Here is a 115343-nt window from a genome sequence, read left to right on the forward strand (position 1 = left end):
CTCCCTGGTGAAATTAGCGCTGTGGAACCACCCGATCCCATCCCGAACTCGGAAGTGAAACGCAGCTGCGCCGATGGTAGTGTGGCTCAAGCCATGCGAGAGTAGGTCATCGCCAGGGTTTACACCCAAAACCCCGCTGCTTACGCAGCGGGGTTTTTCTTTGTGCGCAGGAAATGCGGGTAGTGCCGGCCGCTGGCCGGCAACCCCAATGCCCCACACCACAATGGCGGATCCACGCGATGCGTGGATACATGGCATGGGCCTGCGCAATGGAGGTGCCGAGGTTGCCGGCCAGCACCCGGCACTACCGGTGATGGGGCCATGCAATGCATCAGGCGGTGGTATCGGTAGATCCACGCCACGCGTGGATGCGTGGTGTGCGCCTGCGCATTGCGCGCGGCGTGGGTGCCGGCCAGCGGCCGGCACTACCGAAGGATCGATACCACCGGATCCTGTGCTTCCCGTGATCCATCACGCAGAACACGCAAAAAAAGACGGCGCCCTGCGGGCGCCGTCTTCACATGGATTGTATTGAAAGCCGAGATCAGGCAACCAGCACCACGTCCCGTGACTCCTGCTGTCGGAACACCGACACTGCATCGTCCAGCGTTCCCGCCTGCGACTGCAGCTCGCGTGCTGCGGCAGTTGCTTCCTCCACCAGCGCAGCATTCTGCTGCGTGGCCTGGTCCATCTGCACCACGGTCTGGTTGATCTGCTCGATGCCGATCGACTGTTCCTGCGACGCGGCGGATATCTCGCGCATCAGATGGCTGACGTTCTCCACCCCGCCGACGATCCCCTGCATGCGTTGGCCGGCATCCGCCACCAGCTGGGCGCCTTCGCCCACCTGGCGGCCGGCTTCGTCGATCAGCTTCTTGATCTCCTGGGCCGCCGCCGCTGAACGCTGTGCCAGCACCCGCACTTCACTGGCCACCACGGCGAAGCCGCGGCCCTGCTCACCGGCGCGCGCCGCTTCCACTGCTGCGTTGAGCGCAAGGATGTTGGTCTGGAAGGCGATGCCGTCGATGACGCCCGTGATGTCGCCGATCCGCTTCGACGCGCCTTCGATGGCCTGCATGGTGTCGACGACCCGCTGCATGGCCGTGTTGCCATCACTGGCGGCATTCTGCGTGGAGGCCGCCAGCTCGCTGGCCTCACGCGCATGGGCGGCGTTCTGGCGCACGGTGGCGGTCAGCTCCTCCATTGATGCCGCGGTTTCCTGGAGGTGCGCGGCCTGGCGCTCGCTGCGTTCGGACAGGGCGCCGTTGCCAGCAGCAATTTCGTTGGCTGCCGTGCTGATCGAAGATGCGCACTGCTGGATGCGGCCTACCATGCGCGCCAGCTGGCCCGCCGTGGCGTTCGCATCGCGCTGGATGGCCGCGAAGGCGCCGTGATACTCGCCGCGCATGCGCCGGTCCAGATCGCCGTTGGCCAGCGCCGAGAGCATCTGCCGCACTTCATCGACAGTGCTGCCCAGCGTATCGAGCAGCTGGTTGATGCCTCCCGTGAGGCCGTCGAGGAAGCTGGCGCCTTCGGTCGCCTGCAGGCGCTGCTCGAGATCACCGGCGGCGGCGGCAGCGACGATGCCGGCCACGGCGTTCTCCAGCGTGAGTTCGTGGGTCCGGTCATGCCACTCCACGGCAAAGCCCAGGCGCGCGCCCTGGTCGTCGAACACCGGTGTGACCACCTGCGCGAAGTGCACCGGGCCGATCTGCACCTTGCCGTTATGCGTGACCTGCAGGCCATTGAGGATGGCGCGGATGCGGTCCGGGTTGGCGTGGAAACGATGGATGCTGCTGCCCACCAGGTGCTCGGCGTCGAAATCGGGGAAGGCCTGTCGCAACGTCGCCTGCTGGTTGCGCAGCAGTGCTACCACCGAGCGGTTCACATAGCGGATCACGTGGTCGTTGTCAGCGATCATCATCGCGGTGCGCGAGGCATCCAGTGCTTGGCGGATCTGCGCGTTCTCGGCATGCGCCGCCGCCTCGCGCCCACGCTGGGCCTGCACGTGGCGTGCAGTGTCGGCCAGGGCGTGGGCCAGTGAACCCGGCGCATAGGCGCTGGTGTCGGCATGTGCACCAAGATCGGCGCCGGTGGCGATATCGCGTGCCAGCGCGGCAAGGCGACGCGGGCCATGGCCAAGTGTCTCGGTCTGCTGGCGAAGCCGCAGCGCGACCTGGCCAAGGAACAGGGTCAGGCCCGCGAACATGCCGGCCTGCAGCAGCGTCGGCCACACTGTGGCACCGCTCAGCAACGGGGCCAGCAGTGCGAGCGTGCCGACCCCACCGGCCAGCCACACCGGCAGCCGATCGCGATGTCCCAGCAGCACGCCCAGCAACAGGGCAACCGGCAGTGCCGGTGACAGGCCGACGATCGCGCACACCAGGGCCAGTTGCAGTGACAGCAGCGAGGCCAGGCCATTGCGGGCGATGCCACGGCCAGCCTGGGATCCGCCCAGCCACGCCGCAGGCAGCACTGCAGCGGCAGCCAGCACGGCGGCCTGCACCTGTGGACCACGCAGGGCCAGCACCAGGCCAGCCAGGCCCAGTGCTGCGCTGCCGATCAGCAGGCGGCGATCAGCGCGGCGGGCGAGCTGCTGCAGGTGCGGCAGGCGAGCGGTATCGGGGGGACGGGAGAATGCAGCGGACATCGGCGACTCCTGGATCAGCAGACGACAACGGCCACGCGGTGACGCACGCAGGAATGCGTGGCCAGGGCATGGACCGGGAATTCGAGGAATGCGACGCAATCAACGTCGCGCAGACGGGGCGCCGTGACCACATCCTGTGGGTGACGGTGCAATGGAGCGGGCATGCGGACTTCCTTGCAGAACCAGACACACGCCGCAGGCCCGACCGGACCTGCGTGCTGCAGGCGCAGCGGCCCGCAACTGATGTATCGGCCGCAACTGCGCAGAGTGAAGTGCGCGGACGCCGCGACTCAGCCGGCGTTGTCGTTGCTGAAGAAGCGTAGGATCACCTCGGCGACCTGCGCCGGATCTTCCATGTGCAGGTGATGGTTGCCGGGAAACACCGCCAACCGCCCATCGCGCAGGTGCTGCAGGCGATCGCTGCGCATCGGCTCGGGATAGTAGGACTGCGCCGGCGTGGCATAGATCACCTGCGTCGGGCAGGCGATGGCCTGCAGCAGGTTGTCGATCTGGCCTTCGCTGAGGCGGATCGCGGTCGGCAGCATCAGGCGCGGGTCGCTGCACCAGCGATAGCCGCCTTCGACCGGCTCCACGCCGCGCTCGACCAGCAGGCGTGCACAGCGCTCGCTCAGCTGGTTGGTCATCATCCGCGCGCGGATCGGCGCGGCCAGGTCGGGGAACACGCGCAGTTGCTTGCGCGCCAGCCCACGCGTGGCATTCACGTGCTCGCGCAGGCGGTTGGCGGTGTCTTCTTCCGGACCGCGCAGGCCGCCGAGCGCTTCGATCGCCACCAACCGCTCCACGCGATCACTGACCGAGGCGGTGAGGCTGGCGATGCCGGCGCCCATCGAATGGCCGAGCAGGCTGAAACGGTCCCAGCCCAGCGCGTCGGCGACGTCGAGTACATGGCAGATTGCGGCGGCCGTGGTGTAGCTGGCACCAGCCGGCAGATGCGCGCTGTGGCCGTGACCGGGCAGGTCGATGGCCACCAGCTGCAGCGAGGACAGGTGCGGGGCCAGTGGCACGAAGCTGGCGGCGTTGTCGAGCCAGCCATGCAGGGCCAGCACGCGTGGGCCGTCGCCGTGGTTGCGCAGGCCGGCGACGCGGGCGCCACCGACCTCGAGCTCAAGCGGCTGCAGGCTCATGCCAGCGAGGCCACAGCCAGCCGTGCCAGTGCGCGCGCATGTTCCGGCTCGGCATTGAGGCACGGGATGTAGCGCATTTTCGCGCCGCGCTCGGCCAGCGTTTCGGTGAAGCCCATCGCGACCTCTTCCAGCGTCTCCAGGCAGTCGGTGGCGAAGCCCGGGCACACCACGTCGATCTGCTTCACCCCGGATTCGGCCAATGCCCACAGGCTTGGCTCGGCGTATGGCTGCAGCCAGCGCTCGCGGCCAAACCGAGACTGGTAGCCCATCTGCCACTCGTCCCTGCCCAGGCCCAGCGCGTTGGCGATGGCCTGGGCGCTGGCTTCGCAGCGCTGTGGATACGGATCGCCACCATCGGCCAGGCGCTGCGGAATGCCATGGAAGGAGAACATCAGTTTCTGGCCACGACCGTGCTGCTCCCAGCAGCGCCGGATCGAGCCGGCCACGGCCTCGACCCAGCCCGGATCGACCGAGTAGTCGCGCACCAGGCTGACGGTTACGCCCGGGTTGCGGCGCTGCCACGCATCGACCCGGTCTTCGACCGAGGCGGTGGTGGTGGTGGAATACTGCGGATACAGCGGCAGTACCACGATGCGGCGCGCGCCGTCGGCGGCCAGCCGGTCCAGCTCGCTGGCCAGCGCCGGTTCGCCGTAACGCATCGCGTGGCGCACCGTCAGGGTTGGCAGCAGGGCCTGCATGGCCTGCGCCAGCTGGCGCGTATGCACCATCAGCGGTGAGCCGTCGGGCAGCCAGACCTGGGCGTACTTGGCCGCTGAACGGCCGCTGCGCAGCGGCAGGATCAACCCGCGCAGCAGCGGCTGCCACAGCAGCGCCGGGATCGAGACCACGCGGGGGTCGGACAGGAATTCAGCCAGATAACGACGTACGGCGGGAGCCGTCGGCGTCTCGGGCGTGCCTAGGTTGACCGCCAGCACGGCGGTATCGGGTGCGTCGAGCATGGGCGCTATTGTCGCCGATCCGGTGCTGCGCCGGGATGCAGGGTTCGGATTGCAGGCATAGCGCGCATCAATGTGAGCAGGGAACGCTCATTGGGGATTCATGACAACACTACTAATTTCAGTCACTTGCTATATCTTCCTATGGACTGACTTCTGGAGCCTGCCATGCGTCGCCCGATCCAAGCCCTGCTGATCGCCGCCAGTCTGCTGTCCAGCCAGGCCATGGCCGGGCCGCAGGAAGACCAGCGTGCGCGCAACGCTGTGCGTGTGCTGGCTGAAATCCAGGGGATCCCTGAACAGGGCATCCCTGACAAGTTGCTCGACGAAGGCCGCGCGGTCATCGTCATTCCCGACACGATCAAGGCCGGTCTGGTCATCGGCGGTCGCCGCGGCCACGGCCTGATGTCGGTGCGCATGGCCAATGGCGCCTGGTCCAATCCGGTGTTCGTCAAGCTCACCGGCGGCAGCATCGGCTTCCAGGCCGGTGTGCAGTCCTCGGACGTGGTGCTGGTGTTCCGCAACGATCGCAGCCTGGACAACCTGGTCAACGGCAAGTTCACCCTGGGCGCCGACGCTGGCGTCGCCGCCGGTCCGGTGGGCCGCAACGCCGCCGCGGCCACCGACGGCCAGCTGAAGGCCGAGATCTGGTCCTGGTCGCGCGCGCGCGGCCTGTTTGCCGGTGTCGCGCTGGACGGCGCGGTGCTGCAGATCGACGATGCCGCCAACCTCGACGCCTACGGCAGCAACACCACCCCGCGGATGATCTTCGAAGGCCGCGCCGCCGGTTCGCCGTCGATGGACGTGGTCGCCTTCCGCGATCGCCTGGAAGAGGCCACCTACGCCGCGCGCAACAACCGCAGCGGCAACGGCGGCAGCGCGCCACGCCCGGCAGCGGCCCCGGCAGTTGCTCCGGCGCCTGTTCAGGCAGCACCGGCCGCGCCGGCCGAGGCCACCACCGCACCGCTGCAGAACGTGCCGCAGAACCCGCCGCCGCAGCAGCAGGGCTTCCAGCCGGTGAACGACGGCGAGATCCGTACGGAAACGCTGGGCGGAAACTGACTTTCGTCACGCGCGCCGGCTAACAGCCGGTGCGCTATGCTCGACAGCCTGATCACTAACGTAACGAGCGTCTTTATGGGCAGTTTCAGCATCTGGCATTGGTTGGTCGTGCTGGCCATCGTCCTGCTGGTGTTCGGCACCAAGCGCCTGACCAGCGGCGCCAAGGACCTCGGTTCGGCGGTCAAGGAATTCAAGAAGGGCATGCGCGACGAAGACAAGCCGAACGCGCAGCTGGGCGATGAGTCGCGCAGCCAGGACGCCTCGCGCACCGCGCAGGACGAGCACGACCGCAACGCACGTTGATCCGGAGCGGTTGCGGTGTTCGATATCGGCTTCAGCGAACTGCTGGTGATTGCAGTGGTCGCCCTGGTGGTGCTCGGTCCCGAGCGCCTGCCCAAGGCGGCCCGCTTCGCCGGCCTGTGGGTGCGTCGTGCCCGCAATCAATGGGATTCGGTGAAACAGGAACTGGAACGCGAGCTGCAGGCCGAGGAGATCAAGCGGCAGATGCAGGACGTGCGTCAGGGCATGCAGGACACCGAGAACCAGCTGCGCGCCAGCGGCGAAGCGATCCGTCGCGAAGCCCAGCAGGCGCAGCAGCAGGGCGATGATCTGGTGCAGCAGGTCCGTGCACCGGCACCAGCGGACCTGCCGCCGCACATGAGCGCCGCGCCCGATGCCGTTGAACCGACGCAGGACGGTGGTGCCGCCGAGCCGGTTTCGGCCGCGCCCGCAGAAGCGGGTACGCCGCCGCCGGCGCAGAGCACGGAGCGCCAGCCATGAGTGAACAGGATTTCGGCGAGAGCTCGCTGGTCGAACACCTGGTGGAACTGCGCGGCCGCCTGGTGCGCGCATTGCTGGGCCTGGGCGTGGTGCTGCTGGCGCTGCTGCCGTTCACCCAGAAGCTGTACAACGCGCTGGCCGAACCGCTGGTGTCGCAGCTGCCCAACGGGCAGACGATGATCGCCACCAATCCGGCCGGTGCCTTCTTCGCACCGTTGAAGCTGACCTTCTTCGTGGCCCTGTTCGTGGCAGTGCCGTGGCTGCTGTACCAGCTGTGGGCGTTCGTTGCCCCGGGCCTGTATGCGCGTGAGAAGCGCCTGGCGGTGCCGCTGCTGGTGTCATCGGTGCTGCTGTTCTACACCGGTTGTGCCTTCGCCTACTTCCTGGTGCTTCCGGCGGTGTTCCACTTCCTCACCACCTTCAGCCCGGACGTGATCGCCATTACGCCGGATGCGAATGCCTATCTGGACTTCGTGCTGGCGATCTTCTTCGCCTTCGGTGGCAGTTTCGAACTGCCGGTGGCGATGGTGATCCTGGTGCTGCTGGGGTGGGTGACGCCGCAGCAGTTCAAGGAAGGCCGCGGCTACGCGATCGTCGGCATCTTCGTGGTGGCGGCGGTGCTGACCCCGCCGGACGTGGTGTCGCAGCTGATGCTGGCGATCCCGATGTGCCTGCTGTACGAGCTGGGCATCCACGCCGCACGCTGGCTGGTGCCATCGTCGGTAGTGAAGAAGCCCGCCGCGTGATGCGGTAGCGCCGGGCCATGCCCGGCGTGCGGGGTTCGATGTGATGCCACCGCCGGGCATGGCCCGGCGCTACCGGTGGGACCGGTCAGGCGTGGAACACGTCGCTGGAGGTCGGCGTGGTCGGAATCGGCGGCGCCGCGCGGCTGCCGCGGTGCACGAACATCTGCTTCCACGCGGCGTAGACCGCGCCGACATACAGCGGCATCAGCACCGTGGTCAGTACCAGCTGGGCGATGAAGGCGGCGGCCAGCGGGCCACCGATCAGCATCGCGATCTGGATCACGATCACGAACAGGATGTACATGCAGAACGCGGCGATCAGGCCGAGTGCGGCGAACACGATCATCGCGCCGATGTTCTCGATGCAGCCCTGCAGGCTCAGGCGCAGCGCGTGCATGCCGCTCTGCTTGTCGAACACCACCAGCGCCGGCTGGGTGAACATCGCCAGCGACAGTGCGACCGCACTCAGGAACACCAGCAGCATCCACAGCGCGATGCGCTTGGCCGGCAGGTTGGCAACCAGCGCGGCGGCATCGTCCGGCTTGATCTGCTGGCCACTGCGGCTGATCTCTTCCATCTTGGTCATGACCTCGCTGAAGGCGGTGAAGCCCTCGCGGCCGATCATTAGGAACAGCAGCGCGCCCAGCAGCAGCACCGCCAGCACCTGGATGGCCAGCGGCACCAGCAGGTGGCTGACGCGGTGGTCGCGGATCGGCTGCAGCAGGTGCGAAGCCAGGCCCGGGCGGCCTTCGTCGATCTCGCCCACGGCATACAGCATGCCGCCGAACATGATCGGCGAGATGGCCAGCGTCATCAGCTGCACCGCCATGCCGGCGGCGCCCGGAATCAGCGTCGACAACAGGGTGACCACCCAGCTCACCAGCAGCCAGGTCAGGCCGATCCGGGCCAGCTGCAGCGGCGCACGCCGGTACAGGGAGAACGTATCCAGCAACCACTGGGCGCCCGCCGAAGCCGGCAGCTTGCGAATCTCTTTCATGGACATCCGGGAAGGACAGGAGGGGGCCGGGCGGCTGCCCGTGCCGCCGATTATCCCTGTTTTGCCGCCGGCTGGGCTGAAGACAGCCGTGCCTGGCGGACGAAGCGCCGCAACAGCTGGCGGGCCAGCGGCGCGGCACTGACCGCGCGCTCGATGCTGCGGGCGCAGCCGCCATGGCGGCCGATGCAGTCGGCGCGGGCACGCACGTAGCCACGCATGTGGTGAGTGGCGAACTCCGGATGGAACTGCACGCCCCAGGCCTGGCGCCCCCAGCGGAAGGCATGGCAGCCGTCCAGCGGCGAACGGGCCAGCACCTCGGCCCCGTCGGGCGCGCGCAGCACGGTCTGCAGATGGGTGGCGTGGGCGGCGAAATGCTGAGGCAGGCCCTGGAACAGCGGATCCTGCGCGGCCTGCGGCTGCAGTTCCAGCTCGATCGTGCCGGACTCGCGGCCGGCCGGGTTGTAGGCCACCTCACCACCCAGCGCGTGCGCCAGCAGCTGATGGCCGTAGCAGATGCCGAACACCGGCAGGTCCTCGTGCGCGGTCTGGCGCAGCCACGCGGCACTGCGCTCGCTCCAGTCGGCATGGTCGGTGACGAAGGCGGCCGAGCCGGTCACCAGCACGCCCGCGAAGGCGTGCGGATCGGGCAGGGCGCCACCGTGCTCGACATCGACCACCACGGTCTCGTGTTCTTCCAGCCCGGCGGCGACGCGGATCCAGTGCGGGAAGCGCCCGTAGCGGCGCAGCGACGGCACCGGGCGGCCGGTTTCAAGGATCAGGAACGGAGCTGGGTTCATCCGGGGGCGGCAGGACTGACAGGACTTCCTCGATTGTAGTCAGCCCCTGCGCCACCTTTTCAAGCCCGGCCTGGCGCAGGGTTCGCAGCCCTTCAGTCCGCGCGGCACGGGTGAAACCGGCCAGGTCCATGTCGGCGCGGATCTGCCCGCGCAGCCGCGAACCCAATGGCAGCAACTCATACAGGCCGATGCGGCCGAGGAATCCGGTGCGCCGGCACTCCAGGCAACCGACCGGCCGACAGGGCGTGGCGGCATCTGGATATGCACCATGGCTATCAGCCAGCACCGCCCAATCGGCCGCGCCGAGGCTGTGCGGCTGCTTGCAGTGCGGGCACAGCGTGCGCACCAGGCGCTGGGCGAGGATGCCGTTGAGGGTGCTGGCCAGCAGGTAATGCGGCACGCCCAGGTCGAGCAGGCGGGTGACCGCCGACGGCGCATCGTTGGTATGCAGGGTGGACAGCACCAGGTGGCCGGTCAGCGAGGCCTGTACCGCCATCTGCGCGGTTTCCAGATCGCGGATCTCGCCGATCATGATGATGTCCGGGTCCTGTCGCAGCAGGGTGCGCACGCCGCTGGCGAAGTCCAGGTCGATGTTGGCCTGCACCTGCATCTGGTTGAATTCGGGCGCGATCATCTCGATCGGGTCCTCCACCGTGCACACGTTCACGTCCGGCGTGGCCAGCCGCTTCAGCGTGGAATACAGGGTGGTGGTCTTGCCCGAGCCGGTCGGGCCGGTGACCAGCACGATGCCGTGCGGGCGCTCGACCAGCGCATTCCAGCCGGCGGCTTCCTGCGGACTGAAACCGAGCTGGTCGATGCTCTTGAAGGCCGCATCCGGGTCGAAGATGCGCATCACGCACTTCTCGCCGAAGGCGGTGGGCATGGTCGACAGGCGCATTTCGACCTCGCGGCCACCCGGCGAGCGGGTCTTGATGCGGCCATCCTGCGGACGCCGGCGCTCGGCCAGGTCCATGCGGCCCAGCACTTTGATACGGCTGACCACCGCGGTCATCACCGCCGGCGGCACTTCGAACACCTTGTGCAGCACGCCGTCGATGCGGAAGCGCATGCGCCCCATCTCGCGGCGTGGCTCCAGGTGGATGTCCGAAGCGCGCTGTTCGTAGGCGTACTGCAGCAGCCAGTCAACGATGTGCACGATGTGCTGGTCGTCGGCATTGACGTCGCCGGTGCGGCCCAGCTCGACCAGCTGCTCGAAGCTGGGCAGGGTGGTGCTGGCCTCGCCGCGCACATCGCCACGGGCGCCGCGCACCGAGCGGGTCACCCCGTAGAACTCCATGGTGTAGCGGTGCAGGTCCAGCGGATTGACCACCGCCAGCTCGATGCGGCGGCGGGTCAGGTGCTGCAGGTCACGACGCCATTCCTGCACCAGCGGCTCGCTGGTGGCCACCAGCACGCGCTCGGCATCCACTGCCAATGGCAGGAAGCGGTGGCGGCGGGCGTAGGCATGCGACACCAGCGCGGTGACCGCGGCGACGTCCACACGGGTCGGGTCGATGCGCAGGTAGCGGCTGCCGGTGCGCTGCGCCAGCCACTCGGTCAGGCGTTCCAGGGTCAGTTCGCCGCCGCCGGTGGCGGCCAGCTTGAGGTTGGACAGCAGTACCAGCGGATGCACTTCACTGGCGTTGCGCGCGCCCTGTGCGGAAAACCGCATGCGCTCGCGGTCCTGCTCGGTCACCAGTCCATCGGCGGCCAGGGCCGCGGCAATCTGCTCGAAATGCAGCCGTCCCCAGGGCAGCGGGACGCCGCCCGCCTCGCCGGGCGTGCCTGCCGGCAGCCGATGTTCCATCTGCCTGCTCCTCCCGGGTACGGAATGCCCCGCAGGTCGGCCGTTATACTAGCGCACCCCCTTGCCGGCCAAGACTCGTACGCATGTCCGCGACCCCGACCGTTCCGATCACCTTCCAGGGCCTGATCCAGACCCTGAACCAGTTCTGGGCCCAGCAGGGCTGCGTGCTCATCCAGCCGCTCGACCTGGAGGTGGGCGCCGGTACCTTCCACCCGGCCACCTTCCTGCGTGCGATCGGTCCGGAGGGCTGGAACGCGGCCTACGTGCAGCCCTCGCGCCGCCCGACCGACGGCCGCTACGGCGAGAACCCGAACCGCCTGCAGCGCTACTACCAGTACCAGGTGGCGATGAAGCCGGCGCCGGACAACATCCAGCAGCTGTACCTGGATTCGCTGAAGGCGCTGGGCATCGACCCGCTGGTGCACGACCTGCGCTTCGTCGAGGACAACTGGGAATCGCCGACGTTGGGTGCCTGGGGCCTGGGCTGGGAAGTCTGGCTCAACGGCATGGAGGTGACCCAGTTCACCTACTTCCAGCAGGCCGGTGGCCTGGAGTGCCGCCCGGTGCTGGGCGAGATCACCTACGGTCTCGAGCGCCTGTGCATGTACCTGCAGAACTGCGACAACGTCTACGACCTGGTCTGGACCTACGGCCCGGACGGCCAGCCGGTGACCTACGGCGACGTCTACCACCAGAACGAGGTGGAGCAGAGCACCTACAACTTCGAATACGCCGACGTGGAAGAGCTGTTCCACCGCTTCGATGCCTGCGAGCGTGAAGCGCAGAAGCTGGTGGAAGTGAACCTGCCGCTGCCGGCCTACGAGCAGGTGATGAAGGCCAGCCATACCTTCAACCTGCTCGATGCACGCCGTGCGATCAGCGTGACCGAGCGCCAGCGCTACATCCTGCGCGTGCGCGCGCTGGCCCAGGCGGTGGCCAAGGCGTACTACGAGCAGCGCGAGAAGCTGGGCTTCCCGGGCGCGAAGAAGGCCTGACGGCCGCTCCCTCCTTCTCTCAACTTCCGGGGCGCCGGACGCGTCGCGCGCTGCGCCCCCACCACAGGATCGAACCGATGAGCCAACTGTCCCCCCTGCTGATTGAACTGGGCACCGAGGAGCTGCCGGTCAAGGCGCTGCCGGGCCTGGCCCAGGCGTTCTTCGACGGTGTCGTCGAAGGCCTGCGCAAGCGCGGCGTCGCGCTGGAACTGGGCGATGCACGCCCGCTGTCGACCCCGCGCCGACTGGCCGTGCTGCTGCCGGGCGTCGGCCTGGAACAGCCGGAACAGCACAGCGAAGTGCTGGGCCCGTACCTGAACATCGCGCTGGACGCCGAAGGCCAGCCGACCAAGGCCCTGCAGGGCTTCGCCGCCAAGGCCGGGATCGACTGGACCGCGCTGGAGAAGACCACCGACAACAAGGGTGAGCGCTTCGTGCACCGCGCGGTGACCCCGGGCGCGAGCACCGCCAGCCTGCTGCCGGAGATCCTGCGCGAGGCGATCGCGGCGATGCCGATTCCCAAGCCGATGCGCTGGGGCGACCACGCCTGGGGCTTCGCCCGCCCGGCGCACTGGCTGGTGCTGCTGCACGGCGCCAACGTGGTCGAAGCCGAACTGTTCGGCCTGCAGGCTGGTCGTGCAAGCCGTGGCCATCGCTTCCACCACGACCAGACCGTGTCGCTGGCGCAGCCGCAGGACTACGTTGAAGCATTGCGCGCTGCGTTCGTGCTGGTCGACCCGAGCGAGCGCCGCGCGCGCATCGTCGCCGAGGTCGAGGCTGCCGCGGCCAAGGCAGGTGGCAGCGCCCGCATCACCGACGACAACCTGGAGCAGGTGGTGAACCTGGTCGAGTGGCCGTCGGCGGTGCTGTGCAGCTTCGAGCGCGCGTTCCTGGCGGTGCCGCAGGAAGCGCTGATCGAGACGATGGAGATCAACCAGAAGTTCTTCCCGGTGCTGGATGCCGCAGGCACGCTGACCGAGAAGTTCATCGGCATCGCCAACATCGAATCGAAGGACGTGGCCGAAGTGGCCAAGGGCTACGAGCGTGTGATCCGCCCGCGCTTCGCCGATGCCAAGTTCTTCTTCGACGAGGACCTGAAGCAGGGCCTGGCGTCGATGGGCGACGGCCTGAAGACGGTGACCTACCAGGCCAAGCTGGGCAGCGTGGCCGACAAGGTGGCGCGCGTGGCCGCACTGGCCGAAGTGATCGCGCCGCAGGTCGGCGCCGATCCGGCGCAGGCCAGGCGGGCTGCCGAGCTGGCCAAGAACGACCTGCAGTCGCGCATGGTCAATGAATTCCCGGAACTGCAGGGCATCGCCGGCCGTCACTACGCCGTGGCCGGTGGTGAATCGGCCGAGGTGGCACTGGCCATCGACGAGGCCTACCAGCCGCGCTTCGGTGGTGATGACATCGCGCTGTCGCCGCTGGGCAAGGTGCTGGCCATTGCTGAACGCGTGGACACCCTGGCCGGTGGCTTCGCCGCGGGCCTGAAGCCGACCGGCAACAAGGATCCGTTCGCCCTGCGCCGCAACGCGCTGGGGCTGGCCCGCACGATCATCGAAAGCGGCTTCGAGCTGGACCTGCGCGCGCTGCTGGCCAGCGCCAACGCCGGCCTGGCTGCGCGCAACGTGCAGGCCGACGTCGGCGAGCTGTACGACTTCATCCTCGACCGCCTGAAGGGTTACTACGGCGACAAGAACGTGCCGGCCACGCACTTCAACGCGGTGGCCGAGCTGAAGCCTGCCTCGCTGTATGACTTCGACCGCCGCCTGGATGCGATCGGCACCTTCGCCGCGCTGCCGGAAGCCGAAGCGCTGGCTGCGGCCAACAAGCGCATCCGCAACATCCTGCGCAAGGCCGAGGGCGACATTCCGGCCCAGATCGACCCGGCGCTGCTGCAGGAAGACGCCGAGCGTGCGCTGGCCGAAGCGGTCACCGCAGCCATCGACGACACCGGCGCCAGCCTGCACCACAAGGACTACGTGGCCGTGCTGGCGCGCCTGGCGCGCCTGCGCCCGCAGGTCGACGCGTTCTTCGATGGCGTGATGGTCAATGCGGAAGATCCGGCACTGCGTGGCAACCGCCTGGCGCTGCTGACGATGCTGGGCGAACGCCTGGGCAAGGTGGCGGCGATCGAGCATCTGTCGAGCTGATCGGTGCCCCATCCACGCATGGCGTGGATCTACTGGCATTGACCCATCGGTAGCGCCGGGCTACGCCCGGCGTCACCGAACAATGTCCATCGGGGTCATTGCCGGCATCGCGCACGATGCCGGCATCCTCGGCTGCAATCACGACGATCGCCACAACGGCGCGTATTTTGACCGCCACTTAACAACCGATCCCCAATGACGTGATGCATTTCGCATCGTCACCTCCGGTCGGTATGCTGTGCCGCATGCAGCCAAAGAAATACGCCCTGCCGCTGATGGTCCTGTCGCTGGCCGCCACCTCCGTGGCCCACGCGCGCGGCACCATCGACAAGGTGGACATCAAGGGATTGGACAAGGGCGACGACGCCGCGATCATCGAGAACATCCAGGAATCGCTGTCGCTGTACGACACGATCGGCAAGGAGCAGGGCGAGTCGCGCCTGGAATACCTGCTGTCACAGGCCGAGCGGCAGACCCGCCAGGCGCTGGAACCCTTCGGGTACTACAACCCGGTGATCAAGGTCGAGGCGCCGCGCGTGGACGAGCACGTGCGTGTGCTGATCCATGTCGACAAGGGCACGCCGGTGACCGTCCGCCGCGAGCACATCGACATCACCGGCCCGGCGATGTACGACCAGTACCTGCAGGACGACCTGGCCGCGTTCAAGCCGCGCAAGGGCCAGCGGTTCGAGCATACGCAGTACGAAGCCAGCAAGATCACCGTCACCCGCCGCCTGGCCGAACGTGGCTATTTCGACGCCGACTACACCCAGCGCCAGGTGCAGATCACCCGTGCCGACAACGCCGCCGACATCGACCTGACCTGGGACAGCGGCCGGCGCTACAACATGGGCCCGGTGCGTTTCGAGCAGGACTACTTCGTCGACAAGCTGTTCGACCCGCTGGTGTACTGGGAACAGGGCAGCTATTTCCACGAGGGCAAGCTGGATCGGCTGCGCGAGTCGCTGACCAAGCTGGACTACTTCAGCGTGATCGACATCCAGCCGCGGCCGGACGAGGCCGATGCCAACGGCGAGGTGCCGGTGGATGTGAAGCTGACCCGCGCCAAGCGCACCATCTACACCGCCGGCCTGAGCTACGGCAGCGAGAGCGGCCCGGGTGTGCGCGGTGGCATCGAGCGGCGGTTCCTGAACAACCGCGGCCACAAGATGAACACGCAGCTGGACTATGCGCAGAAGCGCAAGAGCCTGGTGACCAGCTACCGCATTCCGGCCTTCAACTGGCTCGATGGCTGGTACACCTTCGCTGCCAGCGCCTACGACGAGCAGACCGACTACATCGACCTGCGCAACTTCAAGCTGATCGCCAGCCGCAGCGGTGAGATCAACGAGCACTGGACCGCGATCGCCTCGATCAACGCACTGCGCGAGCGTTGGCGCTATGCCTCCGGCACTGAATTCACCGACGCGGTCTACAACACCTCGACGCTGGTCTACCCGCAGCTGGTCGCTGACTACGTCAACGTCGATGACGAACTGTTCCCGCGCAAGGGCATCAGCGGTACCGCGACCATGCGTGCCGGCGTTGAAGGTGCCGGCTCGGACACCAGCTTCGTACAGGCCAACGCCGTGCTGCGCTGGTACATCCCGGTGGGCGAAAGCAACCGCCTGATCCTGCGCGGCGAGGGTGGCACCACCTGGACCAGCGATCTGGTGGCGATGCCGCCGAGCCTGCGCTACTTCGCCGGTGGTGACCGCAGCATCCGCGGCTATGCCTACCGCGAGGTGGGCCCGCGGACCCCTGCACCGGACAAATACGCGCTGGGTGCCAAGAACCTGGTGATCGGCTCGGCCGAGTACGAGCACTACTTCAATGGTGGCCCCTGGGGTGCGGCGGTGTTCGTCGATACCGGCAGCGCCTTCGACAACACCATCGACCTGCATACCGGCGTCGGCTTCGGCGTGCGCTGGAAATCGCCGGTGGGCCCGGTGCGCGTGGATATCGCGCATGGCCTGAACAACCCCGATTCGCAGTTCCAGCTGTACCTGAACATCGGAGCGGACCTGTGAGCACGCCCGCACCCACCCCGAACACGCCGCCGCCGCGCGTGCGCTTCTATCGCCGCCGCCGCTTCTGGGCCTGGTCGGGTGTTGGCGTATTGGGCCTGGTGCTGCTGGCCCTGCTGGCGGTCTACTGGCTGCTGCAGACCGTGGCCGGTCGTGATGTGCTGCTGGCCCAAGTGGTGGCGCGGCTGCCGGTGGGCGCCAGCTTCACCTGGGACAAGGTGGACGGCCCGGTGGCCGGTCCGCTGACCCTGTACAACGTCGACTTCCGCTACGACGACATCCATTTCCACGCCGAGCGCGCGCACCTGGAGCCGGACCTGCGCCCGCTGCTGGGCCGCAAGCTGCTGCTGGACAAGCTGGAGCTGACCAACGCGACGCTGAACCTGGCCAAGAGTGACGAGCCGTTCAAGCTGCCGTCGTGGCCGGATTCGCTGCCGCAGATCGAGATGCCGCTGGCGATCCAGGCCGATGCCATCGCCATCGATGGCTTCCGCATCAGCCAGGCCAACGAGCCGGTGATCGACATCAGCCGCGTGCGTGGCGGCATCGAGATCGCCAACGGCGAGTTCCAGGCGCACAAACTGGTGGTGGACAGCGACATGGGCAATTTCACTGCCCAGGGCCGCTATATCCCGGCCAAGGACTACGACACCGACGTGACCGTCACTGCCGTGCTGCCGGCGCCGCGTGGCCGCACGGCCGCCACCGTCGGCCTGGTCGCTCGTGGCGACCTGTCGCACATGGAGGTGGCCGTAGCCGGGCGCGCGCCGAAGCCGCTGCACGCGATGCTGGTGTTCGATGGCCGCACCGATCCGAGCTGGAGCGCCAGCATCCGCAGCGACGAGCTGGATCTGGCGCTGCTGTCGCCGGCACTGGCCAGTTCGGCGATCGCACCACTGGCACTGGACTTCACCGCCGCCGGCAAGGGCGGCAACGCCAACCTGCGTGGCAAGGTGAAGCAGGGCGATCAGGAACTGGAGCTGGCACCGTCGGTGGTGTCGCTGCAGGACCAGGTGCTGAAGGTTTCACCACTGCTGGTGAAGGGGCTTGGCGGCGAAGCGCGGCTGGAAGGCACGGCCGATTTCAGCCAGGAAGATCAGCAGAAGCTCAACTTCTCGGTGGTCGCACGCGATCTGACCTACGTGCCGGCGCCCGATCCGAACACGGCCGGCAGCGCACCGGTGCCGGTGACGCTGAAGGAAGCACGCTTCGGGCTGGCGGGTACCCTCAAGGCCTGGGCGGCGATCGGCCGTGCCGAAGTCGAACGTGAAAAGCAGAAGGCACAGCTGCGCTTCGACGTGCGCGGCAACGACCAGGCCGCGTCGATCCACCAGCTGCAGGCGCAGACCCCGGGCGGCCAGCTGCAGGTGGAAGGCCAGGTGGCGTGGGCACCGCAGCTGGACTGGGATGCCAAGGCCACGCTGAAGGACTTCGACCCCGGCTATTTCGTGCCGGGCTGGAATGGCCGCCTGTCCGGCAACCTGGCCTCCAAGGGCCGCCAGCTGCCGCCGCCGGCAAACGCACCGCCGGGTACCGCCGGCACGCTCGAAGCCACGGTCGATCTGCCGTCGCTGAAGGGCATGCTGCGCCAGCGCAACCTCGACGCGCAGGGCAAGTTCGCCCTGCAGGGCGAGCAGGGCCAGGGTGACCTGAAGCTGTCGCTGGGCAGCAGCCGGGTGACGGCGTCGGGCAAGGTCGGCGACCGCCTCGACATCGATGCGCGTTTCGAACCGCTGCAGCTGAGCGATCTGCTGCCGGGCGCCGATGGTGGCCTGCGCGGCCAGGTGCAGGTGAAGGGCCCGCGCGATGCGCCGGACATCACCGCCGACCTGGTCGGCAACAACCTCAACTGGGATGGCTACGGCGCCGAGAGCGTGAGCATCAAGGGCCACCTGCCGTGGCGCGGCGACAGCGGCACGCTGGCGGTGCAGGGCCAGCAGGTCAACGCCGGCATGCTGCTGGAACGCTTGAATGTGGACGCGCAGGGCAGTGTCTCCAATCTGCGCCTGGCGGCGCAGACCCGCAACGAGCTGGGCGCGGTCGAACTGCAGGGCAGCGTGCGCCAGCAGGGCACGCAGTGGCGCGGCGAACTGGCATCGCTGCGCATCGCGCCGGTGAAGGGCGATGCCTGGTCGCTTCGCGCTCCGGCGGCGTTCGCGATCAATGGCGGAACCTACACGCTGTCCGAAGCCTGCCTGGCCGCCGCCAGCAGCGGCGCACTGTGCGCACAGGCCAACTGGCCGCGCGAGGGCCTGGTGGTGCGCAGTGATGCGTTGCCGTTGGCGCTGGTGCAGCCGTGGTTGCCGCCGCAGTCCGGTCGCCGCATCTACCTGCGCGGCGATGTCAGCCTGGATGCGCAGATCCGCCCGCGCGGCAACGCTTGGGAAGGCCACGTGGAAGTACGCTCGAAGGAAGGCGGCGTGCGCCTGGGCGAGAGCCGCAACACGGTGGGTGATGCCACCCGTGGCGAGCTGGTGCGCTATGACCAGTTCTCGCTGAAGCTCGACATGACCCCGGCCAGCATCAAGGGCTACCTGGGCATGGGCTTCCAGGGCAACGGCTTCGTCGACGCGAAGATGCAGACCGGCTGGGAAGCCAGTGCGCCGCTGAACGGCGAGCTCTACCTCAACATGTCGCGGCTGTACTGGCTGGAGCTGTTCTCGCCGGACATCGTGCGACCGACCGGCCTGATCGAGGGCCACGTCAGCCTGCGTGGTACGCGTGGCCAGCCGTCGCTGGGTGGCGACGCGCAGCTGAGCAACTTCAAGGGTGAATTCCCGGCACTGGGCCTGACCTTCGACCAGGGCAAGGGCAGCTTCGTGGCGCAGCCCGATGGCTCTGCGAAGATCACTGCGCAGGCCAACTCCGGCCAGGGCACGCTGTACGTGGATGGCGGCCTGTCCTGGTTTGGCGATGCACAGCCGCTGCAGCTGAAGATCCATGGCGAGAACGTGCTGCTGTCCAACACCAGCGAACTGCGCATCGTCGCCAATCCCAACCTCGACTTCACCCTGGCCAAGGCCGCGATGGAGCTGCGCGGTACCGTGCACGTGCCCGAGGCCGACATCGACCTCGAGCGCCTGGACCGCGGCACCTCGGTGTCCGAAGACGTGGTGGTGCTCGACCCGGCCGATCCGGAAGAGTCGCGCACCTCGCCGCTGGACATGGACCTGACGGTCAGCCTCGGCGACAAGGTGAAGATGACCGGCTTCGGCCTGAAGGGTGCGCTGACCGGCAAGATGCAGGTCTGGGCCAAGCCTGGCCGCGAAATGACCGCCAACGGCGGGCTGGAAGTCAGTGGCCGCTACAAGGCGTATGGGCAGGACCTGACCATCACCCGTGGCAACCTCACCTGGAACTACAACGCGGTGTCCGACCCGCGCATCAACATCCGTGCCGAGCGCCGGATCGGTGATGTCACCGCCGGCATCGACGTGACCGGGCGTGCACAGCAGCCGCGTGCGGACGTGTGGTCCGAGCCGGCGATGTCGCAGTCCGAAGCACTGGCCTACCTGGTGCTGGGGCGCAGCCTGACCGGTGCCAGCAGCGACCAGACCCAGCAGGTCAACGCGGCCTCGGCGGCACTCTCGGCCGGCAGCGGCCTGCTCGCCTCGCAGCTGGGTGCCAAGCTGGGCCTGGATGATGCCGGCGTGAGCCAGTCGCGCGCGCTGGGCGGCTCGGTGATCGGCGTCGGCAAGTACATCTCGCCCAAGCTGTACGTCGGCTACGGCGTGTCGCTGGTCGGTGCCGGCTCGGTGATCACGCTGAAGTACCTGCTGCGACGCGGGTTCGACGTGGAAGTGGAGTCGAGCACGGTGGAAAACCGTGGTTCGATCAACTGGCGGCGGGAGAAGTAACCCGTCGCCACTCAATCGCCGTCTGTGCCGGGGTCCATCTGGCGGACAACGGCGAAGGAACGGGCTGGCCTGCGCGGACGAGGCCCATGCGTGAGCATGCCGAGTCCATCAAGCGGCGACGGTCGCTCGACGGGCGCTGGCGCGGACGCCGTCCGTGATGGAGTCCCTCCAACGAAGGGTGTCAGCATGAGGACGCCAGACACGATGACCACCGAGGCGTGGATTGCCACGTGTTTCATGCTGGACGTGCTGATCGCAACGGGTCGAGCGGCATCACCCAGCAAGGCCAGCGCCGCCAGAACGGCCAGCACGACGAGAGCGCCCAGCAGGCAGCGGACTATTGCCACCTGCATCTTCATGAGATTGAAGCGCCCGGGTTGGGATATCGCCATCCAGAAGGCGACCTGATCCCCGTCCAGTGGCGCCAGCGTGTCACGAACGCCATGCACCCCGAGACGCTGCATCGTTTGCCGCATGGTGGCAGCACGCCCGGGCACGCTGGCCGACAGCAGCGATTGCAGCCAGTGCCATGGTCGGGTCAAGCGTTCCACGCGGGCATGGGCCTCGGTTGCGGACACCCGCTCCTGCGGTCGGTCCAGGGCTGCAGTGAGGGCCGTGTGGTTGCGCGGCTGCAGCTGCCACTGGCGATGCAGCAGGTTGCGTCGTGCGCGGACCCGGTAGGGATCGATATCAGCCCGGATCTCATCCCAGCAGAAGTATCGACCGAGCAGATCGAAGTTGGACTCGCACAGCGGCCGGCCCTCGTGCAGCAGCTGCTGCAATACCACGTCACCGATACGCGGCCTGTCAGCCAATGACCACAGCTCCGGACGATGGGCCAGCCAGTGCTCGAAGCTGGCCGGGTCGGCATCGGTCGCGGTGTTGATCAGCAGACGCGCAAACCGGGGTAGGTTCAATGACGGCTCCACCACATCGTCCGGCAGGTCGGTGTCGAACGTGCACGGACGATGCAGCACCGGCATGTGGTCCATCGGCGAATGGCTGTCGTACAGCGCCGGTGGGCCGGGTGGGCGGTTGTCTGCAGGTAGCCTCGACAGCGCTTCTGCACCGTCTTCCTCCTGCCATTGCGCGCGGTTGCGGACCCACTGCAGGGCCTCCTGGTAAGCCTCGTGCAGCGCCTGGAATGCTATCGGGTCTTCGTCCGGGCGCGCCGTGCGCAGTTTCTGCGCGTAGGCGCGCTTGATCGCCCGTTCGTCGGCGCCGGTGTCGAGCCCGAGCGCGTCCAGTGCCCGGTTCACACGGTGTTTCCAGAGGCCGGCGGGAGCCCGTCAATCGACGCGTGACGGCGCGTGCGATGTATTAACTCGGCTCCCCATTGCAGCAGGATCAGAACGATGCCTGCTTCGGCGATAAGCATGGCAAGCACCATGAACACGGCATGGCGGATTCCGAACCGTACCCGGGAACCGACGCGTCGCCACAGGCGCGCAGTCGCCAAGGGCAGTGCCATGAAGATCAACAGGGTACCTTCGATGCGGTGGCCAAGGCCATGGACAAGAACCAGGCTGCTCATCGCCATCAAGGGCGCTGGCAGCGCCAGCAGCCATCTCCAGCGCGAAGGGGGCAGATCCAGCGTCAGCTGGCGCAGCGCCCAGCGCACAGGCACCCACAGTGCGCCGATCGCAGCCAGCAGCAGGCCAAAAGGCACCCCCAGCTGGGCGAAAATCGCGGCTTCGCCCGGCTTTCCCTGGACCAGCGAGATGCCTGCGATTCCAGCAAAGAACAACAGGCTGCAAACGCCCAGCAGCACGCCACGCAGTGCGTTCACCTGCCAGCGCCACCGGTTGGGCCGGGAGATGTCTGCAAGACTTCGCCAGAACAGGATCTGCTGCGGATCCCATGCCTCGGGCACCTGTTCCCTTCCGCCCGCCTCGATGGCATCCAGCAGTGCGTTGACTTCATTGATGTGCTCGGGCAGCTGCGCCTGCCAGAGGGATCGTCGCGAGTGCCATGGCTGCGACACGTAACGCAGGCAACGGCTGACCGTGATCTTCCCCAGCCGCAGGCTGCCCTCTTGTTCAAGCAGTGCCGACAGCTCCGCCGCATTCCCGGTCTCGGCGGCCCAGCGTCGATGACCGCGCGACTGGATCGATGCCAGCCTGTCCGGATCCACGCCATCGTGTACATCATCCCAGCCAAAGCAGCGTGCCAGCAGACCCATGTTGGCTGCGCTGATGCCGTTGTGACTGCGTGCCAGTTCATCCAGCAGCGCGTCGCCCACCAATGGCTTGTAGCGCAACGACCACAGCACCGGCGTGGCCTCCAGCCACGGCCCGAAGTCTTCAGGGGAAGACAGATGGGCCTGGCGCAGGATCAACTGCGCGTGGCTTGCTACGTCGACCACCCCGTCCAGCTCCACCACCGGTGCCGTGCGCAGCAGCACAGGCGTGCCGCGGGGTGGCAATGGAGGCGAGTAAGAACGCGTTTCGGGCGGCGCCCATGCCACGTCGGCGTCGTGCGGCCAGGGGCCGATATCGGCTGCATGCTCCGCCGGTTCGTCCTCGTCCTCGTCCTCGTCCGCGGCATCGGCATCGGCATCGGCCAGCGCTTCCTGGCGGGCCCAGTCCAATGCCGCCTGATAGGCCTCATGCAGGTGCTGGAAGGCGACGGGATCCTGGTCGGGGCGAGTCACCCGAAGGCGCTTTGCGTAGGCGCGCTTGATCGCGCGCTCGTCAGCGGTTTCGTCCAGCTCCAGGACGTGAAGTGCCCAGCTCATGCATCGCGCTCGAGGGTGTCGAGTGCCTCGTCCAGCTGATGGCGATGACGCTCGACGGCAACGGCATCCTGGCTCTCGAGCACATGGCGGAAGCTGCTCAGCCACGACTGCAACTGTTCGCGGTGATGGATGCGTTCCTCGTACAGGCGCTCGGTGCGGGCGATCACCGCGAGGTTGGGCTGGGCGTCACGCGGGTGGATCTTCAGCGCTTCCAATGCGCGCAGGCGCTGCTGGATCTCTTCGGGTGACAGCAGCCCGGGATTCTGTTCCAGGATGAGCTCGTGGCGCTTGCCGGTGGCGTCCTCGGTGACTTCGACCTGCAGCAGCCCGTTCACGTCGTAGGTAAAGCGGGCGGTGACGCTGCGTTCTTGCATCGGGACAGAATGGGTCAGCGGCACGGTCAGCTCACCGAGCTTGATGTTGCGATCCACCGTCGGGCTCTCGCCCTGGAACACGTCGATGCGAATGGCACTTTGCCGCTCGTGCACCGGGTAGAAGCGATCCTCGCGGCTGACCGGCACCACGCTGTTGCGCTGGATGATCGGGTGGAAATAGCCGCTGCGCTCGCCACCGGCAGCATCCTGGCGGGACACCTGCGTGCCCAGCGTGTAGGGGCAGACATCGGTCAGCACGACCTCGCGCAAGGATTCGTCGCGCGCCTTCAATCCCGCTGCAACCGCGGCACCCAAGGCAATCGCCTGGTCCGGATGGACATGGCGCAGCGGCAGCCGGCCGAACATGCGGGTCGCCAGCTTGCTGACCATCGGCATGCGTACCGCACCGCCGACCAGGATGATGTCGTCCAGCGCCTCGGGCTTGAGCCGGGCGTCGCGGATCGCGCGTTCGATGGGCGCACGCATGCGCAGCAGCAGCGGCTCGCAGAGCTGCGTGTAGCGTGCCTCGTCCATCTGCCACTGGCGTTCGCTGCCGGCCAGGGGCAACTGCAGGCTGGCGGCGCCGCTCAGGCTGAGTTCGCGCTTGACCAGTTCCAGCCGACGCAGCAGCTGCGCCTGTTCGGCAGCGGACAGGTCGCCGGCGGACGTGCCCTGGTCGGCATGGAAGGCCTGCACGAGTACCTGCAGGAAATCCTCGCCGCCCAGGAAATTGTCGCCGGCGCTGGCATGTACTTCGACCACCCCGTCGAATAGTTCCAGGATGGAGACATCGAAGGTGCCACCGCCCAGGTCCAGTACCAGCACGCGGCCTTCGCCGTCACGCTCCTGCAGGCCATAGGCCAGCGCGGCGGCCGTGGGTTCATTGATCAGGCGCTCGACGCGGATGCCGGCCAGCTCGCCGGCCGCCCGGGTGGCCTTGCGCTGGGCGTCGGAGAAATAGGCCGGTACGCTGATCACAGCCTCCTCCACCTTGTGGCCCAGGGCCGCTTCGGCGTCAGCCAGCAGCGAGCGCAGCACCATGGCCGAGAGCTCCTCGGGGCGGAAACTGCGCTCACCCAGCCGGGTCTCGCGATCGCTGCCCATCCAGCGCTTGAAGTGGGCCACGGTCTGCTGTGGATGGCTGACCAGGCGGTCGCGGGCCGGCTGGCCAACCAGCACGGCGCCATCGACCAGGCTCACCACCGACGGCGTCAACAGCTCGCCATGGGCATTGGGGAACAGCTGCGGCCCGGTTGCCGTGTGCATGCCGATGAGGGAATGGGTGGTGCCAAGATCGATACCGACGATCATCTGCTGACGTCCGATGTGCAGAAAACGGCAATTCTAGGAGTGCGGCCCAGGCCTGACTATCGGGCGTTGCCCGACAGCGCCCCAGCGGCTATGGTCCCGGGCTGTTCTGTCGTACCGGATTGCCTCATGTCACCACGCAAAGCCCTTCCCACCGCCCTGGCCCTGGGCCTGACCCTTGCCGCCGGCGCGCATGCCGATGAAGGCATGTGGATGCCGACCCAGCTGCCGGAACTGGCCAAGCCGCTGCAGGCTGCCGGTTTCAAGGGCAATCCGGCCGACCTGGCCAACGTCACCGCGCCGCCGCTGAGCGCGGTGGTGCGTGCCGGTGGTGGCACCGGTTCGTTCGTGTCCGCCGACGGCCTGCTGCTGACCAACCATCACGTGGCGATGGGCGTGATCCAGTACAACAGCTCGCCCGAGCACGACCTGATCAATGGTGGCTTCATCGCCAGGGACCGCGCCGACGAGCGCCCGGCCAACCCGGACTTCCGCGTGCTGGTCACCGTCGGCTTCGACAAGGTGACCGACCAGGTGCTCGCGCAGGCCCGTGGCAAGACCGGCCGCGCCTATTTCGATGCGGTGGACGCGGCCAGCAAGCAGATCGTGGCCGAGTGCGAAAAGGATGGCAGCGTGCGCTGCTCGGTGGCCAACATGTACTACGGCACCGACTTCTACCGCATCGCCCAGCTGGAACTGAGCGACGTGCGCCTGGTGTATGCACCGCCGCGCGCGATCGGCAACTACGGCGACGAGATCGACAACTTCATGTGGCCGCGCCACACCGGCGACTTCACCCTGCTGCGCGCCTATGTCGGCAAGGACGGCAAGCCGGCGGCCTACAGCAAGGACAACGTGCCCTACCAGGCGCCGGCACACCTGCAGATGTCGGTGGAAGGCCCGAAGGAAGGCGACTACGCGATGCTGGCCGGTTACCCGGGCATCACCTACCGTCACCGCACCGCGGCCGAATTCGCCGGCCAGATCGATGCCGTGCTGCCGCGCCGCGTGTCGGTGTTCCAGCAGATGATCGACACCATCGAGGCCGCCAGTGCCAAGGATGCGCAGGCGCGTACCCGCTACGCCTCGCAGCTGCAGTCGCTGAAGAACAACCGCAAGCGCGCTGCCGGTGAACTGGAAGGCCTGCTGCGCAGCGATGCCAAGGCCCAGCGTGCCGCCGACGAGACGGCGATGCTGGCTGCCACCGACCGCAAGTACCAGGGCGATATCAAGGCGCTGCTGGCCAATCTGTCGCAGGGCGCGGCGGTGGGCGAGCGAGACCTGCTGCTGGACCAGATGGCCGCGCAGAGCCAGCTGCTGCGCTCTGCGCTGCTGCTGGAGCGCCTGCGCATTGAATCGGCCAAGCCGGACGCGCAGCGCGAGAGCGGCTACCAGCAGCGCGACCAGGCGATGATCGAAGGCGTGCTCAAGCAGGTCCAGCGCCGCTACGCACCGGAGGTCGAGAAGGCCCTGCTGACCACCCTGCTGACCCGCTACCAGCAGCTGCCGGATGCGCAGCGCGTGGCCGAGTTCGACGCGGCCTTCGGCCGTGCCCCGGAGCAGCTGGCCAAGGCGCTGGACACCCTTTACGCCGGCACCCAGCTGGGTGATGAGGCGCAGCGCCTGTCGCGCTTTGCCGCTGCCCGCGAAGGCAAGGCGCTGGCCGCAGACCCGCTGATCACCGTGGCCGGCCCGCTGGTGGCCGCGCAGCTGCGCATCGAGAACGAGAGCAAGACCCGCGAAGGCGAGCAGTTGCGCCTGCGCCCGGCGTACATGCAGGCGCTGTTCGCCTGGCGTGCCAAGCAGGGCCGTGCGGTGTACCCGGATGCCAACCGCACCCTGCGGATCAGCTACGGCAAGGTCGAGGCGCTGCACCCGCGCGACGGCGTGACCTACTCGCCGGTGACCACCGTGGCCGGCATCGTCGAGAAGAACACCAACGCCTATCCGTTCGACGCACCCAAGCCGCTGCTGGCGGCGATCGCCAAGGGTGACTTCGGCAGCACCGCCGACCCGGCGCTGAAGACCCAGACGGTCAACTTCCTGACCAACCTGGACACCACCGGCGGCAACTCCGGCTCGCCGGTGCTCAACGCCAAGGGCGAACTGATCGGCCTGAACTTCGACAGCAACTGGGAATCGGTCAGCGCCAGCTGGTGGTTCGACCCGCGCTACAAGCGCGCCGTGCACGTGGACATGCGCTACCTGCGCTGGCTGCTGGCCAAGGTCTACCCGGCGCCCGAGCTGCTGAAGGAAATGGGCGTGCCGGCCGAGTAAGGCCGGTTCGAGCACGGATTGCAGGCGCTCACCTCGATGGGGGCCTGGTGATTGTGGGCCCCCACCTTGGTGGGGGTGGTTGCCCCGAACGAGCCCGTACACCCGGCCACGCCTGGCCTACACTGCGGGTTCCTCCGACGGAAACACACGCGTGGTCTCCAGTTGGATCCTGCTGCTGGTCTCGGTTGCCTATGCCGCGCTGCTGTTCGGCGTAGCGTGGTGGGGTGACCGTCGGCCGATGTATCCCGACCGGCCGTGGTTGCGGCCGGTCGTCTACAGCCTGGCGCTGGCCGTTTACTGCTCGTCGTGGACCTTCTACGGCGCCGTGGGTACCGCTGTGCGCAATGGCATCGGCTACCTGCCGATCTACATCGGCCCGTTGCTGCTGCTGTTGTTCGGCTGGCGCATCATCGAGCGCCTGGCGCTGATCGCGCGCAGCCAGAACGTGGTGTCCATCGCCGATTTCATCTCCTCGCGCTTCGGCCGCTCGCGGCGGCTGGCGGCGCTGGTGGCGATCATCGCGCTGATCGGCATCATTCCGTACCTCGCCCTGCAGTACAAAGCGGTGGCGATGAGCCTGCAGGTGCTGACCGGCAACACCGGCCCCACCGGCTTCTTCACCGACCCGGCGCTGTACGTGGCGCTGCTGATGGCGTTGTTCGCCACGCTGTTCGGCACCCGCCAGGTCGATGCCACCGAGCACCACCACGGCATGATGCTGGCGATCGCCTTTGAATCGGTGATCAAGCTGCTGGCGATGGTGGCGGTGGGCGTGTTCGCCTACCTGTGGCTGAGCAACCGCACCGACGCGGTGGTCGAGTCGGTGCATACGCTGTTCACCGGGCTGCCGCCGGTGGGCTTCATCTCGCAGACACTGCTCAGTTTCCTCGCCATCATCTGCCTGCCTCGCCAGTTCCACGTGGCGGTGGTCGAGTGTGGTGATGTGCGCGACGTGCGCCGCGCGCGCTGGATGTTCGGCGGCTATCTGGTGGTGATCTCGGGCATGGTCCTGCCGATCGCCACAGCTGGCGTCACCCTGTTCGGCACCGGCGGCAGCGTCGCTGACGATTCGATGGTGCTGGCGCTGCCGCTGGCCGAAGGCCGCAATGCGCTGGCGCTGATCGCCTACGTGGGCGGCTTCTCGGCCGCCACCGGGATGGTCATCGTCTCGTCCATCGCGCTGGCCACCATGGTCAGCAACGACCTGGTGATGCCGGTGCTGCTGCGCCGCAGTGGCGACCACCAGGAAGCGGCCGATGTTGCCTCGCGCGTGCTGTGGATCCGCCGCCTGGCGATCCTGCTGCTGGCGCTGATGGCCTACAGCTACTACCGCACCAGCAGCAACGACAGCACGCTGGCCTCCTACGGCCTGATGGCGTTCGCGGCGGTGGCGCAGTTCGCGCCGGGCCTGATCGGCGGCCTGTACTGGCGTGGCGCCAGCCGGCGTGGCGTCGAGATGGGCATGCTGCTCGGCTTCGCGACGTGGCTGTACACGCTGCTGCTGCCGGCGATGACCATGGCCGGCTGGGTCGATGCCGCCTGGGTGCAGCACGGACCTTTCGGCATCGAGTGGCTGCGCCCGCAGCAGTTGTTCGGCATGACCGGCTGGGATCCGCTGACCCACGGCACCTTCTGGTCGCTGCTGGTCAACGCGGCGACGATGATGCTGGTGTCTGCGCGCTGGCGCCCCGGTGTGGACGAGCGGCTGCGTGCGGCACCGTTCCTCGACCCCTATGCCGAGCGCCCGTCGGTGGCCGGTGGCTGGCCCGGCCACGTGCATGTGGGCGACCTGCTGGCGCTGGCTTCGCGCGTGGTCGGCGAGCGCCATGCGCGGCGTTCGTTCTTCGAGCAGGCACAATCGTTGGGTCGCGAGCTGCAGTCCTCCGCGCCCGCTGACCGGCCGTGGGTGCAGTTCACCGAGCGTCTGCTGGCCGCGTCGATTGGTGCGGCGTCTGCACGCCTGCTGTTGACCAGCCTGCTGCGTGGCTCGGGCATGGACCTGGGCGAAGTAGTGGCGGTGCTGGACGAAGCCGGGCAGGAGCTGCGCTTCAACCGCGAGATCCTGTCGACCACGCTGGAGAACATCAGCGCCGGCGTCAGCGTGGTTGATCCGGACATGCGCCTGACCGCATGGAACCGCCGTTACCAGGACATGTTCGGTTACCCCGACGGCATGCTCTACGTGGGCCGCCCGGTGGCCGATCTGATCCGCTACAACGCCGAGCGCGGCGAGTTGGGCGAAGGCGATATCGAGGTGCAGATCAACCGTCGCATCGGCTACATGCGCGCCGGTTCACCGCATGTGTTCGAACGCACCCGCAGCGATGGCAAGGTGATCGAGATGCGTGGCCAGGCGCTGCCCGGTGGCGGCTACGTGACCAGCTACAACGACATCACCGACTACAAGCACGCGGAAAAGGCGTTGCTGGAAGCCAATGAAACGCTGGAGCAGCGCGTGGCCGAGCGCTCGCACGAGGCCGAGGTCGCGCAGCAGTCGAAGACGCGGTTCCTGGCGGCGATCAGCCATGACGTGCTGCAGCCGTTGAACGCTGCGCGGTTGTTCGCCTCGGCATTGCGTGACAGTGACCATGTGAGCGACGAGCAGAAGCATCTGGCGGAGCGCGTGGATGCGTCGCTGCGTGCTGCCGAAGAACTGCTTGATGGCCTGCTGGACGTGTCGCGCCTGGATGCCGGTGGCCTGCACCCGGTGATCGGGGAGTTCGACGTGAGCGCGTTGATGCGCGAGCTGGCGGCGCAGTACACGCCGGTGGCCGCAGGTCGTGGCCTGCGCCTGGACCTGTTCGCGCGCCCGGCGTGGGTACGCAGCGATCGCCGCCTGCTGCGCCGCGTGCTGCAGAACTTCCTCGCCAACGCGCTGCGCTATACCCGGCAGGGCCGCATCGTGCTGGCGGTGCGCCATCGTGGCGACGAAGTGGAGCTGCAGGTATGGGATACCGGCCCCGGCATTCCCGAGCACCACATGCGGCAGATTTTCGATGAGTTCCACCGCTACCAGCAGCCGTTCGACTGGGGCGAGCAGGGTCTGGGGCTGGGGCTGTCGATCTGCCAGCGCATCTCGCGCCTGCTCGACCATCGCCTCAATGCCCGCAGCCGCGTCGGCAGCGGCTCGATGTTCTCGATCATCCTGCCGCGGGTGGCGCCGCTGCCGGGCTACACCGAACTGGCCACGCCGGTGCAGGCCGTGGCCACGCCGCTGCGCAGCGATTCGCTGGCCGGCCTGCGCGTGCTGTGCGTGGACAACGACGAAGAGATCCTGGACGGCATGCGCGCCCTGCTCGGCCGCTGGCAGGTGCAGGTGATCACCGCTGCCACCGTCGACCAGGCGCTGGAGAAGATCGCCGAGCGCCCGCAGGTGATGCTGGTGGACTACCACCTGCACGACCGCATGGATGGCCTGGACGCGCTGGTGGCGTTGCGCGAAGCCGCCGGTTACCCGCTGCCGGGTGCGCTGCTGACCGCCGATGGCCGCGACGAACTGAAGCGGATGGCACGCGAGCGTGGCTACCGCGTGCTGACCAAGCCGATCAAGCCGGCCTCGCTGCGCGCCTTCCTGGGCGCGCTGCGCGATGCGCAGTAGCGCCGGGCGCCCGGCAGTAGATCCACGCCATGCGTGGATGTGACGTCTGGTAGTGCCGGCCGCTGGCCGGCAACCACGCAATCGCTCGCTTCCGATGCATTACCCCACGCCGTGCAGGTGTTCGTACAGGATGGTCGCGCCGATGATCACCAGGATCACACCACCTATGATCTCCGCGCGCTTGCCGACCATGCTGCCCAGCACGCGGCCGAGCATGATGCCGACGGTGACCATGGTCAGCGTGCACAGGCCGATGACCGCGGCCATCACACCGATATGCACGTCCATGAAGGCCAGGCCGATACCCACCGCCATCGCATCGATGCTGGTGGCGAAACCGGTCAACGCCAGCTTCCAGAAGCCGTGGTGCTGCGAAGGATCTTCTTCTTCCTCGGCACTGTCCGGTCGCAGTCCGTTGTAGATCATGTGGATGCCCAGCGCGCCGAGCAGGCCGAAGGCGATCCAGTGGTCGAAGGCTTCGACATACTGCAGGGCGGCGCGGCCGAGCAGCCAGCCGATGATCGGCGTGATCGCCTCGATGACGCCGAAGATGATGCCGGCGCGCAATGCATCGCGGAACACCGGCTTGCGCATGGCCGCACCCTTGCCGATCGCCGCGGCGAAGGCATCGGTGGACATGGCAAAGCCGATCAGGAGGATCGAAATGGGGGACATGGGCGGCTGCTGAGGTCGGGCTAGGACGGACGCACGGCCTGCGCTCGCGCCCAACCTGACGTTGCGCGCGCGGGCCGCTGGTCTCGCCAACCATCATGGTTGTCCACGCCACGGCGCACTGGCCGAGTATGTTGACGTGGACGATTCCTGCGAAGGAATCCGGCTACTCCCCAAGGGGACGCGAAGCTTAGCACCGCGATTCGCGCGTGGCGCATTTCCAGCGAAACGCGCAGGCAGGGCTGGTTTGTATAGCGATGGCTATATCGCGAGCGCAGCGGTGCCTGGTAGTGCCGGCCGCTGGCCGGCACGCGCAAGGGCGAAAGCGTGCCAAGCAAGCTTGGCACCTACCGAAGCGATTTCATGTCTTTCAGGCGATTGCCGGCCAGCGGCCGGCACTACCCTCAGTCTTCTTCCGGCGGCAGCACGATGGCGTCGTCGTCGATGGCCAGCTTGCCGGCCATCAGCACGGCCTGGGTGCGGTTGGTCACGCCGAGCTTGCGCAGGATGGCGGTGACGTGGGCCTTGATCGTTGCTTCGGAGACATTGAGGTCGTAGGCGATCTGCTTGTTCAAGCGGCCGGCGCCCAGCATCTGCAACACGCGGAACTGCTGCGGGGTCAGCTCCCGCAGGCGCTGCCCCACTTCGCGCTCCTCGCGCTCGGTCGGTGGCACGTTGTGCGCTTCCGGCGGTGCCCAGGTCTCGCCATCGAGGATGGTGCCGAGTGCATGGCCGATGGTGTCCGAGTCGGCCGATTTCGGAATGAAGCCGAGCGCGCCGTGGTCGAGCGCGCGGCGCATCACCGTGGCTTCTTCGCGCGCGGACACCACCACCACCGGCAGCTGCGGATGCAGTGAGCGCATGTGCACGAGTGCGTTGAAGCCCTGCGCACCCGGCATGTTGAGGTCCATGAGGACCAGGTCGGCGTCGTTGTGCTGATCGGCCAGCGCGTACAGTGCTTCCACGCTGTCGGCCTCGAACAGCTGCACGCCGGGGATGACCCGCTGCACGGCGCCGCGCAGGGCTTCGCGGAACAGCGGGTGGTCATCGGCAATCAGGAGGGTGGTCATGGTCGGGGGGAACCGTGGGGGAAACTGTTCGGGGGCCAAGCCCCTGGGGTCAGAGCCCTTTCCTTGCGGAAAGGGATCTGACCCCGGGTCGTGCATCAGCGTACCTTGCGCTCGTCCACCAGCGACGCCACCACCGACGGGTCGGCCAGGGTCGAGGTGTCGCCGAGCTGGTCCGGCGCGTTCTCGGCGATCTTGCGCAGGATGCGGCGCATGATCTTGCCCGAGCGGGTCTTCGGCAGGCCCGGCGCCCACTGCAGGTGGTCCGGCGTGGCGATCGGGCCGATTTCCTTGCGTACCCAGGCGACCAGTTCCTTCTGCAGTTCGTCGCTCGGCGCTTCTTCGGCCACCAGGGTCACGTAGGCATAGATGCCCTGGCCCTTCACGTCGTGCGGGAAACCGACCACGGCCGCCTCGGCCACCTTCGGGTGCGAGACCAGCGCGCTTTCCACTTCGGCGGTGCCGATGCGATGGCCGGACACATTGATCACGTCGTCAACGCGGCCGGTGATCCAGTAATAGCCGTCCTCGTCGCGGCGGCAACCGTCACCGGTGAAGTAGCTGCCCGGGTAGGTGCGGAAATAGGTATCGATGAAGCGCTGGTGGTCGCCGTACACCGTGCGCATCTGGCCCGGCCAGGAGTCACGGATGATCAGGTTGCCCTCGGTCGGGCCGTCCTGGATCTCGCCATCAGCATTGACCAGCGCCGGCTGCACGCCGAAGAAGGGCAGGGTGGCCGAACCCGGCTTCAGATCCATCGCACCGGCCAGCGGCGAGATCAGGATGCCGCCGGTCTCGGTCTGCCACCAGGTATCGACGATCGGGCAACGGCTGTCGCCGACCACCTCGTAGTACCAGCGCCAGGCTTCCGGATTGATCGGCTCGCCCACGCTGCCGAGCAGGCGCAGCGAGGCGCGCGAGGTCTTCTTCACCGGCTCCTCGCCCTCGCGCATCAGCGCACGGATGGCGGTCGGGGCGGTGTAGAAGATGCTGACCTTGTGCTTGTCGATGACGTTCCAGAAGCGCGAGGTATCCGGATAGTTCGGCACGCCTTCGAACATCAGCGAGGTCGCGCCGTTGGCCAGCGGCCCGTACACGATGTAGCTGTGGCCGGTGACCCAGCCGACGTCGGCGGTGCACCAGTAGATGTCGTCCTCGCGCAGGTCGAACACCGCTTCATGGGTGTAGGCCGCGTACAGCAGGTAGCCGCCGGTGGTGTGCAGAACGCCCTTCGGCTTGCCGGTGGAACCGGAGGTGTAGAGGATGAACAGCGGGTCTTCCGCGTTCATGCGTTCCGGCTCGCAGCTGGCCGGCTGGCTGTCCACCACGTCGTGGAACCAGCGGTCGCGCGGCGCCTGCATGTCTACCGCGCCGCCGGTGTGGCGCACCACCAGCACGGTTTCCACGGTATTGGTGCCGGGCAGCTTCAGCGCGGCATCGACGTTGGCCTTCAGCGGAATCTTCCGGCCACCACGCAGGCCTTCGTCAGCGGTGATGATCAGCTTGCTCTGGCAGTCGCTGACGCGGTCGGCGATCGAGTTCGGCGCGAAGCCACCGAACACCACCGAGTGGATCGCACCGATGCGCGCGCAGGCCAGCATGGCCACGGCGGCGTCGACGATCATCGGCAGGTAGATGGTGACCCGGTCGCCCTTCTTGACCCCGAGGTTGCGCAGCGCGTTGCCGAGGCGGCAGGTGCGCTCGTACAGCTCGCGATAGGTCACGTGCTGGGCCGGCGCATCCGGGCCGTCCGGTTCGAACAGCAGCGCTGTCTTGTCGCCGCGCTTCTCGAGCTGGCGATCCAGGCAGTTCACGCTGGCGTTGAGCTCGCCATCCTCGAACCACTTGATGTGGAAGTCGGACAGGTCGTAGCTGACGTTCCTGATCTTGGTCGGCTTGCGCATCCATTCCAGTCGTTCGGCGGCCTTGCCCCAGAAACCATCCGGGTCGGTCAGCGAAGCCTGGTACTGCTGTTCGTAGGACGTCTTGTCGATGCGTGCCTTGGCGGCGAACTGCGGATCGACGGGGTAGATATCAGCCATGGCACCCTCACTTGCACGTTGACTTTGTGTGTGCGGTCGCAGCATTGCGGCGACCGATCCCCCTCAGTTTGCCCCATCCACCCCCGGTCGCGTCACCACTCTGGTTAGACCATGGTCGAAAGTGAGCGCCCAGCAGGGCCGGGTTCGACCAATGGCGAATAGCCGCTATACATAATCGCCCCGCAGTCTCGGCTCGACCGTGCCCCACGCGCGGCATCACCTTGCCACTTGGGAGAGAGGGCAACATGAGCCACCGTACGTTGAAAGCCGTGCGCACACCTTTGGCGGCCTGCCTGTTGGTCGCCCTGGTCGCACCGGGCATGGCGTTCGCAGAGACCGCCAAAGAGAAGGCACTGGAAGCACGCGTTGCCGAACTGGAACGCCAGGTCCAGCTGCTGCTGTCTTCGCAGCAACAACAACAGGCCCAGATCAGCCAGACACAGCAGGCCGTAACCGAAGTCCGCACGGTGCAGGCCGAGCAGAAGCCGGTCGCACAGGTACCGGCCGGCAAGCAGCCGATCCAGGTCACCACCATCACCCCGGGCGCGGCGCCGGGCACCACGGTCAAGATCGGTGGCTTCATCAAGGCCGATTTCCTGGCCACCCAGACCAGTGACGGCCAGCTGGCCGACGACGCCACCGGCCGCTCGCTGTACCTGCCGGGCCAGACCCCGGTGGAAGGCGCCGGCGGCAGCGGCAAGCGTTCGGGTACCGACTTCAATGCCCACGCCAAGTTCTCGCGCTTCAACCTGGGCATCGACAACGTGAGCGAATCGGGCAACAAGGCCGGTGCGTTCTTCGAGATGGACTTCTTCGGCAATTCGCTGGGCAACCAGACCGCCACCAATACCTACGGTGTGACCCTGCGCCACGCCTACATGTACTGGAACAACTGGATGGCCGGCCAGACTTGGTCCAATTTCATGGATGCGGCCGCACTGCCCGAAGCGGTCGACTTCGTTGGCCCCACCGACGGCGTGATCTTCGTGCGCCAGGCGCAGGTGCGTTACACCCAGGGCGGCTTCAGCGTCGCGCTGGAAAACCCGGAGACCACCACCCTCACCGGTACCCGCAACCCGGTCACCGGGGCATGGACCAACGCCAGCGCCAACTCCGACCGCGGCAGCCTGCCCGATCTGACCATGCGCTATGGCTGGAAGGGTGACTGGGGCACCTTCGGTGTCGGCGGCATCGTCCGCCAGCTGAAGGTCGACAACCAGGCCACCGGCGCCAAGGCCGACAAGGTGGCCGGCGGCCTGACCCTGGGTGGCAAGTGGGTGATGGGTGACAGCGATTCGCTGCACTACCAGCTGACCGGTGGCGAAGGCATCGCCCGCTACATCGGCCTGGGCATCACCGCCGACAGCGCCTACGACGTGGCCCGCGACGAGCTCAATCCGACCGGTGTGCTTGCCGGTTACGTGGGCTGGCGGCATGCGTTCTCGCCGAAGCTGCGCACCAACCTGATCTACGCGCGCAGCGACTACGACAACGACAGCATCCTCGGCCCACTGGTGACCAAGAGCGTGCAGAGCATCCGCGGCAACATCTTCTATTCGCCGCTGCCCAAGGTCGATATCGGCGCGGAGCTGATGTACGGCCGTCGCGAAGTGGAGAACGGCAACAAGGGTGATATCACCCGGTTGCAGTTCACCACGAAGTACAGCTTCTAAAGGAGTGCCGACCAAGGTCGGCACCTACAGAGATTGCGTGCCGACCAACGGTCGGCACCCACCGACCCAGGTCGGCATCCACAGAGGGAAAGCGTCCCATGTCCAGCACACCCAGCACCGCACACAAAGCGGGCACCCTGACCCAGGGCCACAAGAAGGTCATCTTCGCATCGAGCCTCGGCACGGTATTCGAGTGGTATGACTTCTTCCTGTACGGCTCGCTCGCGGCCATCATCGCCAAGCAGTTCTTCAGTGGCGTCAATGAAACCACGGGCATGATCTTCGCCCTGCTGGCGTTCGCCGCCGGCTTCTTCGTGCGTCCGTTCGGCGCGGCGTTCTTCGGCAGCCTCGGTGACCGCATCGGCCGCAAGTACACGTTCCTGGTCACCATCCTGATCATGGGCATCTCGACCTTCCTGGTCGGCGTGCTGCCCAACTACGCCACGATCGGTTTTGCCGCACCGGTGATCCTGATCGTGCTGCGCCTGGCCCAGGGCCTGGCGATGGGCGGCGAGTACGGTGGCGCTGCCACCTACGTGGCCGAGCATGCGCCGGACGACAAGCGTGGCCTGTACACCAGCTTCATCCAGTGCACCGCCACGCTGGGCCTGTTCATGTCGCTGCTGATCATCCTGGCCTGCCGCTACTTCCTGGGCAACGAAGCCTTCGAAGCCTGGGGCTGGCGCATTCCGTTCCTGGTCTCGATCCTGCTGCTGGGCATCTCAGTGTGGATCCGCCTGCAGCTGAGCGAATCGCCGCTGTTCCAGCAGATGAAGTCGGAAGGCAAGGGCTCCAAGACCCCGTTCCGTGACAGCCTGAAGGGCGGCAACCTGAAGCTGATGCTGCTGGTCCTGCTCGGCGCCGCAGCCGGCCAGGCCGTGGTCTGGTACGGCGGCCAGTTCTACGCGCTGTTCTTCCTGAGCAGCATGCTGAAGGTCGATGCCACCACCTCCTACCTGCTGATTGCCGCGGCGCTGGCGCTGGGCGTGCCGTTCTTCATCTTCTTCGGCTGGCTGTCCGACCGTATCGGCCGCAAGAAGATCATCCTGGCCGGCTGCCTGCTGGCCGCCGTCACCTACATTCCGATCTTCAAGGGCCTGACCCACTTCGCCAACCCGGCCATCGAAGAAGCCCGCAGCAGCTCGCCGGCCCTGGTCGTGGCCGATCCGGCTACCTGCTCGTTCCAGTTCGATCCGGTCGGCCTGCGCAAGTTCACCAGCTCCTGCGACGTGGCCACCGCCGCGCTGACCAAGGCCGGTGTGCCGTACGACGTGCAGCCTGCCGCCGCCGGTTCGCTGGCGATGGTGAACGTGGGCAGCGCCAGCGTCACCTCGTATGAGGCCGCTGGCCTGACCAAGGAAGACGGCAAGGCCAAGGCCGACGCGTTCGGTGCGGAACTGAAGACCGCGCTGACCACTGCCGGCTACCCGGCCAAGGCCGATGGCGCCCGCATCAACATCGCCGGCACGGTGTTCATGCTGTGGCTGCTGGTGCTGTACGTGACCATGGTCTACGGCCCGATCGCCGCTTACCTGGTCGAACTGTTCCCGACCCGCATCCGCTACACCTCGATGTCGCTGCCGTACCACATCGGCAACGGCTGGTTCGGTGGCTTCCTGCCGGCGATCTCGTTCGCGCTGGTGGCCGGTACCGGCAACCTGTACTACGGCCTGTGGTACCCCATCATCATCGCGTTGATGTCGGTGGTGATCGGCGGCCTGTTCCTGCGCGAGACCAAGGACGTGGATATCACCAAGTAGGAACGATGTTCATCGGATGAAGGAGAGGCCGTGGTGCAGACCACGGCCTTTCTGTTTGTGGGCCGGTGGCTGGGGTCAGATCCCATTCGCGCGTGGATGGGCTCTGACCCCAATCGCAGACCCTGCTACTCCGAGCATCCACCGCTCAGGTCAAACTGCAGCCTCGAGAACTCGTTCGCGCCCGGGGTCAGATCCCTTTCGCATGCGAAAGGGATCTGACCCCATCGGGAAGTTGCCGGCCAGCGGCCGGCACTACCGTTCCGTTGCTCGGCACGCCGTATAGTCGGCCCATGACCACCATTGCCCCAGCCGAACTCCCCGCCCTCCTGCACACCCTGCGCAGCGCGTGGCAGTCGCAGCGCCCATCGCTGGACCAGCGCGAGGCCGACCTGCGGCGTCTGCGCGAAGCGCTGAAGCCGCGCTTGGACGAAATGGCCACGGCCATCGCCGGGGACTTCGGCCACCGCGCCCACACCGAATCGAAGCTGGCCGATGGCATGAGCGTGCTGTCAGCCATCGACCACCTGCGCCGCCACCTGCGGCGCTGGTGGAAACCGCAGCGGGTGAGTGCGGGCTGGCGACTGTGGCCGGCGCGCGCGCAGCTGCGACCGACGCCACTGGGTGTGGTCGGGGTGATCTCGCCATGGAATTACCCGGTCACCCTGGCACTGGTGCCGCTGGCCACCGCAATTGCGGCGGGCAATCACGTGCTGCTGAAGCCGTCCGAACATACCCCGCGCACCAGCGCGTTCCTGGCCGATCTGCTGGCCAGCGTGTTCCCGCCCGATCGCGTGGCAGTGGTGCAGGGTGGGGCGGACGTGGCCGCGGCGGTGTCCTCGCTGCCGCTTGACCATCTGCTGTTCACCGGCTCGACGGCCGTGGGCCGCAAGGTGATGGCGGCGGCCGCCGAGCATCTGGTGCCGGTCACGCTGGAACTGGGCGGCAAGTCGCCGGCCATCGTCTGCCGCGATTTCCCACTGGACAAGGCCGCCGCGCGGCTGGCCACCGGCAAGTGGTTCAACGCCGGCCAGACCTGCATCGCGCCGGATTACGTGCTGATCGATACCGCGCGCCAGCGCGAGTTCGTGCAGGCGCTGCAGCAGCAGGTACGCGAGCGCTACGGCGATTTCAGCAGCGCCGACGACTACACGCGGATCATCAACGAAGGCCAGTACCGGCGCCTGCAGGGCTATCTGGCGCAGGCGCGCGAGCGCGGCGTGCCGGTCATTCCGCTGGCGCAGGTAGATGAGGCGCGCGCCGACCGCGAGCGCCTGCTGGTGCCGACCGTGGTGCTGGACCCGCCTGACGACCTGGACCTGATGCGCGAGGAGATCTTCGGACCTATCCTGCCGGTGCGGGCCTACCCGGACCTCGAGGCGGCGCTGGCCGACGTGCTGTCCCGTGACCGGCCGCTGGCGCTGTACCCCTTCAGTCATGACCGCGCGACGGTGGAGCGCATCCTCGGCCAGGTGGTGGCCGGCGGGGTGACGGTGAATGACACGCTGCTGCACTTTGCCGCCGACGGCCTGCCGTTTGGCGGGGTCGGGGCGAGCGGCATGGGGGCGTACCACGGCCGGGCTGGGTTCGACGCGATGAGCAAGCGGTTGCCGGTGCTGTGGCAGTCGCGCTGGGCGGCCAGTGACCGGCTGCGGCCGCCGTATTCGAAGATTGCGGGGTTGTTGCGATTCCTGCTGCGGTGAAGCCACGCATGGCGTGGCTCTACTGACGGGACCAGGTTCCGGTAGGTGCCAACCTTGGTTGGCACGCGTGGGGCTTCAGCGCCAACCAAGGTTGGCGCCTACCAAAGCAGGGCCGGGTAGAATGCCCGCATGAAGATCGCCTCGTGGAACGTCAATTCGCTCAATGTCCGCCTGCCGCACCTGGAGCAGTGGCTCAAGGAGTTCGGCCCGGACATCGTCGGTATCCAGGAAACCAAGCTGGAGGACCACAAGTTCCCCGATTCGGCGCTGATCGCCGCGGGTTACCGCAGCGTGTTCGCCGGCCAGAAGACCTACAACGGCGTGGCGCTGCTGTCGCGTGAGCCGGCGCAGGACGTGCAGATCGGCATTCCCGGCTTCGAGGACGAGCAGAAGCGCGTCATCGCCGGTACCTTCGGCGACCTGCGGGTAATCAACCTGTACGTGGTCAATGGCCAGGACATCGGCACCGACAAGTACGACTACAAGCTGCGCTGGCTCGAGGCGGTGCATGCCTGGATCGCCGAAGAACTGCAGCGGCATCCGAAGCTGATCGTGATGGGCGACTTCAACATCGCCCCGGACGCGCGCGACGTGCACGACCCGGAGGTGTGGAACGACAACCACATCCTTACTTCCACCGCCGAGCGCGGCGCGCTCAACAAGCTGCTGCAGCTGGGGCTGCACGATGGCTTCCGCCTGCACAACGACGAGGCGGGTACCTTCAGCTGGTGGGATTACCGCGCCGCCGGATTCCGTCGCAACCTGGGCCTGCGCATCGACCTGACCCTGGTCTCCGATGCGCTGAAGAGCGGTGCGGTGGCTTCGGGTATCGACCGCGAGCCGCGTACCTGGGAACGCCCGAGCGACCATGCGCCGGCGTGGGTGCAGTTGGGCTGAGTTGAGGTAGCGCCGGGCCATGCCCGGCGAGCGCAGCGGCGGCAGAGAGACGCCGGGCACGGCCCGGCGCTACCCCTCAGATCACCGTATGCTCTTGCGGGTGAACAGGTTGACGATCGCCAGCAGGATCACCGCACCGATCAGCGAGAACAGGAAGGTGCGGATGGTGATCGCTTCGTTGATGCCGCCGCCGAACAGCCAGCCGGAAATCAGCGCGCCGACGATGCCGACCACGATGTTGAGGATGATGCCCTGCTGGGCATCGCGCTTCATGATGATGCTGGCCAGCCAGCCTACGATGCCGCCGACGATCAGCCAGATGATGATGCCCATGATCGAACCTCCGGTGGGGAACTGTGACCAGTTGACGCGCAGGCCTGTGAACCCGTCGTGCAATCGTGTGATGGGCGCGTGCGGATGAGCCTGCCAGCCACCCTTGAGGGCCCGTGGCGTTTCGGCCCGGTGACGGTCTGGCGGCGCCCGCACGTGCCCGGCCATCGCGGCGAACCGCAGGCCCGGCAGGTGCTGGCACAGGCGTTGGGCGCCGACCCCGACACGCTGCCGCTGGTCCGCGACGACAAGGGCCGGCCGGAGCTGAGCGGCGCGCTGGCCCACTACGGCACTGGCTGGAGCCACAGCGGCGAGGTGTTGCTGGTGGCGCTGGGCGAGGGTGTGCGGCTGGGCGTCGACCTGGAACTGCTGCGGCCGCGGGCCCGCCTGCTGGAGATCGTGCAGCGCTTCTTCCACCCCGAGGAGGTGGCCTGGCTGGAAAGTCTGGACCAGGCCGACCGCGAACACTGGTTCTTCCGCGTGTGGTGCGCCAAGGAAGCGATGCTGAAGGCGCACGGCCAGGGTATCTCGTTCGGCCTGCACCGCCTGCAGCTGGCACCCGGGGCCGATGGCGCCCTGCACCTGCGCTGGTGCGACCCGGAACTGGGCGAGGCCGCGCGCTGGCACCTGCACGAATGGCAGGCCACCGGCCAGTTCCGTGCGGCATTGGCCTGGTATCCGCACTGAAGCGGGGAATCAGCGCGCAAAACCGGCGATAATGCCGGCATGAGCGAACACCCACTTCCCGCCAGCGTGGCCGCCACGCTGGAACAGGGCCTGGCCAGCATGGGCCTGGACGCCGCGCTGGCGCCGCCGCTGCTGCGCTACCTGGCCCTGCTGCACCGCTGGAACGGCACCTACAACCTCACCGCCATCCGCGACCCGCAGGAGATGGTCACCCGCCACCTGCTCGACTCGCTGGCGATGCAGCCGTTCGTGGCCGATGGCAGTCTGGCTGATCTCGGCACCGGCCCCGGGCTGCCCGGCATCCCGCTGGCGATCGCCTGCCCGGGCCTGCAGGTCACCCTGGTCGAGAGCAACGGCAAGAAGGCGCGCTTCATGCGCGAGGCCGTGCGCCAGCTCGGCCTGGACAATGCCCGCGTGGCCGAATCGCGCGCCGAGGCGCTGGACGAGGCCGGCCGCTACGACCAGCTGACCGCGCGCGCGATGGATACCCTGGCCGGCATCGTCCGCGTCGGTGGCCACCTGCTGCGCCCCGGCGGCGTGCTGCTGGCCATGAAGGGCGTCTACCCGCATGAGGAGATCGCGGACCTGCCGGCTGGCTGGAAGGTGCGTGAAGTGACCCCGCTGAGCGTGCCTGGCCTGGCCGGCGAACGCCACCTGGTCACTGTTACAGGTCCCTGATTCCCGCCGCCAGCCCTTTGTGGAACAACGGGTTGGCGATTCACGATTTCCGCAAGGGGCCGGTTGTACGCATAATGACCGGTCCCAGCACACGTCGACGAGGCACACCCGCATGGCCCGCATCATCGCCATCGCCAACCAGAAGGGTGGCGTCGGCAAGACCACGACCGCCGTCAACCTGGCCGCTTCCCTGGCCAACGCACCCAAGCGCGTGCTGCTGGTCGACCTGGATTCGCAGGGCAACGCGACCATGGGCAGTGGCGTGGACAAGCGTGAGCTGGCCGCCTCCACCTACGATCTGCTGCTGGGCGAGTCCAGCGCCGCCGATGTGCGCGTGGAGACCGCCGAAGGCTACGACCTGCTGCCCGGCAACATCGACCTGACCGCCGCCGAGATCCAGCTGATGGCGCAGAGCGAGCGCGAGCAGCGGCTGAAGCGCGCGCTGGCACCGATCCGCGACGAGTACGACTACATCCTGATCGACTGCCCGCCGGCGCTGTCGCTGCTGACGCTCAACGCGCTGGCCGCCGCCGACTCGGTGATCGTGCCGATGCAGTGCGAGTACTACGCACTGGAAGGCCTGAGCGCGCTGGTGGAAACCATCGAAGCGCTGCGTGCCGACCTCAATCCGGCGCTGGAGATCGAAGGCGTGCTGCGCACCATGTTCGATGTGCGCAACAACCTGGCCAACGCGGTCTCGGCCGAGCTGACCGAACACTTCGGCGACCGCGTGTTCCGCACCATCGTGCCGCGCAACGTGCGCCTGGCCGAGGCGCCCAGCCATGGCCAGAGCATCGTCGGCTACGACCGTGCCTCGCGCGGTGGGGTGGCATACCTGGGCCTGGCCGGCGAGATCATCCGCCGCAACAACGAACGCAACAAGGCCACCAAGGCCGTGGAGACCGTCTGATGACCAGCAGCAAGCCGGCAGCCAAGAAGCGAGGCCTCGGCCGTGGTCTGGATGCGCTGCTGGGCCCGAAGGGGGCGGTCAGCCAGGTGCAGGCCACCACCGCGGTGATCGAGCCGCTGCCGGGCGAAGTGCTGCGCAAGCTGGCCGTGGGCCAGCTGCAGCCGGGCAAGTACCAGCCGCGCCGCGAGATGGACGAGGGCAAGCTCTCCGAGCTGGCCGACTCGATCAAGTCGCAGGGCGTGATCCAGCCGATCCTGGTGCGCCAGCTGCCGGCAGGCAACTACGAAATCGTCGCCGGTGAGCGCCGTTGGCGCGCCTCGCAGCTGGCCGGCCTGGACGAAGTGCCGGTGGTGGTGCGCGAGCTGGAAGACCGCACCGTCATCGCGATGGCGCTGATCGAGAACATCCAGCGCGAAGACCTCAACCCGCTGGAAGAAGCCGAGGCGCTGCAGCGCCTGATCAGCGAATTCACCCTGACCCATGCCGAGGCCGCCGAGGCCGTCGGCCGCTCGCGCGCGGCGGTGTCCAACCTGTTGCGCCTGCTGGAGCTGCCGGTGGCGATCCGCCTGCTGCTGGAAACCCGCCGCCTGGAAATGGGCCACGCCCGCGCGCTGCTGACCCTGGCCCCCGAGCTGGCCGGCAAGCTGGCGCAGGAAGCGGCCGATGAAGGCTGGTCGGTGCGCGAGGTCGAGCGCCGTGCGCAGGCCTTCGCCGCCGGCAAGGTGCCGAGCAACCGCCCGGTCGCCACGCCGAAGGTGCAGCAGGCCGACATCGCCTCGCTGGAAACCGAACTGTCCGAAGCGCTGGGTGCCAAGGTGGCGATCAGCCACGGCCGCGGCGGCAAGGGCAAGCTGATCATCCACTACACCGACCTGGATACCCTGGACGGCGTGCTGGAAAAGCTGCGTACGCGCCAGGGCTGAGCCCGGCGCAGTGACAGGGGGCGCGGCCCGTTCCTGCCGTGCCCCGCGAATGACAGGGAACGTACCGCCGCGCGCGCCGTGGGATGTACTGCCTTCCGGCCCGTGGCCTCATCCAGGGAGCAGGACATGAGCAACGCATTCGACGACGTCAGCCCGGGCGGCAGCCCGATCATGGTGCACAGCCGCCAGAAGGACTTCACCCCGCCGCAGGGCGAAGAACACATCGAGGCGATCGGCGCGCACATCGAGCGCCATCTGGGTCCGGTGTCCGGTGTCTTCCACGAGATCATCTCCGACCTGGTGCACATCGACGTGCACGTGGTGCCGGCCAATGACCAGTTCCCGTACCTGCGCCTGGTCACCTCCGGCATGAGCGACCTGCCGATGACCGTGCCCGCCGAGGTGGACGCGGACGTGCCGCGCTACATGGAGCTGATGGTGACCCTGCCGGCCGACTGGCCGATCACGCAGGACGCCTTCGAGGACGAACGCAACTACTGGCCGGTGCGCCTGCTGAAGGGCATGGCGCGGCTGCCGCATGAGTACGACACCTGGCTGGGCTTCGGCCACACCATTCCCAACGGCCATCCCAGCGAGCCCTACGCGCCGGGGGTGGGCTTCGACGGTGCCATCGTGCTGCCACCGGTGACTGCCCCGGAAGAATTCGCCACGCTGGAACTGGACGACGGCAAGACCATCAGCTTCATGACCCTGGTTCCGCTGTATCCGGAAGAGATGGATCTGAAGCTGAAGAAGGGCGCCGAGGCGCTGCTCGACCGCTTCGATGCGAAGAAGATCCAGGACGTGATCGAACCCGGCCGCGCCAATGTGGCCAAGAAGCGTTTCGGGTTGTTCTGAGCCCGCAGCGTATCCTCTGCACCAGTACTCATTGATTTCCAGGCAACTGCAATGACCATCCTGCTCACCGGCGCTGCCGGCTTCATCGGTGCCTATACCGCCCGCGCGCTGCTGGAGGCGGGCCAGCCGGTGGTCGGCCTGGACAACTTCAACGACTACTACGACCCGCAGATCAAGCGCGACCGCGTGGCCGCACTGTGCCCGGCGCTGGACCTGCGCACCCTCGACCTGACCGACCGCGAGGGCCTGGCCGCGCTGTTCGACGAAGTGAAGCCGGTGGCGGTGATCCATCTGGCTGCTCAGGCCGGCGTGCGCTATTCGCTGGAAAACCCGCAGGCCTACGTCGACAGCAACCTGGTCGGCTTCGTCAACATGCTCGAGCTGTGTCGCCACCGTGGCGTGCAACACCTGGTGTATGCCTCCAGCAGTTCGGTCTACGGCGATTCGGCCACGCCGCCGTTCTCCGAGGACCAGCGCGTGGACCAGCCGCGCTCGCTGTACGCGGCGACCAAGGCGGCCAACGAGCTGATGGCCTACACCTACGCGCAGCTTTACGGCCTGCATGCCACCGGCCTGCGCTTCTTCACCGTGTATGGCCCGTGGGGCCGGCCGGACATGGCACCGCTGCTGTTCTCGCGCGCGGTGCTGGCCGGGCGGCCGATCGACGTGTTCAACGAAGGCCGCATGCAGCGCGACTTCACACATGTTTCCGACATTGTGTCGGGTATCCTCGGCGCCCTCGCGCACCCGGCCGACGGTCCGGTGCCGCACCGGGTGTTCAACCTCGGCAACCATACGCCGGTCGAGCTGGAGCGCTTCATCAGCGTGATCGAGCAGGCCGCCGGCCGCCCCGCGCAGAAGGTCTACAAGCCCATGCAGCCCGGCGACATGGTGCGCACGATGGCCGATACCCGGCGCGCGCACGACGCCTTCGGCTTCGATGCGGTGACCCCGATCGAACAAGGCCTGCCGCCTGTGGTGCAGTGGTGCCGCGAGTATTTTGGCGATCGCGCCTGAGGATGGATCCTCACGCCACGGGGTTCATCTTCGGATAACCTCGGTTTCGGAGAATGCGCGGTCTTTGTCCCCCCTTTGGCCGAGTGCCTTATGAGCCAACCCGAGCTTTCCGTTGTCGTCCCGGTATTCAACGAGCGCGACAATGTCGCCCCGCTGGTCGCCGAAATCACCGCTGCGCTGCGTGGCCGGCTGCCGTTCGAGATCGTCTACATCGACGATCACTCGCGCGATGACACCCTGGCGGTGCTGCAGGGGCTGAAGGCGACCACGCCGGAACTGCGGGTGCTGCACCACGTGAACCAGAGCGGGCAGAGCACCGCCGTGCGCACCGGCGTCAAGCACGCACGGGCGCCCTGGATCGCCACCCTCGATGGTGACGGCCAGAACGATCCGGCCGATATTCCCAAACTGCTGGCCGCGCGCGATGCCGCCGAGGTGCAGGTGAAGCTGTTCGCCGGCTGGCGCGTCAACCGCCAGGACAGTGGCAGCAAGCGCTGGGCCAGCCGCTGGGCCAACGCCATCCGCGCGCGCATGCTGCGCGACGACACCCCCGATACCGGCTGCGGCATCAAGCTGTTCGAGCGCAGCGCGTTCCTCGACCTGCCGTACTTCGACCACATGCACCGCTACCTGCCGGCGCTGATGCAGCGCGCTGGCTGGAAGACCACCAGCGTGCCGGTCAACCACCGCCACCGTACCGCCGGCGTGTCCAAGTACAACAACCTCGGCCGCGCGCTGGTCGGTATCCGTGACCTGCGTGGCGTGGCCTGGCTGATCACCCGCAGCAAGCGCACCGCGGTGGAGGAGCGTTGATGGATCTGGAGCTGCATTGGCTCGACCAGCCGCTGACCTGGCTGTACTGGACCGGCCTGCACGTGACCGGCTGGAAGCTGATCGGTTATACCGGCGCGCTGATGTTCGGCGGCCGCTGGCTGGTCCAGTTCATCGCCTCCAAGCGCGCCGGCAAGCCGGTCATCCCGCGCCTGTTCTGGTACATGAGCGTGATCGGCAGCCTGATGACGCTGAGCTATTTCCTGTTCTCGGCCAAGCAGGACTCGGTGGGCGTGCTGCAGAACCTGTTCCCGGCGTTCACCGCGCTGTACAGCCTGCACCTGGACATCAAGCACCGCGGCTGGAAACGCGACAGAGCCAGCCACTGAGGGCCCCGGGTAGGGCTTGGGGTCGGATCCCTTTCCGCAGGAAAGGGCTCTGACCCCCGTCAGGATCCCCGGCGCATCCACGCATGGCGTGGATCTACGGCATGTTCGTTGGTAGCGCCGGGCCATGCCCGGCGGATGTATCTTTTCCGCGCTGCGCGCTCGCGGGGCATGGCCCCGCGCTACCACGCGCCTCCGGCGCTTGGGTCCCGGCCTGCGGCCGGTTCCCGGCCCGGCCTGCGTTGCAGGCAGGACCTTCGTCCCATGCCACGGGCGGTGGGGGGTGCCATGATCGGGGTCTGCCTTCCCGGGAACCTGTGCTCGTGAAAACCCGTCTTGCCGTTGCCCTGCTGATCGCCCTGTCCGCCCCCGCCGTGGCCGTGGCCGCGCCGCCCGCCGCCGCGCCGGCCAGCGTCGCTACCGAATCGCCTGCCGATGCTGCCTTCCGCGCGCTGTACGAGAAGGAATGGAAGTGGCGCCAGCAAGGCGGCGGCGAGGCCAGCGAGGACGAAGACGCCCCGGCCAATGCCACCCGCATGCCCGACGTCGGCCCGGCCGCGCAGCAGGCGCGCCTGAAGGTCTGGGACGAGACCCTGGCCGCATTGAAGAAGATCGACCCGAAGACGCTCTCGCCCGACAACCAGGTCAACTACGCGATCTACCACGACCAGGTGTTCAACCTGGCCGAGGAAGTGCGCCTGCGCGGTTATGAGATGCCGTTCAACGCCGACTCCTCGTTCTGGTCCAACCTGTCCTTCATGGCGCGGCGCGAGATGAAGACCGCGCAGGACTACCAGAACTACATCGCGCGCCTGAATGACGTGCCGCGCTACTTCGGCCAGCAGACCGAGAACATGCGCGCCGGCCTGAAGCGTGGCTTCAGCGTGCCGCGTGCGGTGCTCGATGGCCGCGAGGTCTCCATCGCCACCGTCGCCGAACTGAAGGACCCGACCGAATCACCGCTGTACGCGCCGTTCAAGAAGCTGCCCAATACTGTTCCGGCCGCTGAACAGGCCAAGCTGCAGGCGCAGGCGCGCGCGGCGATCAGTGGGAAGGTGGTGCCGGCGTTCCAGCAGCTGCGCACCTTCTTCGTCAACGAGTACGTGCCGCAGGCCCGCACCACCCTGGCCGCCGAAGCGATGCCCGATGGCAAGGCGTACTACAAGCAGCAGATCCACGAATACACCACGCTGGACCTGTCGCCGGACGAGATCCACCGCATCGGCCTGGAGGAAGTCGCACGCATCCAGGGCGAGATGAACGACATCATCAAGCAGGTGAAGTTCAAGGGCAGCTTCGCCGAGTTCCTGACCTTCCTGCGTACCGATCCACAGTTCTATGCCAAGACGCCGGAAGAGCTGCTGTCGCGTGCTGCGTGGATCTCCAAGCGCGCCGATGGCCAGCTCGGCAAGTACATGACGCTGCCGCGCGCGCGCTTCACCATCGTGCCGGTACCGCCGGATATCGCGCCGTTCTGGACTGCCGGCCGTGGTGGCATGGGCACCTACTGGCTCAATACCTACAACCTGCCATCGCGCCCGCTGTACAACCTGCCGGCGCTGACCCTGCATGAATCCGATCCGGGCCACGCGCTGCAGGGCGCCATCGCCGCCGAGCAGAAGAACCTGCCCGAGTTCCGCCGCAACGCCTATATCTCCGCCTATGGCGAAGGCTGGGCGCTGTACTGCGAGAAGCTGGGCGTGGAAATGGGCATCTACGAAACCCCTTATGAGGATTTCGGCCGCCTGACCTACGAAATGTGGCGTGCGGCGCGCCTGGTGATCGACACCGGCGTGCACAGCAAGGGCTGGACCCGCGAGCAGGCGCTGGCCTACCTGCGCGACCACACCGCGCTGAGCGAGCATGAAGTGACCACCGAAGTGGATCGCTACATTTCCTGGCCGGGCCAGGCGCTGAGCTACAAGCTGGGCGAGATCGCCATCGTGCGCCTGCGTGCGCAGGCCGAGAAGGAGCTGGGCGACAAGTTCGACATCAAGGGTTTCCACGACACCCTGCTGAAGCAGGGCTCGGTGCCGCTGCCGGTGCTGGAACAGCAGATCCAGGCGTACATCGCCGAACGCAAGAAGGCCTGACCCGACGCGTCGCCGGGCATGGCCCGGCGCTACCAGAATGCGCGGTGGTAGCGCCGGGCCATGCCCGGCGAGCGTGATGCGATCGGGTCAGAGCCCCGCCCGAAGGGCGGGGCTCTGACCCCCTCTCACCTCACCCCACCGCCCGCGGCTTGGCCACGCGTGCCGCAAACGTCGGCAGCACCAGCAGGGTCAGCACGGTGGCGGTGATCAGGCCACCGATCACCACCGTCGCCAGCGGCTTCTGCACCTCCGCGCCGGAACCGCTGGCAATTGCCATCGGAATGAAGCCGACGATCGCCACCAGCGCCGTGGTCAGCACCGCGCGGATGCGGCTGGAGGCACCGTTGATCGCCGCCTGCAGCGGCAGGTCGCCGGCATCCAGGCGTTCGCGGATCGCCTGCATCAACACCAGGCCGTTCAACGTGGCCACGCCGGAGACGGCGATGAAGCCGACCGCCGCCGATACCGAGAACGGCATGCCACGCAGCAGCAGGGCGAGGATGCCGCCGACCAGCGCCAACGGCACGCAGCTGAACACCAGAATGGCTTCCTTGCCGCTGCGCAGCGCCATGAACAGCAGGCTACCGATCAGCAGGAACACCACCGGCACCACCGTCGCCAGCCGCTTCTCCGCGCGCTGCAGGTTCTCGAACTGGCCACCCCAGGTCAGGTAGGCACCCGGTGGCAGCGCCACATCGGCGACGGCGGCCTGCGCCTCGCCGACGAAGCCACCCAGGTCGCGACCGCGCACGTTGGCCTGCACCACTACGCGGCGGCTGCCGTTGTTGCGGCTGATCTGGTTCGGCCCTTCGCTCACCGTGATACGCGCAACCGACGACAGCGGAATCACCAGCCCCGACGGCGTGGCGATCGGCAGTGACGCGAGCTGGTCCGGATCGTTGCGCGAGGCATCGTCCAGGCGCACCACCACGTTGAAGCGGCGATCACCTTCGAAGATCTTGCCGGCCGCAGTACCGCCAATGCCGGTGGACAGCGCATCACTCACGTCCGCGGCGGTCAGCCCGTACTGCGCCGCCGCCACGTGGTCGATCGCCACGTTCAGCGTGGGCAGGCCGGAAATCTGTTCCACCCGCACATCGGCGGCGCCATCCACCGCACGCAGCTTGAGCGCCACCTGGTCGGCCACCTTCTGCAGCTGGCTGAAGTCATCGCCGAAGATCATTACGGCCAGGTCGGTACGCACGCCGGAAATCAGCTCGTTGAAGCGCAGCTCGATTGGCTGGCTGAACTCGAAGCTGTTACCCAGCTGCTGTCCGGCGAGTTTTTCGAAGCGCGCCACCAGTGCGTCCTTGGCCAGCTTCGGATCGGGCCAGTCCTTGCGCGGCTTCAGCACGATCACGCTGTCGGAGATATTGGTCGGCATCGGATCGATCGCCGCCTCGGCGGTACCGGTACGCGAGAACACGGTTTCCACTTCCGGCTGCTTGGCAATCACCTTTTCCAGCGCCAGTTGCATGGCCAGTGACTGCTCCAGCGACGTCGATGGCACGCGCAGGGCCTGCATCGCCACGTTGCCTTCGTCCAGCGTCGGCATGAACTCACGGCCCAGCAGCGAGAACGAGCCGATGCCCACCACCACCATCATCACCGCACCGGCCACCACCGTGCGCGGATGCGCCACGGCCTTGCGGATCACCGGTTCGATGCGCGCACGCAGCACGCGGATCAGCCTGGTTTCGTGCTCGCCCTCGTCCGCATGGGCATCGCCGTCCTTCAGCTTCGGCTCGCGCACCAGCAGTGCGGCCATCGCCGGCACGAAGGTGAAAGAGAAGAGGAAGGCACCGACCAGGGCCAGCATGAAGGTCGCCGCCATCGGGTGGAACGTCTTGCCCTCCACGCCTTCCAGGGTGAGGATCGGCGCGAACACCAGCAGGATGATCAGCTGGCCGAACGCCGCCGGGCGCGCCATCTTCAGCGCCGAATCGGCGGCCACGCGCAGGCGCTCCATCGCAGTCAGCGCACGGCCCAGTTCGGCGCGGCGCTGGCCCAGCATCAGCAGGGTCGACTCGACCACGATCACCGCGCCATCCACCAGGATGCCGAAGTCCAGCGCACCCAGGCTCATCAGGTTGCCGCTGATGCCGAAGCGGTTCATGCCGATCACTGCGAACAGGAACGACAGCGGAATCACCAGCGCGGTGATCGTCGCCGCACGCAGATTGCCCAGCAGCAGGAACAGCACCACCACCACCAGCAGCGCGCCCTCGGTGAGGTTCCTGGCCACGGTCTTGATGGTGGAATTGACCAGCACGCTGCGGTCCAGCACCGGCGCCGCCACGATGTCGGCCGGCAGCGACTTGTTCACCTGTTCAAGGCGCGTGGCAGCGGCCTGCGCCACGGTGCGGCTGTTGCCACCGGCAATCATCAGCGCGGTGCCCAGCACGGCTTCGTGGCCGTTGCGGCTGGCCGCACCCAGGCGAGGCGCGCGGCTCAATTCCACCGTGGCCACATCGGCCACGCGTACCACCACGCCATTGCGGGTGGCCACCGGTGCCTGTGCAAGATCGTCGGTGGTCAGCGCCAGGCCATCGGCACGCACCACCAGGCCTTCGCCGGCGCGCTGCACGAAACCGGCGCCGGCCTGCACGTTGGAACGCTGCAGCGCGGTGACCAGGTCGGCCAGGCCGAGGCCATGCGCAGCCAGCCGCGCGCTGTCCGGATGCACGCCGTATTCCTTGATGTAGCCGCCGACCGTATCGACACCGGCCAGCCCTGGGCTGGAGCGCATCTGCGGCGCGATGATCCAGTCCTGCACGGTGCGCAGATAGGTCGCGCGTTCTTCCGGTGTGCGCAGCAGGTTGCCTTCCGGCGTGCGGTAGACCTCACCGGCCTGCCAGCCGGCCTCACCGGGCTTGGCCAGCTTGGCCGGATCGAACGTGGTGAAGTCCACCGTCCACATCAGCACTTCGCCGAGGCCGGTGGTGACCGGCGACAGCATCGGCGATGCGCCATCGGGCAGGTCATCGGCCGCTTCGCGCATGCGTTCGGCCACCTGCTGGCGCGCGAAGTAGATGTCCGTGGCATCGGTGAAGATCGCGGTGACCTGGGAGAAGCCATTGCGCGACAGCGAACGCGTGGTGGTCAGGCCGGGAATGCCGGCCAGCGCGGTTTCCAGCGGGTAGGTCACCTGCCGCTCGATCTGCTCCGGTGTCAGCGCCGGTGCCACCGTGTTGATCTGCACCTGGCGGTTGGTGATGTCCGGCACCGCGTCGATCGGCAGTTTGCCCAGCTGGAACAGGCCCACGGCTGCGATCAGCGCGGCCATGAACACCACCAGCCAGCGGTGACGTACCGCTGTTTCAATGATCAGTTTGAACATGGTCGCCTCCTCAGTGGCCGTGCTCGGCTTCGCCCTTGGCCAGTTCGGCCTTGAGCAGGAAGGCGTTGGCACCGACGATGCGCTCGTTGCCGGTCAGCCCACCGAGGATCTCGATGCGGTCGCCAGCGCGACGCCCGGCCAGTACCGGCTGCGCCTTGAAGCCGCCTTCGACGGCAATGAACACCGCGCTGCCGCCATCGACGTTCTGGACCGCATCGGCGGGCACGCTGAGCGAACCGTCCTGGCCTTCGGTGACCACCACCGCCGATACCGGCGAACCGGCCGGCGGCAACGAGGCGTCGACCGGTGTGGCGCGGATCACGGCCACGCCACCCTGCTGGCGCACATCGGCGGCCGAACCGGTGACGGTGGCGGTGAAGCTGCCACCCGGCACACTCACTTCCAGCTTCATGCCCGGCGTGACCTGCGCGGCCAGCGCCGGCGGTGCGGTGAACACCAGCTCGTTCATCGCCGGATCGGCGACGTCGGCCACGGCGCTGCCGGCGGCGACCACGCCACCCGGGGTGACCTGCACGTTGCCAACGATGCCGGCCACCGGGCTGGTGATGCGCACGCGGCCACTGGCATCGGGCGCACCGTTGGCGGCGGCCTGCGCCTGCGCGGCCGCGGCCTGGGCCTGTGCCGCCAGCGAGCGGGCGCGCGAAGCTTCCATCTCCTGGCGCGCGACCACGCCCTGGTCGACCAGCGCCTTGTCGCGGCCATAGGCCAGGCGTGCGGCCTCGGCTTCGGCGGACGCGGCCAGCGCATTGGCACGGAACACCGCCGCCTCGCCGCTGACCACGATGGCCAGTGCCTGGTTCTGCTTCACCGCGGTGCCCGGTGCAACCAGCACGCGTTCAACGCGGCCAGTCACGGTGGAGGCCACCGATGCACGCGCACCGACCGAGGGCTCGACCCGGCCGGCGAGGCGGGTTGAACCGCCACCGCCGCGACCGACGGCAACCACTTCGATACCGGACGCCTTGATCTGCTCCGGGGTCAGCTGCACCACGCCTTCATCGGCGTCCGCCGGCGCCTTCGCGGTTTCTGCCTTGGCTTCCTTGCTGTCGGCGGCGTGGCCATGGCCATCGTCGGTGCCGGCCTTGGCCGCAGCGGGGTCTTCATTGGCAGGGGTCTGCGCGTTGCCGGCGCAGCCGGCCAGGAACACGGTCAGCAGGAGGCCGCCGATCAGGGGGAAGGAACGGGAGAGAGTCATGGTGCCTCCACAAAGGGTGCGCGCCCTTCCAGGCGGGCAAGATCGATTTCCGCGGCGACGCGCGACAGGCGCGCATCCACGGCGGTGCCGCGGGCGGCGATGAGGGCGCTGCGCGTGCTGCGCAGTTCCAGCTGCGAGATGCGTCCGGCGTCGAAGCCAACGCGCGCAAGGCGATACGCCTCTTCGGCGGCGACCACGCTTTCATCGGCGGCACGGGTACGGCTGCTGGCCGCCTTCAGCCCAGCCACGGCGGACAGGCGCTCGGCCTCGCTGTCGCGGCGCTGCTGGTCCAGGCGCGCTTCGGCCGCGCGCTGGTCGGCGTTGGCGGCGCGGATGCCGCCACGGTTGCGGTCGAACAGCGGGATGCTGAGGCTGAGCCCGAGGTTGTAGGCGCGCTCGCCGCCTTCGCGGAAGCGGGTCTGCGCGGCGGTGACGCTGAGGTCGGGCAGGGCGCGCTTGCGCTCCACGTCGACCAGCTTGCCCGCCGCATCGGCTTCGGCTTCGGCGATGCGCACCGCCAGCGCGGTATCGGTGGCACCACGCGGCAGCGGTGGCGCGCGGTCGAGCAGGCTGTTGTCGATCGACTGCACCGGCGCATCAAGCAGCGCGGTGCCGGCCAGGCGGGCCAGCGCGGCATCGCGGAACGCCTGTGCTTCATCCAGCGACGCCGTGGCATTGGCCACTTCGCTCTGTGCCTGCACCGCGCGCAGCTGTGGTTCGCGGCCCTGCTTGACCATTGCATTGACGGCAGCCGCATCGTCGCGGGTCAGGGTCAGCGCTTCGCCGGCGAGGGCGTAACGACGCAATGCACTTTCCGCCTGTGCGTAGACCGCCGCCAGTTGGCTGGCGACATCACTGCGGCTCTGCGAACCACGCAGGGCAGCGGCTTGTGCCTCGGCCCGGGCGGCACGAACGCGCGCGCCACGCTGGCCCCAGACCTCCAGCGGCTGGGACAGGGTGAGCACGGTGTCGGCCTTGCCCATGCCACGGTAGGTGCCGGAGCCCCAGGCATTCTCGGCCGAGTAGGAAAGGGAGGGATTGGGCAGCGCACGGGCCTGGTCGGCGCGCGCATCGGCGGCCTCGGCCAGTGCCGTGCCCACACGGGTGCCGGGCAGCTGGTCCAGGCGTTCAAGCAGGGTGTCGTAGGAGGGGGCGGCTTGCGCCATCACCGATGCCGCCGGGGCCAGGCCCAGCAGCACAGCGACGACCAGCCCGGCCGCACGCGGCGACCGAGGTGTCAGGATCGACATAGGGGGATTCCGGTTGTGAGTGAAACGGGAGCCCGCAATCGCGGGACGCGCTCAACTCACGCCCGGGGTGGACGCGTCAATTCATCCTGGGCGACTGCATAGGTCGCCGCGTCGCCGGCATTCATCCAACGTGCCGGCAGCGGCGCACCGAAGGCGGCGAGAGTGCTGGCCGGCAGGCTCAGGTTGGAGTGGTGGCAGTGGTTGTGACTGCAGGCACCGGCGTGCTTGCCGTCACTGTCACCCTCGGCATCGTTGGCGTTGCTTTCCACGTGCACCGCAGTGGTGTCGTGCGGTTCGACCGCGCAGGCCAGCACGTCGGCCACCGGCACGACCACGAATGCCGCCATCAGCAGCATCAGCAGGGTCGAACGGAGGTGGCGGGTGATCCAGCGCATGAAGGGGAGGCTAGCAAGCGGTTTTCGCCGGATACAATATCAATGGCCGCTTCGGGAATACGTCGGAATCTCCCGTTCAGGTGGGCGGGCGCGGGGCCTTCTGCCCTGGTGGGTGCCGACCTTGGTCGGCACGCCTTTCGATGCACGGGTCGGATCCCTTTCCTCCGGAAAGGGCTCTGACCCCGCCCCGCCGTTCGGGTGCGCCGCGCACATGTGCTCTGGTAGGTGCCGACCTTGGTCGACACGCTTTTCGGGGCTGGGGGTCAGATCCCTTTTCTTTGGATAGGGCTCTGACCCCGACACATTGCCGGCCAGCGGCCGGCACTACCGGTCTGCGGGCACCTTCGCGATCACCTTGATCTCGAACTGGAACCCATACAGCCAAGTCACGCCGATGCCGGTCAGGGTCGGGTGCGGCGCTTCGCCCCAGTACTCGGGCACGATCGCCCAGGCCTTCTCGAAATTCTTCTCTGGATCGACCAGGAACACGGTCACGTCGATCACGTCATCGAACGTGCAGCCTGCGGCGGCCAACACCGCATTGAGATTCTCGAAGGCACGGCGCACCTGCGTCTCGAAGTCCGGCTCGGGCGAGCCGTCCTCGCGGCTGCCGACCTGGCCGGAAACGAACAGGAAACCGTTGGATCGGATCGCCGGCGAATAGCGGTTGCGCTCGTAGAGGGCCTGGCGGCCGGCGGGGAAAACGACATCACGCTGTGACATGGGGAAGATCCCGTGGGAGAGAACGCCATCCTCCCCGCCGGCGCTGTCTGGATAAACCGCGATGATCGGCCTAGATTGATTGCCAATCCCAAACAATCGCGGCCAGCCATGGACCGTTTCGAGGCGATGCGGGCCTTTGCCCGGGTAGTGGAAACCGGCAGCTTCACCCGCGCCGCGCAGACCCTGCAGATCAGCCGCACCACGGTGACCCAGCTGGTGCAGCAGCTGGAGGCGCACCTGCGGCTGCGCCTGCTCAACCGCACCACGCGGCGGGTCAGCGTCACCGCCGATGGCGCGGCCTATTACCCGCGCATCGCCCGGCTGCTGGCCGAGCTGGAAGAGGTGGAAGGCGGGCTGGGTGATGCGGCCGCCCAGCCGCGCGGACGCCTGCGCGTGAATGTGCCCGGTCCGTACGCACGGCTGCGGCTGGTACCGGCGCTGCCGGAGTTCCATGCGCGCTACCCGGAAATCCAGCTGGATATCGGCGTGAGTGATCGCGAGGTCGATGTCATCGCCGACAACGTCGACTGCGTGATCCGTGGCGGCATCCCGGCCGATCCGGCGCTGGTGGCGCGGCCGCTGGGGGCGTTGCCGATTGGTTTCCACGCCAGTCCGGGCTATGTGCAGCGTTTCGGCGTGCCGACCGACCCACGCGCGCTGGAAGGACCGGACCACCACATGGTCGGCTTCCTCAGCCCGCGCAGTGGCCGTGCCCGGGTGTTCAGTGCGCAGCGAGGCGATGAGCGCATCGAAGTGCAGGGCCGGTATTCGGTCGGCTTCGACGACGGCAACGCCTATCTGGCGGCCGCGTTGGCGGGCCTGGGCGTGGTCGCGCTGCCCAGCTACATGGCCGCGCCGCATGTAGCACGTGGCGAGCTGCTGCCTTTGCTACAGGACTGGCAGCTGCCACCGATGCCGATGCACGTGATGTTCCCGCCGAACCGGCACATGAGCCAGCGGCTGCGGGTGTTCATTGATTGGGTGGTGGAAACGTTGGGGTGAGTGCATCGATCGCGTGCGAAAATCCAGGGGCACGTACTGGAGAACGCATACCCTGATGAGCCGCATCGTCGCACTTGATACCGAGACCACCGGCATTTCCCATCGCCTGGGTCATCGCGTGATCGAAATCGGTGCCGTCGAACTGATCGATGGCCAGCTCACCGGTCGCCAGTTCCATACCTACCTGCAGCCGCAACGGAAGGTGGACTGGGGCGCGCAGCGCGTGCACGGCATCAGCGATGCGATGCTGGTGGGCAAGCCACTGTTCTCCAGCAAGGCCGCCGAACTGCTGGAATTCCTGCGCGGCAGCGAGATGGTTGCGCACAACGCCACCTTCGACGTTGGCTTCCTCGATAACGAGCTGCGCCTGGCCGGCATTCCCGCCACGCTGGCCCAGCATTGCCGCATCACCTGCAGCCTGAAGTTGGCGCGCGGGCGTTGGCCCGGCCAGGGCAACAAGCTGGACGATGTGCTGCAGCGCCTGTGCATTCCAGGGACGCGTGGCCTGCATGGCGCGTTGAAGGACGCCCATCTGCTGGCCCAGGTGATTCCGCACCTGCGCTGAGCCGGTCCGGCCGTTGTTGTAGAGCCGAGCCCACGCTCGGCTCTACAGGGGGCGAGCGCCGCATTCAGCCCCAGCCTGTGGGTAACTTGCGCAAGTGCTTGAACCCGTGCATAATGCGCGGCTCGCTGTGTCCGGTTTTCTACCGGGCGGCGCCCCCGGGAGCACGTCCCCGGCCGCCCAACGCCAGCGTAACCCTTTGATTCTCTTGACGTGTGGTGGGCAACCATCGAGGCCGCCGTCTCCCGGGCTACGGGCTGACAACTACTACTATCGAGGTGCGCAATGTCCCGCGTATGCCAGGTTTCCGGCAAGCGAGTGCAGACGGGTAACAACGTCTCGCACGCCAACAACAAGACCCGTCGTCGTTTCCTGCCGAATCTGCACGAGCGCCGTTTCTGGGTGGCCAGCGAGAACCGCTGGGTCAAGCTTCGTGTTTCCGCGCATGCACTGCGCACCATCGACAAGAACGGCATTGATTCCGTTCTGGCTGAGCTGCGTGCGCGCGGCGAAAAGGTCTGAGGAGTAAAGCATCATGGCAGGCAAGCGCGATAAGGTCCGTATGATTTCCTCGGCCGGTACCGGCCACTTCTACACGACCGACAAGAACAAGAAGAACACCCCGGGGAAGATGGAATTCCTGAAGTACGATCCGGTCGTGCGCAAGCACGTCCTGTACAAGGAAGGCAAGATCAAGTAATCCGCAAGGATTGCTGATCCCCGCGAAGAAACCCGCCCTTGTGGCGGGTTTTTTCATGCCCGGTATTCATGCCCGGAGTCCCCATGGTGGGTGCCGACCGTTGGTCGGCACGCTGCCTCCACACCTGGCAGGTGTCGAACTTGGTCGACACGCTCTCCCCACGCCCGGTAGGTGTCGACCTTGGTCGGCACGCTGGTTCAAGGCAGTCGAGCAAGCTCGACTCTACACACCCTGCTGGGCAGAATGGCCCATCACCTCCCGACGGGCGACACGATGCTGTTCGAGTGGTTGCTGGGTTCCTACCTGCTGCTGATCGACTGGCTGATCCGGCTGGTCGCGCTGTGCTGGATTCCCACCCGCACCACGCCGGGTGCGGCGCGCAGCTGGCTGCTGCTGGTCGGCTTCGTGCCGCTGCTGGGCCTGCCGCTGTACCTGCTGTTCGGCCACCCGTGGCTGTCGCGCGAGCGCATCCGCCGCCAGGCCGAGGCTTCGCAGGTGATACGCGAGGAACAGGCGCTGCAGCACCGCCTGCGCTGGACCCCGCAGGCGGATACCGCCAGCGCCGAGATCGTGCCGCTGGTGCAGCGCCAGGGCGATTTCATGCCGGTGCACGGTAATGCGGTCGATCTGCTGACCGACTACGACGAATCGCTGCACACGCTCATCGCCGACATCGACCAGGCCGAAGACCGCGTGCACCTGCTGTACTACCTGATGTTCGACGACGCGGTGGGCGAGGCTATCGTCGAGGCACTGCAGCGTGCGGCTGCACGGGGCGTGCAGTGCCGTGTGCTGCTCGACGCGGTGGGTGCAAAGCGCGGCCTGCGCGCCTACCGCAAGCGTCTGGAAGCACGCGATATTGAAGTGCGCGCGATGCTGCCCGGTGGCCTGCGCTGGCGCCGCAGCGGGCGCATGGACCTGCGCAACCACCGCAAGATCGCGGTGATCGACAACGAAGTGGCCTATGTCGGTTCGCAGAACCTGGCCGGCCCGCAGTTCGTGCCCGGCCACCCGAACCGCGAGCTGGTGGCGCGTGTGCGTGGCCCGGCGGTGGCGCACCTGGAGGCGGTGTTCGCCAGCGACTGGTACATGGAAACCGGACAGCGCCTGGACGTGATTGCCGATGTGCCCGAGTGCAGCGACGACATCGCCACCCAGCTGCTGCCCAGCGGCCCGGCCTACCCGTACAGCAACGCGCGCGATGCGGTGGCGGCGCTGATCCACCTGGCACGGCGTCGGCTGGTGATGGTCACCCCGTATTTCGTGCCCGATGAAGCCACACTCAGCGCGCTGCGCATTGCGGCGTTGTCCGGCGTGGAGGTGCAGCTGATCCTGTCGGCCAGCAACAACCAGCGGCTGACCTCGTGGGCACAGGAGGCCTACTACGACGAGCTGCTGCGCTGCGGCGTGCGCATCGCCCTGTACGAGCCGCAGTTCCTGCACGCCAAGCACATGAGCGTGGACGAGGACATCGCCGTGCTCGGCTCGATCAACATGGATATCCGCTCGTTCGCGCTGAATGCCGAAATCGGCCTGATCTGCTACGACCGCGCGCTGGTGCAGCAGCTGTGTGCGATCGAGGATGGCTACCTGCGCGAGTCGCGGCAGCTGGACCTGCAGCAGTGGCGCAGCCGCCCCACCTGGCGGCGCAGCCGCGAGGGCATCGCACGGCTGGCCGATGCGTTGATGTGAGCGGAGCGCACGACCGGTGGGCTGGGTGCAACCGGCAGGGGGATCGGTGGCCGGCCACCTATTTCCAGAGTCCTGCTGAACAACGTGGTGGGTTTACACAGTTAGTCGACTGCTCTTGCGATAAAAATCCCGCGCTGCGCGCGATAGTCGACTCTACCCCGTCGTTCCCGTCGTTTCCGCCCATTTCGGCAACCCGGCCCGTCATCGCCAATGGCCTACAATCGGCGCATGACTGATTCACCGCGTAATGGCGAACTGGACCTGGCAATCATCGGTGGTGGTGCGGCCGGGGCGCTGGTAGCGATCCAGGTACTGCGCCAGGCGAAGGCGCCGCTGGCGCTGGCCATTTTCGAGCCGGCCTCGCAGCTGGCCCAGGGCATCGCCTATGCCACGCCGTGGCCGGAGCACCTGCTGAACGTGCCGGCGGCGAAGATGAGTGCGTTTGCCGACCAGCCCGGCGATTTCCTCGATTACCTGATGGCCACCAACGCCTACCCGGGCGAGGCGCGCGAGGTGCTGGGCGAGCGTTATGTGTGCCGCCACTTCTTTGCCGCCTACCTGCAGCAGCGCCTGCAGGACGCCGTGGCCGCCAGCCCGGCGCAGCTGCAGGTGATCGCGCAGCCGGTGCTGGGCCTGCAACCGGATGACCACGGCTACCAGCTGACACTGGGCGATGGCCACAGACTGCACGCTGCGCAGGCGGTGCTGGCCACCGGCAACAGCATGCGCCCGCTGCCGGTACCCGGCGCCGACGCGCTGCCCGCCGATGACGTGATCGAGGCCTGGGACTACGACGGTGTGCGTACCCTGGCCGGCGAACAGGCCGTGGCCATCGTCGGTTCCGGCCTGAGCATGGCCGACACCGTGCTGGCGCTGGTCGCCGCCGGTCACAGCGGGCCGCTGCATGTGATCTCGCGCCACGGACTGCTGCCGTTGCCGCATGCGCACGGCGGCCTGCCCAGCTTCGATCCGGCGGTGCTGCTGCCGATGAGCCTGCGCCAGCGCCTGCACGCGCTGCGTGGTTTCGCCCGCCAGGCGCAGGCCGATGGCCTGCCGTGGCAGGGCGTGATGGACCGCATCCGTCCGCACGGGCAGGCGCTGTGGTGCAGCCTCGATGCGGCCGACCAGCGCCGTTTCCTGCGCCATGTGGTGCGCTACTGGGACGTGCATCGCCACCGCATTGCCGAAGAAGTGGATGTTCAGCTGCAGGCGCTGATCGACAGCGGCCAGCTGCGCGTCCACCGTGCCCGCCTGCAACGCGTCTGGCGCGAGGGCGATGCCGTGCAGCTGTCCGGCCGCGATGCCTCGGGCAATGAACAGCAGTGGACGATCGGCGGTGTGATCAACGCCACCGGCGTCGAAACCCGCGCCAGTGCGCTGCGCAATCCGTTGCTGCAGCAGCTGCAGGCCGATGGACTTGCCCGCCCCGGTCCGCATGGGCTGGGCCTGGACAGCACGGTGCCGGGCGACCGCCTGCGCGCCGTCGGTGGCCAGCCGCAGGCGCGGCTGGGCGTGCTCGGCAGCCTACGCATCGGCAGCCTGTGGGAAAGCCTGGCGGTGCCTGAACTGCGTCAGCAGGCCCAGGCACTGGCCACCCAGGTGGTCGCAGGAGCCGCGACGGCGATGCCGTAAAATGGGGGCATGGATGTCTCCCACCTGCTTGATGGCCTGAACCCGGCCCAGCGCGAAGCCGTCTCCGCTCCCCCCGGCCACCACCTGGTGCTGGCCGGTGCCGGTTCCGGCAAGACCCGCGTACTCACCCACCGCATCGCTTGGCTGCATGAAGTCGACGGCGTGCCGACCCACGGCATTTTCGCGGTGACCTTCACCAACAAGGCGGCCGGCGAAATGCGCCACCGCATCGACGCACAGCTGCCCAACGGCAGCCGTGGCATGTGGATCGGTACCTTCCACGGCCTGGCAAACCGCCTGCTGCGCCTGCACTGGCAGGACGCGAAGCTGCCCGAAGGCTTCCAGGTGATGGATTCGGACGACCAGCTGCGGCTGGTCAAGCGCGTGGTGCAGGCGCTGGAACTGGACGACGGCAAGTACCCGGCCAAGCAGATCGCGTGGTGGATCAACGCGCAGAAGGACGAGGGCCGCCGCCCGCAGCACATCCAGCCCGAACCGCACGATGCGTGGCTGGAAACCATGCGCCAGGCCTATATCGAATACCAGGCACGCTGCGACCGTGCCGGCCTGGTCGACTTCGCCGAGCTGCTGCTGCGCGCGCACGAACTGCTGCGCGACAACCCGGCGCTGCTGTCGCATTACCGCGCCCGCTTCCGCGAGATCCTGGTGGACGAGTTCCAGGACACCAACGCCATCCAGTACGCCTTCGTGCGCGTGCTGGCCGGTGATTCCGGCCACGTGTTCGTGGTCGGCGACGATGACCAGGCCATCTACGGCTGGCGTGGCGCCAAGGTCGAGAACGTGCAGGGCTTCCTGCGCGACTTCCCGGGCGCACAGACCATCCGCCTGGAGCAGAACTACCGCTCCACCGCCAACATCCTCGGCGCCGCCAACGCGGTGATCGCGCACAACCCCGATCGCATCGGCAAGCAGCTGTGGACCGACAGCGGCGACGGCGAGCCGATCGATCTGTATGCCGCGTACAACGAGATGGACGAGGCGCGCTACATCGTCGAGCGTGCGCGCCAGTGGGTGCGTGATGGTGGCAGCTACACCGAAGTGGCCGTGCTCTACCGCAGCAACGCGCAGTCGCGCGCGCTGGAAGAAGCACTGCTGAGCGAACAGGTGCCATACCGTGTGTACGGCGGCATGCGCTTCTTCGAGCGTGCCGAAATCAAGGATGCGCTGGCCTACCTGCGCCTGCTGTCCAACCGCAACGATGACGCGGCGTTCGAGCGCGCGGTCAACACGCCCACCCGTGGCATCGGCGACCGCACGCTGGACGAAGTGCGCCGCGAGGCGCGCGCGCAGGGCATTTCGCTGTGGGAAGCGACCATGCTGGTGACGCAGGGCAGCGCACTGGCCGCACGTGCGCGCAATGCGTTGGCCGGCTTCCTGGTGCTGGTCAACGAACTGCAGGCGCAGACCCTGCACATGACCCTGGCCGAGCGCGTGGACCACGTGCTGGCCCGCTCGCAGCTGCGCGAGCACTGGAGCAAGGAAAGCCGCAACGCGCTGGACTCGGAATCGCGCACCGACAACCTCGACGAACTGGTCTCGGTGGCCTCGCGCTTCGTGCGCCGTGCCGATGACATCGAGGAAGTGGGCGAGGACATGGACGAGCTGGTCGCGTTCCTGGCCTATGCCGCGCTGGAGGCCGGTGAAGGCCAGGCGCAGGCCGGCGAGGAAGGCGTGCAGCTGATGACCCTGCACTCGGCCAAGGGCCTGGAATTCCCGCTGGTGTTCCTGGCCGGCCTGGAAGAAGGCCTGTTCCCCAGCGCACGTTCGCTGGAGGAAAGCGGACGGCTGGAAGAAGAACGTCGCCTGGCCTACGTGGGCATCACCCGCGCGCGCCAGAAGCTGGTGCTGAGCTATGCCGAGTCGCGTCGCATCCATGGCCAGGACAACTACAGCCTGCCGTCGCGCTTCCTGCGCGAGATCCCGCGCGAGCTGCTGCACGAAGTTCGCCCGAAGGTGCAGGTCTCGCGGCCGGCCTCGATGGGTGCCAGCCGGGTGATGGGCCATGCCTCGATCGAGGCGCCGCCGGTCAAGCTCGGCGCGCTGGTCACCCATCCCAAGTTCGGCGAAGGCATGGTGACCGACTATGAAGGCAGCGGCGCGCACGCCCGCGTGCAGGTCGAGTTCGCCGACGCAGGCAGCAAGTGGCTGGTGATGGCGTATGCGAATCTGACGGTGATCTGATCACCGTCGAGGGGCGGGATACCTGTAGAGCCGAGCCATGCTCGGCTGCTGTTGGCGGGGAAGAACAGCCGAGCATGGGCTCGGCTCTACAAAAGCGGTTGGACGTTACACGTATGGGGCCAGAGCCCTTTTCCGATGGAAAAGGGCTCTGGCCCCGATTAGGCTGCGGTCATGACCCGCAACGTGCTCTTCCTCTGCAGCCAGAACCGCCTGCGCAGCCCGACGGCCGAGCAGGTATTCGCCGATTGGCCGGGCATCGAGACCGCCTCGGCCGGGCTGCTGGCCGACGCCGAGGAAGTGCTCAGCCCCGAGCTGCTGCAGTGGGCCGACCTGGTGTTCGTGATGGAGCGCGCCCACCGCAACCGCCTGTCCAGCCGCTACAAGGCATGGCTGAACGGCAAGCGGGTGATCTGCCTGGATATTCCGGACGACTACGAGTACATGGACCCGGTGCTGGTGGAACTGCTGAAGCGCAAGGTCACGCCGTTCCTGCGCTGAGCCCGGGTGTTGTAGAGCCGAGCCCATGCTCGGCTCCATGAGAAGGACAGAGCCTCAGTCCTGTGCTTTGGAGCTGACGGCCGCATCCTGCGCGGACATGTTCTGTTTGAAATTCGCCGTGAAATCAGTGACGGCACGTTCCAGCGCCTTCTCCCAGTTTTCCGGCGAAACGACCTGGAACACATTCGTGCCATGACCCTTGGCGGTAAACGACCGGACCCGGCCTCCGTCGTGGGTCGTCACTTCGACAGACAGATCCGCGACCATCTGCTGCGCCCAGCCGGCAGCACGCCAGAAGTTGAAGGGCGCCCTGACCACGAACTCGTTCATCGACGCCTCCAGACGAAGGCATTGCGCATCGCACTGGTCGGCAGTGCGATAGCCCATGTTGCGCAGCGCCTGGATGATGATCTCGCGGGTCTTTTCGGATGTCGTGCCCGATTCCAGTACGAGGTTGAAACCATTACCGCTGCGGATCTCTCCGCCGACATTCTTGACTCGATCCGATGCGGGAACAAGAGAGAGGAAGTCTGGCGGGCGATTGTCACCCACGGGGGCGACCACGATCGTGGTGCCCTGTTCGGGGTTGACCCGGATGTCGGGCACATTTACTCGCACCACTTCCGTGCGGATGCCGCAGCCGGTGAGGAGCAGCAGCAACGAAAGACCAATTATCGACTTCATGTATCCCCCTGTTGGAATGGTGTCCTTGTCCTGGGCATTATCGCGTGGTCCGCAGGGCGCGGGAGTGGCTTTGGTCGGGGCAGGGCAGTCGAGCAAGAAGCAGCCGAGCATGGCTCGGCTCTACAATAGATCCCACATCTTCCAGGAACGCCCCCATGACCGAATCCACGCTGCACGTCACCGTGAAGTTGAACGCCCGGCTGCAGCCTGAGCATCGCCACGAGCTGTTCGAGGACCCGCTCGACGCGCTGCTGCAGGCGGCCCAGGTGGGCGAGCTCACCGGCGGCGGCACCGCGATGTCGGACCTGGGTGAGGTCGAGTACGGCGATATTGAAGTTGCCCTGGTGGACGCGGCCGGCGTGCCGAAGCTGATCGACCTGCTGGAACAGCTGGGTGCGCCGAAGGGTTCTCAGCTGCAGGGCGCGGGCGAGGCCGACCGCAGTTTCGGTGTGACCGAGGGCCTGGGCATCTACCTGGATGGCCTGACCCTGCCGGACGAGGTCTACGAACAGTGCGATTCGAACCACGTATTCGAGCAGCTGTCCGAGAACATTGATGGCCTGGGCGAGATCTGCAGCTGGTGGCAGGGCCCGACCGAAACGGCGCTGTACATGTATGGCGAATCGTTCGAGGCGATGCGCGATGCGATCGCCGGATTCGTGGCCAGCTACCCGCTGTGCCAGAACGCACGCGTAGTGCAGATCGCCTGAGAAGGTCAACTGTAGAGCCGAGCCCATGCTCGGCTGCTTCATCCGCAGCCGAGCATGGGCTCGGCTCTACAGAAGCGGGTTACTTTCCCGCTGCCTGAAGGGCGTTGTCTCGCAGCGCCATGTCCTTGCCGATCTGGTAGCCACCGAAAAGCACCGCCAACGCGACGATCAGCGCGACCATGATGGACTTCTGTGAGCTCCAGACCGGGGGCTTGTTGTCCTGCATGTGCGTTCTCCTTGGGGGCGGCGCGGTGCCGCTGGTCCAGCATGCGCCGCGGTCAGGGGGTGTGCAAGCGGACGGTGCGCACACGCCGCTGCGCGGCGCCGGATTGATCCTGCTCAAGGCGCGGCCTGCACATCCGGTGTGCAATGGTGTCGTTCCCATCTGGCAGATCGCTACGGAGCCCCACCATGTACAAGCGCATCCTGATTGCCACCGACGGGTCCGAGCTGGCCGACAAAGGCCTGGCCAAGGGCCTGGAGCTGGCCAAGGACCTCAACGCCGAGGTCGATATCGTGACTGTTTCCGAGCCGTGGGCCGTCGGCATGTACGACGCCATGGGCTGGAGCGTGGGCTACATGAACAGCCCGGAGTACAAGGCTGACCGCGAGGAAGGTGCGCAGAAGGTGCTGCAGCCGGCGCTGGCCAAGGCGGCCGAGCAGGGCATTACCGCCAACCCCGTGCATGTGCTGGACCGCTATGCGGCCGACGGCATCATCGAGACGGCGGGCGAGCGCAACAGCGATCTGATCGTGATGACCTCGCATGGCCGTCGCGGCGTGACCCGCGTGCTGCTGGGCAGCCAGACCGCAGAAGTGCTGGCGCGCAGCACCCTACCGGTGCTGGTCATCCGCTGATCCACACCCACTGATTCAAGCGTTCCCGGGGAGGGGACCCGACGCCGGCCGCAGGATGCGCGCCGGCGTTGTTTTTTGCGGGGGCCGGCAGGGGCACATCCACGCATGGCGTGGATCTACTGAACCGGCGGGCATCCACGCATGGCGTGGATGGGCCCTGCCGATTGCCATGATGGGGTCAGAGCCCTTTCCTGCGGAAAGGGATCCGGCCCCGGCCACCTCACCAGCTGTACAGCTTCCAGTACACCGGCGACACGCCGTCCTTGTCGTTGTCGAAACGGCCGTCGCCGTTCTTGTCGTACATGTAGAACGGAGCACCGCGCGACGGCGTCACCTTGACCATGCGCAGCTGGCCGGACACGCGGTATTCCTCGATGACATCGCCGTTGTCCATGGTGCGCTTGGAGACATCGGCGCCCTTGACGTCCACCGGGGGAGCACCTGCGCCACCCATGCTGGCGCAGCCAGCGAGCAGGAGCAGGGAAGCCAGCATCAGGGTCTTCATCGGCGGGGGCCTTTGCCTGGATAGAGCCTTGATTATGCCCCATCGCCGGGTGCGTGCCGTGTCGTCGCGGTGCAGGCACGGGCGCGTAGAATCGACCCATGAGCAGATTAGTCCTGATCGACGGGTCCAGTTACCTGTACCGCGCGTTCCACGCGCTGCCGCCCCTGTCCAATGCACAGGGCGAACCCACCGGCGCGCTGTTCGGCGTGGTCAACATGCTGCGCTCGACGCTGAAGGAGCGCCCGGCCTATGTAGCGTTCGTGGTCGATGCGCCCGGCAAGACCTTCCGTGACGACCTGTACGACCAGTACAAGGCCAACCGCCCGCCGATGCCCGATGAACTGCGCAGCCAGGTCGAGCCGATGTGCCGCATCGTCGAAGCGCTGGGCATCAGCATCCTGCGCATTCCCGGCGTGGAAGCCGACGATGTGATCGGTACGCTGGCACTGCAGGGCCTGGCGCAGGACCTGAAGGTGACCATCTCCACAGGCGACAAGGACTTTGCCCAGCTGGTGCGCCCGGGCATCGAACTGGTCAACACCATGACCGGCAGCCGCATGGATTCGGACGCGGCGGTGATGGACAAGTTCGGCGTGCGCGCCGACCAGATCATCGACCTGCTGGCGCTGATGGGCGACACCGTCGACAACGTGCCGGGCGTGGAGAAGTGCGGGCCGAAGACCGCCGCCAAGTGGCTGGCCGAGTACCAGCACCTGGACGGCGTGATGGCCGCCGCGCCGACCATGAAGGGCAAGATCGGCGAAAACCTGCGCGCCGCGCTGGAACGCCTGCCGCTGAACCGCGAGCTGGTGACCATCCGCACCGACGTGGAGCTGGACGCCAGCCCGACCACGCTGGCCCTGCGCGAGCAGGACGTGCCTGAGCTGACCGAGCTGTATACGCGTTACGGCTTCACCCAGGCGCTGAAGGAGCTGGGTGCGCCGCTGCCGGCGCCAACTGCCGCCAGCGACGCCACTCCAAGCCTGCGCGGCACCGCTGCCGGTTTCGCGCGTGGCAGTGCCGAGGCGCCGGCTGCCGGCACGCTGGATCCGGCGCTGTCCGTGCCGGGTGAATACGAGACCGTGCTGACCAGCGAGCAGCTGCAGGCCTGGGTGGAGCGCCTGCAGCAGGCCGACCTGATCAGCTTCGACACCGAAACCGATGCGCTGGACGCGATGCGTGCGCGCCTGGTCGGCATCAGCCTGGCGGTCGAGCCGGGCAAGGCCGCCTACATTCCGGTCGGCCACGATTACCCGGGGGCGCCGGCCCAGCTGCCGATGCAGCAGGTGCTCGATGCCCTGCGCCCGGTGCTGCAGGACCCAGCGAAGAAGAAGCTGGGCCAGCATGGCAAGTACGACCTGCATGTGTTGCGCCGCCACGGCGTGGAGGTGCAGGGCTACCACGACGACACCATGCTCGAGAGCTTCGTGCTCAACTCCACCGCCACCCGCCACGACATGGATTCGCTGGCCCTGCGCTACCTGGGCTACAGCACCATCAAGTTCGAGGACGTGGCCGGCAAGGGCGCCAAGCAGATTCCGTTCTCGCAGGTGGGCATCGACGAGGCCAGCCGCTACGCAGCCGAGGACGCCGACATCACCCTGCGCCTGCACCGCGCGCTGCAGCCGCAGCTGCTGGCCGTGCCGGCACTGGACAGCATGTACCGCGACATCGAGATGCCGCTGGTGCCGGTGCTGACCACGATTGAAGCCAACGGCGTGCGCATCGACACCGACGAGCTGCGCCGGCAGAGCCAGGACCTGTCCTCGCGCATGCTGGCCGCGCAGCAGAAGGCCACCGAACTGGCCGGCCGCAGCTTCAACCTGGATTCGCCCAAGCAGCTGCAGGCGGTGCTGTTCGATGAGCTGAAGCTGCCGGCGGTGGTGAAGACCCCCAAGGGCCAGCCCAGCACCAATGAAGAGGCGCTGGAGGCGATTGCCGACCAGCACGAGCTGCCGCGGGTGATCCTCGACTACCGCGGCCTGGCCAAGCTGCGCAGCACCTACACCGACAAGCTGCCGGAGATGGTCAACCCTGACACTGGCCGCGTGCACACCAGCTATCACCAGTCCGGTGCCGCCACCGGACGCCTGTCCTCGTCGGACCCGAACCTGCAGAACATCCCGATCCGCACCGAGGACGGCCGCCGCATCCGCCGCGCGTTCATCGCCCCGGAGGGCTTCCAGCTGCTGGCCGCCGACTACTCGCAGATCGAGCTGCGGATCATGGCCCACCTGTCCGAGGACCCGGGCCTGGTGCGTGCCTTCGAGCAGGGCGCCGACGTGCACCGTGCCACCGCCGCCGAGGTGTTCGGGCGCACCCTGGAAGAAGTGACGCCGAACGAGCGTCGTGCCGCCAAGGCGATCAACTTCGGCCTGATGTACGGCATGAGCGCCTTCGGCCTGGCCCGCAACCTGGGCATCGACCGTGGCCAGGCACAGGACTACGTGGCGCTGTACTTCAGCCGCTACCCGGGCGTGCGTGACTTCATGGAGCGGATGCGCCAGCAGGCCCGCGACCAGGGCTATGTGGAGACCCTGTTCGGTCGCCGCCTGTACCTGAACGACATTCATGCACGTAACCAGGGCCTGCGCGCCGGTGCCGAGCGTGCCGCGATCAACGCGCCGATGCAGGGCACCGCCGCCGACATCATCAAGCGGGCGATGGTGGACGTGGACCAGTGGCTGCGTGACAGCGGCGCACCGGCGCGGATGATCCTGCAGGTGCACGATGAACTGGTCTTCGAAACCGAAAGCAGTTTCGTCGAGGAGTTGCGTTTGCAGGTGGTCGAGCGCATGTCGCAAGCGGCCAAACTGCGGGTGCCGCTGGTGGTCGATACCGGCGTCGGCAACAACTGGGACGAAGCGCACTGAGGGTGTTTCAGGCCGAAAACGACGTGAATTCGTTCATTCGTCAGAGGTTTCTGACTCGATCATGAATGTTGCCCTGATCGAGGTTCATTAAATTGGGCCCCTTCACGAACCGTTAGTGTTCGGAGTGCTTCTATAACTCTCGACAGGCGCAACGCCTGTTGTGGATCTCTCCCATCCCCTGGAGCAGATCTCGGAACGGGGACTCCTCCCCAAGTGCCCGTTCCCCGGCCCCGTTGACCTCCCCCTGGTCAGCGGGGCTTTTTATTTGTGCCGCCGGAACACTTCGCATGGGGTCAGATCCCTTTGCCCGATGGACAAAGGGATCTGACCCCAGGTGCTAGGCTGGGCAACCGTCACGCAGGGGAACCCGCAATGCCCGATCTGTTCGCACTGGCGATGCCATGGTGGGAGTTCATCCTGCGTGCGGTGGTGGTCTATGTCGTGGTGCTGGGCATGGTCCGGCTCAGCGGCAAACGCCCGCTCGGGCAGATCACCCCGTTCGACGTGCTGCTGGTGGTGCTGCTGGGCAATGCGGTGCAGAACGCGCTGCTGGGCACCGACACCTCGCTGGGCGGCGGCCTGTTGCTGGCGGCCACCCTGATCCTACTCAACTACGGGGTGGGCTGGGTCAGTACCCGCAGCCGGCGGATCGAACGCCTGGTGGAAGGAGAACCGGTGGTGATCGCGCGTGATGGGCGCCTGTTTGATGCCGTTCTGCGCCGCGAGCAGGTCACCCGCTCTGATTTCGAGGCCGCCATGCGCCAGCAGGGTTGCCTCGGTGTGGAGGATGTCGAGCTGGCCCTGCTGGAGATCAACGGGCACATCACGATCATCCCCAGGAAGAGCACCTGACTTGTAGAGCCGGGTCCATGCCCGGCTCCACTGGTGTCGGGCGTCAGGGCGCGGCTTCGGCCTTCAGTGCCGGCCAGTTGCGGGTGGCGTCCACATCACAGGCCACGTGCGTGCCCTTGCCATCCTTCGCGCAGATCGCAGCCATGGCCTGCGGAATCTTCGGGTCTGCGGTGTGCGAATACACCGCTGCCAATGCCAGGCACCCTTCGCGCACGCCCGCGCCGCACAGCGTCTCGAAGTAGGGCAGCGACGCGGCCCATTTTTCGGACTCGAACAGCGCTTCGCCGGCCACCTTGCAGCCGAGCAGCTTGCCATCGGTGCAGCAGGCCTTTGCGCCGTCCTTGCGGGCCAGGGTCGGGCAATCCAGCGGCAGCGGGATCTCCACGAAGGCCACCGGCGGCGTACAGGTGGCATTGCCTGTGGCGGGCTTGCGCTCGTAATAGGCGAAGCGGTTGCCGCCGTCGACGCTGGCCAGGTTTCCGTTCTTCAGCGCCTGCAGTACGAAGTCGCTGCCGGCATCGCGACGGATGAAGATACGGCCGTCCTGCAGGCGCGCGCGCAGGCGCTGGCCGCGGCCCTCGGCCTCAACCAGGCCGCCATCGAGGAAGCGCAGCTGCGAGAGCACGCCGTACTCGGCTTCAAAGCTGCCACAGGGCAGTGCGGTGGCCGGTACCGGGACCAGTGCAGCGGCCGGTGCAGCGGCCAGGCCGGCAAGTGCCTTGGCGCGGCCGCAGGCCACGCCGTCCGCGCGCTGCGCGCACGACAGCTGCAGCGCTTCGTGGGCCTGGGAAAGGCGCCCACCACCCCACAGTACCTCGGCAACGTCGGCGCAGAAGGTCTCGCCGTGCTGCTGCCGGCACAGTGCGGCCAGCTCATCGAGCTGCGCAGACGGCAACGCAGGGTCGACCGAATGCTGCAGCCCGAGCAGGGACTTGCCGATCATCTCCAGCCCGATCACCTCGGCGATCGCCCTGCAGCCCTCGGCGTTGAAGGACGCGGAATCCTCCATGCAGATCTCCGGCTTCGGCGGTTCAGCTCGTGCAGGCGCCGGGGCTGCGTCCTTGGCCTGCTGCTGGTAGGTCTCCAGCAACCGCATGCAGGCTGCACCCACACCCTCGGCACACCAGGCGTGCAGTTTCACGGGGGCAGCCTCCGGCAGCGCCTCCAGGCACTCGGAGGTGTTCATCACGCAACCGTCTTCGACGGGCTCCGGCATTGTCTTGCAGGCGGCGGCGTGCTCACGGGTGAACTCGCGATAGGGCGTGCTGATCGTGCGGTCGCTGTCCGAGAAGTACCAGTTCTCCAGCTGGCCCGTGGACAGGTTGCCGGTACCCAGCACGTCTTCCTGGCGGACGATGCGCAGCTCCTCGGTCGCCTGGTAGGGACCGGACAGGAAGCCGTGGCCTTCGCTCTCGAGGGTCAGCGTGGTGTTGCCGCTGCTGTCCTTGTAGGTGCCGCAGGCCATCGACTGTGCGGCGGCCGGCAGGCTGGCCGAGGCCAGTGCGAGCAACAGCAGGGAGCGCCAACCCGTGACGCGGGGGCGAAGGGTAACAGCAGGGAACATGGGTTCGTCCTTGAGGGAAATGGAACGGGTCCTGGCCGATGCGCAGCGCAGGCCAGGGACGGTGCCACGCGTCAGGCGTGGCGCCGGAAGATCAGACCCAGTCGCGTGGTACCAGGTAATCGGCCAGGCGCGATTCGGCGCTGCCGGGTTCCGGCGAGAAGCCGTACTCCCAGCGCACCCGCGGCGGCAGGCTCATCAGGATGCTCTCGCTGCGGCCGCCGCTCTGCAGGCCGAACAGCGTGCCGCGGTCATAGACCAGGTTGAACTCCACGTAGCGGCCGCGGCGGTACAGCTGGAACTCGCGCTCGCGTTCGCCGTATGCGGTGTCCTTGCGCTGCTGCACGATCGGCAGGTAGGCATCGAGGAAGCCATCACCGACCGCCCGCAGGTAATCGAAATCGCGTTCGAAGTCGCCGTGCAGGTCGTCGAAGAACAGCCCGCCGACGCCGCGTGTTTCATTGCGGTGGCGCAGGAAGAAGTACTCATCACACCAGCGCTTGTGCGCGGCATAGCGTTCGTCGCCGAACGGCGCGCACAGATCGCGTGCGATCCGGTGCCAGTGCTGCACGTCCTCGTCGAACGGATAGAACGGCGTCAGGTCGAAGCCGCCGCCGAACCAGCTGGCCACCACTTCACCGTCGCGCTGCGCCTGGAAGAAGCGCACGTTGGCGTGGGTGGTCGGCACGTAGGGGTTGAGCGGGTGGAACACCAGCGACACGCCGGTGGCGCGCCAGGAGGCGCCGGCCAGTTCCGGGCGGTTGGCCGAGGCCGACGGCGGCAGGCGGCTGCCGGACACATCGGAAAAGCCGATACCGGCCTGCTCGAACACCGCGCCGTCGCGCAGCACACGGGTGCGCCCACCACCGCCCTCGGCACGCTGCCACAGGTCTTCCTGGAAGCGGGCCTGGCCATCGGCGGCCTCGATCGCCGCACAGATGCGGTCCTGCAGGTCGGTGAGGTAGGCGCGCACGCGCTCGAATTCGTTCATGGCGCGTACTTTACCGCAGGGCCCGCCCGAAGCTGCGGACAGGCCCTGGCCGGCTCAGCGCTTGCGGTTGGAGTTGCGCGGTGCCGGAGTGTCGTCCACCGCCGCCTCGTCAACCGACTTCTGCAGGGCGCCGCCCAGCGTGATCAGCTCCCAGTTCTGGGTTCCAAGTACGTCGCAGGCCACATGCAGGCCGCTGCGGTCGGCATTGCACAGCTGTTCCAGGATGCGACGGGCGTCCACGTCCGCACCGTTGCCCTGTACGGTGACCAGGTTCTCGCAACCCTCGCGGACACCGGCGCGGCAGACGGTGGTGTAGTGCTCTGCGGCCTGCAGCCAGTGCCCGGACAGCGCAAGGCGGTTGCCGAGAATGTTGCAGCCCTGCAGCTTGCCCTGCGCACAGCAGGCTTCGGCACCGTCCTCGTTGGCCAGCGCCAGCGGGCAATCCTGCGGCAGCGGCAGTACCGTGTATTGCCTCGGTGCGCTGCAGCGGGTCGGGCCCTCGCCGGTAGGGGCGAACACCTGGAAGCGGGTCCAGGTGTCCAGGCCCAGCAACTGGCCGCCGGGCAGCGGGCGCAGCACGAAGTCGCCGTCCCGGTCGTGGCGGATGCGGATGTCGCCCTCTTCGACGCGCGCGCGAAGATGGCTGTTCCAGCCAACGCCGACCAGGCCGTTGTCACCGAAGTCCAGCGTGTCCATCAGGCCGCCGTCGGCCCGGTAGTTGCCACAGGGCAGGGCCGTTGCTGGCTGCGGTTGCAACGATGCACCCACCGCCCGCAGCGCCGGCAGGCGTTCGCAGGTGGCGGCGTCGTTACCGGGTGTGCAGGCCGCAGCCAGGGCCTGCACCGCCTGCTGGGGATCTCCCGCCTCCCAGGACAGTTCAGCCACGCGGGTGCAGAAGCCGCCATGGGATACCTCGCGGCACAGCTGCAACAACTTATGGCGCCGCTCAGCCGGAATGATCACCGGCGCGGTCGGCGCTGCCATCGTCACCACGGCTTCGGTCATGGCTGCCGTCATCGCCGCCTTGACCAGCTGCTCCTGCACCGCGGGGTCTGCCTCGAGTGCGGCGGCACACGCCGGGGTTCCCTGCTCGAAGCCACCGTCGTCACAGGCAGCGGGGAGTTTGATGCCGGACAGGGCGGCGTCCAGCGCTGCCTTTGCCAGAGCGGGATCGGCCTCGACCGTAGGTTTGGCCTCCTCGTGCCAACGATCAGCCAGTTGCAGGCACATGCCGGGCACGCCTTCCCGGCACCCTGCTTCCAGCGCGGTCGGGCTCGCTTCGCGACGGTTGTCCAGGCACCCCGCCGCATCGGCCAGGCAGCTGCCTTCGGCCGGCGCGGCGGCTGCGGCGCACTGTGCGGGGGTCTGCAGGATGTAGACCGTGCCATCCACCTCGACCGTCCGGCCACGATCGCGCACCTGCAGCGCGCTGGGCAGGCCGTACTCCAGGTTCACCAGTTGCAGCGTTCCGTTGATCTGCTGGAAGGCGACGGGCGTCGGTGCGCTGCCGAAGTGCTTCTGCTCGCCGCGGTTCGGCGAGCTGATGCGCAGCGTACCGCTGCCTTCGTCGGCCTTGAACAGGCCGCATTGCGGTGACTGTGCGGCGGCCATCGGCGCGGCCAGCAGCAGCGCCCAGGCCAGCCAGTGGCGGCGCGGTGCGGGTGAATGCATGTCGTCTCCTTGACGATCGAACGGGAAACTCCAGGCGCTACGGCGAACCACGGCCCTCGCGCGGGGGCGTGCATTGTGCCGTGCCGGGCACCGGCTGGTAACGCTGATATCCCGTCTGCGCATCCATACCAAGCAGGTCGCCATTGCCGAGCTGGCGCAGCACAAGGGTTTCGCCGTTCTGCTGCAGGTGGATGGCACCGTCATGCAGGCGGCCACGCGCGCCATCGCCGAAGTCGAGCCTGTCGATCACGCCACCGTCGGCCTGGTAGCGGCCGCACGGCACCCGCTGGGCCGGGACGAGGCGCAGATCCGCACCGAGATCGTACAGCGGTGCGATGCGTTCGCAGGCACTGATGCGTCCTGCATCGCAGACCACCTGCAGGGCCTGCACCGCCAACACGGGTTTCAGCGCGATCAACTGCTGTTCGGCCACTTCGATGCAGAAGCGACCACCACGGTGATGCAGGCACAGCTGCTGCAGACGGTCGCGTGCAGCGGCCGGAAGCGGTGAGTTCAGTGTGTCCTCGTCTTCCTGTTGCAGGCGTTCACCCACCGACTGCATCGCGGCAGCCAAGGCATCGTCAGTCAGCGCTTCGCAGGCCTGCGGGTCATGCCCGGGTGTGTGTTCGCGGCAGGCGGGCGGACGTTCGAAGCGCGCGGCGCCGGTGTCATCGGCGGCTGCGGCGTTGCCATCGCGCAGTTGTCGCAGCAGCGCCGAGCAGCCCGCGCCAACGCCTTCGCTGCAGGCGCGCTGGGCCTGGCCCGGTGAAGCGGTAGGCAGCTGCGCGATGCAGTGGCTGCCGGCGGCACGGCAGCTGCCGGCAATCGCCCTGGGCTCGGCGGCGCAGGTGCGGGGCTGGCGCAGGGTGTAGACCACCGGCACATCGTCTTCGATGCGTTGCCCGTCGGCACTGATCCGGATCGGCTCTGCCACGCCATCGTCGAGCATGACCAGGCGCGTCTGCGCCGCACTGCGATCAACCCACAGTGGTTCCGGCTCGCTGATGTCGTTGTGGCGGTAGCCGGTGCTGGCGGTGCTGAACACCAACGCCATGCCACCATCGGCGCTGCGGTATTCGCCACATCGCAGCGCGTCTGCGCCGGCAGGCAGCGCGGCCAACAGCAGCAGTGCGGGGAGAAGGGTCAGCAAGCGCATGCGACGGTCCGTGTCGTGCGGGAACGGGGTGTGGCTCAGTGGAAGCGCGAGCGGATGTCCGGCCGCAGCAGGCGCCAGGCCAGCCAGCCCTGCAGGCCGAGGAACAGCACCGACGTGCCGAGCAGGGTGAAGGTCATCATCCAGCGCCGCGGCTGCATCGATTGCTGCATGCCCGGGTCGTCGGCGAGCAGCACGATCACCTCGCGCATGAACACGTCCAGCCACCAGGTGATCGCGAAATTGGCCAGCGCGCTCAACAGCAGCATCACCACGAAGCTCCACAGGCCCCAGCGGCGCTCTCGCAGCAGGCCCCAACTGGCCACGGCCGAGACCAGGCAGAGCAGTGCGGCGATCATCGAGGCACACACAGGGTGTGCCAGCAGCCAGGTCAGGCTGTGCATCTGCCGTTGCTGTACTTCACCGGCCAGCAGTTGCCAGAGTGGAATGTCGTGCAGTGGCCACACCAGCAGCCCCTGCAGTACGAAGTAACCGGTCAGCAGCGCGGACAGCCAGAAGGAGGCCTGGACCAGCGGTCGAATCCACGCGTGGTAGGGCGAAGGCTGCAACGAGGGCGGCGGGAGCGGCACTGACATCCGGTGTCCTTGCAATCGGTGCCCGCGCGGTCAGCGGGCCGTCACCCGGGTGGCGACGGCCGGCAGGATATGGTGTTCGCTCAGCGGTGCCAAGGGCAGGCCATGCGGCGGCTGCAGCGGCACCCAGGCCAGTTCGGCGATCTCGGCGCGCACCTGTGGCGTGCCGTCCACCCGTACCCACCACGCCTGTGCCTGCACGCGGTGGCCGGGCTCATTCACCGCCCAGTCCTCGAACGTGCCCAGCGCGATGGCAGCCCCGGCCCGCAGCTGCACACCGAGTTCCTCGTCCAGTTCGCGGGCCAGTGCCTGCAGTGGCGTCTCACCGGCTTCGGGCTTGCCACCGGGCTGGATGAAGCGGTTGGCGCCGTGCTTGCGCACCACCAGCGCCTGGCCGCGGTCATCCAGGATGACCGCAGCCACGACCCGGATCGTGGCTGCGGCGTTGCTCACTTCAGGTTCTGCTCGAACAGCTTGAGGATGCGCTTGTACTGGTCCAGCCAGGAATCGGCGCGCACGTAGCCGTGGCGCTCCAGCGGGTACGGTGCGATCGACCAGTTGTCCTTGTGCAGTTCGATCAGGCGCTGGGTCAGGTTCACCGAGTCCTGGAAGAACACGTTGTCATCCATCATGCCGTGGGCGATCAGCAGGTTGTCCTGCAGGTTCTGCGCGTACTCGATCGGCGAGGACACGCGGTACGCCTCCGGATCGATGTCCGGGGTGTTGAGGATGTTGCTGGTGTAGCCGTGGTTGTACTGGTGCCAGTCGACCACCGGGCGCAGCGCGGCGCCGGCCTTGAAGGTGCCCGGCGAGCGGAACAGCGCCATGAAGGTCATGAAGCCGCCGTAGGAACCGCCGTAGATGCCGGCGTGGTCGCGGTCACCCTGCTGGGTGTCGACCAGCCAGTCCAGGCCGTCCTTGTAGTCTTCCAGTTCCGGGTGGCCCATGTTGCGGTAGATCGCCGTGCGCCAGTCGCGGCCGTAGCCCTCGCTGCCGCGGTAATCCATGTCCAGCACGATGTAGCCCTTCTGCACCAGCAGGTTGTGGAACATCTGCTCGCGGAAGTAGGCCGGGTAGCGCTGGTGCACGTTCTGCAGGTAGCCGGCGCCGTGCACGAACATCACGATCGGGTACTTCTTCCCCGGTTCCTTGTTTTCCGGTTCGTAGTACTTGGCCCAGACCACGCCGGCACCGTGCTTGGACGGTACCGCCACCAGCTTCGGCTGGATCCACTGGCGCGCCTTGTAGTCGGCGGTGCGGGTGTCGGTCAGCACGCGGGCCTGGCCACCGGCGCTGGGCAGCACGGCCAGCTGCGGCGGCAGGTAGGCGCCGGAGTAACGCACCAGCAGCTGCTGGCCGTCCGGCGACAGCGAGAAGTCTTCCACGCCGTTGAGGCTGGTCAGCTCGCGCACCTGGCGGCTGCCGGTGTCGACCGCGCAGACTTCGTAGTCATGCGGCGCCTGCTGGTTGCACAGGAAGTAGAAGCCCCTGCCATCGGCCGACGGCACCGGCGCCGAGGTTTCCCACTTGCCGCTGGTCAGCGCCTGCGGCTTGGCAGTGCCGGCCTGGGTGTACAGGTGCGAGAAGCCCGATTCCTCGGACAGCAACCACAGCGTGCGGCCATCGGCCATCCAGCCGAAATCGTTGAAGCCCCAGTTGATCCAGGCGTTGTCGGTCAGGCGGTGGCGGTTCTGCACGCGGCCGTCGGCAGCGTTGACGCTGATGATCCAGCGGTCCTTGTTGTCGTTGGCACGCAGCATCACTGCGGCCTGCTGGCCGTCGGCGCTCCAGCGGATGCCGCCGCCCATGAAGTCGCTCATCACCTGCACGCTGCGTTCGCCCTTCAGCGCGTCCTTGCCGGCCTTGCGGCGCAGTTCGGCCAGCGGGTCGGTGCTGATGCCCGGCAGGCCGGCCAGCGAGACCTTCTCGGCCTTGCCGGTGCGCACGTCCACGTACCACAGGGTGTGCGGTTCGAAGCCGTTGCGGCCGACGCGGGTGCGGGTGTCCTCGGTTTCCTCGTAGCCCGACTCGGTCACGTACAGCGGCATCTTGCCGCCGCGGCCGTCATCGAAGTCCTTCGGCTTGGTCACCACGATCAGGTGGGTCAGGTCGGGCGACAGCACGCTGTCACCGATCTCCACGTCGGCGCCCAGATATACCGGGCCCGGTGCGCGGGTCGGGTCGGCCTGGCGCCAGCGCTGGTCCTGGTCCTTCAGGGCTTCGCGCTGGTCGCGGTCGCGGCGCAGGGTTTCCAGCGTGCGCAGCTGCTGGTCGCGCAGCACGTCGGCCTTCGGCGGCGTGCGCGGGTCCTTCTCGGCCTTCAGGCTGGCCACTTGCTGCACGCCGCTGGCGGCAGTCCAGTGGAACCAGTTCTGGCCGACCCGCCAGATCACGCCGTTGTCGGCGGCGAAGTTCACGTTGCCCGCGCGCTCGTTGCTGCGGGTCAGCTGGGTCAGCGCGCCGCTGCGCAGGTCGCGCACGAACACGTCGCCATTGCGGACGAAGGCGCTGCGGCTGCGGCTGCGGTCGTAGACCGGCTCGGCCACGTCCAGCGTGCCGCGCTGGTCATCGGCGACCTGTGCGGCCACGCCTCCGGCCAGCGGCTGGCGGAAGGTATCGCGCACCGGGCTGCCGCTACGCTTGAGCTGGTATTCCACCTGCTGGCTGTTCCACGACCACCAGGCCTTCTCGACCGGCGGACCGATCCAGTCCGGGTCGGCCATGGCCTGTTCGATGGTGATCGGCGTGGGCGCGGCATGCGCGGCCGGTGCGGCCAGCACGGCCGACAGCAGGAGGGACAGGGGCAGCACTCGGGACATGGGCGGACGGCACCGGAAGAGGAAACCGGGCAAGCGTAGCAGCCGTAACGGCCCGGGGCAGGGGCCACAGGTCATGGCAGCGGAATCGGCAAAATGGCACTGTCCGGGTCGCCGCGATGGCGTGTGCGGCATGATGGCCATTCCGTTCGGATGGAACCGATATGTACTGCTACGACTACAGGATCTCTCTGGGCGTAGAGCACCCGACAGAGGCCAGCGCCGTGATTGCCGCCCGGCTGGATCTGGAACCGGCGTTTTCCCGTGATGTCGGGACTGAATATCGGGATCGCGACGGCACCCTGATCCGGGTGCATGTGGCGACCCGGGTGGTGTTTGGACTTGAGAGGGGCAAGGACGGCTGGTTGATGGATGCCTGGCCGGCGTTGATCGATCTCCTGCAGGCACGCGCTGACGTGATCAGGGAACTGCTGCAGGAAGGGGCCGGCATCGGCCTGCGTGTCGGCATCTTTGGAAAGACCGCATGGGCGGGTTTCGAGCTGGATCAGCAGTTGCTGCGACTGATGGCGGACCTGCAGCTGGATTTTCAGGTGGAGACCTATTTCCCGGACCCGGAGGGCACGCCCGGCGGCAGCGGAGAGGCGGCAGGCACTTAGTGCAACCGGTAGTGCAACCGGTTGCCGTGGTCGCGCATCCATTCTCCTGAACCCGCATCATCCACCGAACAGGAGCCCGACCATGCAGGAACTGATCCCGATCACCCTCTTCATCTGCATCGCCTACGCGATCCATGCCATCGCCGATGCACGGGCGCGCAGCAAGCTGGTGGCGCCCCATGTACCCGAGGAAGTCATCCGCTCGTTGGCCGTACTGGAAGAGGAGCGTCGCCGTCAGGGCGCGCTTCGCTGGGGCATCAGCCTGGTCAGCCTGGCCGTGGCAATGGGCCTGCTGGAGGCGATTGGTGCACGCGAACTGACCTTCGGCGCCGCCGCCGCGATGGTCGGCAGTGCCGGCCTCGGCCAGCTGCTGGCCTGGCACTTCACCCGCCCCGCCGCGCGCAAGGGCTGAGGCAGGCATGCCACGGGCACAGGGGGCGCCCCGCGCATGAGCCTGCTGGATGGAGCATTGGCTGCATTGCGGGGGCGTCGCCGCGACGTCCCCGCCGAGCCCATACCCGACGCAGATGACGACCGCGCTCTGGTCCGCGCCATCATCGATGGTTCGCAGCCGGCGTTCGCGCAGCTGGTGCAGGCGCATCAGCGCACCTGCGCGCACGTGATCGGTCGAATGGTTGGCGACCGCGACCAGGTGGCCGATCTGCTGCAGGAAACCTTCCTGGCGGTGTTCCGCCAGCTGCACCGGTTCCGATTTGAATCTTCGTTGCGTACCTGGGTTTCGCGGGTGGCCTACACCACCGCGCTGCAGCACCTGCGACGGCGACGCCTGGAAGCGCAATGGATGGTAGCGGTGGAGGTTCCGGAAGAACTTGGCATCGGTGATGAAGGCCCGGGCCCGGCGGAACTGAGCGAGGTGCTGCAGGCCGGGCGCCAGCTGGGCGCGGCACTGGAACGGCTGAGTGCGCCGCAGCGGCTGATCGTCGGGTTGCACTACCTGGAGGATTTCGATCTGGCCGAGATCGAGCAGGTGACCGGGCTGGCGCGCGGTACCATCAAGAGCCACCTGCACCGCGCGCGCCAGGTCCTGAAGCAGGAACTGACGCGGCACGCCTCCGCTGGAGAACTGCTGTGAACCTACCAACCGACCCCCGCGATGCGGAAGAGCGCGCGCTGGCCCAGGCGTTGCGTGAGCAGGCGCAGCAGGAAGACGCGCCGGATGTGAGCGAGGCGCTGCAGAAGCGCATTACTTCTGAATCGCGCGACAGTGGTGTGTGGTACGTGGTGGTGCAGGTGGTGCTGGTTGGGGCGTTGGTGGCGGCAGGCGTCTGGTACTTCTGGAGCTAGGAGATTGATGGGTCCGACGTGAGTCGCATCCGGCGTGAACTTTCTTCCGCCACTCCAAACGTCGAGGCCTCAGAGAATCCCCCGCGCCGGATGGATGGCGTCATCTTCAGGCGCTACGTGAGAGGTGGTGCGTTGAGGAAACTTGCAAAGGCACCTCCGCCCATTGATCTCGATGATCCTGCTGGGAAAGCCTGACTCGTCGGCAGTCGCTGACGCTGGCCGGGAGCTGCACAAGCTCACGGCCATACCCCGCAGTATCAACATCAAAGGAGCTGAATAATGTCGAAAATCGGCAAGTCCGTGCTTCTCCCTCCGGCGCTCATTGCCATGCTTGGCCTGTCCGGGATCGCGTCTGCTGCGCACGAAAGTGCGCCCAATGATCTGGCGCAGATCCAGAACGTCTCTGTGCTGGACATCAAGCTCGTCAGTGGGACAGATCTGCAGGAGGAAACTGGCGATAGCGAGATCGCAGGTGTGCAATGTACCAACTACTCAAGTGGGGGCACCCACTGCGGTCACTATTCGTCAGGTGGCTCGGAAGATCTTCAGTTTGCACATGCCGTCCCTAAATTCCAGAAGTTCAACGTCTAGGAATGCGGACGGTCGCCCTTGGGGCGGCCGTCCATCGCCAAGGAGAGGTTGATGAGAACTTCCATAGAGGATCTCAGGAGAGCGATTGAAGATCCGAGCAGAACGGTTGACGTTTGCTCAGTGCTGTTGGATGCATGGTTTGAAGCCACTCCGCGCCGTTTGGGTGAGGCTCTTTCCAGATTCAGGAATGAGCGGCCGGAGAATCAAGAGCCTGTAGGGAACTTTGAAAGAACGTTCAGGACGTTGGATCCTGCGGCGAGAAGAAGATTGCTGGGCTCCCCATGGGTTTCGGGGTTCATGGACGATCCAGGCGGAGTCTCTCATGAAGATCCAGATGGAAGGCCTGTCTCCACCATCCAGGCGCTTCATCTCGCCGCAGAGGCAGAGTGTCTGGTTTCCCCTATCCATGGCGAAGTGGGTGAACTGCACGAAGGAAGAGGGGTTGAAAGTCCATTGGGGGAGTGGGTAGTCAGGCGGCATGAATCCGGATTTGAGAAGGTTGAGCGCGTAAAAATCGGAGGTGTGATCGCTCTGGATGTGGATAGCGGACTGGCGCGTCGAAACGAGCCAGAGAGCGGAACGTTCTGTAATCCATTCCTGAGCATCTCATCTGAAGAGCTTGTCGTAATTCAGGAGAAGCTGGAGGCCGCCATAGGGCTTGTAGATAGGGCCACTCCACATCTTGGAATTCTGATTCGAATATTCACAAGGCGTGTATTTGTGAGGAAGTCGATCCAGCTTGATGATCAGGTTTCACCACTGAATCTTGGGTCCGAGTATCGGCCAATTCATGCGGGTTGCATCCGAATCCTCAACGTTCACAGGCCGGAAATGACCGTGGATCTTTGCGCAGAAGCAATTTTGCATGAGTCCGTCCACTCATACCTCTCCGCCTATGAAGAGGTGCATGGAAAGTTCATGTCAGGTGCAATCAGGGTGCGCCCGGTTTCACCATGGTCAGGAAACTTCATTCCAAACCATTCACTGGCGCACGCGGTGTTTGTTTACTACGCCATCCACCAGCTTCTCGGGAGGTTGGTTGGTATCGGTGCTGGGATTGGAGAAGAAGCCATGAGGAGAATAAAGCGACGACTGATGCACGTAGCAGGCGGATTCTTCATCGAACGGACGATATCGACGCTGTTCGTACTGGAGTCACCCGCTTCGTTGCAGCTGATGGCGGTCGTGGATGAAGTCCAGAAAGAGATCAGGGCCGAGTACAGCCAAAGAATGCCAAAGGCAATGTTGGAGAGCATGGCATGAAGACTCCAACCATTGTCATCCACTCCGATCCAGAGGATGTCGTCGCAGCCGTGCTGCGAGATGTCCAGGGTGTGAGCATGATCCATCTGGATGAGCTGACCCGAAGCTGGTGCGTTCAGGAGGCTGAGATCATTGAACCTACACTGGGGCAGGCGATTCCGAACCTGCGGTCTGCCTACATCATCAACCGAGTCTTCGATCTTTCCTTCACCGAAATTGGCAAGCGTCTTCGAGATTTCGGCTTGCATGAGAACTGGGTGCACACCGCTCTAGGCTCGGTCTTGTCGCAAGCACAATCGCTGGCACACGGAATTGGTCCTCGTGGAGTGAGTAGATCGCTTCTGCCTTTGAATGTGCAATGGGAGCTTCTTTCCGCGCATATGCCAGGAATCAGTATTCCTAAGTTCGCTTTTGGGTTCGGTCATCGAATGCCCGATACGTCGCATCTGAAGAAGTTCGTGCAGAAGTCGGTCTGGTCCTACTTCCGCTGGAATGGTGAGTCTGACGTCGAAGAGGGCGAGCAGCAATGGCATCCATTCTTCGTCGAGCAGCCGCAAGGCAATCCAATCATTTGCAGCTATCACGGAGAGATGTTCGTACTGAGTTTTCCAAGAGGACGGCCCGATGTGGATCCTGGGGCCTTCCCTACTCTCATACAGGCATGCCGGGAACTGTTCGATTGCAGGATGGGGGAGATCCTGGTGTATCAGGTCGATGAAGACCTGACCTTCTGCGCCTGCAGCCCATACATGGCTGGACTAGGTGAGCTGGGAGAGGGAAAGCAGCTTCTTCTACGGGGAGTTCCTTCGAGTTGAAACTGGGCGTTCTGCAAAGGCCAGGGAGGGTATGTGCACGGTTACTACATCAGAATATCGTTGACTCGATTCAAGCAGCAGATCGGCACACATCTGGCAATTGCTCTCATGCTGGGCGTGGGAGTAGGGATCACGACCGTGATGCTCTCCATTGTTCTTCAGGCATCGTCTGATCCGGTTCCGGGCAGGAGCGCCGCGTTGTTTCGTCCATATCTTGATGTTCGTCCAGATGCCCTGCGAAGTGGCTCCCCGGATCCTGGCCAGGCGCTGACCTGGCCAGATGCGAAGGCGCTTCTGGGCCAGGGACGCTTGCGGACGCAGGCAGCCATGGCGGGCGGTGCTGTGACGCTCTCCAGACCGGGGCAATCCAGCTCAAGATTGCGAGCGAGGTTCGCCACGTCCGAAATCTTCAACGTCCTTGGCATTGCTGTTGTTCAAGGAAGGGCATGGACTGCCGAGGAGGGGCATGCGGCGAGCCGGACGGTGGTTCTGTCGCGTACGGCTGCAGAGCGTGTGTGTGCACGCGAGTGCGTTGGTCATCTGTTGGAACTTGGTAGACGAATCTACACCGTCGTAGGTGTCGCGGAGGATTGGCATCCGGTGCCGATGTTTCAGGGAGATCTCACACGCAGACCCTTCGTGGAACCTGATGAGATCTATCTTCCGGTTGAAACCGCAATCGCAGACAAGCTGACCGTCGTGGATGGAACAACGATCTGGGGGGCTGACCAGGATACGGATCTTGCAGGGGCCAACGTCTCCTGGCTTCAACTGTGGGCATGGCTACCCACCTCGGATGACGTCGCGGTCTACCACGCGGGTCTGAACGCCTATGCGCAGGAGAAGGGGCTTCGAATCGAGCCAGGCTCACAGCAGGTCGCACTCTGGCCCTTGATGGATTGGCTGGACAGGCAGGGATTGGTTCCGGAGCGGGCGAGGATGCAGCTCCGGCTGTCGCTGGTCCTTCTCGGCGTGTGCATTGTCAACGCAGCGGCGCTACTGGGCTTTTGCCTGGGGCGCCGTCGGCGGGAGCTCGCGATACGACGTGCATTGGGAGCACGACGCCGTGACGTGTTCATCCAGCTCATGTGGGAATCCATCGCCGCTGCAGTCGTAAGCAGTGCGCTCGCAATGATCACGTATGTAGTGGGAATGCGCGTGATTGATTCGGGAGGCGTTCTACCCAGTGCGTTAACGGCGATGCATGCCGGGGCAATGCTGATGGCAGCTGGCCTGGGAGTTGCCACGACGTTGATCTGTTCATTGATCCCGTCGTTTGGGCTCTGCAGGGGGAGCTCATTGTCGAGCGCCTTCGCGAAAGGGACTGCCTGAAATGTTCGAATCGATGAAGGAGACCCGACGGCACATTGGAAGCGCTGCCCTTCTTGTAGTGCAGGCAGGGCTTGCAAGCCTGGCATGTGCGTTCGCATTGCAGTCCGCGATGGACAGTTTCTCCAGATTGAGCGCTCGGAACATCAAGGATGCAGCATCGATTGGTGTGGTCAGGGTCTCGGATGTCGAAGACGGCGCGGATGCTGCAATGCTGCGAACGGACCTGTCCGCCACTCGACTGCCTGGCGTTCAGGACACCGTTGTGAGCGACGCGGTTCCGTTCGGAGGAAGAGCCCATCGATACGGCGTGTGCACCAGTGAATTGGCCATGATGCACTCGATGAACGCGGGCACGACAGACATTGCCGGGTGTGATCGCATTCCTGTGGTAACAGCCAGCGCTGGCTTGCTGGCGATGCTGGGCGCGGGAATCGTGCAGGGAAGGGCTGTCACCGAGGACGACATGGGTGAAGGTGCTCGGGTGGTTCTGATCAGTGAAGCACTGGCTGCCAGTCTTTTCGGAACAGAGAGGGCCATTGGCCGGCAACTTCATTTCGGCCCCGGCAGCAGTCGGGTCGTGGTGGGCGTGTTCGCGTCCGTCCCCGGACCGGCACCAGGGGGCAATGAGCGAGACTCGCAGTGGGCGTTGCTTCCGGGCCTTCCCATGGGCGCGAGTCGCTACTATCTGGCGAAGTGGATGTTGGAGGTCGAGCGTTCATGGCTTGATCGCGTTGTCGATGCGCTGCAGCGGCCTTATCGGATCATGAATCCGGCCGGTGTCGAGACGCTGGCGGGTTATCGCGATGCGTACGTCAAGGCTGATCGTTTCGCTACGATCGTGCTCGCGATTATGACGGCCGTTGTTCTCGGTGTGCTGATGGTCGGTGTTTCCGGGGTCGTAGGCGCGTGGCTCGATCGACGTCGGCACTCCATTGGGGTCCGACGGACATTGGGGGCGCCCGGATCCGCGATCTTTGCTGAAATCATGTTCGAGGTTTCACTGTTCACCACTTCCGGTGCCATGCTTGGCGCTATGTCGTTGCAGTGGTTCTGGTCGCCACGGGACGACATCGCGGGTTCACCATGGGTCTCGATGTTGATTGCTGTAGTTCTGGTGATGGCGGCCTGTTTGATTGCATTGGTGCCCAGGGCCCTCCGAATCTCCAAGCAGCAGCCTTTGACCCTGCTGAAGCCCATATAGCCCATTCATCCTGTCACCCGCCTCCACCTGCGACAAAGTGAAGCAGCGCGTCACCCGGTCGCATCCCACCTTAACCAAATCCTCCTAAAGTGGTCCGGTATCCCACCGGTCGCAGGCAGGAGGCGTCCCTTGGACGCGTTGTTGTTGTCCCGGATCCAGTTCGGATTCGTCATCAGTTTCCATGTGCTGTTCCCCGCCTTCACCATCGGCACGGCCAGCTGGCTGGCCTTCATCGAGTGGCGCTGGCTGCGCACGAAGTTGCCCGTGTGGCGCGAGCTGTATTTCTTCTGGCAGAAGATCTTCGCGGTGTCGTTCGGTATGGGCGTGGTCAGCGGCATCGTCATGGCCTTCCAGTTCGGCACCAACTGGCCGCGGCTGAGTGAGGTGGCCGGCACGGTCATCGGCCCGCTGCTGACCTACGAAGTGCTGACCGCGTTCTTCCTGGAAGCCAGCTTCCTTGGCGTGATGATGTTCGGTTGGGGCCGGGTCTCGCCGCGCCTGCATTTCCTGTCCACCTGCATGGTGGCGCTGGGCACGCTGTTCTCCACGTTCTGGATCCTGTCGTCCAACAGCTGGCTGCATACGCCGGCCGGCTACGAGATGGTCAACGGCATCGTGCATCCGGTGGACTGGTGGCAGGTGGTGTTCAATCCCTCGTTCCCGTACCGCCTGGCCCACATGGCGCTGGGCTCGTTCATCACCACCTGTTTCGTGATCGGTGGCGTAGGTGCGTGGTATCTGCGCAAGGGAACGCACGTGGAAGCAGGCCGGCGCATGCTGATCGCGGCGGTGGCGTTCGCGGCGCTGACCGTGCCGGTGCAGATCTTCGTCGGTGACATGCATGGCCTGAACACGCTCAAGCACCAGCCGATGAAGATCGCGGCGATGGAAGCGCATTGGCATGAAACCAAGGAAGGCGAGGGCGTGCCGCTGGTGGTGTTCGCGCTGCCCAACGAAAAGGAAGAGCGCAACGACTTCGAAGTGGCCATCCCCAAGCTGGGCAGCGTGATCCTCACCCATTCGCTGGACGGCACCTTCGATCCGCTTACCTCGGTCCCCGCCAGCGAGCGGCCGCCGGTGACGCCGGTGTTCTTCGCCTTCCGCATCATGGTCGGGCTGGGCACGTTGATGCTGCTGCTGGCCTGGGTGTCGGCCTTCCAGTTGTGGCGGAAGAAGCTGCTGGATTCACCGTGGCTGTTGCGCGGGTGGAACTGGATGCTGCCCAGCGGTTTCATCGCGCTGCTGTCGGGTTGGTTCGTCACCGAGATGGGCCGCCAGCCGTGGGTGGTGTATGGCGTGCTGCGCACCGCTGATGCGGTCGGCCCGCAGAGTGCGTGGATGACGGCACTGTCGCTGGGCGTTTACGTGGTCGGCTACGCCTTCGTGTTCGGCTGGGGCATCTGGTACCTGGTGAAGATCCTGCGCCATGGGCCGCAGCCATATGCCGAAGGGCCATCGCTGGACCATGGCAGCCATACTCCGGCGCGCCCGCTGTCGGCCGCCGACGAACCGCTGGAGGAGCGCTGACATGGACCTGATGACCTGGCTGCCGGTGGCATGGTTCGCGGTGATCGGTTTCGGCGTACTGATGTACGTGGTGCTGGACGGCTTCGTGCTCGGCATCGGCATCCTCGCGCCGTTCGCCGAGGACGAGGAACAGCTGGACCTGATGATGAACACCGCCGCGCCGATCTGGGACGGCAACGAGACCTGGCTGGTGCTGGGCGGTGCCGGGCTGCTGGCGGCCTTCCCGAAGGCGTATGCGGTGCTGCTGTCGGCGCTGTACCTGCCGGTGCTGCTGCTGGTGGTGGCGCTGGTGTTCCGTGGTGTGGCCTTCGAGTTCCGCTTCAAGGCGCATCGATCGCGCCGGCTGTGGAGCGTGGCGTTCGGCCTCGGATCGCTGCTGGCCACGTTTGCCCAGGGCGTGATCCTCGGCACCCTGGTGCAGGGCATCCCGCTGGTGGACGGCGTCTATCAGGGCGGACCGTTCGCCTGGTTCAGCCCGTTCGCGATGCTGACCGGCGCCGCGCTGGTGGCCGGCTATGCGCTGCTGGGCAGCACCTGGCTGATCCTGAAGACCGAAGGGCGCGTGCAGGCGCTGGCGCGGCAGATGACCCGGCCGCTGGTGGTGGCGGTGATCGCGGCGATGGGCCTGGTCAGCAGCTGGCTGCCGTTCCTCGATTCGCGGCTGATGGCGCGCTGGTTCAGCGACGGCAACTTCTGGTGGCTGTCGCCGGTGCCGCTGTTGACCCTGGCGGTGGCGGCCGCGCTGTGGCGCAGTGCCACCCATCCTCGCCGTGACCTGCCGCCGTTCCTGCTCAGTCTGGCCCTGTTCGTGCTGGGTTTCCTCGGCCTGGTGCTGGGCATGTGGCCGTACCTGCTGCCACCGTCGATGACTCTGTGGCAGGCGGCGGCGCCGGCGTCCTCGCTGGGCTTCACGCTGGTTGGGCTGGTCATTCTGTTGCCGGTCATCCTCGGCTATACGGCCTGGTCCTATCGGGTATTCCGCGGCAAGGTGCACGCCGACACCGGTTACCACTGATCGATTGAAGGCGGGGCCGGCTGTTGCCCGGCCCCGCGTTGGGGAATGTGAAACCTGCACACCCTGCGCGGGACGTGCTAGCGTGCGCTCCTTTCCGGCGGCCAGGGGGGCAGCCGGCGACGTCCTGGACGGACGCACGGCTGCAGGAATGGGGGCCGCCGCGCGTCGCCGTAATGGCTCGTGCCTATCGTTCTCCCGTTGAAGCACCAACGCTAAATGATTGAATTCTCCATCGTCGACTGGGCCGCGTGGGCGCCCGGCCTGAGCGAGCGTAGCCAGTGGCTGGGCTGGGCCGATGCGCCGTACCTGCCGCATGGCGGGGATACGCCGGCACTGGCGGAGGTTCCGGCAATGCAACGCCGTCGTATCGAGCGGTTGGGCCGCATGGCGATCCAGGCCGCGTGCTGGTGCGAGGAGGGGCAGGGGGCCGACAGCGACGTGCCGCTGGTGTTCGCCAGCCGCCATGGCGACGTCGCACGTTCGATGGACCTGTTGGGTGCGCTGGTCGGCGACCAGCCGTTGTCGCCCACTGGATTCGGCCTGTCGGTGCACAACGCGATCGCCGCGCTGTATTCCATCGCCCGCGGCCATCGCGGCAACTACCTGGCATTGGCTGCCGGCCAGGCCACGGTCGAGGCCGCGTGCCTGGAGGCCGTTGGCCTGCTGGCCGATGGCGCCCGCGAGGTGCGGGTGGTGGTCTACGAATCTCCGCTTCCTGAAATTTACGCGACGTTCGCCGACGAACCCGACCCGTTCTTTGCGTGGTGCTGGCGGTTGACCGCGCCCGCTGCGGGCCACCCGACTCTTTCTCTGCAGTGGCAGCCGGCCGAAGAACAGGCCACTTCTGCGCCGGGCCTGCTGCCGCACGCGCTGGACCTGCACCGCTTCCTGTTGTCCGGCGCGCCGGCGCTGGAGCACGTGGCCCACGGCCAGCGTTGGCGCTGGGGCCGCCGTGAGTGAGCTGCCGCGCCGCCTCGATCACGCCTGGCGGGTGTTCGGCACCGGCCTGAGCTTTGCTGCGTTTGGCCTCGGCGGGCTGCTGCTCGGTGTCCTGGTGATGCCGGTGCTGCTGCTGATGCGGGACCCGGTGGCCCGTCGCCGGCGAGCCCGGCGCGTGGTCCAGGCCGCCTTTGCCAGCCATGTCCGGCTGATGTGCCGGCTGGGGGTGATGACCCTGCAGATCGAAGGCCGGGAACGCCTGCAGCGCGACGGTTTGCTGGTTCTGGCCAATCACCCGACCCTGATCGACGTGGTCTGCCTGATTTCATTGCTGCCCAACGCCGATTGCGTGGTCAAGCGGGCCGTGGCCTGCAACCCGTTCATGCGTGGTCCGGTGCGGGCGGCCGGCTACATCTCCAACGATGACGGCGCTGGCCTGGTGGACGACTGCGTAGCCGCGGTGCAGGCCGGCGGCACCCTGGTCATCTTCCCGGAAGGCACCCGCAGCGTGCCCGGACAGCCGCCGCGCCTGCAGAGGGGCGCGGCCAACATCGCCGTGCGCGGCCGCCTGGACATCACCCCGGTGCGGATCACCTGCACCCCGCCAACCCTGACCAAGGGGCAGAAGTGGTATCGTGTCCCCTCACGTCGCTTTCACGTTCGGCTGCAGATCGGCGAAGATATCCCGATCGCGCCTTTCTTGGCCGAAGACGACTCGCCAAGGGGGGATGCCTTGGCGGCACGCCGCGTTACCGAGCACCTTTCTCGTTATTTCGACCTGTCTGGAGAGCCGCCCCGTGCAAGCACTTGAGCACGAGATCAAGGAATTGATCATTTCCTCCCTTTCGCTGGAGGACATCACGCCGGAGGACATCGATCCGACCGCGCCGCTGTTCGTCGAAGGCCTCGGCCTGGATTCGATCGACGCGCTGGAGCTGGGCCTGGCGCTGCAGAAGAAGTACGGTGTCAGCCTCTCGGCCGATTCGGAAGAAACCCGTCGCCATTTCTCCAGCGTGCGCGCGCTCGGCGAGTTCGTCGCCGCCCGCCAGTCGTAACGGCGCCAGGAATTGCCATGACCAAGAATGAACTGTTCGAACGCATCGTCAGCATCCTGACCGACAGCTTCGAGATCGAAACCGCCCGGATCACCCCCGAGGCACGCCTGTACGACGACCTGGATATCGACAGCATCGATGCGGTCGACCTGATCGTGCAGCTCAAGCCGCTGCTTGGCCGCAACCTGCAGCCGGAAGCGTTCAAGGCCGTGCGCACCGTACAGGACATCGTCGATGTCGTGCACGGGCTGCTGCCGGACCAGGCAGCCGCCTGACCGCAGCGCCGGCGGCTCCGCCATGGCACGCGCACGCACGTTCGTGGTGGCTGCGATTTCGCTGGCCTACCCGGTGCTGGTGTACCTGGCGATGGGCCGTTTCGAGCCACGCTGGCTGTCGCTGCTGCTGTTCACCCTGGCCCTGCTGCGTGCGCTGAGTACGCGCCAGCCGCTGTGGTGGGCCGCCGCCGCGGGTACCGGCCTGCTGGCCGTGCTGGCCACCGTGCTCAACCAGGCCCTGCCGCTGAAGCTGTACCCGGCATTGGTGAACGTGGTGATGCTGGCGGTGTTCGGCACCAGCCTGCGCTTCGGCCCGCCGCTGGTGGAACGCCTGGCGCGGTTGCAGGAGCCGGACCTGCCGGCGTTCGCGGTGGCCTATACCCGCCGCGTCACCCAGGTGTGGTGTGGCTTCTTCGTTCTCAACGGCAGCCTGGCCCTGCTGACCGCGCTTTACGCGTCGGACCGGGTCTGGATGCTCTACAACGGATTGTTGGCGTACGTGATGATGGGCGTGTTGTTTGCAGGTGAGTGGCTGGTGCGGCGTCGGGTCAAGGCAGCGCACGCGCATGGCTGAGTGGATTGCCCTGGACCGGCTGCTGGTGGACCCGCAGCCGCAGCGCAGCATCGGCCTCTGCGATGGCGAGGTGATCGATCATGCCCGCTTCCGCCAGCGGGTGCTGGCCTGGCGCGCGGCCTTTGCTGCTGCCGATGGCCGCGACTGGGCCCTGTACTTCGATGACGCGGTGGCCTTCGCTGCGGCGCTGTTCGGCGCCTGGCATGCCGGCAAGCGGGTGTTCCTGGCCGCCGACAACCTGCCGGCCACGCTGCAGGCGCTGCAACCACAGGTGAGCGGTTTCGCCGGTGATGTTTCCGCCGACTACCGACCGCTGGTTGCCCCCGCCGTTGGCGTGGACGGCGAACTGCAGGTGCTGGACGAGCGCGCCTGCGAGCTGTGCGTGTTCACCTCCGGCAGCACCGGCCAGCCCAGTGCGATCAACAAGCGCATGGACCAGCTGGCGCGCGAGGTGGATGCGCTGCAGGCTGCGTTCGGCGCGCAGCTGGAAGGCGTGCAGGTGCATGGCACGGTGTCCCACCAGCACATCTACGGCCTGCTGTTCCGCGTGCTGTGGCCGCTGGCCGCCGGCCGCCTGATCCATCCGCGCCGGTTCTTCCACGAAGACCTGGTAGGCGCGCTGGCTGGTACCGACACGGTGCTGGTGGCGACGCCAGCCCACCTCAAGCGCCTGCCTGAGCAGCTCGACTGGGCCAGCCTGCACGGTCGCCTGCGCGCGGTGTTCTCCTCCGGTGGCCCACTGCCGGAGGAAGCTGCACGCCAGGTACGGCAGTGGCTGGGCGTGGCACCGACCGAGGTTTACGGCAGCAGCGAGACCGGTGGTATCGCCTGGCGCCGATGGGACACCGACCTGCCGCCGTGGCAGCCGCTGCCGGGCGTGCAGTGGCGCATCGAGGATGGCTGCCTGGCCGTCGCCTCGGCGCATCTGGAAACCCTCGACTGGTGGCGCACCCAGGACCGCGTGGAAGCCTTGGCCGATGGCCGCTTCCGCCTGCTGGGCCGTGCCGACCGCATCGTCAAGATCGAAGAGCGCCGCGTTTCGCTGGATGCGCTCGAACGCGCGCTGCGCGAAGACGCCGAAGTGGACGACGTGCGCGTGCTGGTCCTGCCAGGACAGCGTGAGCAGCTGGCAGCGGTGGTGGTACCGGCCGATCCGGCGCTGCTGGAGGGTGGCGACGCCGCGCGCCGCGCGCTGGGCCAGCGCCTTGGCGCGCGCCTGGCACAGGCACATGACGCGGTCACCCGGCCGCGCCGCTGGCGCCTGGTGCAGGCGCTGCCGATCAACGCACAGGGCAAGGTCACCCAGGCGGCACTGGCGGCGCTGTTCCAGCCGCTGATGCCGGTACCGGCATGGGAGCACCGCGACGCTGCAAGCGCCACCCTGCGCATGACCCTCGACCCGGCGCTGCGGCCGTTCCAGGGCCATTTCCCGCAGGCGGCGATCCTGCCCGGCGTGGCGCAGCTGGACTGGGCCGTGCGTTTTGGCCGCCAGGCGTTCAGCATGCCGGCCGGATTCCTGCGCATGGATGCGGTGAAGTTCCAGCACGTGGCCCGCCCGGGTGATGAGCTGACACTGCAGCTGGACTGGGATGCCACACGCAATGTGCTGGCCTTCCGCTACACCTCCAGCCACGGTGTGCATGCCAGCGGCAAGGTGGTTTTCGCCGATGCGGACTGACCCGGCCGTTGCCGGTGCCGCGTTCGCGCCACTGGTGGTGATTCCCGTCTACGACCACGAGCACGCTATCGCGGCGGTGGTCGACGGCGTGCAGGCCACCGGCCTGCCGTGCCTGCTGGTCGACGATGGCTCGCATGAGGCGTGCGCGACGGTGCTGCGTTCGCTGGCGCAGCGCCACGGCGTCGACCTGCTGCGCCTGGACATCAACCAGGGCAAGGGTGGGGCGATGCTGGCCGGTTTTGCCGAAGCCGCTGCGCGTGGCTACAGCCACGTGCTGCAGATCGATGCCGACGGCCAGCACGATACCGCCGACCTGCCGCGCTTCATCGAGGCGGCGCGCGCGCACCCGGGTGCGGTGATCTGCGGCATTCCGGCCTACGACGCCAGTGTTCCGAAAGCGCGCCTGTACGGCCGCTACGCCACCCACATCTGGGTCTGGATCAACACGCTGTCGCTGCACCTGCGCGACACCATGTGCGGCTTCCGCGTGTATCCACTGCCGCCGGTGCTGCGCCTGGTCGGTGAAGAGACCATCGGCCGGCGCATGGATTTCGATACTGAAGTGATGGTTCGCCTGTACTGGCGGCAGGTGCCGGTCGAACACCTGGCCACGCGCGTGACCTATCCCGCCGATGGCGTGTCGCACTTCGATGTGTGGCGTGACAACGTACGTATCAGCCGCATGCACACCCGCCTGTTCTTCGGCATGCTCTGGCGCGCACCGCGCCTGCTGTGGCGCCGCCTGCGGGGGCAGTGCTGAGATGGCGGCCGCGCAGGGCGCCCCACACTGGGCCGACATCGGCGAATCCACGTCGGTGGCCGGCGTGCTGTTCCTGTGCTGGGTGCACCGCTGGTTCGGGCGCTGGCCGTTCCGCCTGTGCGTGTGGCCGGTGGTGACCTGCCACTGGTTGGGCAACCGCGTCGGCCGCCAGGCCTCGATGCAGTACCTGCAGCGGCTGCAGGCACACAGCGGCGTGCTGGGCCGCGCACCCACCCGGCGCGACAGCCTGCGCCACTTCTTCGCCTTCGCCGACACGATGCTGGACAAGATCCTCGGCCTGGGCGGGCGCTACCCGGCCGAACGCATCCACCTGCATCGCGACCTGGTACTGCAGAAGATCGCGCGCCGCGAAGGCGGCCTGATCCTGACCGCACACATCGGCTGCCTGGAACTGTGCCAGGTGCTGGCCGAGCAGGTGCCGGGCTTCCGCATCACCGTGCTGGTGCATACCGCACATGCGCAGCGCTTCAACCGCCTGCTGCAGCGGCTGGACCCGCTGGCGGCGGTGGAACTGGTGCAGGTGACCGAAATGGGCCCGGCCACTGCGATGATGCTGGCCGAGCGCGTGGCGGCCGGTGGCTTCGTCGCCATCGTCGGCGACCGCACGCCGGTGCAGGGCGGCCGCAGTGTCACCGCCGATTTCCTCGGCCATCGCGCGCCGTTCCCGATCGGCGCCTATGTGCTGGCCGCCGCGCTGGGTTGCCCGGTCTACACCATGGCCTGCCTGCACCAGGGCGAGGGCTATCGCGTGGCATTCGAACAGTTCGCCGAACGCATCGTGCTGCCGCGTGGCTCACGCGATGCCGCGCTGGCCGAACAGGCCCAGCGCTTCGCGCGCTGGCTGGAACTCCAGGTCATCCAGTCCCCGCTGGACTGGTTCAATTTCTTCCCCTTCTGGGATCAGGCTCCACATGACGACTGACGCCGTACCCGTGTGCCGCTTTGGCGATGCACCGTTGACCATCGAAGACGTGGTGGCCCTGGCCCAGCGCCAGTGCGAGGCCGCACTGAGCGACGCGCCTGCATTCCGCGCGCACATCCAGCGCGGCGCCGATTTCCTCGACCGCCTGCTGCGCGAGGATGGCGTGATCTACGGTGTGACCACCGGCTATGGCGACTCGTGCACGGTGAACATTCCGCCGGCGCTGGTGGCCGAGCTGCCGCACCATCTGTACACCTACCACGGCTGCGGCCTGGGTCGTTACCTGGACCCGGTCGAGACCCGTGCGGTGCTGGCGGCGCGCCTCGCGTCGCTGGTGCGCGGCATGTCCGGCGTCAGCGTGCCGCTGCTGGAAGGCCTGGCCACGCTGCTGCAGCACGATGTGCTGCCGATGATTCCGGCCGAAGGCTCGGTCGGTGCCAGTGGTGACCTGACCCCGCTGTCGTACGTGGCGGCGGTGCTGTGTGGCGAGCGCGAGGTGCTGTTCGAAGGCCAGGTGCAGCCGGCCGGCCCGGTGCTGGCGAAGATCGGCATGACCCCGCTGAAGCTGCGGCCGAAGGAAGGCCTGGCGATCATGAACGGCACCGCGGTGATGACCGGCCTGGCCTGCCTGGCCTGGCAGCGCGCCGATTACCTGGCGCGCATGGCGACGCGCCTGACCGCGTTCAACGTGCTGGCCAGCGACGGCAACGCGCACCACTTCGACCAGACCCTGTTCGCGGCCAAGCCGCACCCGGGCCAGGGCCGCATCGCCGCACGCCTGCGCAGCGACCTGCACAGCGAGCGTCCGCCGCGCAATGAACAGCGCCTGCAGGACCGCTACTCGCTGCGCTGCGCGCCGCACGTGATCGGCGTGCTGGAGGACAGCCTGCCGTTCCTGCGCCAGCTGATCGAGACCGAGCTGAACAGCGCCAACGACAATCCGCTCATCGACGCCGACGGCGAGCGCATCCTGCACGGTGGCCACTTCTACGGCGGCCATATCGCGCTGGCGATGGACACCCTGAAAAACACCGTGGCCAATGTTGCTGATCTGCTCGACCGGCAGCTGGCACTGGTGGTCGATGCCCGTTACAACCATGGCCTGCCGGCCAACCTGTCGGCGGCCACCGGCCCGCGCGCGGCCATCAACCATGGCCTGAAGGCACTGCAGATCAGCGTGTCGGCGTGGACCGCCGAAGCGCTGAAGCAGACCATGCCCGCCAGCGTATTCTCGCGTTCCACCGAATGCCACAACCAGGACAAGGTCAGCATGGGCACCATCGCCGCGCGCGACTGCCTGCGCGTGATCGAACTGACTGAACAGGTGGTGGCGGCGATGCTGATTGCCGCGCGCCAGGGCCTGGCCCTGCGCGAGCGGGTTGGCCTGAATGCGCAGCTGCATGGCAGTCTGGCCGACATGTACGCCGACCTGGGGCAGCGCATCGCCCTGGTCGAGGAAGACCGCGCGCTGGATCGCGAGCTGCGGGAACTGCTGGTGGAGATCCGCGCGCAACGTTGGGAGCTGTATGCCGGTGAATGAGGCTATTGAACGGGTCGGCGAGATTGCGCTGACCCCTGCCTTCCATGACTGCGATCCGATGAACGTGGTCTGGCATGGCAACTACTTCAAGTACTTCGAGATCGCGCGCTGCGCGCTGCTCGGCCGCTACGACTACGACTACCCGCAGATGCTCGAATCGGGCTACCTGTGGCCGGTGGTCGATGCACGGGTGAAGTACGTGCGTCCGCTGCTGTTCAACCAGGCCCTGCGCGTGGTCGCGCGCATCGTGGAATGGGAGAACCGGCTGAAGATCGAGTACGAAATCCTCGATGCGGAAAGTGGCCAGGTGCTGACCCGCGCGATGACCATCCAGGTCGCGGTGGACGCGGCCAGCAAGGAAATGCTGTACCAGTGCCCGCCGGTGCTGTGGGAACGCCTGGGAGTGCCTGCGCCGTGAATACGCTTGCCCGTCTTTCGAGCGTGCTGCTGTGCGCGCTGCTGCTGGTGGCCGTACCACGTGCACAGGCGGCCGATCCTGCCGTCGATGCGATCACCCAGGCGGTGGCGCGGCCCGACGTACTGCGTGGCCAGTTCAGCCAGGAAAAACAGGTCAGTGGCTTCAAGAACCCGCTGCGTTCGCAGGGCCGGTTCGTGGTCGCGCGCCAGCACGGCGTGATCTGGACCACGCTCAAGCCGTTCCCTTCTGAAGTGGTGGTCACCGCCGACCGCATCCTCAGCCGCCAGCGCGATGGCAGCACCCGCGTCGAGCTCGACGCGCGGCAGCAGCCGGCGATGCGCTCGGTCAACGCGATCATGTTCGCGCTGATGAGCGGCGACGTGCAGGCGCTGTCCAGTCAGTTCAACGTCGCTGCCAGCCGCGAAGGGCAGGGCTGGCGCCTGCGCCTGACGCCGAAGTCGGCGATGCTGGCCAAGGCCTTCGAATCGTTGACGCTGCAAGGTGACCGCTACGTGCGCCAGGTGGAGATCGTCGAGGCCAACAAGGACCGCACGCAGATCCAGTTCAGTGCGTTGAGCGAGGCCCCTGCAGCGTTGAACCCCGATGAGGCACGCCGCTTTGAGTGAGGCCGTGGCATCGAACGCACCGGACCGGCTGCGGCGCTGGTGGCACTGGCTGGGCATTGCCTGGCTTGCGCTGCTGCTGGCGCTGGGCGCACAGCAGTGGCATTTGTGGAGCCAGGAATCGCGGATCGACACCGACATCCTCGCGTTGCTGCCGCAGGATGCGCATGACCGCCTGTTGAGCGATGTCACCCGGCGCATCGCCGATGGCAGTTCGCGGCAGGTCGTGGTGCTGCTGGGCAGCAAGGACGGCGCCGCCGCCAAGCGCGCGCAGGCGGCGTTCGCCGCAGCCATGGCTGCCGATGCCGACAGCGCGTTGCTGGTGCCCAGTGGTTCGATCGAAGGCTGGTTCGATCAGGCGCGCGCGTTCTACGCGCCGTACCGCGACCGCCTGCTGACTCCCGGCCAGCGCAGCCAGCTGCAGAACAGCGACACCGGGTCACTGGCCGAACAGGCGCTGGCTGCGCTGTATGGCCCGATGGGCGCGCCGCGCCTGACCGACTGGCGGCAGGACCCGCTGTCGCTGTGGCCGCAGTGGTGGCAGCAGCAGGCGCAGGGATCGGGCCTGCGCCTGGGCGATGACGGCCTGCTCGAAGCCGAGGGCAAGCATTGGGCGGCGCTGCAGTTCGATACGCCGGGGTCGGCGTTCCAGCTTGACGGTGAGCGCCATCTCGATGGCCTGCTGGAACGTGCCGGGCAGGCTGCCAAGGCGGCAGCGCCGGAACTGGAAATCCTGCATGCTGGTGTGCCGCTGCATGCTGAAGCGGCGGCGGTGCAGGCCAACCAGGAAATCAACACGATCGGCTGGGGTTCACTGGCTGCGGTGCTGCTGCTGGTGTGGCTGGCCTTCCGCTCGCTGCGCCCGATCCTGCTGGTCGCCGCCTCGCTGCTGATCGGCTGCGGCGTGGCACTGGCGGTGACCGTGCTGGTGTTCGGCAAGGTACACGTGCTGACCCTGGTGTTCGGCGCGTCGCTGGTGGGCGTGGCCGAGGATTACGGCATCCACTGGTTCGCCTCGCGCCAGGCCGAGCCGGCCGATCGCCGCTGGAAGCTGCTGCGGCATCTGCTGCCCGGCCTGTGGCTGGCCCTGCTGACCAGTGCGCTGGCCTATCTGGCGCTGGGCCTGGCCCCGTTCCCGGGCCTTCGCCAGATGGCGCTGTTCTCGGTGGTGGGCCTGGCCGCGGCTTTCCTCACGGTGATCTTCTGGTTCCCGTGGCTGGATGGCGGCGAGATCCGCCAGACCCGTTTCTCGCAGTGGCTGGGCAATACGCTGGAGCGCTTCCCGCGCCTGCACGGTCGCCGCCCGGTGGCGATCTTCGTGGTGGCCGCGCTGGCGCTGTCCGCGGTGGGCATCGCGCGCCTGCAGAGCAACGACGACCTGCGCAGCCTGCAGTCGTCGCCGCCGGCGCTGATGGCTCAGCAGATCCGCCTGAGCCAGCTGCTGGGCATGCCCAGCCCGGCGCAGTTCTATCTGGTGCAGGGCACCGATGCGGCGCAGCTGCTGCAGCGCGAAGAGGCATTGACCGAACGCCTGCGTGCACTGGCCGATGAAAAGCGCATCGGCGGCTACCGCGCCATCAGTGACTGGTTGCCCTCACCGGCACGCCAGCAGGCCGATGCCGCGCTGACCGCGAAGGTGGAACCTGGCGTGCTGTCGGCCGTGTCCGAGGCCGTGGGCGAGCCGCTGCAGCGACCGCAGTTCGCGGATGCGCCGCTTACCGCCGAAGCCTTCCTGGCCTCGCCGGCCTCGCAGCCGTTCCGCCACCTGTGGGTGGGTGAGGTCGGTGGGCAGATGATCAGCGTGGTGATGGTTGATGACCTGTCGCGCGCCGATGCCCTGGCCACGCTGGAAGGTGCCGCCGAAGGCCTGCCCGGCGTGCGCTGGGTAGACCGCACCTCTGATTTCTCCAAGCTGCTGGGCCACTACCGCAAGCTGATGGGCGGGCTGCTGCTGGTCGGCATCGCACTGGTGTTCGGCGCGCTGTGGCTGCGCTACCGCCGCCAGGCCTGGCGCGTGTTTGCCCCGACCCTGATTGCCGGCGCGCTGACCCTTGGGTTGCTGGGCCTGTTCGGCCAGCCGCTGCAGTTGTTCAACGTGCTGGCGCTGATGCTGCTGCTGGGCATGGGCATCGACTACGGCATCTTCCTGATCGAGCACCGTGGCGATGCCAGTGCATGGCTGGCGGTGTGCGTGGGGGCGGCCAGCACCTGGCTGTCGTTCGGCCTGCTGGGCCTGTCGCAGACCCCGGCGCTGCGCGCGTTCGGCCTGACCCTGCTGTTCGGCATCGGCCTGGTCTGGCTGATCTCGCCGCTGTTCCGGCCGCCGCCGCACGATCTGCCGCCAGCCTGAGCCCGCCTTCCGCTTTTCTTCTTTCCCTCTGATCGAGCAACAAGGACGCCCCGATGAGTACTGCTGTGGATGCTGTCGAACGCACTGAAATCCTGATCATCGGCGCGGGCCCGGCCGGCTCCGTCGCCGCGGCGATGCTGCGCCAGCAGGGCCGCCAGGTGCTGATGCTGGAGCGCCAGCAGTTCCCGCGCTTCTCCATCGGCGAAAGCCTGCTGCCGCAGAGCATGGAGTACATCGAAGCGGCCGGGCTGCTGCAGGACGTGGTCGAGGCCGGTTTCCAGTACAAGAACGGTGCGGCCTTCGTGCACGGTGAAGCACGTACCGCCTTCGATTTCCGGAAGAAGTTCTCGCCGGGCTGGGGCACCACCTACCAGGTGCAGCGCGCCGACTTCGACAACGTGCTGGCACGCGGCGCCGAGCGCATGGGAACCACGCTGCGTTTCGGTGATGAAGTGCTGTCGGTCGAACCCGGTGAACAGCCGGCGGTGAACGTGCGTCGCCCGGATGGCAGCGAATACCGCATCGAAGCCGACTTCATCCTCGATGCCTCCGGCTTCGCGCGCCTGCTGCCGCGCCTGCTGCAGCTGGAGTCGCCGTCCAACTTCCCGGTGCGCGGCGCGATCTTCTGCCACGTGCGCGACAACATTCCGGCCGAAGCGGACTTCGACCGCAACAAGATCCTGATCACCACCCACCCCGAGCACATCGACGTCTGGTACTGGACGATTCCGTTCTCCAACGGCTGCTGCTCGCTGGGCGTGGTCGCCGAGCCGTCGTTCTTCGAGCGCTACGAAGGCGACGACCTGCAGAAGCTGCAGGCCATCGTCGGCGAGGACCCGAACCTGACCGGGCTGCTGGCCAATGCCGAATGGGCAGTGCTGCCGGTGCGCCGCATCACCGGCTACTCGGCCAACGTCAGCTCGCTGTGGGGCCCGGGCTATGCGCTGCTGGGCAACGCCGGCGAGTTCCTCGACCCGGTGTTCTCGTCCGGTGTGACCATTGCCTTCAAGTCCGCGCAGCTGGCCAGCGAGTGCCTCAAGCGCCGCTATGCCGGTGAAACCGTGGACTGGGAGGCGGAGTTCTCCAGGCCGCTGCGCGCAGGCGTGAAGACCTTCCGCCGCTTCGTGGAAAGCTGGTACCAGGGCGGCTTCCAGAAGATCATCTACCACCCGCAGCAGCAGCCGGAAGTACGCAACATGATCAGTTCCATCCTGGCCGGATACGCCTGGGACACCAACAACCCGTATGTGGCCGATGAAAGTGGTCGCCGCATGCGCGTGCTGGAGGAACTGTGCAGCGCCTGATCTTCCGTACTGCGGCCCTGCTGCTGTGCCTGCTGCTGGCCGCCTGTGCCGGGCGCATGCCCAAGCCACAGGTGGAACTGCCGCCGCTGCGCCTGTCGCCGGCCAGCCTGCCGGCGCCGCTGGCGCTGCAGCAGCAGCTGCACTTCCGTTTCGGCAGCCATGAGCGCGACCTCGATGCGCTGCTGGAAGCCGATGCACAGCAGGTGCAGCTCGCGGTGCAGGCGATGGGCCAGACCGGCGTGCGCCTGCAGTGGGACGGCCAGCAACTGACCCAGCAGCGTGCGCCGTGGTTGCCGCCGCAGGTGCGTGCCGAGCGTGTGCTGGATGACCTGCAGTTCGCGCTTTGGCCAACCGCCGCCATCGCCGCGGCGCTGCCAGCCGGCTGGCAGGTCAGCGACGACGGCCAGCAGCGCAGCCTGTCGCGCGATGGCACGGTGTGGCTGCAGCTGCAGCGCCTGGACGATGGCAGCGTGCAGCTGGACAACCGCGCCGAAGGCTATGCGCTGCGCATCGAATCGATCGACATGGCCGGGCAGGACCGATGAGTGCACCGATCTACCTGAACGACCTGGGCATGGTCTGCGCGCTTGGCGATGGCCGCGCCTCGGTCGCGTCGGCGATGTTTGCCGATGTGCCGGGCGGGCTCAGCGACAACGACCGCCTGCTGCCGGGGCGCACCCTGGCGCTGGGTGAAGTGCACACGCCGCTGCCGGCGCTGGAGGACCTGCCGGTCGCCCTGCGCGGGCGCAACAACGCACTGCTGGAGGTGGCACTGGCGCAGATCGCACCGGCGGTCAGTGCTGCCATCGCCCGCCACGGTGCCGAGCGCGTGGCGGTGGTGCTGGGCACCAGCACCTCGGGCATCGGTGAATCCGAGCAGGCCCTGCGCACCCACGCCGAACAGGGCCAGTGGCCGCAGGGCTTCGATTACGCCCAGCAGGAAATGGGGACCGCCGCGCAGTTCGTGCGCCAGCGCAGCGGCGCCCAAGGCCCGGCGTGGACCCTGTCCACCGCCTGCTCGTCCAGTGCCAAGGCACTGATGTCGGCCGCGCGCATGCTGCGCGCCGGTATCGTCGACGCCGTGATTGCCGGCGGCGCCGATTCGCTGTGCCGCTTCACCGTGGCCGGCTTCAGTGCGCTGGAATCGGTGTCGGCCCTGCGCTGCAACCCGTTCTCGCAGCACCGCGCCGGCATCAATATCGGTGAAGGCGCCGCGTTGTTCCTGCTCACCCGCGAGCCGGGCCCGGTGTGCCTGGCCGGGTGGGGCGAATCGGCCGACGCCCACCACATGTCCGCGCCCGACCCGCAGGGCCTGGGCGCCATCGATGCCCTGCAGCAGGCGCTGCAGCGTGCCGGCTGGGCAGCCGATGAAGTGGACTACGTGAACCTGCATGGCACCGCCACCGGGCACAACGATGCAATGGAGAGCCTGGCGGTTTCCCAGGTGCTGGGCAATGACGTTCCGGCCAGTTCGACCAAGCCGCTGACCGGCCATACGCTGGGTGCATCGGGCGCGATCGAAGCCGCATTGTGCTGGATCCTGCTGGCCGAGAACCCGCAGCAGCAGCTGCCACCGCACTGGTGGGATGGCGTGGCGGATCCCGCGCTGCCGACGCTGCCGCTGGTCGCGCCCGCCACCCGCCTGGCACAGCCGCCGCGGCGGGTGCTGAGCAACTCGTTCGCCTTCGGCGGCAGCAACGCCGTGCTGGCGCTGGAGCGTCGATGAACACGCTGTACGCAATCGAAGAGGTGGTGCCGCACCGCCAGGACATGTGCCTGCTGGAGCGCATCACGCAGTGGGACCAGGACGCCATCGAGGCCGAACTGGTGGTACCCGAGGCCGGCCTCTTCGTCGAAGACGGGCAGGTGCCGGCGTGGGTCGGCATCGAATACATGGCGCAGGCCATCGCGGCCTGGGCGGGCTGCCGCGCACGCGCGGCCGGCAAGCCGCCGCAGCTCGGTTTCCTGCTCGGCAGCCGCCGCTACAACAGCACGCGCAGCAGCTTCCCCAGCGGCTCGCGACTGCGTGTACAGGCGCGCTGCGAGCTGTTGGGTGACAATGGATTGGGGATGTTCGCCTGCCGCATCCTGGCGGGCGAGGACGAATGGGCGACAGCCAACGTGTCGGTGTTCGAACCGGCCGATGCGATGGCCTATCTGGAGAGTGGACAGGCATGACAGGGAATCGAAGTGTGCTGGTGACCGGCGCCAGCCGGGGCATCGGCCGGGCCATCGCGCTGCGCATCGCGCGTGATGGCTTCGACGTGGCGGTGCATTGCCGCAGCCGCCTGGATGAGGCACAGGCCGTGATGGCCGAGATCCACGCATTGGGCCAGCAGGCCCGCGTGCTGATGTTCGATGTGGCCGATCGAGAGGATGCACGCGCCGTGCTGGAGGCCGATGTCGAAGCGCACGGCGCGTACTACGGCGTGGTCTGCAATGCCGGCATCGCCCGCGACGGCGCCTTCCCGGCACTGTCGGCCGACGATTGGGACCAGGTCATCCACACCAACCTGGATGGCTTCTACAACGTACTGCATCCGCTGATCATGCCGATGGTGCGTCGGCGCAAGCCGGGCCGCATCGTCACCCTGTCGTCGGTGTCCGGCCTGGCCGGCAACCGCGGGCAGGTCAACTACAGCGCCGCCAAGGCCGGCATCATCGGCGCCACCAAGGCCCTGGCGCTGGAACTGGCCAGCCGCCAGATCACCGTCAACTGCGTGGCCCCGGGCCTGATCGAGACCGAAATGCTCAACGACGAAGTGGTTGAACACGCGCTCAAGCTGATTCCCGCCGGTCGTGTCGGCCGTCCCGACGAAGTGGCGGCCACGGTGGCGTTCCTGCTGTCCGAGCCGGCCGGCTACATCACCCGCCAGGTGATCTCGGTGAACGGAGGCATGCTCTGATGGCCGCTGATCGTCGCGTAGTGGTGACCGGCGCGTCCGCGATCAGTCCGCTCGGCCATGACTGGCCGACCATCGAGGCGCACCTGCGCAGCTGCCGCAACGCGGTGCGCGCGATGCCCGAGTGGAATGTCTATGCCGGGCTGAACACCAAGCTGGCCGCGCCGGCGCAGGACTTCGAGCTGCCGCCGAACTACAACCGCAAGACTACCCGCTCGATGGGCAAGGTCGCGATCATGTCGGTGCGCGCCACCGAAGTGGCGCTGCGCGAGGCGGGCCTGCACGAGCACCCGGTGCTGCGCAGCGGCCGCACCGGCGTGGCCTACGGTTCCTCGTCGGGCAGCCACGAAGCCACCGGCGAGTTCGGGCGCATGCTCAACGAATTCACCACCGATGGCATCAGCGCCACCACGTACCTGAAGATGATGAGCCACACCGCGCCGGTCAACATCGGCGTGTTCTTCGGCCTGTCCGGGCGCGTCTACACCACCTCCAGCGCCTGCACCTCGGGCAGCCAGGGCGTGGGCGCAGCCTATGAAGCGATCCGCAGCGGCAAGCAGACGGTGATGGTCGCCGGTGGTGCCGAGCAGCTCGACGCCACCGCTGCGGCGGTGTTCGACACCCTGTTCGCCACCAGCGTGCGCAACGACGCGCCGCAGACCACGCCGCGCCCGTTCGATGCCGGCCGCGATGGCCTGGTGCTGGGCGAGGGTGCCTGCACGCTGATCCTGGAAGACCTGGAGCACGCGCAGGCACGCGGCGCCACCATCCTTGCCGAGGTGGTCGGGTATGGCACCAACAGCGATGGCCAGCACGTCACCCAGCCCAGCGCCGACACCATGGCCACCGCCATGCGCCTGGCGCTGGAAGATGCAGGCCTGGAGCCGGCGCAGATCGACTACGTCAATGCCCACGGCACGGCCACCGACCACGGCGACATCGCCGAGACCCAGGCCACCGCGCAGGTGTTCGGAAGCCGGGTGCCGATCAGCTCGCTGAAGAGCTACGTCGGCCACATGCTCGGTGCCTGTGGTGCGTTCGAGGCCTGGCTGAGCATCGAGATGATGCGCGCCGGCTGGTTCGCGCCGACCCTGAACCTGGCCGAGGTCGATCCGCGCTGCGGCCAGCTCGACTTCATCACCGGGCAGGGCCGCGAACTGCAGGCCGAGTACGTGATGAGCAACAACTTCGCCTTCGGCGGCATCAACACCTCGCTGGTGTTCCGCCGCTGGAGCGAATGATCCGCCGTCCCATCCCGCCTTTTTCCGCAACCCACCCGCACCCTCGACAAGGAGATGTTCCGATGCGCCGCACCCTGATGATCGCCACGGCCACCGCACTGCTGGCCCTGACCTCCACCGCTTCCGCCCGCGATACCCGCGTCGAGCAGTCCCTGCAGGAGCTGGTCAGCTCGCAGGCCGCCAGGGACGCCGGCATTGACGGCAGCGTGCGCTTCTACCTGGCCGGCCAGCCGGTCGGCGTGCAGCAGCGCCTGGGCGAAGACGTGACCAACAAGAAGACCAACGCCGCCAACAAGAGCGACGCCGAAGCCTGCCGCTGGGTCGCGCTGTCGGCGCTGCGCGCGCTGCAGGATGGCGCCAAGTCGCGCGGTGCCAACGCGGTGGTCGACATCGTCAGCTACTACAAGAAGAACGAGTTCAAGAGCAGCACCAACTACGAGTGCTGGGCCGGCACCTTCGTCGCCGGCGTGGCGCTGAAGGGCACCTACGCCAAGGTCAAGTAAGCGACCGCAGGGCGGTGGCGTTGCCTGAACGCCGCCGCCACATTGCTGAACCCCGCCGGGGAAACGCCGTTGAACACGCCGCCTTCGTCGGCTGACGGCTTTCCCCGGTGTCGGCTTTCCGACACAATCATGGCTCTTCCCGGGTTATCGTCCCGCGGACATGCACGCCTACGTCTATAAAAGCCAACTCAAGCCGGACACCTACGTCTACGTTCCCCGACGCGAAGATTTCAGCGCGCTGCCTGCGCCGCTGCTCAAATCGCTGGGGACGCTCACTTTCGTCCTGGACGTGGCTCTGGATGCCGGGCGCCGCCTGGCCCAGGCCGACCCGGACAAGGTTCGCAGTGAAATGAGCGAGCGCGGGTTCTACCTGCAGGTGCCGCCGTCGGTGGCCAGCCTGATGCCGCGCCACTATGACTGACGCCTCCCGTCCGCGCGTCCTGTCGATCGCCTTCGCCGTCGGCGCCCTGCTGGCGCTGGGCGCTGCCGTGGGCGGCGTTGCCGGTGCCGTCCTTGCCGCACTGGCACAACCGGCGTTCGCGCTGGGCGTGTCGTGGTGGCGGCGCAGCCGCGCGCTGCTGCCGTTGAAGGTGGTTGCACGCCAGGACCTGCCGGCGCTGCTGGCGTTGTGGTCGGCGGCGCCGGTGTTGCTGGCGCTGCTGCTGGCCTGGCCGCTGGCCGCACTGCGTGACAGCGGCAGCCTTGCGGCGGTGCTGGGCCTGAGCGTGCTGGTCAGTGCCGGCCTGCTCGCGGCCTGGCGCACCTGGCCGTTGTGGAACGATGTCGAACGGCTTGATGGCAGCCTGGCCCAGCATTGGCAGGCGCTGGCCGGTCGCGACCTGACCGCCTGGCGCGGTCTCGGCGTGGCCGCGCTGGTGATCGCGCTGGCCGCGCTGGTGGTGCTGCCCGCCTGGCCGGGCCTGCTGCCGGAAAGCGCACGCTGGCCCACCGCGCTGGCGGTGGTGCTGCTGTCACCGCTGCTGCACCTGCTGCTGCAGCGGGTCAAGCCGGCGCCGCTGGTGGCGTTGCGCTCCAGCCCATTGGCGACGTCCAGCCACGAACACGAACCGATGTTCGCCGCCGCGGCCGAAACCGCGCCGCTGGAGGCGATGGCGCCGCAGGAACTGACCCCGGCACTGTATGAAGCCGCCCGCCATGGCCGCATCGACCGTGGCCTGCAGCTGCTGCAGGCCGGCGCCGATCCGTATGCGCTGCCCGACCCGAACTGGCGCGACCAGCGCAGCCTGGCCGTGCTGGCCGCGGTGTTGCCGGACCTGCGCCTGCTGCGCGAACTGATCGCCCGCGGCGTCGATGTGAATGCGCCGCACCGCGGCATGACGCCGTTGCTGGCCGCCACGCGTGACAGCTGGCATGGCCGCCCGGAAGCGGTGATGACCCTGCTCGCCAACGGTGCCGACTCGCGTGCTACCGACAGCGATGGCAATACGCCGCTGCACCATGCCGCGCGCAGTTCCGACCCGGGTGTGGCCGCGCTGCTGCGCGATGCCGCCGCCGAAGTCGACGCGCTGAACCGCGATGGCTGGTCGCCGCTGGCGGTGGCCTGCCAGGTTGGCAACTGGCGCCTGGCCCGCTTCCTGCTCGAACGCGGTGCACGCAGCGAACCGGCCGAGGGCACCCCGGTGCTGCTGGCCGCCGCTGCCACCGAAGACGACGATCCGGCTGGCGTGCAGCTGCTGCTCAAGCACAAGGCGCGCGCCGACGCGCGTGATCGCCAGCGCCGCAGCGCGCTGCACGAGGCGGCGCTGGCCGGCCACGTGGAGATCATCGGCGTGCTGTTGGCCGCCGGTGCCAACCTGGAAGCGCGCGATGCACTGGGGCGCACGCCGTGGCTGGAAGCCGCCCGTGCCGGGCGCGCCGCGGTGGTCGAACACCTGCTGCCGCACAAGCCGGACCTGGTTGCCGTTGACGGCGAAGGCCGCAACGCGGTGCAGCTGGCGGTGATGGCGGAGGATGTCTCGCCGTTGCTGGTCAAGCGTCTGGTGGAGCTGGGCATCGCCGCCGACGCGACCGATCCGGTCGGTCGCCGCGCGGTGGACTACGCAGCCGAAGCCGGTCGCTGGGCGATCGTCGCGCTGCTGGATCCCTCCTATCCGTTGCCGGCCGCGGTCAGTGACGGCCTGGCCGAGCGTGGCGAAGCCGCCAGTGCCAGTGGCCTGCTGCCGGACCGTCCGCCGCTGACCCTGCTGCGCGAAGCGCTGGGCTTCGGCAACACCGAAGGCATGGCCGCGCTGGCCAAGCTGTGCCAGCCGGAAGAACTGGGTGGCCTGCTGCTCGATCCGGAACTGGCGCTGGAGCCGCGCGCGGTCGATTGGCTGCTGGCCCACGGCGCCGATCCCTACGTGCGCGACGCCTGTTCCGATACGCCGATGTTCGCCCTGCTGTCGCGCGGCATCGATGCGGTGCCGGCGCTGCAGGTGATGCTGCAGCGTGGCCTGTCGCCGGCCGGCCGTGGCGGCCTGGCGCGCTTCCTTGCCGCCTGCGCCCAGCACGACCAGGCGGCGCGCGGACTGGAACAGCTGGCGCTGGAACTGCTGGAGCGTGGCGCCGATCCGTTCGCAGCTTCGCCGGCCGGTGATCCGCCGCTTTCGCTGGCGGTGCGCCTGGGCTGGCTGCGCCTGCAGCAGGCCCTGCTGAAGGCGGGCGTCGATCGCGAAGCCCGCGACAGCCACGGCATGACCGCATTGCATCTGGCCACCGCGCTGGCCCGCGAAGGCGCGCTGAAGCTGCTGGTGCAGCACGGGGCCTCGCCGGAAGCTCGTGCCGCCGATGGCCAGACGCCGCTGGGTGTGGCGCTGTCGATTGGTCGCCGCGATCTGGCCGACTGGCTGGACTGGCGGGTGTGGCCGTTGCCGCGCCGCACCCTGCGCGAGGCCGATCTGCCGGCCGCCGCAATGGCTGGTGACGTCGATGCAGTGCGCCGCCTGATCGATCTGGGCTTCGCCGTTGATGCAGTGGATGCACAGGGCTGCACCGCGCTGCTGCGCGCCGCCGGTGGCGGCCATCTGGCGGTGACCGACCTGCTGCTGGCGCGTGGCGCTGATCCGCAGCACGCGGCGGCCAGCGGTGCCACGCCGCTGTCGGCGGCGGTCAGCATGCGCCAGGTGGATATCGTCTCGGCCCTGCTCGACGCCGGCGCCAAGCTGGAACACCGCCTGCCGGGCGGAGTGACCGTGTTGATGCTGGCCTCTGCGCTGGGCCTGCCGGACATCGTTGCGCGCCTGCTCACTGCCGGTGCCGACGTGCACGCCGGTGACGCGCAGCAGCTGGGCCCGCTGCACTGTGCCGCGCTGTACGGCTTCAGTGCCCGCGATCGTTCGCGCCTGCTCGCCCTGCTCGACACCCTGCTGCTGGCCGGTGCCGAACCGGACCAGGCCGCCGCCGGTTCGGTCACGCCGCTGCTGCTGCTGCTGGGCGCCCGTGCCGAGCCCGGCACCGCCTGCGACGAACAGGTGGTGATGGCCGCGGTGGAACGCCTGCTGGACGAGGACGTGAGCCTTGAGGTGCGCGATCCGCGCGGCTTCGGACCGCTGCACCTCGCGGCCCTGCACGGCCTGCCACTGCTGGTGCAGCGCCTGCTGCGCGCCGGTGCCGATCCGGAAGTGCGCGACAGCCTCAACCGCAACCCGCGCGAGATCGCGGTGATGCGCGGCTTCATCGACGTGGCCGGCGAGTTCGAACCGCGCGTGCCGGGTGTTTCGTCGATGGCGCGGTTCCTGCGCGACAACGGCTGAGCACCGGGGTCGGATCCCTTTCCCACGGAAAGGGCTCTGACCCCGGCATCGCGTCATCCACGCATGGCGTGGATCTACGAAATCCCTAGGCTGCCGGCCAGCGGCCGGCACTACCGCAATCTGTGGTGGGTGCCGACCGTTGGTCGGCACGCCTACTTGTCCTCGCTTTCCGCGTCGGCCTCGAACAGGTGCATCAGGTCGTTGCGTGCATCGCGCGAGGTCTGGATCACCGCTGCCTCGTCGTCGTAGACCAGGTACTGGTCGCGCAGCAGCTGTTCGTCGTGCTCGCGGAAGCGCTGCACGTGGCGCTCGGCCACGTTCGGCGCAATGCCCAGCGCGGTCAGCACGCGGCCGCTCATCTCCAGGCTGGTGCCGAACACCTCGCGGAACGGCTCGGCCGACATGTCCATCAACCGCCACGCATGCTGGCGGTTGCGCGCACGCGCCAGCACCGTCGCGTCCGGGTACAACCGGCGCACCATGCGCACCGCGCGCAGGTTGGTTTCCGGGTCATCCACGGTGATCACGAACACATCGATGTGCTCGCCGCCGGCCGCGCGCAGCATCTCCGGCCGTGTCGGATCGCCGTAATACAGCTGGTTGCCGAAACGGCGCAGGTCGGCCACGGTGTCCGGGTTCGCCTCCAGCGCCACGAACGGCACCTTCTGCGCGGTCAGCAGGCGCGCGATCACCTGGCCGAAACGGCCCATGCCGGCGATCAGTACCTTCGGCCGGTTGTCCGGCGCCACCTTGTCGGCGTCTGCCGGGTCTCGCGGCGCGGCTTTCTCCTGGCCGAGCAGTTTCAGCAGCGCGATCATCAACAGCGGCGTGATCGCCATCGACAGGCCGACGATCGCCACCAGCCGGTCATGGTTGGCATTGCCCAGCAGATGCGCGCGCTGCGCCTCGTTGAACACCACGAAGGCGAACTCGCCGCCCAGCCACAGCACGCTGCCCAGCAGCAGCGATTGCCGCGAGCTGAGCCGGGCGATACGCCCGACCGCATACAGCAGGCTGAACTTGACCACCAGCAGGATGCCGACGCCGGCGGCGATCAGCCACGGCTCGGCGGCGATGCGGTCCAGGTCGATGCCCATGCCCACCGCGATGAAGAACAGGCCGAGCAGCAGGCCCTTGAATGGTTCGATCTGCGATTCCAGCTCGTGCCGGAACTCCGAGTCGGACAGCAGCACGCCGGCCAGGAAGGCGCCGAGGCTGGGGCTGAGACCGGCCTCCTGCATGAACCAGGCGGTGCCCAGCACCACCAGCAACGCGGTGGCGGTGAACACTTCCGGGCTGCGGGTCCGGGCAATGGTGCTGAACACCCGGCGCAGCACCGGCCGCCCGCACAGGATCACCACCGCCAGCGCACCCAGCGCCACGGCCGCATCTTCCCAGCGCAGGGTTTCATTCTTGACCCCTCCCAGCAGCGGAATGGCCGCCAGCAGCGGGATCGCGATCAGGTCCTGGAACAGCAGGATGGCAAAGCCCAACCGGCCGTGGTCGCTGTTGATCGCCTTGTGTTCGGACAGCAGCTGCAGGCCGACCGCGGTGGATGACAGCGCCAGCGCCACGCCCACCACCAGCGCGCTCTTCCACTGGAAGTGGTCGAGCAGCAGCAGGCCGCCCAGCACCAGCCCGGACAGCGCCACCTGCGCCGCACCGGCACCGAACACCGAGCGCCGCATCACCTTCAGGCGTGCCGGCGACAGCTCCAGTCCGATCACGAACAGCAGCATCACCACGCCGATCTCGGCGGCGCCGAGGATGCGGTCGGCGTCCTGCACGAAGCCCAGCCCGTCCGGGCCGAGCACCACGCCCGCCGCCAGATAGCCCAGTACCGCGCCGAAGCCGAACTTCTTGAACACCGGCACGGCGATGACCGCCGCCAGCAGCAGCACCAGGGCCAGTTCCAGACCACCGCTATGCATGGGAATACCTGGTCATCGGGGGAGCCCGCTGTGCGTCCGTTCGGGTGGAGAAAGCGTGGCGAACACCACCGCGCCATTATGCGCGCCGGTCTGTGTACGCACGAGAACAACCTGCGGGGCAGGGTGCTGCCGCGGCGGGACCGGGTTGACCTGCATGGCCCACGGGTCCAGACTGCCCGCCGCTGGCGGCGCGTCCGCCAGCACACGCATCCCGGAGTCCCCAACCCATGTCCAGCGACAGTAGAAGTCGACCTCGTTCGACGCCAGCGATGGCCACCGCCTGACATCGGGACGGTTTGCCTGCGTTGGCGTTGCGCGAGGTCGCACCCCCACAAGGCAAACCCGATGAACCAGAAGCAATTGCTGCGCCCGGTGGCCGATGCCGCCGCCCTGGCCGCACCGCTGGCGAACTACAACACCGCCGACGCGGTGGAATTCCTCAACACGCTGGAACTCGTGCGCGCCGCGGAAACGCTGGCTGCGCTGCCGTTGCCGCGTGCGGTGAAGATGCTGGAAGCGCCGGAGCTGCACCGCAGCGGCGAGCTGGTGGCCGCATTGCCACCGGCCCGCGCCGCCGCCCTGCTCGGGCTGATGGCCGATGACCGGGCCACCGACATCGTCCACGAGCTGGACGAAGAAGAACGCGCACGGCTGATCCCGCTGCTCGGTACCGATGCCCGCCAGGCCATCCAGAAGCTGCTCAGCTACCCGCCGAACACCGCCGGCGCGCTGATGACCACCGAATACGTGGCGGTGCCTGCCAGCTGGACCGTGGCGCAGACCCTGCAGCACATCCGCCAGGTCGAGCGCACCCGCGAGACGGTGTACGCGATCTACGTGCTGGACCCGGCCAGCCAGCAGCTGCAGCAGGTGGTGACCATGCGCCGGTTGATCACCGGCCTGCCGGAGGAGTCGATCCTGGACGTGGCCCAGGTCAATCCGCCGGTCACGGTGGACGCACTGATGGACCAGGAAGAAGTGGCACGGCTGATCCGTCGCCACGACCTGCTGGCGATCCCGGTGGTGGATGCGCAGCAGCAGATGCTCGGCATCGTCACCGTCGATGACGTGCTGGATGCGTTGATCGAGGAATCCACCGAGGACGCGCACAAGTTCGGCGGCATGGAAGCGCTGGACAAGCCGTACATGCAGATCGGCTTCTTCGAGATGCTGCGCAAGCGCGCCGGCTGGCTGAGCGTGCTGTTCCTGGGTGAGATGCTGACTGCCAGCGCGATGCAGCACTATGAGGACGAACTGGCACGCGCGGTGGTGCTGACCCTGTTCATTCCGCTGATCATGAGTTCAGGCGGCAACTCCGGCTCGCAGGCCACCTCGCTGCTGATCCGCAGCCTGGCGCTGCGTGAACTGCGCCTGCGCGACTGGTGGAAGGTGGCGATCCGCGAGATCCCGACCGGCATGGTGCTGGGCGCCATCCTCGGCTGCCTGGCCATCGTGCGCATCGTGATCTGGCAGCTGGGCGGCCTGCATGACTACGGCGAGCACTGGATCCTGCTGGCGATCACCATCGGTGCGGCGCTGGTGGGCATTGTCACCTTCGGTTCGCTGTCCGGCTCGATGCTGCCGTTCATCCTCAAGCGCCTCGGCTTCGACCCGGCCAGTGCCTCGGCCCCGTTCGTCGCCACCCTGGTGGACGTGACCGGCCTAGTGATCTATTTCAGCATCGCCGCGATGATCCTGCACGGCACGTTGTTGTAAGCCGAAGCCCCCGTGCTCTGGTGGGTGCCGACCTTGGTCGGCACGCAAGCAATAAAAGGGGACGGAGGGGATTAAGTCGTTTGTGGCACAAACGACTTAATCCCCTCCGTCCCCTTTTTTGGTTACCGTAGGCACATGAGTACCTACCACCTGCAGTCCGTGTTCCGTCCGCAGTCGGTCGCGGTGATCGGCGGCAGCCCGCGTGAGCGTTCGGCCGGCCGCGCAGTGATGCGCAACCTGCGCGGAACGGGCTTCCCCGGCAAGGTAGCGTGGATCAACCCGCGGCATGCCGAGATCGATGGCATCCGCACGGTCAAGCGGCTGAAGGACCTGGACTGGGTACCGGACCTGGTGGTCATCACCGCACCGGCGGCAATCGTGCCGCAGGTGGTGCGTACCGCCGCCGAACGCGGCGTGCAGGCCGCGATCATCCTTACCGCGCACCTGGGTGAAGGCCCGGGCTCGCTGTCGGCACAGGTGGAGGCGGTGGCACGCAAGCATGGCCTGCGCATCCTCGGCCCGCATTGCCTGGGCGTGATCGCGCCGCACGCGCGGCTCAATGCCAGCATCGCCGCGCATTTCCCGCAGGCCGGCGACCTTGCGCTGATCTCCGAATCCTCCGCCATTGCCGCAGCGCTGGTGGAGTGGGGCGTGGCGCGTTCGGTCGGCTTCTCCGCCGTGGTCTCGCTGGGCGACACGATGGACGTCGACTTCGGCGACCTGCTCGACTACTTCGCCACCGACTACCGTACCCGCGCCATCCTGCTGTATGTCGAGCAGATCAAGGACGCGCGCAAGTTCATGTCGGCCGCGCGTGCCGCCGCGCGCGCCAAGCCGGTGGTGGTGGTGAAGTCCGGCCGCGCCGAGCGCGTGCAGCCGGGCAGCCGTGATACCCACGTGCAGGCACTGGCCCGCGCCGACGATGTGTATGGCGCCGCATTCAACCGCGCCGGCCTGCTGCGCGTGGGCGCGCTGGATGAACTGTTCACCGCTGCCGAATCGCTGGGGCGGTTGGGCACCTTCCCGGGCCGTCGCCTGGCGATTCTCAGCAACGGCGGCGGCGTCGGTCGCCTCGCCGTGGACCAGCTGATCGCATTGCGTGGCACCTTGGCCAACCTGTCCGACAGCACGGTCGAGAAGCTCGATGCGGTGCTGCCGCAAGGCTGGTCGCGCAGCAACCCGGTCGACATCGTGGTCGACGCCGATGGTGAACGCTATGCCGCCGCCATCGAAGCGCTGCTGGCCGACAACGAGAATGATGCGGTGATGGTGGTCAACGTGCCGACCGCATTCACTTCATCCGCAGACGCCGCGCAGGCACTGACCCGCACGCTCGGACTGCGCCCGCGCCATCACCGCGACAAGCCGGTATTCGCGGTGTGGCTGGGCAACGACGACCAGGCCACCGCCACGCTCAACGCGGCACGGGTGCCGACCTATCCGACCGAGGCCGAAGCGGTGCGCGGCTTCCAGCATCTGGTGCGCTACCGCGAAGCGCAGAACGCGCTGATGGAGACGCCACCCAGCCTGCCGCAGGACTTCAGTGTCGACGCGGCTGCGGCACGCGCGCTGGTTGATGCCGCGCTGGCCAACGGCCAGCAGTGGCTGGACCCGCTGGCCACGCATGAGCTACTGAAGGCCTACGGCATTCCCTCCGCACCCGTGATGCACGCGCGCGACGCGCACGAGGCGATGGACCTGGCACAGCCGCTGCTGGAGCGTGGTGCCAGCGTGGCGTTGAAGATCCTGTCACCGGACATTCCGCACAAGTCGGAAGTCGATGGCGTGCGCCTGAACCTGACCACGCTGCCGGCGGTGCAGAGCGCGGCCAATGCGATCCTGTCACGCGCCCGCCAGCTGCGGCCGGACGCGCGCATCGACGGCCTGCTGGTGCAGCCGACCATCATCCGTCCGAAGGCGCGCGAGATCATCGTTGGCATCGCCGATGACGCCACGTTCGGCC

At 67.3% G+C, this 115343-nt stretch carries 98 protein-coding genes, 1 rRNA gene and 1 riboswitch (1 of these 100 running past the window's edge); of the genes, 70 read left to right on the forward strand and 29 right to left on the reverse strand.

What is annotated here, in order from left to right:
• Positions 1 to 3 precede the first annotated feature (3 nt).
• A 5S ribosomal RNA gene (rrf, locus tag AC5P88_RS11415) occupies positions 4 to 118 on the forward strand.
• Positions 119 to 544: 426 nt separating this feature from the next.
• On the opposite strand, the gene AC5P88_RS11420 is transcribed toward rrf, so the two are convergent.
• The 3 genes from AC5P88_RS11420 to hemH all read right to left on the reverse strand — a co-directional run bounded on the left by AC5P88_RS11420 (position 545) and on the right by hemH (position 4754).
• Complete coding sequence (locus AC5P88_RS11420) at positions 545 to 2650, reverse strand: methyl-accepting chemotaxis protein (protein ID WP_495225072.1); 2106 nt, start codon at positions 2648 to 2650, stop codon at positions 545 to 547.
• A 290-nt stretch (positions 2651 to 2940) separates the two neighbouring features.
• Positions 2941 to 3795 carry an alpha/beta fold hydrolase gene (locus AC5P88_RS11425; RefSeq protein ID WP_111113106.1) on the reverse strand — a complete coding sequence of 285 codons (855 nt, stop codon included), beginning with the start codon at positions 3793 to 3795 and terminating at the stop codon, positions 2941 to 2943.
• Entirely contained in the window at positions 3792 to 4754 is a 963-nt protein-coding gene (gene hemH / locus AC5P88_RS11430; RefSeq protein ID WP_495225073.1) for a ferrochelatase, read from the reverse strand. Before hemH ends, AC5P88_RS11425 begins: the two co-directional genes overlap by 4 nt.
• A gap of 165 nt (positions 4755 to 4919) precedes the next feature.
• Here hemH and AC5P88_RS11435 point away from each other — a divergent pair, with 165 nt between their 5' ends.
• The 4 genes from AC5P88_RS11435 to tatC all read left to right on the forward strand — a co-directional run bounded on the left by AC5P88_RS11435 (position 4920) and on the right by tatC (position 7339).
• On the forward strand, positions 4920 to 5813 hold the full coding sequence (locus AC5P88_RS11435) for a lipid-binding SYLF domain-containing protein (RefSeq protein WP_106549795.1): 894 nt from the start codon (positions 4920 to 4922) through the stop codon (positions 5811 to 5813).
• Between the two features lie 75 nt (positions 5814 to 5888).
• Positions 5889 to 6116 carry a Sec-independent protein translocase subunit TatA gene (gene tatA / locus AC5P88_RS11440; RefSeq protein WP_005420453.1) on the forward strand — a complete coding sequence of 76 codons (228 nt, stop codon included), beginning with the start codon at positions 5889 to 5891 and terminating at the stop codon, positions 6114 to 6116.
• Between the two features lie 15 nt (positions 6117 to 6131).
• The gene (gene tatB, locus AC5P88_RS11445; RefSeq protein WP_106549796.1) at positions 6132 to 6593 is read left to right on the forward strand and encodes a Sec-independent protein translocase protein TatB; all 462 of its coding nucleotides are present in this window, start codon (positions 6132 to 6134) and stop codon (positions 6591 to 6593) included.
• Positions 6590 to 7339 (forward strand): twin-arginine translocase subunit TatC, encoded by a 750-nt coding sequence (gene tatC / locus AC5P88_RS11450; protein WP_010482410.1) that lies wholly within the window; start codon positions 6590 to 6592, stop codon positions 7337 to 7339. Before tatB ends, tatC begins: the two co-directional genes overlap by 4 nt.
• A gap of 85 nt (positions 7340 to 7424) precedes the next feature.
• Here tatC and AC5P88_RS11455 read toward each other — a convergent pair whose 3' ends face one another.
• From AC5P88_RS11455 to AC5P88_RS11465, 3 genes are read right to left on the reverse strand one after another with little or no spacing between them, the layout of a single operon-like run.
• Entirely contained in the window at positions 7425 to 8336 is a 912-nt protein-coding gene (locus tag AC5P88_RS11455) for a BPSS1780 family membrane protein (protein WP_005411674.1), read from the reverse strand.
• A 50-nt stretch (positions 8337 to 8386) separates the two neighbouring features.
• Positions 8387 to 9133 carry a glutamine amidotransferase gene (locus AC5P88_RS11460; RefSeq protein ID WP_495225074.1) on the reverse strand — a complete coding sequence of 249 codons (747 nt, stop codon included), beginning with the start codon at positions 9131 to 9133 and terminating at the stop codon, positions 8387 to 8389.
• Positions 9105 to 10940, reverse strand: coding sequence for a GspE/PulE family protein (locus AC5P88_RS11465; protein WP_495225075.1), 1836 nt, complete (start codon positions 10938 to 10940; stop codon positions 9105 to 9107). Before AC5P88_RS11465 ends, AC5P88_RS11460 begins: the two co-directional genes overlap by 29 nt.
• A gap of 83 nt (positions 10941 to 11023) precedes the next feature.
• On the opposite strand from AC5P88_RS11465, the gene glyQ reads away from it, so the two are divergent.
• The 4 genes from glyQ (at position 11024) to AC5P88_RS11485 (ending at position 19972) form a co-directional block, all read left to right on the forward strand.
• Complete coding sequence (glyQ, locus tag AC5P88_RS11470) at positions 11024 to 11935, forward strand: glycine--tRNA ligase subunit alpha (protein ID WP_049430272.1); 912 nt, start codon at positions 11024 to 11026, stop codon at positions 11933 to 11935.
• Positions 11936 to 12012: 77 nt separating this feature from the next.
• Entirely contained in the window at positions 12013 to 14088 is a 2076-nt protein-coding gene (glyS, locus tag AC5P88_RS11475; RefSeq protein WP_495225076.1) for a glycine--tRNA ligase subunit beta, read from the forward strand.
• A gap of 233 nt (positions 14089 to 14321) precedes the next feature.
• Positions 14322 to 16118, forward strand: a complete 1797-nt coding sequence (locus tag AC5P88_RS11480; RefSeq protein ID WP_495225178.1) for an autotransporter assembly complex protein TamA — start codon at positions 14322 to 14324, stop codon at positions 16116 to 16118.
• Positions 16115 to 19972 carry a translocation/assembly module TamB domain-containing protein gene (locus tag AC5P88_RS11485; RefSeq protein WP_495225077.1) on the forward strand — a complete coding sequence of 1286 codons (3858 nt, stop codon included), beginning with the start codon at positions 16115 to 16117 and terminating at the stop codon, positions 19970 to 19972. Before AC5P88_RS11480 ends, AC5P88_RS11485 begins: the two co-directional genes overlap by 4 nt.
• 11 nt (positions 19973 to 19983) lie before the next feature.
• On the opposite strand, the gene AC5P88_RS11490 is transcribed toward AC5P88_RS11485, so the two are convergent.
• From AC5P88_RS11490 to AC5P88_RS11500, 3 genes are read right to left on the reverse strand one after another with little or no spacing between them, the layout of a single operon-like run.
• Complete coding sequence (locus tag AC5P88_RS11490; protein ID WP_495225078.1) at positions 19984 to 21231, reverse strand: heat-shock protein; 1248 nt, start codon at positions 21229 to 21231, stop codon at positions 19984 to 19986.
• Positions 21228 to 22814 carry a heat-shock protein gene (locus AC5P88_RS11495; protein ID WP_495225079.1) on the reverse strand — a complete coding sequence of 529 codons (1587 nt, stop codon included), beginning with the start codon at positions 22812 to 22814 and terminating at the stop codon, positions 21228 to 21230. Before AC5P88_RS11495 ends, AC5P88_RS11490 begins: the two co-directional genes overlap by 4 nt.
• Positions 22706 to 24394 carry an Hsp70 family protein gene (locus tag AC5P88_RS11500; RefSeq protein WP_495225080.1) on the reverse strand — a complete coding sequence of 563 codons (1689 nt, stop codon included), beginning with the start codon at positions 24392 to 24394 and terminating at the stop codon, positions 22706 to 22708. Before AC5P88_RS11500 ends, AC5P88_RS11495 begins: the two co-directional genes overlap by 109 nt.
• A gap of 126 nt (positions 24395 to 24520) precedes the next feature.
• Here AC5P88_RS11500 and AC5P88_RS11505 point away from each other — a divergent pair, with 126 nt between their 5' ends.
• A complete protein-coding gene (locus AC5P88_RS11505) occupies positions 24521 to 26668 on the forward strand; it encodes a S46 family peptidase (RefSeq protein WP_495225081.1) in 2148 nt (715 codons plus the stop codon).
• Positions 26669 to 26819: 151 nt separating this feature from the next.
• The gene (locus tag AC5P88_RS11510; RefSeq protein WP_111113114.1) at positions 26820 to 30266 is read left to right on the forward strand and encodes a hybrid sensor histidine kinase/response regulator; all 3447 of its coding nucleotides are present in this window, start codon (positions 26820 to 26822) and stop codon (positions 30264 to 30266) included.
• 99 nt (positions 30267 to 30365) lie between these two features.
• On the opposite strand, the gene AC5P88_RS11515 is transcribed toward AC5P88_RS11510, so the two are convergent.
• The 3 genes from AC5P88_RS11515 to acs form a co-directional block, all read right to left on the reverse strand.
• Positions 30366 to 30941 (reverse strand): manganese efflux pump MntP, encoded by a 576-nt coding sequence (locus tag AC5P88_RS11515; RefSeq protein ID WP_197607789.1) that lies wholly within the window; start codon positions 30939 to 30941, stop codon positions 30366 to 30368.
• Positions 30942 to 31029: 88 nt separating this feature from the next.
• A riboswitch (yybP-ykoY riboswitch) is annotated at positions 31030 to 31119 on the reverse strand.
• 223 nt (positions 31120 to 31342) lie between these two features.
• Complete coding sequence (locus AC5P88_RS11520) at positions 31343 to 32008, reverse strand: response regulator transcription factor (protein WP_154264839.1); 666 nt, start codon at positions 32006 to 32008, stop codon at positions 31343 to 31345.
• A 95-nt stretch (positions 32009 to 32103) separates the two neighbouring features.
• The gene (gene acs, locus AC5P88_RS11525) at positions 32104 to 34047 is read right to left on the reverse strand and encodes an acetate--CoA ligase (RefSeq protein WP_286074560.1); all 1944 of its coding nucleotides are present in this window, start codon (positions 34045 to 34047) and stop codon (positions 32104 to 32106) included.
• A gap of 245 nt (positions 34048 to 34292) precedes the next feature.
• On the opposite strand from acs, the gene AC5P88_RS11530 reads away from it, so the two are divergent.
• The 4 genes from AC5P88_RS11530 (at position 34293) to xth (ending at position 40077) form a co-directional block, all read left to right on the forward strand.
• Positions 34293 to 35720 (forward strand): DcaP family trimeric outer membrane transporter, encoded by a 1428-nt coding sequence (locus tag AC5P88_RS11530; RefSeq protein WP_495225082.1) that lies wholly within the window; start codon positions 34293 to 34295, stop codon positions 35718 to 35720.
• A 98-nt stretch (positions 35721 to 35818) separates the two neighbouring features.
• Positions 35819 to 37480, forward strand: coding sequence for an MFS transporter (locus tag AC5P88_RS11535; RefSeq protein ID WP_286074559.1), 1662 nt, complete (start codon positions 35819 to 35821; stop codon positions 37478 to 37480).
• A 290-nt stretch (positions 37481 to 37770) separates the two neighbouring features.
• The gene (locus AC5P88_RS11540; RefSeq protein ID WP_495225084.1) at positions 37771 to 39180 is read left to right on the forward strand and encodes a coniferyl aldehyde dehydrogenase; all 1410 of its coding nucleotides are present in this window, start codon (positions 37771 to 37773) and stop codon (positions 39178 to 39180) included.
• A gap of 129 nt (positions 39181 to 39309) precedes the next feature.
• Positions 39310 to 40077, forward strand: a complete 768-nt coding sequence (gene xth, locus AC5P88_RS11545) for an exodeoxyribonuclease III (protein WP_459047207.1) — start codon at positions 39310 to 39312, stop codon at positions 40075 to 40077.
• Positions 40078 to 40158: 81 nt separating this feature from the next.
• Here the strand turns inward: xth and AC5P88_RS11550 are convergent, their stop codons facing one another.
• Positions 40159 to 40410, reverse strand: a complete 252-nt coding sequence (locus AC5P88_RS11550; protein ID WP_005411656.1) for a GlsB/YeaQ/YmgE family stress response membrane protein — start codon at positions 40408 to 40410, stop codon at positions 40159 to 40161.
• 84 nt (positions 40411 to 40494) lie between these two features.
• Here AC5P88_RS11550 and AC5P88_RS11555 point away from each other — a divergent pair, with 84 nt between their 5' ends.
• The 9 genes from AC5P88_RS11555 to AC5P88_RS11595 all read left to right on the forward strand — a co-directional run bounded on the left by AC5P88_RS11555 (position 40495) and on the right by AC5P88_RS11595 (position 48730).
• Entirely contained in the window at positions 40495 to 41094 is a 600-nt protein-coding gene (locus tag AC5P88_RS11555) for a 4'-phosphopantetheinyl transferase family protein (RefSeq protein ID WP_111204317.1), read from the forward strand.
• Positions 41095 to 41133: 39 nt separating this feature from the next.
• On the forward strand, positions 41134 to 41772 hold the full coding sequence (gene rsmG, locus AC5P88_RS11560) for a 16S rRNA (guanine(527)-N(7))-methyltransferase RsmG (protein ID WP_010482382.1): 639 nt from the start codon (positions 41134 to 41136) through the stop codon (positions 41770 to 41772).
• 112 nt (positions 41773 to 41884) lie between these two features.
• Positions 41885 to 42682, forward strand: a complete 798-nt coding sequence (locus tag AC5P88_RS11565) for a ParA family protein (protein WP_111204316.1) — start codon at positions 41885 to 41887, stop codon at positions 42680 to 42682.
• Positions 42682 to 43605, forward strand: coding sequence for a ParB/RepB/Spo0J family partition protein (locus tag AC5P88_RS11570; RefSeq protein ID WP_019338308.1), 924 nt, complete (start codon positions 42682 to 42684; stop codon positions 43603 to 43605). The genes AC5P88_RS11565 and AC5P88_RS11570 overlap by 1 nt, the downstream gene beginning before the upstream one ends.
• Positions 43606 to 43731: 126 nt before the next feature.
• Positions 43732 to 44463: a suppressor of fused domain protein gene (locus tag AC5P88_RS11575; protein WP_111204315.1), complete on the forward strand. Its 732-nt coding sequence runs from the start codon at positions 43732 to 43734 to the stop codon at positions 44461 to 44463.
• A gap of 51 nt (positions 44464 to 44514) precedes the next feature.
• Complete coding sequence (locus tag AC5P88_RS11580; RefSeq protein WP_111204314.1) at positions 44515 to 45480, forward strand: NAD-dependent epimerase/dehydratase family protein; 966 nt, start codon at positions 44515 to 44517, stop codon at positions 45478 to 45480.
• Between the two features lie 90 nt (positions 45481 to 45570).
• Entirely contained in the window at positions 45571 to 46293 is a 723-nt protein-coding gene (locus AC5P88_RS11585) for a glycosyltransferase family 2 protein (RefSeq protein WP_111204313.1), read from the forward strand.
• A complete protein-coding gene (locus AC5P88_RS11590) occupies positions 46293 to 46640 on the forward strand; it encodes a lipid-A-disaccharide synthase N-terminal domain-containing protein (RefSeq protein WP_049415940.1) in 348 nt (115 codons plus the stop codon). The genes AC5P88_RS11585 and AC5P88_RS11590 overlap by 1 nt, the downstream gene beginning before the upstream one ends.
• Positions 46641 to 46960: 320 nt before the next feature.
• Complete coding sequence (locus AC5P88_RS11595; protein WP_495225085.1) at positions 46961 to 48730, forward strand: DUF885 domain-containing protein; 1770 nt, start codon at positions 46961 to 46963, stop codon at positions 48728 to 48730.
• 130 nt (positions 48731 to 48860) lie between these two features.
• Here AC5P88_RS11595 and AC5P88_RS11600 read toward each other — a convergent pair whose 3' ends face one another.
• The 5 genes from AC5P88_RS11600 to AC5P88_RS11620 all read right to left on the reverse strand — a co-directional run bounded on the left by AC5P88_RS11600 (position 48861) and on the right by AC5P88_RS11620 (position 55654).
• Positions 48861 to 52070, reverse strand: coding sequence for an efflux RND transporter permease subunit (locus tag AC5P88_RS11600; RefSeq protein WP_495225086.1), 3210 nt, complete (start codon positions 52068 to 52070; stop codon positions 48861 to 48863).
• A gap of 10 nt (positions 52071 to 52080) precedes the next feature.
• On the reverse strand, positions 52081 to 53286 hold the full coding sequence (locus AC5P88_RS11605) for an efflux RND transporter periplasmic adaptor subunit (RefSeq protein ID WP_111113127.1): 1206 nt from the start codon (positions 53284 to 53286) through the stop codon (positions 52081 to 52083).
• Positions 53283 to 54536: a TolC family protein gene (locus tag AC5P88_RS11610; RefSeq protein ID WP_495225087.1), complete on the reverse strand. Its 1254-nt coding sequence runs from the start codon at positions 54534 to 54536 to the stop codon at positions 53283 to 53285. Before AC5P88_RS11610 ends, AC5P88_RS11605 begins: the two co-directional genes overlap by 4 nt.
• Before the next feature lie 56 nt (positions 54537 to 54592).
• Positions 54593 to 54931 (reverse strand): hypothetical protein, encoded by a 339-nt coding sequence (locus tag AC5P88_RS11615; RefSeq protein WP_423178835.1) that lies wholly within the window; start codon positions 54929 to 54931, stop codon positions 54593 to 54595.
• A gap of 324 nt (positions 54932 to 55255) precedes the next feature.
• Positions 55256 to 55654 carry a RidA family protein gene (locus AC5P88_RS11620; protein WP_495225088.1) on the reverse strand — a complete coding sequence of 133 codons (399 nt, stop codon included), beginning with the start codon at positions 55652 to 55654 and terminating at the stop codon, positions 55256 to 55258.
• 108 nt (positions 55655 to 55762) lie between these two features.
• Here AC5P88_RS11620 and AC5P88_RS11625 point away from each other — a divergent pair, with 108 nt between their 5' ends.
• The 8 genes from AC5P88_RS11625 to AC5P88_RS11660 all read left to right on the forward strand — a co-directional run bounded on the left by AC5P88_RS11625 (position 55763) and on the right by AC5P88_RS11660 (position 63942).
• A complete protein-coding gene (locus AC5P88_RS11625) occupies positions 55763 to 56656 on the forward strand; it encodes a LysR family transcriptional regulator (RefSeq protein ID WP_495225089.1) in 894 nt (297 codons plus the stop codon).
• Between the two features lie 55 nt (positions 56657 to 56711).
• Complete coding sequence (gene dnaQ, locus AC5P88_RS11630) at positions 56712 to 57221, forward strand: DNA polymerase III subunit epsilon (protein ID WP_111113131.1); 510 nt, start codon at positions 56712 to 56714, stop codon at positions 57219 to 57221.
• A 282-nt stretch (positions 57222 to 57503) separates the two neighbouring features.
• Positions 57504 to 57740: a 50S ribosomal protein L28 gene (rpmB, locus tag AC5P88_RS11635; protein WP_005411638.1), complete on the forward strand. Its 237-nt coding sequence runs from the start codon at positions 57504 to 57506 to the stop codon at positions 57738 to 57740.
• Positions 57741 to 57750: 10 nt separating this feature from the next.
• Positions 57751 to 57918, forward strand: coding sequence for a 50S ribosomal protein L33 (rpmG, locus tag AC5P88_RS11640; protein ID WP_169411268.1), 168 nt, complete (start codon positions 57751 to 57753; stop codon positions 57916 to 57918).
• A gap of 273 nt (positions 57919 to 58191) precedes the next feature.
• Positions 58192 to 59610: a cardiolipin synthase gene (gene cls / locus AC5P88_RS11645; RefSeq protein WP_459047418.1), complete on the forward strand. Its 1419-nt coding sequence runs from the start codon at positions 58192 to 58194 to the stop codon at positions 59608 to 59610.
• Between the two features lie 210 nt (positions 59611 to 59820).
• Positions 59821 to 61242: an FAD/NAD(P)-binding protein gene (locus AC5P88_RS11650; protein ID WP_495225090.1), complete on the forward strand. Its 1422-nt coding sequence runs from the start codon at positions 59821 to 59823 to the stop codon at positions 61240 to 61242.
• A 9-nt stretch (positions 61243 to 61251) separates the two neighbouring features.
• Complete coding sequence (uvrD, locus tag AC5P88_RS11655) at positions 61252 to 63444, forward strand: DNA helicase II (RefSeq protein ID WP_111204302.1); 2193 nt, start codon at positions 61252 to 61254, stop codon at positions 63442 to 63444.
• A 171-nt stretch (positions 63445 to 63615) separates the two neighbouring features.
• A complete protein-coding gene (locus AC5P88_RS11660) occupies positions 63616 to 63942 on the forward strand; it encodes a low molecular weight protein tyrosine phosphatase family protein (RefSeq protein ID WP_049454192.1) in 327 nt (108 codons plus the stop codon).
• A 54-nt stretch (positions 63943 to 63996) separates the two neighbouring features.
• Here AC5P88_RS11660 and AC5P88_RS11665 read toward each other — a convergent pair whose 3' ends face one another.
• On the reverse strand, positions 63997 to 64626 hold the full coding sequence (locus AC5P88_RS11665) for a hypothetical protein (RefSeq protein ID WP_495225091.1): 630 nt from the start codon (positions 64624 to 64626) through the stop codon (positions 63997 to 63999).
• Positions 64627 to 64781: 155 nt separating this feature from the next.
• On the opposite strand from AC5P88_RS11665, the gene AC5P88_RS11670 reads away from it, so the two are divergent.
• Positions 64782 to 65336, forward strand: coding sequence for a hypothetical protein (locus AC5P88_RS11670; protein ID WP_106549824.1), 555 nt, complete (start codon positions 64782 to 64784; stop codon positions 65334 to 65336).
• 79 nt (positions 65337 to 65415) lie between these two features.
• Here the strand turns inward: AC5P88_RS11670 and AC5P88_RS11675 are convergent, their stop codons facing one another.
• Complete coding sequence (locus AC5P88_RS11675; protein WP_181358214.1) at positions 65416 to 65562, reverse strand: hypothetical protein; 147 nt, start codon at positions 65560 to 65562, stop codon at positions 65416 to 65418.
• A gap of 185 nt (positions 65563 to 65747) precedes the next feature.
• Here AC5P88_RS11675 and AC5P88_RS11680 point away from each other — a divergent pair, with 185 nt between their 5' ends.
• Complete coding sequence (locus tag AC5P88_RS11680; protein WP_005411629.1) at positions 65748 to 66194, forward strand: universal stress protein; 447 nt, start codon at positions 65748 to 65750, stop codon at positions 66192 to 66194.
• Between the two features lie 220 nt (positions 66195 to 66414).
• Here the strand turns inward: AC5P88_RS11680 and AC5P88_RS11685 are convergent, their stop codons facing one another.
• A complete protein-coding gene (locus tag AC5P88_RS11685) occupies positions 66415 to 66699 on the reverse strand; it encodes a DUF2782 domain-containing protein (protein ID WP_005411628.1) in 285 nt (94 codons plus the stop codon).
• Positions 66700 to 66797: 98 nt separating this feature from the next.
• Between AC5P88_RS11685 and polA the strand changes: the two genes are divergently transcribed.
• Both polA and AC5P88_RS11695 read left to right on the forward strand, forming a co-directional pair.
• Complete coding sequence (polA, locus tag AC5P88_RS11690; RefSeq protein ID WP_495225092.1) at positions 66798 to 69572, forward strand: DNA polymerase I; 2775 nt, start codon at positions 66798 to 66800, stop codon at positions 69570 to 69572.
• A gap of 372 nt (positions 69573 to 69944) precedes the next feature.
• Positions 69945 to 70424, forward strand: coding sequence for a DUF421 domain-containing protein (locus AC5P88_RS11695; RefSeq protein WP_106549994.1), 480 nt, complete (start codon positions 69945 to 69947; stop codon positions 70422 to 70424).
• A 43-nt stretch (positions 70425 to 70467) separates the two neighbouring features.
• Here the strand turns inward: AC5P88_RS11695 and AC5P88_RS11700 are convergent, their stop codons facing one another.
• The 7 genes from AC5P88_RS11700 to AC5P88_RS11730 all read right to left on the reverse strand — a co-directional run bounded on the left by AC5P88_RS11700 (position 70468) and on the right by AC5P88_RS11730 (position 79212).
• Positions 70468 to 71988 carry a hypothetical protein gene (locus AC5P88_RS11700; protein ID WP_495225093.1) on the reverse strand — a complete coding sequence of 507 codons (1521 nt, stop codon included), beginning with the start codon at positions 71986 to 71988 and terminating at the stop codon, positions 70468 to 70470.
• 91 nt (positions 71989 to 72079) lie between these two features.
• Positions 72080 to 72976: an oxygen-dependent coproporphyrinogen oxidase gene (hemF, locus tag AC5P88_RS11705; RefSeq protein WP_106549992.1), complete on the reverse strand. Its 897-nt coding sequence runs from the start codon at positions 72974 to 72976 to the stop codon at positions 72080 to 72082.
• 54 nt (positions 72977 to 73030) lie between these two features.
• Positions 73031 to 74647, reverse strand: coding sequence for a hypothetical protein (locus tag AC5P88_RS11710; protein WP_495225094.1), 1617 nt, complete (start codon positions 74645 to 74647; stop codon positions 73031 to 73033).
• A 37-nt stretch (positions 74648 to 74684) separates the two neighbouring features.
• Positions 74685 to 75803 carry a hypothetical protein gene (locus AC5P88_RS11715; protein ID WP_495225095.1) on the reverse strand — a complete coding sequence of 373 codons (1119 nt, stop codon included), beginning with the start codon at positions 75801 to 75803 and terminating at the stop codon, positions 74685 to 74687.
• 35 nt (positions 75804 to 75838) lie between these two features.
• Complete coding sequence (locus AC5P88_RS11720) at positions 75839 to 76396, reverse strand: hypothetical protein (protein ID WP_495225096.1); 558 nt, start codon at positions 76394 to 76396, stop codon at positions 75839 to 75841.
• Positions 76397 to 76426: 30 nt separating this feature from the next.
• Positions 76427 to 76846: an NUDIX hydrolase gene (locus tag AC5P88_RS11725; RefSeq protein WP_495225097.1), complete on the reverse strand. Its 420-nt coding sequence runs from the start codon at positions 76844 to 76846 to the stop codon at positions 76427 to 76429.
• Positions 76843 to 79212, reverse strand: coding sequence for a S9 family peptidase (locus AC5P88_RS11730; protein WP_495225099.1), 2370 nt, complete (start codon positions 79210 to 79212; stop codon positions 76843 to 76845). The genes AC5P88_RS11725 and AC5P88_RS11730 overlap by 4 nt, the downstream gene beginning before the upstream one ends.
• Before the next feature lie 161 nt (positions 79213 to 79373).
• Between AC5P88_RS11730 and AC5P88_RS11735 the strand changes: the two genes are divergently transcribed.
• The 32 genes from AC5P88_RS11735 (at position 79374) to AC5P88_RS11890 (ending at position 109733) form a co-directional block, all read left to right on the forward strand.
• Positions 79374 to 79826 carry a DUF4279 domain-containing protein gene (locus tag AC5P88_RS11735; RefSeq protein WP_495225100.1) on the forward strand — a complete coding sequence of 151 codons (453 nt, stop codon included), beginning with the start codon at positions 79374 to 79376 and terminating at the stop codon, positions 79824 to 79826.
• Between the two features lie 82 nt (positions 79827 to 79908).
• Positions 79909 to 80238, forward strand: a complete 330-nt coding sequence (locus AC5P88_RS11740; RefSeq protein WP_010482336.1) for a hypothetical protein — start codon at positions 79909 to 79911, stop codon at positions 80236 to 80238.
• Positions 80239 to 80274: 36 nt separating this feature from the next.
• The gene (locus AC5P88_RS11745; protein ID WP_495225101.1) at positions 80275 to 80919 is read left to right on the forward strand and encodes an RNA polymerase sigma factor; all 645 of its coding nucleotides are present in this window, start codon (positions 80275 to 80277) and stop codon (positions 80917 to 80919) included.
• The gene (locus AC5P88_RS11750; protein ID WP_495225102.1) at positions 80916 to 81131 is read left to right on the forward strand and encodes a hypothetical protein; all 216 of its coding nucleotides are present in this window, start codon (positions 80916 to 80918) and stop codon (positions 81129 to 81131) included. The genes AC5P88_RS11745 and AC5P88_RS11750 overlap by 4 nt, the downstream gene beginning before the upstream one ends.
• 279 nt (positions 81132 to 81410) lie before the next feature.
• Positions 81411 to 81722 (forward strand): hypothetical protein, encoded by a 312-nt coding sequence (locus AC5P88_RS11755; protein WP_495225103.1) that lies wholly within the window; start codon positions 81411 to 81413, stop codon positions 81720 to 81722.
• A 51-nt stretch (positions 81723 to 81773) separates the two neighbouring features.
• Positions 81774 to 82985, forward strand: a complete 1212-nt coding sequence (locus AC5P88_RS11760) for a hypothetical protein (protein WP_495225104.1) — start codon at positions 81774 to 81776, stop codon at positions 82983 to 82985.
• Positions 82982 to 83800 carry a hypothetical protein gene (locus AC5P88_RS11765; RefSeq protein ID WP_495225105.1) on the forward strand — a complete coding sequence of 273 codons (819 nt, stop codon included), beginning with the start codon at positions 82982 to 82984 and terminating at the stop codon, positions 83798 to 83800. Before AC5P88_RS11760 ends, AC5P88_RS11765 begins: the two co-directional genes overlap by 4 nt.
• Before the next feature lie 60 nt (positions 83801 to 83860).
• The gene (locus AC5P88_RS11770; RefSeq protein ID WP_495225106.1) at positions 83861 to 85132 is read left to right on the forward strand and encodes an ABC transporter permease; all 1272 of its coding nucleotides are present in this window, start codon (positions 83861 to 83863) and stop codon (positions 85130 to 85132) included.
• Between the two features lies 1 nt (position 85133).
• The gene (locus AC5P88_RS11775; protein WP_495225107.1) at positions 85134 to 86333 is read left to right on the forward strand and encodes an ABC transporter permease; all 1200 of its coding nucleotides are present in this window, start codon (positions 85134 to 85136) and stop codon (positions 86331 to 86333) included.
• A 129-nt stretch (positions 86334 to 86462) separates the two neighbouring features.
• Complete coding sequence (locus AC5P88_RS11780) at positions 86463 to 87860, forward strand: cytochrome ubiquinol oxidase subunit I (protein WP_482984543.1); 1398 nt, start codon at positions 86463 to 86465, stop codon at positions 87858 to 87860.
• A gap of 1 nt (position 87861) precedes the next feature.
• Positions 87862 to 88875: a cytochrome d ubiquinol oxidase subunit II gene (gene cydB, locus AC5P88_RS11785; RefSeq protein WP_005414876.1), complete on the forward strand. Its 1014-nt coding sequence runs from the start codon at positions 87862 to 87864 to the stop codon at positions 88873 to 88875.
• Between the two features lie 216 nt (positions 88876 to 89091).
• The gene (locus tag AC5P88_RS11790; RefSeq protein ID WP_495225108.1) at positions 89092 to 89835 is read left to right on the forward strand and encodes a beta-ketoacyl synthase chain length factor; all 744 of its coding nucleotides are present in this window, start codon (positions 89092 to 89094) and stop codon (positions 89833 to 89835) included.
• Complete coding sequence (locus tag AC5P88_RS11795) at positions 89828 to 90625, forward strand: lysophospholipid acyltransferase family protein (protein WP_495225109.1); 798 nt, start codon at positions 89828 to 89830, stop codon at positions 90623 to 90625. Before AC5P88_RS11790 ends, AC5P88_RS11795 begins: the two co-directional genes overlap by 8 nt.
• Positions 90612 to 90869, forward strand: a complete 258-nt coding sequence (locus AC5P88_RS11800) for a phosphopantetheine-binding protein (protein WP_005411610.1) — start codon at positions 90612 to 90614, stop codon at positions 90867 to 90869. Before AC5P88_RS11795 ends, AC5P88_RS11800 begins: the two co-directional genes overlap by 14 nt.
• A gap of 17 nt (positions 90870 to 90886) precedes the next feature.
• The gene (locus tag AC5P88_RS11805; RefSeq protein ID WP_005411609.1) at positions 90887 to 91144 is read left to right on the forward strand and encodes an acyl carrier protein; all 258 of its coding nucleotides are present in this window, start codon (positions 90887 to 90889) and stop codon (positions 91142 to 91144) included.
• Between the two features lie 22 nt (positions 91145 to 91166).
• Entirely contained in the window at positions 91167 to 91718 is a 552-nt protein-coding gene (locus AC5P88_RS11810; RefSeq protein ID WP_049431675.1) for a COG4648 family protein, read from the forward strand.
• Positions 91711 to 93396 carry an ApeI family dehydratase gene (locus AC5P88_RS11815; RefSeq protein ID WP_106549979.1) on the forward strand — a complete coding sequence of 562 codons (1686 nt, stop codon included), beginning with the start codon at positions 91711 to 91713 and terminating at the stop codon, positions 93394 to 93396. The genes AC5P88_RS11810 and AC5P88_RS11815 overlap by 8 nt, the downstream gene beginning before the upstream one ends.
• Complete coding sequence (locus AC5P88_RS11820) at positions 93386 to 94156, forward strand: glycosyltransferase family 2 protein (RefSeq protein ID WP_286074523.1); 771 nt, start codon at positions 93386 to 93388, stop codon at positions 94154 to 94156. The genes AC5P88_RS11815 and AC5P88_RS11820 overlap by 11 nt, the downstream gene beginning before the upstream one ends.
• Before the next feature lies 1 nt (position 94157).
• Entirely contained in the window at positions 94158 to 95099 is a 942-nt protein-coding gene (locus tag AC5P88_RS11825) for a lysophospholipid acyltransferase family protein (RefSeq protein ID WP_495225110.1), read from the forward strand.
• Entirely contained in the window at positions 95089 to 96639 is a 1551-nt protein-coding gene (locus tag AC5P88_RS11830) for an HAL/PAL/TAL family ammonia-lyase (RefSeq protein WP_106549976.1), read from the forward strand. Before AC5P88_RS11825 ends, AC5P88_RS11830 begins: the two co-directional genes overlap by 11 nt.
• Positions 96626 to 97057 (forward strand): acyl-CoA thioesterase, encoded by a 432-nt coding sequence (locus AC5P88_RS11835; RefSeq protein WP_005411603.1) that lies wholly within the window; start codon positions 96626 to 96628, stop codon positions 97055 to 97057. The genes AC5P88_RS11830 and AC5P88_RS11835 overlap by 14 nt, the downstream gene beginning before the upstream one ends.
• On the forward strand, positions 97054 to 97683 hold the full coding sequence (locus AC5P88_RS11840; protein ID WP_106549974.1) for an outer membrane lipoprotein carrier protein LolA: 630 nt from the start codon (positions 97054 to 97056) through the stop codon (positions 97681 to 97683). The genes AC5P88_RS11835 and AC5P88_RS11840 overlap by 4 nt, the downstream gene beginning before the upstream one ends.
• Positions 97676 to 100030 (forward strand): MMPL family transporter, encoded by a 2355-nt coding sequence (locus AC5P88_RS11845; protein ID WP_495225179.1) that lies wholly within the window; start codon positions 97676 to 97678, stop codon positions 100028 to 100030. The genes AC5P88_RS11840 and AC5P88_RS11845 overlap by 8 nt, the downstream gene beginning before the upstream one ends.
• Positions 100031 to 100083: 53 nt before the next feature.
• Positions 100084 to 101334 carry an NAD(P)/FAD-dependent oxidoreductase gene (locus AC5P88_RS11850; protein WP_106549972.1) on the forward strand — a complete coding sequence of 417 codons (1251 nt, stop codon included), beginning with the start codon at positions 100084 to 100086 and terminating at the stop codon, positions 101332 to 101334.
• Positions 101322 to 101879 (forward strand): DUF3261 domain-containing protein, encoded by a 558-nt coding sequence (locus tag AC5P88_RS11855; RefSeq protein WP_111113151.1) that lies wholly within the window; start codon positions 101322 to 101324, stop codon positions 101877 to 101879. Before AC5P88_RS11850 ends, AC5P88_RS11855 begins: the two co-directional genes overlap by 13 nt.
• Positions 101876 to 103060 (forward strand): beta-ketoacyl-[acyl-carrier-protein] synthase family protein, encoded by a 1185-nt coding sequence (locus AC5P88_RS11860; RefSeq protein WP_286074520.1) that lies wholly within the window; start codon positions 101876 to 101878, stop codon positions 103058 to 103060. Before AC5P88_RS11855 ends, AC5P88_RS11860 begins: the two co-directional genes overlap by 4 nt.
• Positions 103057 to 103512, forward strand: a complete 456-nt coding sequence (locus AC5P88_RS11865) for a hotdog family protein (RefSeq protein ID WP_495225111.1) — start codon at positions 103057 to 103059, stop codon at positions 103510 to 103512. The genes AC5P88_RS11860 and AC5P88_RS11865 overlap by 4 nt, the downstream gene beginning before the upstream one ends.
• Complete coding sequence (locus tag AC5P88_RS11870) at positions 103509 to 104240, forward strand: 3-ketoacyl-ACP reductase FabG2 (RefSeq protein WP_106549968.1); 732 nt, start codon at positions 103509 to 103511, stop codon at positions 104238 to 104240. The genes AC5P88_RS11865 and AC5P88_RS11870 overlap by 4 nt, the downstream gene beginning before the upstream one ends.
• Positions 104240 to 105478, forward strand: coding sequence for a beta-ketoacyl-ACP synthase (locus tag AC5P88_RS11875; protein WP_099551754.1), 1239 nt, complete (start codon positions 104240 to 104242; stop codon positions 105476 to 105478). The genes AC5P88_RS11870 and AC5P88_RS11875 overlap by 1 nt, the downstream gene beginning before the upstream one ends.
• Before the next feature lie 62 nt (positions 105479 to 105540).
• Positions 105541 to 105981, forward strand: coding sequence for an excinuclease ATPase subunit (locus AC5P88_RS11880; protein WP_106549966.1), 441 nt, complete (start codon positions 105541 to 105543; stop codon positions 105979 to 105981).
• 160 nt (positions 105982 to 106141) lie between these two features.
• Positions 106142 to 106402, forward strand: a complete 261-nt coding sequence (locus AC5P88_RS11885) for a YcgL domain-containing protein (protein WP_106549965.1) — start codon at positions 106142 to 106144, stop codon at positions 106400 to 106402.
• Entirely contained in the window at positions 106395 to 109733 is a 3339-nt protein-coding gene (locus AC5P88_RS11890) for an ankyrin repeat domain-containing protein (protein ID WP_495225112.1), read from the forward strand. Before AC5P88_RS11885 ends, AC5P88_RS11890 begins: the two co-directional genes overlap by 8 nt.
• A gap of 152 nt (positions 109734 to 109885) precedes the next feature.
• Here AC5P88_RS11890 and AC5P88_RS11895 read toward each other — a convergent pair whose 3' ends face one another.
• On the reverse strand, positions 109886 to 111664 hold the full coding sequence (locus AC5P88_RS11895; RefSeq protein WP_495225113.1) for a monovalent cation:proton antiporter-2 (CPA2) family protein: 1779 nt from the start codon (positions 111662 to 111664) through the stop codon (positions 109886 to 109888).
• Between the two features lie 345 nt (positions 111665 to 112009).
• Between AC5P88_RS11895 and mgtE the strand changes: the two genes are divergently transcribed.
• Together mgtE and AC5P88_RS11905 are read left to right on the forward strand one after the other, a co-directional pair.
• Entirely contained in the window at positions 112010 to 113380 is a 1371-nt protein-coding gene (mgtE, locus tag AC5P88_RS11900; protein ID WP_099551749.1) for a magnesium transporter, read from the forward strand.
• A gap of 135 nt (positions 113381 to 113515) precedes the next feature.
• Positions 113516 to 115343, forward strand: partial view of a bifunctional acetate--CoA ligase family protein/GNAT family N-acetyltransferase gene (locus AC5P88_RS11905; RefSeq protein WP_106549998.1) — the 5' portion only. Its footprint extends 893 nt past the window's final position; 1828 of the gene's 2721 nt are visible here — the first part of the coding sequence; the start codon lies at positions 113516 to 113518; its stop codon lies beyond the right edge, outside the window.

This window comes from Stenotrophomonas sp. YJH_SMC_8 (assembly GCF_059371315.1).

Excerpts from the sequence above, each read along its gene's own strand:
- AC5P88_RS11585 (WP_111204313.1), top strand. The coding sequence starts at position 45,571 with ATGAGCCAACCCGAGCTTTCCGTTGTCGTCCCGGTATTCAACGAGCGC.
- AC5P88_RS11600 (WP_495225086.1), bottom strand. The coding sequence starts at position 52,070 with ATGTTCAAACTGATCATTGAAACAGCGGTACGTCACCGCTGGCTGGTG.
- AC5P88_RS11815 (WP_106549979.1), top strand. The coding sequence starts at position 91,711 with ATGGCTGAGTGGATTGCCCTGGACCGGCTGCTGGTGGACCCGCAGCCG.
- AC5P88_RS11885 (WP_106549965.1), top strand. The coding sequence starts at position 106,142 with ATGCACGCCTACGTCTATAAAAGCCAACTCAAGCCGGACACCTACGTC.
- acs (WP_286074560.1), bottom strand. The coding sequence starts at position 34,047 with ATGGCTGATATCTACCCCGTCGATCCGCAGTTCGCCGCCAAGGCACGC.
- AC5P88_RS11680 (WP_005411629.1), top strand. The coding sequence starts at position 65,748 with ATGTACAAGCGCATCCTGATTGCCACCGACGGGTCCGAGCTGGCCGAC.
- AC5P88_RS11830 (WP_106549976.1), top strand. The coding sequence starts at position 95,089 with ATGACGACTGACGCCGTACCCGTGTGCCGCTTTGGCGATGCACCGTTG.
- AC5P88_RS11575 (WP_111204315.1), top strand. The coding sequence starts at position 43,732 with ATGAGCAACGCATTCGACGACGTCAGCCCGGGCGGCAGCCCGATCATG.
- AC5P88_RS11520 (WP_154264839.1), bottom strand. The coding sequence starts at position 32,008 with ATGACCACCCTCCTGATTGCCGATGACCACCCGCTGTTCCGCGAAGCC.
- AC5P88_RS11605 (WP_111113127.1), bottom strand. The coding sequence starts at position 53,286 with ATGACTCTCTCCCGTTCCTTCCCCCTGATCGGCGGCCTCCTGCTGACC.
- AC5P88_RS11760 (WP_495225104.1), top strand. The coding sequence starts at position 81,774 with ATGAGAACTTCCATAGAGGATCTCAGGAGAGCGATTGAAGATCCGAGC.
- AC5P88_RS11465 (WP_495225075.1), bottom strand. The coding sequence starts at position 10,940 with ATGGAACATCGGCTGCCGGCAGGCACGCCCGGCGAGGCGGGCGGCGTC.
- AC5P88_RS11515 (WP_197607789.1), bottom strand. The coding sequence starts at position 30,941 with ATGTCCCCCATTTCGATCCTCCTGATCGGCTTTGCCATGTCCACCGAT.
- AC5P88_RS11735 (WP_495225100.1), top strand. The coding sequence starts at position 79,374 with ATGTACTGCTACGACTACAGGATCTCTCTGGGCGTAGAGCACCCGACA.
- glyS (WP_495225076.1), top strand. The coding sequence starts at position 12,013 with ATGAGCCAACTGTCCCCCCTGCTGATTGAACTGGGCACCGAGGAGCTG.
- AC5P88_RS11500 (WP_495225080.1), bottom strand. The coding sequence starts at position 24,394 with ATGATCGTCGGTATCGATCTTGGCACCACCCATTCCCTCATCGGCATG.
- glyQ (WP_049430272.1), top strand. The coding sequence starts at position 11,024 with ATGTCCGCGACCCCGACCGTTCCGATCACCTTCCAGGGCCTGATCCAG.
- AC5P88_RS11665 (WP_495225091.1), bottom strand. The coding sequence starts at position 64,626 with ATGAAGTCGATAATTGGTCTTTCGTTGCTGCTGCTCCTCACCGGCTGC.
- AC5P88_RS11890 (WP_495225112.1), top strand. The coding sequence starts at position 106,395 with ATGACTGACGCCTCCCGTCCGCGCGTCCTGTCGATCGCCTTCGCCGTC.
- AC5P88_RS11720 (WP_495225096.1), bottom strand. The coding sequence starts at position 76,396 with ATGTCAGTGCCGCTCCCGCCGCCCTCGTTGCAGCCTTCGCCCTACCAC.
- AC5P88_RS11835 (WP_005411603.1), top strand. The coding sequence starts at position 96,626 with ATGCCGGTGAATGAGGCTATTGAACGGGTCGGCGAGATTGCGCTGACC.
- AC5P88_RS11530 (WP_495225082.1), top strand. The coding sequence starts at position 34,293 with ATGAGCCACCGTACGTTGAAAGCCGTGCGCACACCTTTGGCGGCCTGC.
- AC5P88_RS11745 (WP_495225101.1), top strand. The coding sequence starts at position 80,275 with ATGAGCCTGCTGGATGGAGCATTGGCTGCATTGCGGGGGCGTCGCCGC.
- AC5P88_RS11535 (WP_286074559.1), top strand. The coding sequence starts at position 35,819 with ATGTCCAGCACACCCAGCACCGCACACAAAGCGGGCACCCTGACCCAG.
- AC5P88_RS11590 (WP_049415940.1), top strand. The coding sequence starts at position 46,293 with ATGGATCTGGAGCTGCATTGGCTCGACCAGCCGCTGACCTGGCTGTAC.
- AC5P88_RS11810 (WP_049431675.1), top strand. The coding sequence starts at position 91,167 with ATGGCACGCGCACGCACGTTCGTGGTGGCTGCGATTTCGCTGGCCTAC.
- AC5P88_RS11765 (WP_495225105.1), top strand. The coding sequence starts at position 82,982 with ATGAAGACTCCAACCATTGTCATCCACTCCGATCCAGAGGATGTCGTC.
- hemF (WP_106549992.1), bottom strand. The coding sequence starts at position 72,976 with ATGAACGAATTCGAGCGCGTGCGCGCCTACCTCACCGACCTGCAGGAC.
- AC5P88_RS11820 (WP_286074523.1), top strand. The coding sequence starts at position 93,386 with ATGCGGACTGACCCGGCCGTTGCCGGTGCCGCGTTCGCGCCACTGGTG.
- AC5P88_RS11805 (WP_005411609.1), top strand. The coding sequence starts at position 90,887 with ATGACCAAGAATGAACTGTTCGAACGCATCGTCAGCATCCTGACCGAC.
- AC5P88_RS11505 (WP_495225081.1), top strand. The coding sequence starts at position 24,521 with ATGTCACCACGCAAAGCCCTTCCCACCGCCCTGGCCCTGGGCCTGACC.
- AC5P88_RS11685 (WP_005411628.1), bottom strand. The coding sequence starts at position 66,699 with ATGAAGACCCTGATGCTGGCTTCCCTGCTCCTGCTCGCTGGCTGCGCC.
- rsmG (WP_010482382.1), top strand. The coding sequence starts at position 41,134 with ATGAGCGAACACCCACTTCCCGCCAGCGTGGCCGCCACGCTGGAACAG.
- cydB (WP_005414876.1), top strand. The coding sequence starts at position 87,862 with ATGGACCTGATGACCTGGCTGCCGGTGGCATGGTTCGCGGTGATCGGT.
- AC5P88_RS11435 (WP_106549795.1), top strand. The coding sequence starts at position 4,920 with ATGCGTCGCCCGATCCAAGCCCTGCTGATCGCCGCCAGTCTGCTGTCC.
- tatA (WP_005420453.1), top strand. The coding sequence starts at position 5,889 with ATGGGCAGTTTCAGCATCTGGCATTGGTTGGTCGTGCTGGCCATCGTC.
- AC5P88_RS11620 (WP_495225088.1), bottom strand. The coding sequence starts at position 55,654 with ATGTCACAGCGTGATGTCGTTTTCCCCGCCGGCCGCCAGGCCCTCTAC.
- rpmB (WP_005411638.1), top strand. The coding sequence starts at position 57,504 with ATGTCCCGCGTATGCCAGGTTTCCGGCAAGCGAGTGCAGACGGGTAAC.
- AC5P88_RS11860 (WP_286074520.1), top strand. The coding sequence starts at position 101,876 with ATGAGTGCACCGATCTACCTGAACGACCTGGGCATGGTCTGCGCGCTT.
- uvrD (WP_111204302.1), top strand. The coding sequence starts at position 61,252 with ATGGATGTCTCCCACCTGCTTGATGGCCTGAACCCGGCCCAGCGCGAA.
- AC5P88_RS11740 (WP_010482336.1), top strand. The coding sequence starts at position 79,909 with ATGCAGGAACTGATCCCGATCACCCTCTTCATCTGCATCGCCTACGCG.
- cls (WP_459047418.1), top strand. The coding sequence starts at position 58,192 with ATGCTGTTCGAGTGGTTGCTGGGTTCCTACCTGCTGCTGATCGACTGG.
- AC5P88_RS11875 (WP_099551754.1), top strand. The coding sequence starts at position 104,240 with ATGGCCGCTGATCGTCGCGTAGTGGTGACCGGCGCGTCCGCGATCAGT.
- AC5P88_RS11825 (WP_495225110.1), top strand. The coding sequence starts at position 94,158 with ATGGCGGCCGCGCAGGGCGCCCCACACTGGGCCGACATCGGCGAATCC.
- AC5P88_RS11880 (WP_106549966.1), top strand. The coding sequence starts at position 105,541 with ATGCGCCGCACCCTGATGATCGCCACGGCCACCGCACTGCTGGCCCTG.
- AC5P88_RS11460 (WP_495225074.1), bottom strand. The coding sequence starts at position 9,133 with ATGAACCCAGCTCCGTTCCTGATCCTTGAAACCGGCCGCCCGGTGCCG.
- AC5P88_RS11660 (WP_049454192.1), top strand. The coding sequence starts at position 63,616 with ATGACCCGCAACGTGCTCTTCCTCTGCAGCCAGAACCGCCTGCGCAGC.
- AC5P88_RS11540 (WP_495225084.1), top strand. The coding sequence starts at position 37,771 with ATGACCACCATTGCCCCAGCCGAACTCCCCGCCCTCCTGCACACCCTG.
- AC5P88_RS11895 (WP_495225113.1), bottom strand. The coding sequence starts at position 111,664 with ATGCATAGCGGTGGTCTGGAACTGGCCCTGGTGCTGCTGCTGGCGGCG.
- AC5P88_RS11675 (WP_181358214.1), bottom strand. The coding sequence starts at position 65,562 with ATGCAGGACAACAAGCCCCCGGTCTGGAGCTCACAGAAGTCCATCATG.
- tatC (WP_010482410.1), top strand. The coding sequence starts at position 6,590 with ATGAGTGAACAGGATTTCGGCGAGAGCTCGCTGGTCGAACACCTGGTG.
- AC5P88_RS11555 (WP_111204317.1), top strand. The coding sequence starts at position 40,495 with ATGAGCCTGCCAGCCACCCTTGAGGGCCCGTGGCGTTTCGGCCCGGTG.
- AC5P88_RS11625 (WP_495225089.1), top strand. The coding sequence starts at position 55,763 with ATGGACCGTTTCGAGGCGATGCGGGCCTTTGCCCGGGTAGTGGAAACC.
- hemH (WP_495225073.1), bottom strand. The coding sequence starts at position 4,754 with ATGCTCGACGCACCCGATACCGCCGTGCTGGCGGTCAACCTAGGCACG.
- AC5P88_RS11715 (WP_495225095.1), bottom strand. The coding sequence starts at position 75,803 with ATGCGCTTGCTGACCCTTCTCCCCGCACTGCTGCTGTTGGCCGCGCTG.
- AC5P88_RS11565 (WP_111204316.1), top strand. The coding sequence starts at position 41,885 with ATGGCCCGCATCATCGCCATCGCCAACCAGAAGGGTGGCGTCGGCAAG.
- AC5P88_RS11580 (WP_111204314.1), top strand. The coding sequence starts at position 44,515 with ATGACCATCCTGCTCACCGGCGCTGCCGGCTTCATCGGTGCCTATACC.
- AC5P88_RS11670 (WP_106549824.1), top strand. The coding sequence starts at position 64,782 with ATGACCGAATCCACGCTGCACGTCACCGTGAAGTTGAACGCCCGGCTG.
- AC5P88_RS11870 (WP_106549968.1), top strand. The coding sequence starts at position 103,509 with ATGACAGGGAATCGAAGTGTGCTGGTGACCGGCGCCAGCCGGGGCATC.
- xth (WP_459047207.1), top strand. The coding sequence starts at position 39,310 with ATGAAGATCGCCTCGTGGAACGTCAATTCGCTCAATGTCCGCCTGCCG.
- AC5P88_RS11755 (WP_495225103.1), top strand. The coding sequence starts at position 81,411 with ATGTCGAAAATCGGCAAGTCCGTGCTTCTCCCTCCGGCGCTCATTGCC.
- mgtE (WP_099551749.1), top strand. The coding sequence starts at position 112,010 with ATGAACCAGAAGCAATTGCTGCGCCCGGTGGCCGATGCCGCCGCCCTG.
- polA (WP_495225092.1), top strand. The coding sequence starts at position 66,798 with ATGAGCAGATTAGTCCTGATCGACGGGTCCAGTTACCTGTACCGCGCG.
- AC5P88_RS11695 (WP_106549994.1), top strand. The coding sequence starts at position 69,945 with ATGCCCGATCTGTTCGCACTGGCGATGCCATGGTGGGAGTTCATCCTG.
- AC5P88_RS11775 (WP_495225107.1), top strand. The coding sequence starts at position 85,134 with ATGTTCGAATCGATGAAGGAGACCCGACGGCACATTGGAAGCGCTGCC.
- AC5P88_RS11610 (WP_495225087.1), bottom strand. The coding sequence starts at position 54,536 with ATGTCGATCCTGACACCTCGGTCGCCGCGTGCGGCCGGGCTGGTCGTC.
- AC5P88_RS11615 (WP_423178835.1), bottom strand. The coding sequence starts at position 54,931 with ATGCGCTGGATCACCCGCCACCTCCGTTCGACCCTGCTGATGCTGCTG.
- AC5P88_RS11790 (WP_495225108.1), top strand. The coding sequence starts at position 89,092 with ATGATTGAATTCTCCATCGTCGACTGGGCCGCGTGGGCGCCCGGCCTG.
- AC5P88_RS11710 (WP_495225094.1), bottom strand. The coding sequence starts at position 74,647 with ATGCATTCACCCGCACCGCGCCGCCACTGGCTGGCCTGGGCGCTGCTG.
- AC5P88_RS11425 (WP_111113106.1), bottom strand. The coding sequence starts at position 3,795 with ATGAGCCTGCAGCCGCTTGAGCTCGAGGTCGGTGGCGCCCGCGTCGCC.
- AC5P88_RS11480 (WP_495225178.1), top strand. The coding sequence starts at position 14,322 with ATGCTGTGCCGCATGCAGCCAAAGAAATACGCCCTGCCGCTGATGGTC.
- AC5P88_RS11700 (WP_495225093.1), bottom strand. The coding sequence starts at position 71,988 with ATGTTCCCTGCTGTTACCCTTCGCCCCCGCGTCACGGGTTGGCGCTCC.
- AC5P88_RS11455 (WP_005411674.1), bottom strand. The coding sequence starts at position 8,336 with ATGAAAGAGATTCGCAAGCTGCCGGCTTCGGCGGGCGCCCAGTGGTTG.
- AC5P88_RS11650 (WP_495225090.1), top strand. The coding sequence starts at position 59,821 with ATGGCCTACAATCGGCGCATGACTGATTCACCGCGTAATGGCGAACTG.
- AC5P88_RS11850 (WP_106549972.1), top strand. The coding sequence starts at position 100,084 with ATGAGTACTGCTGTGGATGCTGTCGAACGCACTGAAATCCTGATCATC.
- dnaQ (WP_111113131.1), top strand. The coding sequence starts at position 56,712 with ATGAGCCGCATCGTCGCACTTGATACCGAGACCACCGGCATTTCCCAT.
- AC5P88_RS11570 (WP_019338308.1), top strand. The coding sequence starts at position 42,682 with ATGACCAGCAGCAAGCCGGCAGCCAAGAAGCGAGGCCTCGGCCGTGGT.
- AC5P88_RS11420 (WP_495225072.1), bottom strand. The coding sequence starts at position 2,650 with ATGTCCGCTGCATTCTCCCGTCCCCCCGATACCGCTCGCCTGCCGCAC.
- AC5P88_RS11730 (WP_495225099.1), bottom strand. The coding sequence starts at position 79,212 with ATGTCCCGAGTGCTGCCCCTGTCCCTCCTGCTGTCGGCCGTGCTGGCC.
- AC5P88_RS11550 (WP_005411656.1), bottom strand. The coding sequence starts at position 40,410 with ATGGGCATCATCATCTGGCTGATCGTCGGCGGCATCGTAGGCTGGCTG.
- AC5P88_RS11865 (WP_495225111.1), top strand. The coding sequence starts at position 103,057 with ATGAACACGCTGTACGCAATCGAAGAGGTGGTGCCGCACCGCCAGGAC.